We start from the raw sequence: 115,343 nt of genomic DNA on the forward strand, positions 1-115,343 counted from the left end.
TCGCTTTCGCTCCTTTTGATTCCGTTTGTGCCGTATCTGTTTCGCCCATCGCTTCTTTGGATTTCACTTCTTCATACCAAAGATCGTGATGCTCTTTCGCCCATGTTTCATCAACTTCACCTGTCACCATACCTTCTAGCGCACCTTCCATACCGAATAGACCAATATAGATGTGGAAGATAAAGCCACAGATTAGAATCAGTGCCGAAATCGCGTGAACTAAGTTAGAAAGCTCCATGTCACGGCGAGTTTGGCCAAAGATAGGAAAATCTAGAACTAAGCCACTCACTGCCGCGATAGCACCAAAGAAGATCAATAACCAATAGATTGCCTTCTCGCCACCGTTTGAGAAACCAGCTGACGGATGTGTGCCTTTGTGTTTACCAACCATGCCGCCCATTTTCATAAACCAACGAACATCTGTCATGTTTGGAATCGACTTGCGCCACCATTTAAAGAGCACGAGCATCAGTAAAATGAAGAACAATGGTCCCATGTAATTGTGGTACTGCTTCGCCAACATGACGATAAAGCCCCAAAACTCGGTAGGAACATACGGTTTTAAGAAGTGCTTACCGTAAACCAGCATCAAACCACTGAATGCCAACGTTAAGAATGTAAACGCCATACTCCAGTGAAGCGCGCGGTCTAAACGAGACCAACGTTTCATCTTTCTGCCAGTACGCGGCTTGCTAAGCATTAAAGGGCCAACGAGTACGTAAGCCATGATTACCATTGCGATACTGCCGAAAATCGCGACAGCACCAGCTGGAGACATCCATTTCTCTTTTAGAATGTACCAAGTCTCTCCAGGTTTACTGATCAATACGCCATGTTCTGGCGATTGAGACGTGGTATAGCCCTCTTGCCCCTCTCTGACTTCGCGCCAATAGTCTGCCCCAGCGAGTTGCGTGATCTCCTGCTGAATAACTTTAGAAGATTGTTCCTCTGCTGAAGCAGGCATTGCGAAAGTCAGCAGCAATGCCGTCATCATTGACAGCATTGCTAGAGACGCACGTTTAAGCGTGTTTAACATGTGCCTCTCCTTACTTAGCTTTTCGTCGCATCGTAAGAAAGATCGTTTCCGTCTGTCCAACCTGCGTTTTTCGCGCCGCGCTCTACCACACGTTGACGGAAAATATCAGAGACTTTCTCCGCGTCACCCGCAAGCAGCGCTTTGGTTGAACAAAGCGATGCACACATCGGTAACTTGCCTTCTGCGATACGGTTCGCACCGTATTTTTGACGTTCTTCCTCAGAGCCTGGCTCTGTTTCTGGGCCGCCCGCGCAGAAAGTACATTTATCCATTTTGCCACGTTCACCAAACGCTTCTTGTTTAGGGAACTGAGGTGCGCCAAACGGACAAGCAAACAAACAGTAACCACAACCGATACACAGATCTTTATTGTGAAGAACGATCCCGTCTTCGGTATGTTCAAAACAGTCTGCTGGACAAACTGCCATACAAGGCGCATCGGTACAGTGCATACAAGCAACAGAGATGGAGTTTTCACCAGCTTCACCGTCGTTCAGTGTTACCACGCGGCGACGTTGAATGCCCCATTCAAGAGCATCGTCGTTTTCGTTCTTACATGCAGTAACACAGCCGTTACACTCGATACAGCGTTTGGTGTCACATAGAAATTTCATTCGTGCCATTGTCAGACTCCTTACGCTTTACGAATGTTACATAGGGTTACTTTGGTTTCCTGCATCAAGGTAACCGGGTCGTAACCGTAAGTGGTTGCAGTGTTGGCCGATTCGCCAACAACGTAAGGCTGTGTACCTTCTGGGTATTTAGGACGTAGGTCTTCACCTTCGAACTTACCGCCAAAGTGGAACGGAATGAACGCCAAGCCAGGTTTCACACGGCGTGTTACCATCGCTTTCACCTTGATTCGTCCCTTCTCTGCACCTTCAACCCAAACATCATCACCATCTCTGAAACCAAGGTCGTTCGCGTCTTTCGGGTTCACTTCGACAAACATTTCTTGTTGAAGCTCGGCAAGCCATGGATTTGAACGCGTCTCTTCACCGCCACCTTCGTATTCAACCAGACGACCAGAAGTCAGAACGATTGGGTACTCGCCAGATTTGTCTTGCTCTTGAATGGATTTATACAACGTAGGAACACGGAAGATTGCATCTTTGTCATCCCAAGTTGGGTAATCCGTTACAAGGTCACGACGTGGTGTGTACAGTGGCTCACGATGCAGTGGTACGCGGTCTGGGAACGTCCAAACAATCGCACGCGCTTTCGCGTTACCAAATGGGATACAACCGTGCTTGATCGCGACACGCTGAATACCGCCAGAAAGGTCAGTCTTCCAGTTTTTACCCTCTGCTGCCGCTTTCTCTTCAGCCGTTAGATCGTCCCACCAACCAAGTTGTTTCAACAACTTGTCAGTGAATTCTGGGTAACCGTCTTTGATTTCACAGCCTTTCGAGTAACTGTCTTCTGCAAGAAGGCTCTTGCCTTCGAATTCCACACCAAAGCGCGTACGGAAGTTACCGCCACCTTCTGCAACCGTCTTAGACGTATCGTACAGAATGTGTGTGCCTGGGTGTTTCATTTCCGGTGTACCCCAACATGGCCAAGGTAGACCGTAGGTTTCACCGTTGACAGGGCCACCTTCCGCTTCCAATGTGGTTTTGTGGAACGTATGCCAGTTTTGTTGGTGCGCTTTCAAACGCTCTGGGCTTTGGCCTGTGTAACCAATCGTCCACATGCCTTTGTTGAATTCACGCGTCAGGTCTTCAATCACCGGCTGGTTGTTTTCAACACGGATGTTTTTGAACAGAAGATCTGAATAGCCCAGTTTCTTCGAAAGCAGGTACATGATTTCATGGTCTGGTTTTGATTCGAACAACGGTTCAATCACCTGATCACGCCATTGCAGAGAGCGGTTAGAAGCGGTAACACTGCCGTATGTTTCAAACTGCGTTGTTGCAGGAAGCAAGTAAACGCCGTCGGTACGGTCGTTCATTACCGCAGCAACCGTTGGGTATGGGTCCACAATCACCATCATGTCCAACTTCTGCATTGCTTTTTTCATCTCAACACCACGTGTTTGAGAGTTCACTGCGTGTCCCCAGTAGAACATTGCACGGATGTTTTCGCGTTGACGAATGTTGTCTTTGTTTTCCAGTACACCATCCACCCAACGGGATACAGGAATACCTGCACTGTGCATTGGTTTCTGACCGCTATAAGCGTTGTCATCGAAACGACCTTTAATCCATTCGTAATCGATTTCCCACACTTTTGACCAATGACGCCAAGCGCCTTCAGAAAGGCCGTAGTAGCCCGGTAGCGTGTCAGAAAGTACGCCAAGGTCGGTTGCGCCTTGTACGTTATCGTGACCACGGAAGATGTTTGCGCCGCCGCCTGATTTACCAATGTTACCAAGTGCTAGCTCAAGCACACAGTAAGCACGTGTGTTGTTGTTACCGGTAGTATGCTGAGTACCACCCATACACCAAACGATACAGCCTGGGCGATTTTCAGAAAGCAGTTTTGCTGTTTGGTAAACGTCTTCTTCGCTTACGCCTGTTACACGCTCAACTTCTGCTGGCGTCCACTTCGCTACTTCAGCACGGATTTCATCCATACCGAATACACGTTGACGGATGAACTCTTTATCTTCCCATTGGTTTTCGAAGATGTGCCACAACACACCCCAAATGAATGCTACGTCAGAACCAGGACGAAGTGAGACATAGTGATCCGATTTTGCTGCCGTACGTGTACGACGAGGATCCGCTACGACAATCTTACAGTTGTTCTTCTCTTTTGCGATCAGAATGTGCTGCATCGCTACTGGGTGTGCTTCAGCTGGGTTTGAACCAATGAACAGCATCGACTTACAGTTGTGCATGTCATTGAAAGAGTTGGTCATCGCACCGTAACCCCAAGTGTTTGCTACACCCGCCACGGTTGTTGAGTGACAAATACGCGCTTGGTGGTCAACGTTGTTAGTGCCCCAAAGTGATGCCATTTTGCGGAACAAGTACGCTTGTTCGTTGCTGTGCTTTGCGCTTCCCAAGAAGTAAACCGAATCAGGGCCAGACTCTTTGCGGATGTCCATCACCTTGTTACCGATTTCTTCGATCGCTTGATCCCAAGAAAGCTTTTTCCACTTACCGTTTTCAAGCTTCATTGGGTATTTAAGACGGCGCTCACCGTGGCCATGTTCACGCAGTGCTGCGCCTTTTGCACAGTGACCACCGGCGTTAAATGGGTGGTCGAATGCAGGCTCTTGACCCGTCCAAACACCATTTTGAACTTCTGCGTAAATACCACAACCCACTGAACAGTGAGAACAGATAGTACGTTTTACTTCTGTTTTCGCTTCTGGATCGACGGATTTTGCTTGCGCTTTTTTCATCATTCCCGGTGCGAATAGACTAGCACCAACCACTGCGCCACCAGCGGCAAGCGAAGTGTTTTTCATGAATGCACGACGAGATACGCCAAGCTGGTTCGTTTCTTTGCTCACACTGTCGGAGCGTTTGACAAGTTTCATCCGTTATCTCCTAAAGTGTGTCGTAGTAATCGCGAATGTGTTGAGTTTCACGATACCCTTTCTTCTTCACGTCTTTTTCAGAAGGCTCAACCGTTTCTGAAGCAACGGCCACTTTCGTGGTTCCCGCAACAACAGCACCAGCAACGGCAGCGGTTGTGAAGCCTTTTAGGAGATCCCTACGGCTTGTGTTTATTTCTTTATTATCTTTCATCATTGCTTCCTTACCTTACGGTAGATCTTTGGAGACTCATGCCTCTCTATCGATATGACCAAGTACTGCTCGATTACTCGTAATCAGTGACGTTTTTCACATCAATTTTTAATTTGTTCTTACTGCTTTTGGTGTTCACGCTAAAGCGCACTTGCTCTAACGTTAAAAACGCATCGCAAAGCTGTGCAGCTGGCTTGTAGAAGTTCACGCTTTCTGCGTTCTCTAGTTGGCGCGTAAAAGATTGGAACCAAGGGGCGATGTGTTTGTTAAACACCGCTTGTTGAAGTTCTTCCTCTTCACCCGTCAGCATTGCCATCACTTCGCACAGTGCAGAAATATGGTCTTCAGGCTCTTTCACGTTCTCTTCACGTTCAATGCCTAAAAGATCCAAATCGCGACGAATTTTCGCTAACGGTTTTTCCATCATCGAGCCAGTGCGATGCCAAGACCCGAATGGCACAACTTCACCACGTCCAATGCCAATAAACAGATCTTGATATTCTTCTTCTAACGCTTCTCGCTGCGCTTCGTTCGCGGCTTGTTGCAGTGCGAGCCAAGCTTTTTGCATCGCGCTCTCAGACGGTTCAATTTCTAGCGATTTCAGGAACGCCAGCATTTCATCACTTGGCGCACTACGAAAAAGTGCGGATAGAACGAGATAAATGTCTGTTCTCAGTGTTTGTTCTTGTTGTGTATCCACTGCGAGCTCCTAGTATTTCAATTGATTCATTGGATCTGCAGCCATCGATTCAAACATGTCGATCACACGACAGTCTTCACACATGGCGATGCGATTAATGGCAGCTTCATCAGAGAAATGAGAATGACCACGAAGCTTGTTTTGCAGCATGTCGATCATCGATTGCGGAGCAAAAGGCTTGTGACAGCGAATGCACTCGGCTGCCTTTTCTTCATGAATCACAACCGCTTTCTGGCGTTCTTCTTTCACCCAGTTCATACGAGGAGTAAGCGTCAGCACTTTCTCTGGACACGCTTTCTCGCACAGCCCACATTGAATGCAGTCTTGCTCGACGAATTTAAGCGACGGAGATTGGCCGTCCGTATGCAATGCACGTGTTGGACACACCGCCACACAGCTCATGCACAACGTACAATCTTTGCTTTCACAAGAAACCGTGCCGTAAGGTGCATTCGCTGGCAGTTCAACAATGTTCTCAACTGGAATACGCGATACTGACAACGCATCCAACGCCGTAAATAGACGCTGACGTTTGTTACCTTGCAAATCACCTAATGCCAAATCAAAAGACTCGGTACAAAGTGTCGGAGCACCTTCACGTAATGACTCTAGATACAGAATGTCGATGGTTTCTTTGGCGATACCAAGCTGGTCGAGCAACTCTTGAGCAATACCTACTTCGCTATTAAGCACACGAATAATGGTTTGAGGCATAAAACGCGAAGCCGCAAACAGCACCTGAGTAGCACCGTTCACAAGCGCGGCGAACCAAGTATCTATACCAACCGAAGGCAGTTCTTCCACCACAATGGGAATTACATTATCTGGCAGTGCTTTTAGTGCCATCACGTTGTAGCTCTCGTGGCGAGAACTACAAATCAATACGATAGGATCTAAACCACCCGCTTGCTCATAGTTGGCTAGCGTACGTTCAATAAACTTTTGCGTATCTTCGGGGTTTGGCAATGCGTAATGAATAGCTTCTGTCGGACACGCTGTAGCACAAGTACCCACGCCTTGACATAGGTATGGGTTGATCTCGATGCGATGGCCCGTTTTGTCGCTGCCTTCACTCGATAATGCACCTGCCGGACAGGCATCCACACAACGTTCGCAACCTTTTACGCCACGAGAGCTATGTGCACATAAATCGGTATCTAAACGGAAGAATTTCGGTTTATCGAACGTCCCCATCAAGGTTGGAATTTCTTCCAACGCCTCAGCCAGTTTCGGATAGCCACGACCAACTGGGTAGTAGCCCGGTACTGGTACTTCTTCCGACATGCAGCTGTTTAGGCAAAGATCGAGTACGATATCGAAACAATCGATATTGATCGCGACCTTGGCAAGATTGTTGGTCGAACCATGATTTTCAATCAGAACTTCAAACGTACCTAAAAACCCTGAAACCTGAACCGAATTGGCGTAGTAAAGCTCGGGATTTGTGCCCTTTTCGCCGTCGGTAGAAAGCAGCGTTAGGCTGTTCATTTGCGACAATTGCGCTGCCGCACTTTCGATGATTGCCGTTGGACCTACAATCAAAGTATTACCGCCGCTTTCATAGCTTACGGTTGGTGGAATAAGATTCGTCAACTCTACGGTATTTTCGAAAGCGTACAGCCTCGCTTTACCGTTATTGGAAGTTGCTTGTTCTAATAATTGTTTCAGCATTGCTCAATTCCATTTATGAACATGGATAGTCTTTTCCATCTCTTAGTGTAGTTAGCGCCGGAGATTCTGCTGATTAACTTATCAATGAGCATTCTTATTCCGCCATCTATAGGCGATGAATACTACGCAGTGCGTCCGTGCTAACTTCAACCAGATTGGTATTGAGCAACAAATAGCAAATGTCATGCCAATGAAACATCAATTAAAATTCAATCACTTAGATATTTTACCGACAAATAGTAGGGATAAAAAAACCGGTTGAGACATTTTGTCCCAGCCGGTTCATTGAGTGTTTAGTCAAAATGTACCTATTCTTTGTGTGGTATATTTTGTCTCACCTCGTTAGGCGGTGATTCCTCAGCAAAAGTATCACTTTCACCAGACACTGTATTTATATACAGTTCATATTCATCTTGGGTAATTCCGGCACTTTTTTCGGCGTTTGGTTCTGCGTCTTCAACCACCTCAGATGCGATATCGTCAGCGTTAAGTTCAGATCCTTGCGCCGTTTCAGCGTCTGGTTCTTCTTCCACTTTTTCTTTAACCCAATCACGCAGCGTCTCTGCGACGTCTTTAGAAAGTGACTTTAAGTTACTGTAATCATCATCGTAATCGTCTAGGCCATCACGCACGTTAAATTCTTCGGACAAGAACATTTTGCGCAGCGCGGCTTTCTTAACACTTTCTGAAGCTTCAGAAACCAGCAGTTGCGCCACAGACATTTCTTCGGGCTTTTCAGTCTCTACACTCGCGGTAATGTCTGGTGACTGACTAACCTCGTTGACGTTCAAAGCGTCTGAGCTTTCGTCAGCGTTTGAAAGCGCTGTGACACAATCTTCGGATTGCTCCGTCTCTGCTATCGGCGTGATCTCTTCATCATGTTGGGAAGGTTCTGCTAATTTACGTTTCGACCAACGGCTTAAAATACTAGTTGCCATTTGCTCTGCCCGCTCCTTTGCGTTTTTTACGTCTTACTTCTAACAACTCACCGTGGCGACCGATGAAGGCTTCCATCCAAGCCTGAACGGCTAACGGCATATCGTTGGATAGTACAAGATTGTCGCCATCCATATATTGCGCCGCGACAGATTGTGACGCCGTTAGTAACTGTATCGCTGGTTTTTCACCAGACTCGACGTTATCCATCACTAAAAAAAGTTTAGGTTGCTGAGAGCTTAAGTTAAAGCGGTAGTCTGTACGCTCGTCTTTGTGCAGTTGCAATAGACAAACATCAGGAGTCTCTTCCGTCGGATTTAGCGCAAATCCCGTCAACTGCCATTGGGTTGTCACCCAAATCCCTGTACTGATCTCATGCTCAACAAGCTCTACGCCAATTGGCCATGCGTCTTCAGTCTTCTCGTAATTGTTCTCGAAATCTTTCTTATCCGACATAACTCACCCAGTTTTTCTATTTTGGTCTGAAAGCAAGCAGGACACTTTGACCTTACTTTCGACCATTTTATTGACTTATAAGCAATAAACGAGCCACACTGATAAAGCTTAGCCTATTCATGTCCTCTGGCTATAAGTACCAAACTAGCCGAAACTCAAATGTACTGATGTGTCATTACTGCGAACTCGCAGTTTTAATGCATTGTTGACATAATACCTCGCAATTTTTGTGGGAACCGCTATTTTGGAACGAGATTTGCTTTGCTAACCACTTAGCAAGCTAAATGCGTAGCAACCTAACGCTCTTAATCACTAGGACACGACTGTGCTGAAACCAAATATTATTAAAACCAGTGAAAATCCCCTGCAAACCATTGAAGTCGACGTGTACGACGAGTACGGCGAAAAACTGACAAAGCAAATCGCGTGCGAGCGCCCTCTTACGGTCATGCTGAACTGGAAAGAAGTGGTCACGCTCATGACGCTAGGTTCGCGTCCTGAAGCGCTGGTACTGGGTTATTTAAAAAACCAAAGCTTCCTGTCTGATCCAGCAGCGATTGAATCCGTCATTATTGACTGGGAAACGCATTCCGCAGCGGTGATTACTAAAGAAAATACCGAACATTTAGAAGGCGCTCTGAAAAAGAAAACCGTCACATCTGGCTGTGGTCAAGGCACCATGTATGGCAATGTGATGAAACAACTTGAGAACTACCAAGTGCCTCAAGTTCCGCTTAAACAATCAGAAATTTATTCTGCGCTGGAAGCGTTAACTCATTACAACGACACCTACAAAAAAGCGGGCGCAGTACACGGCTGTGCGGTTTGCAAAGGCAATGAGGTATTATCATTTGTGGAAGATGTCGGCCGCCACAATGCTGTGGATACGCTTGCAGGTGAGATGTGGCTCAAAGAAGAAACAGGTGAAGATAAAATTTTCTACACAACTGGTCGCCTTACTTCAGAGATGGTGATTAAAGTGGCCCAAATGGGCATTCCTGTTCTACTTTCTCGCTCTGGCGTTACTCAAATGGGGTTAGATCTTGCGAAACAATTTGGCATTACGACGATTGCGCGAGCAAAAGGTTTACGCTTCCAAGTATTTACCGGAGCCGACAAGATTGAGTTTGATGTGAAAGGCGAAAGTGCATCTCGTTAACGAGAAAATAATACAAAACCGTCGATTCGTGTAAACTTATAACAATTGGGATAAGTAAATCATCACGTTATGAAGGCTTAATTAAACGATATAAGTCAGAAATAGCAACATGTGTTGTAGCAATAACAACGCTTGCTTTAATTGATGCTAACTACAGCTCATTCACAAAGGATGTGAACTATGGACAATGACCAACTGTGGAATTTTTTGCTCACGCCCAGTGGCATCATGCTCTCAATGATCATTACATTTGGTGTCGTCGGCATATATGCGTATATAACCGGTCAGTTTAAGGATTAAGACCAATATAAAAAGCCTCGCTAAATAGCGAGGCTTTTGCTTTTTAAACGCTTTGCGAGTAATTACGCGTCAACGCCACGAGATTTTAGGAACTCAGAGTACGTGCCTTTGAAGTCCGTGATCTTGCCATCGCGGATTTCGATAATACGCGTTGCTAGCGAGTCTACGAATACACGGTCGTGAGATACGAAGAACAACGTGCCTTTGTATTGCTCAAGCGCGGTGTTCAAAGATTCAATCGATTCCATATCCATGTGGTTGGTAGGTTCGTCCATTAGCAGCATGTTTGGCTTGTGCATCATCAGCTTACCAAGCAGCATACGACCTTGCTCACCACCAGACAGTACTTTTACTGACTTTTTAATGTCGTCTTGACCAAACAGCATACGACCAAGGAAACCACGAACGACTTGCTCGTCATCACCTTCTTGACGCCATTGACCCATCCAATCCGTTAGGTTCATGTCTTCTGCAAAGTCATGCGCGTGGTCTTGCGCGTAGTAACCGATATTTGAGTTTTCAGACCATTTGTACTCACCCGCACGCGGTTCAAGCACACCAGCAAGCGTGTTTAGAAGTGTTGTTTTACCCACACCGTTCTCACCGATGATCGCAACACGCTCACCCACTTCAAAAATTGCATTGAAGTCTGAGAACAAGTCCTCTTCGAATCCTTGGCTTAGGTTTTCAACAATCAGAGCGTTACGGAACAGCTCTTTCGACTGTTCGAAACGAATGAATGGGTTTTGACGGCTAGACGCTTTAACTTCATCCAGTTTGATCTTGTCGATTTGCTTAGCACGAGATGTCGCTTGTTTTGCTTTCGATGCGTTTGCTGAGAAACGTGCAACGAACGTTTGTAGCTCAGCAATTTGTGCTTTCTTCTTCGCGTTGTCGTTTAATAGACGTTCACGAGCTTGAGAAGCTGCTGTCATGTACTCATCATAGTTACCTGGGTAAATGCGCAGTTCACCGTAATCCAAGTCCGCCATGTGCGTACATACTGAGTTTAGGAAGTGGCGGTCGTGCGAGATGATGATCATGGTGCAGTTACGCGCATTTAGCGTGTCTTCCAACCAACGGATCGTATCCATGTCCAAGTTGTTGGTAGGTTCGTCAAGCAGCATAACGTCTGGGTCTGCGAATAGAACTTGCGCTAGAAGCACACGAAGTTTCCAGCCCGGCGCCACTTCACTCATTAGGCCGAAGTGCTGCTCCATTGGAATACCCACCGCAAGAAGAAGCTCGCCCGCTTTGGCTTCTGCCATGTAGCCGTCCATTTCCGCAAACTGAACTTCTAGGTCAGCCACTTTCATGCCGTCTTCTTCACTCATTTCAGCAAGTGAGTAGATACGGTCACGCTCTTTCTTCACTTCCCATAGCTCTTTATGACCCATGATAACGGTATCGATTACCGTAAATTCTTCGTAAGCGAACTGGTCCTGGTTTAGTTTTGCAACGCGCTCGTTTGGATCGTAACTCACGTTACCGCTGGTTTGCTCAAGCTCGCCGCTGAGGATCTTCATAAAGGTTGATTTACCACAACCGTTAGCTCCAATTAAGCCGTAGCGATTACCTTCGCCGAACTTAACTGAAATGTTTTCGAATAGCGGCTTAGCGCCGAATTGTTGAGTAATATTCGCTGTGGAGATCAAAACCTTTACCTTAGCAATTGGGGTGTATTTAGAAAAACCGGGCAACGGTACTTGTTCATGCTACATACTGCAAGTGTTGTTTTTATTAATTCATCGCTAGTGAAACCATCGCAGTGCTTCTTCAAAGCAAAAAGCTCAAGCACAAATGCGTCATTGAATACAAAAAAGAGCCAGTATTATAACTGGCTCTTTCTTCCGTAATGCTTACAACAAGTGACTAAGCGATATTCGTCACCTCTAGGATCAGCTCGGCTTTTTTAGGTAAATAAATACTGAATTTACTGCCCTTTCCCCATTCCGACTCGGCTTTTAGCTCACCACCCGTTTGGCTGAGGATACTTTGAGAGACCGACAGTCCCAATCCAGTACCCTCTCGCTTCGTCGTGTAAAATGGTGAGAAGATTCGATTCAAGTTTTCTGGCTTAATACCGCAACCCTCGTCAATAACATGAATCGCGGCTCCTTTCACTTCGCCCTCGTCAATCCAATCTTCACTGACTACGGTTAACGTGCCTTTACCGTTCATTGCGTGAATGGCGTTCATTTGCAGGTTAACTAAGATTTGTAGCAAATGATGGCGGTTTATCTCAACTGACGTATGTGCTTGTAGATCAGTCACAAACTCGACGTCGCGTTTCTTGGTGCCCGTTTTAACCAAGGTGATGCTTTCATCAATGATAGGATTGACATGTTGCCAAGTGATTTCATCTTGAACACCACCTTGGCGACTGTATTGCAATAAACTGCGCGTGATATTGCGGATACGATCAATTTGCGCGTGAATCGCATCAATCTCTTCTTGTACTCGACTTGCATCGTCACCCAACTCAAAGTGGATCAACTCCACGTTGCCAAGGATCACGGCGGTTGGGTTATTGATTTCGTGAGCAATCCCCGCGGTGAGTTCTCCCAGTGCTGCCAGTTTTTCATGAACAACTAGTTTGTCGCGGGTTTGGTTAAGCAATTGAATATGCAGCTCTAGATCTTGGGTTTTTTCTCTAAGGCTCGCTGTACGCTCTTGAACTTTGCATTCAAGTTGCGCTGCGGAGTTCTTCAGTTCAATTTTGCGCTCTTCTAGCGCGTCTAACATATCATCAAACTGTCTGGCTAATTGTGCGAGTTCATGATCGGCATCCAATCCCAACGGACCAATCCGTTTTTCTTTTCCTTGTTGGACCTGCTTCACCACTTTATGGATGCGTTCGATCGGTCGAAACAGATCATAAGAACCGCGATATACCATCACGCCGGAAACCAGCAATAACATAACCGTAATCAAGCTAATTTCTGCAATGTTGGTCATGTAGGCTTTAACGAATGGCCACATTAGGTAACCGGTATAAAGCATACCAATAACATTGTCGTATTGGTCTTTGATCGGTTGATACGCCGTAATATACCAAGCGTCATACACATAGGCTCGGTCAACCCACTGCTCACCTTTTGAAAGTACTTGGTTATACACTTCTGCGCTCACGCGAGTGCCTATGGCGCGCCCTAGCCTATGCTCGCTGTCTAGAGGAACGTTGGTACTTACACGCAAATCATCAAGAAATACCGTCAACGTGCCAACCGGACGAAGGCGATCATTATCGCTGAGATAGATTAAGTCGCGAATTTGATCTACCAATACAGTACTGTTATTGAGAAGCAAACCACCATCAAGAAAGCCGATCAAATCATTCGTTTGGCTATACACAGGAATCACGGTTCGACTGACTAACCCACGCGCTTCCATGCCACCATCAGCAAGAATAGGCACTTCCGCTCGTTTAGCGAGTTCAGGATCGAGGCGTTCGAGTTCATCTTTATTGAGTACATCAAAAAACGATTCTCGCTTAGTGAGATCCATAAAGCGGAATTTGTTTTCCATCGAGTTGACGCGTTGGAAAGAGAGAAAATCTAAAGCATATCTTTTCTTCTGCTCAGTGACCCACTTTTGCAGCTCATCTTGCGGTATCCCTTGATTGATGCGAATACGAAAATCGTATGAGTCAGCAAACGCACGTACGTAATTCGATTGCTTTTGCTGTAACAACGTTACGCTGTTATTCGCAACACCAAGACGTTCAGAAACATCAAGCAGTGCATTCTGCCACGTATAATGGATGGACCAATAAATGGTAATCCCGATCAGGGCTATCAAAGTGAGGAAGATAGGTGCGGAGGTTAAAAATAATAAGCGATAACGCACCATGGTTTTAAAACGGTGCGTCCATTTCGACAATCCTTTGTGCTGTGGGCCGTTAGTCGGCATATTCCTCATCCTCAGAATCCCATTCTTTATACTTACGTTCTAAGGTCTTACGCGCAACGCCTAAGTCACGAGCAGCGGCTGATTTGTTGCCTTCGTGCAAATTAACGACCTGTTTTATATGCGCTTTTTCGACTTCTTTCAGTGTCCAGTTGTTCGGGTACCCCTCACCTGTGAACTCTCTACCTTCTTTAAATGTCGGTAGTTCAGCAGAATGAGAAACAGTAATCGACACATTAGGCAATGAGTGTCCACCATTTAGCTCCCGCCAATAATGCGCAGGCGGTTTCCCAAGCAAAATGCATCGCTCAATCAAGTTTTTCAGTTCACGAATATTGCCTGGCCAATCGTATTCGCTCATCGCTTCCATATCTTCATGTGCCCATTTGGGCGCAGGCATACCAAGCTCCCGCGTCAGCATATTGCTGAAAAATGGCACGAGCTCAAACAAATCGGTTTTGCGCTCACGCAGAGGACACACTTCAATTTTCAGAACGTTTAAACGGTAATACAGGTCACTGCGGAAGTTGCCTTGATTGACCTCTTCTTGAAGGTTTCGGTTGGTTGCTGCAACAATACGGACATCAATGCTGATTTCTTTTTCTGAACCAACAGGACGGATAGTACGCTGCTCTAACACACGCAATAATGATGCCTGCATTGCAAGTGGCATTTCCCCAATTTCGTCAAGAAATAAGGTGCCACCGTTCGCAACACGGAACAAACCTTCACGAGATTTTTTCGCACCGGTAAACGCCCCCGATGTATGACCAAATAACTCACTTTCAAGTAGCTCTGGCGCAATGGCGCCACAGTTGATTGGCACAAATGGGCCCGTTCGCCCACTCGCTTGGTGAATACCTCGCGCAACCAGCTCTTTACCCGTACCCGACTCACCTTCCACCAAAACAGAAGCACGCGACGGTGCAAACTGGTTAATCAGCTGCTTAAGCTGACGCGTTTTTTCTGAGCCACCGATGATCTCGGAGGTATTGTGACGTTGGTAATCGCGCTTCATGGCGTACTGCATGCGCTCGTTCAAGCGACGATCCATGCAGCGACTGACCGCTTTTAGCATTTGTTCTAAGTTGAAGGGCTTGAGGATAAAGTCAGAAGCACCAAGTTGAAGTGCGCGAATAGCAATCTCTAAATCCGCATAGCCCGTCATGAAGATCACATCGGCACGTTTGTCGTCATCTTCAAACGCTTCTTCCCAATCAATCCCAGAGCGCCCCGGCAGATTAATATCCAGTAAAATCAGATCATAATGTCGAGAATTACGCAGTTGCTCTGCTTCTTCGATGCTGCCAGCAGTGTCGACATGTGAGAAAAGCTTCCCCAATGCCTTTTTCAAAATGGCTTGCATGCCCAATTCATCATCAACGACCAGTACGGAAAAGGCGTTATATTGTTGGTTTGTACTAATATGGGATTGAGTAGACATATTTACCCCAGATGGCTTCGGATGGGACAGAGTGTACCAAGTTTAAACAGAGATACCCTACAAAAAGTGCGACATTTTGTACCAACGCAAACTTTTGTGCAAATAACCCCATGATTTAGTGCATAAATCGAGCACTTTTCGCTTGTAAAAGGTTGGCATCTTGTTTGCTATAAGGTGGCTACAGGGCGTATTCAAGTGATCTCAGGATGTTGGTGTTTGTTATTCCAACACCCTAAGACAACTTGCACTTTGAACTAATCGCTCTCGCCCAAGAGGCCTCTCCCAATACATCGGGAGAAAAGCCAAAGAATCATTGGAAAGGAACACATAAAAATGAAAAAAATTGCGCTAACTCTGGCTGCGACGTCAATCACGCTTGTAAGTTACTCTGCGTTTTCCGCTCAAGATGGCGAGCACGTTCGCCTAGCAACCACTACCAGTACTTACCATTCAGGGTTACTTGATTACCTGCTTCCACAATTTGAGAAAGACACGGGCTACAAAGTCGATGTTATCGCTGCGGGTACTGGCAAGGCCTTAAAAATGGGCGAAAACGGTGACGTAGATTTGGTGATGACACACGCACCAAAAGCCGAAGGCACATTCGTTGAGAAAGGCTACGGCGTTCTACCTCGTAAACTGATGTATAACGACTTTGTAATTGTTGGCCCGAAAGCTGACCCAGCAAAAATCAAAAATGAGGAAGGCGTGTTAGATGTATTCAAAGAGATCGCAAACAAAAACGCAACGTTCATCTCTCGCGGCGATGATTCTGGTACGCACAAAAAAGAAATGGGCTTCTGGGCTCAAACTAAAATCGAACCAAACTTTGGCGGTTACCGCAGCGTAGGTCAAGGTATGGGCCCAACTCTGAACATGGCGTCTGAAATGCAAGGCTACACAATGACAGACCGCGGAACATGGTTGGCTTATCAAAACAAATTGGATCTAGAAATTCTGTTCCAAGGCGATGAAAAACTGTTTAACCCGTACCAAGTTATTCTTGTTAACCCTGAGCGTTACCCAACAATCAACTACCAAGGCGCGAAAGCATTCAGTGATTGGTTGGTGAACCCTCGCGGACAGGAACTTATCAATGGTTTCCGCCTAAACGGTAAACAACTGTTTGTTGCGAATGCTGAGAGCAAATAACGCAATATGAATCTTGCTGATACAACACTGGAAGCGCTTCGCTTACTGGTGAATTTTGATGCAGACCTATGGGAGATCGTTGCGGTCTCCTTTAGTGTTTCTATCACGGCAATATCCTTAGTGGTATTGCCGGCTATTTTGATGTCCTTTGTACTGGCGTATACCGACTTTCGCGGTAAATGTTTTTTGTTGTCGATCGTGAATACGCTGCAAGCGGTTCCTACCGTCGTGATTGGCCTTTTGCTGTATATGTTGCTGTCGCGCGCTGGCCCTTGGGGAGACTGGCAAATGCTGTTCACTCAGAAGGCGATGATTTTCGGCCAAATGGTGATCTGTTTCCCTGTTTTGGTATCGATGATGCATGGTGCATTGCAATCTAGCGACCGTCGCTCTGTGGAAACTGCCATTACGCTAGGCGTCTCCATTCCGCGCGTGGCCGCTACAATGATTTGGGAAACCCGCTTTCCTGTACTCGCAGCTATCATTGCAGGGTTCTCACGTATCGTAACCGAGGTGGGCTGCTCAATGATGGTAGGCGGAAACATTATGGGCGTAACGCGCAATATTCCGACCGCTATCGCAATGGAAAGCAGCAAAGGTGCTTTTGCGCAAGGAGTTGCATTAGGAATTGTATTACTATCTTTAGCGTTGGCACTAAACTTCTTCTTATCAAGCATGAGAGGCAAAGGCTACCTCAGAACATAGAACATGAAGCAAACAAACGACTCACCATTAACCCCATGTAGAGGCGCATTATGACTATAAAAATCACCGCCGAGCAGTTATCCATGCGCTTTAAAGAGCGTGTGCTTTTCCACATCCCTGAGTTAGCCATCGGCCCAAATGATGCCATTTATCTCAAGGGTGACAATGGTGTGGGCAAAACTACCCTACTCAAAATCCTTGCTGGCTTGCTAAAACCTTCTACTGGCGATGTTGTTGCGCCAAAAGATACGTGGCTAAAAAGACTGACGCGCCGCAACGGCCGTGTCGATGTGATTTATCTCCATCAATCCCCTTACCTTTTTGACGGCACTGTATATGAGAACGTAGTCTATGGCGTGAAATATCAACAAGACACACCAAAAGATAAGCGAGCTCAAGTTATTCACGCACTACGCATGGTAGGTTTAGAAACCTTAGCGGACGAACATATTTCCGTGTTGTCCGGCGGTGAAAAACAGCGCGTTGCCATGGCAAGGGCTTGGATCTTAAAACCGTCGATTTTATTGATGGATGAGCCAAGTGCGTCTTTAGACCAAGAATCCATTGAACGATTGGTGGTGATGGCGAAAGATCTTTTGGATCGCGGTTCCAGTATCGTGGTGACAAGCCATCAGGCCAACGCACTGACCGACTTATGTAAAAAACAGTGGTGGATTAAAGACAAGACTTTGATAGAGTCTCCTCTGTTGTATGTCATACCAAAAGAAACATCCCAAGAGAATGCATATGCTTCAACCAACACAAACTAGTTGGGTCATTTTGGCTGGTGGCCAAGCCAGCCGTATGGGTGGAAAAGATAAAGGTCTGATTGAATTAAATCAGAAGCCACTCATCGAACACGTTATTGAACGTTTATCTCCACAAACTCCACGCATTTTAATTAATGCCAACCGAAACCAAGATGCGTACAGCAAATTTGGTTTCGTATTTAGTGATCAATTCAAAGATTTCCCTGGGCCTATGGGCGGTATTCACGCGGGTTTGATGCATGCTGAAACTGACTGGGTCGGATTTGTACCTTGCGATAGTCCACAAATTAACACCGACCTTGTCGAGCGTTTCTGCCAAGCCGTAAAAGAAGACACCGATATTTTGGTTGCTCATGATGGCGACCATCAGCAACCTGTTTTTACGCTCTACCACAAGCGCGTACTGCCAAAACTCACCGCATTTTTAGAACGTGGCGACCGAAAAATCATTCTGCTCTACAAAGAGTGCAACACCAGTTACGTTGACTTTAGCGACTCACCAAACTGTTTCGTCAACTTGAACACTCCGGAAGAACTGGCGCAATTTGGACAATTAGAATCATGAAACACACGCTAAATATTCCTATTCTTGGTTTTGCAGCTTATTCAGGCACAGGCAAAACCACGCTACTTGAAGCGCTATTGCCAAAGCTGACTGAAGCAGGTTTACGCATTGGCATGCTAAAACATGCGCACCACAACTTCGATGTCGATAAGCCGGGTAAAGACAGCTACCGTTTACGCAAAGCTGGCGCGTCTCAAATGCTGATTGCTTCTCGCAACCGTTTTGCGTTAATGACAGAAACGCCAGAAGCCGAAGCAGAGTTTGAATACCTATTAACACGTTTTGATGAAGACAACCTCGATGTAGTTTTGGTCGAAGGCTGTAAAAACATCGCGTTTCCTAAAATTGAATTGCACCGTGAAGAAGTGGGTAAGCCTTGGCTTTACCCTCACGATGAAAACATCATTGCTATCGCTTCCGACAGTGCTGAGTTAGATTCTGAACTGCCACAAATGAACATCAATGATCTTGAAGCGATTGCTCAGTTCGTTATTCAGTATGTTCAAGAAGCGAAAGCGCCAAAAAACAAAGAGAAAGACGCCGCATGTTGCGACACACTTTCTCCGGCGTTCCTTTCTGTGATTCAAGGCCAAGAAAAAATCCTTTCTTTGGTGAACACGGTCTCGGAAATAGAAGCATGCAAGATTGAAAACGCCTATGGCCGCGTTCTCGCGGAAGATATCATTTCACCAGTAAACGTGCCGCAATACACCAACTCCGCGATGGACGGTTACGCTATCCGCAGTGATGATGTTGACCGCGATAGCTACCAAGTGGTTGCTGAAGTGATGGCGGGCCATGCTTACGATCAGCCTCTGGAAGTTGGTCAAGCGGTGAAAATCATGACCGGCGCACCAACACCACTTAACGGCGACACAGTGGTCATGCGTGAGCAAGCCTCTCAAGAAGGTGACAAGGTCACCTTTAATGGTGCGAATATCAAAGCAGGCCAAAACGTTCGTCAAGCAGGTGAAGATCTCGCTATCGGCAGTGACGTCTTTACCGCAGGCACTCGCCTAGCCTCTCCAGAAATGGGCATGATCGCTTCTCTCGGTTTTGGTGAAGCGAATGTGTTCCGCAAATTGAAAGTTGCCGTGTTCTCCACCGGTGACGAAGTACAAGCGCCGGGAACAGAGCAAAAAGCGAATTCTATCTACGATTCCAACCGTTTTACCATCATGGGCATGCTTGAAAAGCTCGGCTGCGAGATCTTGGATTTCGGTATTCTGGAAGACAACGAACAGTTAATGATTGAAGCGTTGGAAAACGCATCGGCGCAAGCGGACGTGGTTATGACTTCTGGTGGCGTATCCGTTGGTGATGCGGATTACATCAAACTTGCCTTGGATAAACTTGGTCAAATCGATTTTTGGCGAATCAACATGCGTCCGGGACGTCCACTAGCGTTTGGTCAAATCAACAACAAGCCGTTCTTTGGTCTGCCGGGCAACCCTGTTGCCGTGATGGTCTCTTTCATTAACTTTGTCGAGCCTGCACTGCGTAAGATGCAAGGCGAACAAGGCTGGAAGCCTCTGAAAGTGAATGCCATCGCGATTGAGAATCTTCGCTCTCGACAAGGTCGTACCGAGTTTAGTCGTGGCATCTATGAACTGGATAACACTGGCCGTTTAACCGTTCGTACAACAGGCAAGCAAGGCTCTGGTATTTTGCGCTCAATGAGTGAGGCAAACTGTTTGATCGAAATCTCCCCAGCTATTGATACAGTAAAAGCGGGAGAAAGCGTGACAATTATCCCACTTCAAGGCAGAATCTAGCCCAAACTAGAAATTCAAAGGTCAGCGAGTCTGGCCTTTTTGTTTAATACAGAAACCTTTTCAGAGAGACAGCTATGGCTCGCACCATTCTTTACACTTACAAAGACCAAGACAAAGAACTGACGTTCTCATACCAGCAGCACCGCAACATTCAAGAAGCGGTTGCCGAAGCAGAAGGTATCGATATCACTGAGTTCCTAAAGATGGAGCAACAAATCGAAGCAGTGTCTGACACTAAAGCGGTGCGCAACTACCGCGATAACTACTTCAGAAAATTAGGCTTTAGCAAAATTACCCTAGCTCAAAAAGAAAACCTAGGCGTAGGCAAAAAGAACAAATAAGCTTAGCTGTAAACAGAAAACTCGCGATTCGTCGCGAGTTTTTTTATGCATGCTATTTTTGTTCGTGCTCTATACCCAAGCATATAGAAGTTACTTGGGTATATGAGTTACTTCTATATATAAGTAAAAAGCCCCGTTTTTACCTTGATGGTCTAAACGGGGCTTTAGATTTCTTCTTACTTTATATCGAGTAAGGTTTCAGTCACTACTTGATGTTTAGGAACGCAGCACCGCGTACACCGCCTGAATCACCGTGTTTTGCTTTGATGATCTTAGGACACTTAGCCACAGACAATAAGTGTTTAGGGATGCGTTTTGGCATCTCTTCATAAATCAATTCGAAGTTTGAAAGACCACCACCCAGCACAACAACATGTGGGTCAGTCGCTGTAAAGATGTTTGCAAAACAGATAGCCAGCAACTCCATAAAACGCTCAACGTGCTCGACGGCTTTCGCTTCACCTTCTGCGTGCGCTTTAATAATGTCGATCGCTTTCTTCTCTTCACCGTAGTAATGGGCATACAGAAGCTCGAAGCCTCGACCAGAAAGGTAACTGTCTAAACACCCCTTCTTGTCACAACCACAGCCCAACAGAGGTGCATTTTCGCCTAAGTGGAACCAAGCATCGATAGGTAAACGAGTATGGCCCACCTCACCTGCTACGTGGTTACGGCCAGAGAAAACTTTACCATCGTAGATAAAACCGCCACCAAAGCCAGTACCTAGGATCAAACCAAGTACGGAAGGCTCATCTTGAAGCTCTTCGTCCCATGCTTCTGATAGCGCAAAACAGTTTGCATCGTTTTCAATTTTTACGCTGCGACCGATTTTAGCTTCCAGATCAGCACGAAGTGGTTTGCCTTTTGCCGCAGGAACGTTAACTGTTAGTACAGTTGCATCATCGGCGTCTTCCATACCTGGTAGGCCAAGACCAATCGTACCTTCGCAGCCAAACTCTGCATCGTATTTGTTAACCAATTCCGCAATGGTATCAACCAGCAGCTCGTAGTTGTCTGTTGGTGTAGGTACACGTTCCGTCGCTACACGCTCAAGCTTCTCGTTAAATGCACCAAATTCAATTTTAGTGCCACCGACATCAAAGCCGTAATACATGTATTTCTCTCCTAAAAAATGCTTAAACGACTCCAAAAATGGCTGGAGTCAAAAGTATAAACTAGTGGCATTATCCATATCTGTACGCCTGCAAACCGTGACCGAATGCAGATTTATCCCCTCACCGCAGTCAGTTGAACAACATGCCATCAACAAAAGTTCATTCCTTAGAGTCAGCTCTCGGTTTTCACCCACTCTTTGAAACGTTTTAAATGCGGTCGGTTGGGATCGTTTTTGACTCGGGTCTTGGTCAACATGTAGGTTTCTCTAAAGGCTTCAAACCACAACTGAAGGCATTCCGATGCTTTATTCTCACCGGCTTGTTTCAAAACTAACGTCGCGACTTCGGCGGTTGAAAGATGCTGCTCATTCTCAGAACGGCGCATGATGTATTCAGACAGAGATTCTGGCTCAATAGAAAGCACAGGCAAAGATTTAAGAAAGTCAGAACGACGGAATATCTTTCGTGCCTCACGCCAGCTACCATCAATAAAGATCAGCAACCATTTTTTGTTCTGAGCCTCTTCGTTTACTAATCGCGCAGGCTCCAGATCTTCAATTAAACGAGATGGGTCATCCACATAGTCTGCAGGAAATACAATCACTGGTTGGTAGTTGTCATCCTGTAGTAGCTCCAGCATCTCCTCAGACGGTTCTGTTCGGTTCCATTGATACACGTAAGTCTCTTGAATCGTATCAGCAATTAGACGACCGGTATTACTTGGCTTAAATACTTCGTTTTCAGAAACAATCAACATACATGCAATATTAGCCTTGATGTTTGGCTGAAGATCGCACAAACAGTGTTGCTCAGAAACCTGGCAATATTGGCAACGAACCACTTTACATCCACGCGCGTTGAAAGGCTTGGTTGAGATAGATTGTCGGTACTGATATAAACGGTGGAAAGCGTGAATTCTCATGGTAAGTAATGCCAAGTAAAAAGTAGAGCGCGATTCTACTGACATTATGATTTCGCCTCAAGATAAGCCCTTCAACGCACCTTACTGTTTGTTGAAATAATTTCACCCTTACCTCGGTCATAGATAAAGTAATAAATAAGGAAATGACAGTGACAGAAACGACGTTTCAAGATCCCTCGTGGATAAGATTAGGCTTTTTTCTCGGCGTATTATTACTTTGTGCCCTTTGGGAAAACAAACTGCCGAGAAAAACACTTACCGCTTCACGTGGGTTTCGCTGGGTCAATAACTTATCACTGGTTGCTGTGAATAGCTTGATTGTTGCGTTAGTCATGCCTATCGCCGCCTTTCAAGCTGCAATTATCGCTCAGGAGCAACAATGGGGACTATTTAATTTGCTCTCCCTGCCCGCTTGGTTAAACGTGCTTCTAGCGGTTATTCTGCTTGATTTCGTCATTTACGTTCAGCATGTGGTCTTTCACTATGTAAAGCCACTGTGGAAGCTTCATCGAATGCACCATGCCGATCTCGACATTGATGTCACTACTGGCGCACGTTTTCATCCCATCGAAATCATCATCTCGATGGGTGTCAAAATTGCCACTGTATTTATCTTTGGCGTTTCTCCTATCGCTATCGTGGTATTCGAAATAGTGCTCAATGCCAGTGCGATGTTTAATCACAGTAATGCAAAACTGGCTTTATCAGCGGATCAGAAACTGCGAAACGTCATAGTGACGCCAGACATGCATCGCGTTCATCATTCCGTGATAGCAAAAGAAACCAACTCGAATTTCGGTTTCTTCCTTTCTGTTTGGGATCGACTTTTTGGGACATATCGAGCTCAGCCTGAGCTTGGCCATGATGATGTCGTAATTGGTATACCGGAAATTAGGAATGAAGCAGAACAACGATTAGACAAGCTGTTAACGCAACCTTTTCGCTATAACCGAAGAAGACGCAACAGTTGAAGAAAAGTTTTTGTGGATGAAGTGCGTAAACAAAGCGAATAGACTAAACCTAAACACCAACCAGTTAAACACCACTTCATCCTTACGATGCTAGCTAATGGATTCACTCTCCGTTAGTTGACGTTTTTTGTTTAACTGAGTAATACCAACAAATAAACCAACCACACCAAGCACCGTGCACACCAAAGCATTAGTATTCATTGCTTGTTGTGCTTCTATTGAGCTGTATAGAAAAGCCAGACTGAAGAAAGTGGTACCAAAGCTTAAACCTGTCAGTACGCTGAAACCAGCGAAACTGGCCAAGTCTTTAAAATCGTTCATAACGAATCCCTGTTTACTATCCTTAATTGAGTGATGAAAAGTGAAAGTTAACGAAATATCTGGCGTGATTGTCGATGTTTACGCGCGTTCCATAACCAGATAGATACGCCGAATGAAAAACCTAAAAAGAGTGTTTTCATTTGAAGTGCGGCATTGTTGTCCAATATTTCTAATGTATAGTGAGCGTGCGAGCTAAAAATAACATTGGTCGTCAGAATCAATAGCATAAGCACTAATCCGGAACGACGGTGCTTCACCAACAGATACACCGCTAGTAAGTCTAACAGCCCCAATGCGCTCCAATAAATATTCAACCAGCGTGGCGCAAAATCATAAGGCAAAAAACCGTTAGCAATGTTGTCATAAAGATGAACCACACCGCCAACTGTCATAAAAAGGCATAAGAGAAACACGACGAATTTATCCATTATCGTTTCCTTATCTGAATGAATGCGCAAAGCATATAGAAGTCAGTTAAACATTTGTAATCTCATAGCCATTTTTGAGATCGACAGTGCCTTTAAACAGTACGTGAGGCGTGTGAAAGAAATTTATTCGCTCCTGATAGAAGCATAGTGTTAGCTTTGGCATTTCGCTCAAATACACCAATGTTAGAACAGAAGTCTCATTCAAACCGCTCCTTGGTCTATCAGTTTTCGAACTTTTTCCAGTGCGTTCTGAAAAACGGTATGCGCTTGTGAGGAAATATCGCTCCCTATATCGTGCCAAAAGAACGCAAAATCATGTCCGCCATCGTCTTGCGTATGAAACGTCCATGAATCCGCTAGGTCAGCACACTCGCACGAAACAAAGTGCCATACTTGATTTTGAAAGCCACTGTCCCATGAGCATAAATACCGAGCGGAGATAACGTGCGTAATTCCAGATTCTTCAGCAAGCTCCCGCTTTGCAGCCGTGATGTAACTTTCATCAAACGTCTCAATAGTGCCCTTGACGAGCTGAATACCCGCCAACGGATGTTTAAAAAGTAGGAGCTCTTGGTTTTGCTTACGCAGAACGACGGGACAAACTTTATCGATCACAAAACCACTCCTCGTTGTTTAAGCAGAAAGCTTTGGCTTGTTCTGGATATAAAGGAATCGCATGAAGTTGCATGATTCATTCCTTTGAATTCGGACAACATTCTAGTCATCTTGTTTCACCGAGATACCATTAACACCACGTAGTGATAACTCAGCCCTTAAGAAATGAGCAAGATGCGATATAACTCACTTTTGCGATTTGAATAGCAATCAGAGGGTGCGTAGAAGCAACAAAAAAGCAGAACCGAAGTTCTGCTTTTAGAAGATGAAAACATGTCACTTATGCGGACTGATGTAGCTCGTATTTATGCAACATCGCTTGTTGATGTCCTGCAATTTCCGCCACTTGCTCAGAACTCTCAACCATAGACTCAAGCTGCAGCTTTGTACGTTCGCCAAGGTCAGAAATATGGGTAATGGATTGAGATACATCTGCCGTCGCACGTTCTTGCTCTTCCGTGGCAACAGAGATCTGCTCAACACGTTCTTGAATGTGTTTGACCGCGAGGTTGATATCAGAGAATGTCGATTTCACTTCATTGCTGGACTGCAGTGCGTGGGCCATTTCTTCTCTTGAATCATTGACTGCTTGGCGCGAACGCTCTGCGGCAGTAATAAGCTCGCTCATCATTGCTCGGATGTTCGTTGTTTGTTGAGAAGTATCACTTGCTAGTTTGCGGACTTCATCCGCGACAACTGCAAACCCACGCCCTTGTTCACCAGCTCGAGCGGCTTCTATTGCTGCGTTGAGAGCAAGCAAGTTTGTGTTGTCAGCAATACCACTGATCATATCGACCATTTCACGAATCTGCTTAACACGTTGGTTTAGCTCTAACATAGATTGCTCATTCATATCCAAAGAGCTTTCAAGTGATTCCAAACGTTCACGGTTTTGTTCCACAACTTGAACGCCTTTTTCAGTGTGCTTGGTAGCAAGCATCGAGTCCTGTGACGAGGCATTTGTCACTGTTGCTATTTCACGAATGGAGGCTTCAAGTTGCGTAATGGTCGTGATCATGCTCGCCAACGCTTCATTTTGTGTCGTCAGCCCATCGCTCGTTTGTTCAGCTGCACTGTGGCTTACTTCAGCCGTCTGATAAAGCATTTCACAATTGCGCGTCACCGTTTGAATGGAATCGTGTGTGGAATCGATCACTTGATTCAACTTTCGTGCTACTTCTTTCAGCTCATAAGGGCCGACCTCATCTGCATTGTCACGAAAGTCATGCTCGGTAAGTGCTGAAAGACGCGTTAGTACATTCCTTAACCCTCGGTTTGTCCATGACTTAAGGCTAAACCAAGTAACCAGAATAATGAAAGATATCACGCACGCCGCAAAAACGATCATAACACTCACCGACTCAATGGTCTCATTGACCACACTCTCTTTATCCGCAATCAACTCACCAGCAGCTTGTGATATTTGATCAAGCAACCGCATGGTTTCATCCGCAAGAATCGAAGCCTGTTTAAACTCTGAACGTTGCAATTCCCCTTGTTCTAGTTTGGCGAGGATCAAACGCAGCACGCCCTTTTCACTAAAGCCTTGCTTCACCATCTCGTACGGTGCCGTTAGGCTTGCGTATTCGCTTACTTCTGGATGTAAAGACTGGAAATCTTCATAGGCGAGATTAATACCTGCAATACGGTTACGCATTTCTCGGTATTCTTTTTCGGCTTTACTCAGTTCAGAATGCATCATCATTACTAAGAACGTGCTTTCCATTGAGCTCGCTGAGGCAATAAATCGGTTGGCGGCATCACTCGATTCAGGATTTTCGGCACTAAGAAACGAGCTGATTCGATTCATTTCCGGGCCGATAGAGCTGAGCCCATAGCGGAACCCACCAACTCCTGCATCAATATCCATTTGAATTTTTATCACTGAAGATTGCTTCAGTAAAATGGACTGCGTGATGTTATGTAAACGCGCTAAATTTGTATCTAACTCCTCAGAGAGTTGTTCAGCAACACCAGAAGCTTCTCCAACCAAACTTTTGCTTTGAGTCGCAAGTGAATCGATTTGCTCTTTGATGAGAGGCAGTTGTTCTGGCTCAGAAATCTGCATACCATGGTTGAGTAGCTTAACCATCTCCAATACATTCCTAGTTAACTTTGCGTTCGCCATCGCGATTGGTAACGCTTTTTGCGACAAGTCTTCAAATTGCTCTCCTACCTGTTCCATTCCTTTGAAACTTGAGACAGAAAGGGCTATAACAAGAGCTATGATAGTTAAAAATGTTGCACTAACAGCCTGAATCAGTGAGAGTGATGTGCGTGAGCGTTTTCGCTTTGCCATAATCAATTTTTATTCTTTCTTAAGGTTGAATCGGTTTTGCAGTGATTCCGTCACATTTGTGAGACAAAACCGTGATTTGCAGCCCATACTATGGATTGGTTATGACACTAATATTTCAGTTGTGAGTCATAGAGATGACAGGTGGTGATTTGCGTCGAGTATATTTTCCTTTGATAATCAGTGTGCTACTAAGCGCCTGCTCTTCGGGGCCTGAACCTAGCGAGCAAGTGCAAGTGACAACACCTACAAATCAGTTATTGGACAATAACCCTGACTTGTTCCAGTTTTATACAGAATGGCATGGCACACCTTATCGCTTAGGCGGCACACAAAAATCTGGTATTGATTGCTCGGCATTTGTGCAAAAAGCCTTTGTCGAGGCTTATCAACTATCGTTACCCAGGACAACGAGACAACAATCGAAACAAGGTGTGGAATTAAATTGGACGGACGCCAAACAAGGAGATTTGGTGTTTTTTAAGACAAGACGGACGACCTATCATGTAGGGATTTACTTGGGTAACAAGCAGTTCATGCATGCGTCAACGTCTAAAGGTGTGATCATTTCAAGAATCGACAACCCATACTGGGCATCTAAGTTTTGGCAAGTAAGAAGAGTTACAATGTAACTCTTCTTACTTTTAGAATTGGAGGTGACTGGTATCAAACAATATCAATCGTAAGTAGCAACGGCAGTATCGAATAGGTTTTTAACCAAAGCGATGTATTCATCAAGGAACGTGATCTGTTCATTAGTCGCTTTTTTATGCCATACACCAGCCAATATCTCACCAAGATCTTCAACAACCGCATCCGCCTCTTTTAGTAATTTGAAGCGTACGCTTGAGTGAAGCTCTGGGTTTTGCTCAAAGATCGCCATGATGTTTGAAGCCACCATATCGGTGACGACATCTTCGATGCTTTCGGATCCAGTGTCGCCAATTTCAGTCGTGAAAATATCTAAATTTAGCGACAAGTGCTCGATAAGAGCGAGATATCCATCGGTTTCTAAAACCACTGTTTTTCTCCGTTTATTGCAAGCCTTCGAAGCTGAAAGCGGAATAGTTTCAATAGTAAGACATGCCGAGAAAATTTCATTAACTTATTTCATATTAACAAACATTCACGAACCAACTGGATGTTTTTCAAACAATTGCGCTTTGCCTCACTGCGTTCGGATACAGGGTTTCTTCAAACCTTTTTGTATTTCAGTCATTTTCATGCAAACAAGTTTGGTTACGACCGTTTTCTTTTGCACGATACAACGCAGCATCGGCACTCTTTAACCATTGAGTGTGAGTTTCAAAATAAGGTTTATACTCGCAAACACCAATACTTATCGTGTAATTAATCAAAAAATCTTCCACTTTCACGATCTCTTGCTCAATTCTTTTACGTAAACGCTCCGCGAAATAGCAAGCTTGTTCTTGATTCGTATGAGGAAGCAATACCGTAAACTCTTCTCCGCCAAAACGACCGCACACATCACTGCTTCTTGCTGTCTTTCTTAATAACGAAGAAGTACGACGAATGACTTCATCTCCCGTCGGGTGACCATAGGTATCATTCACTTTTTTAAAGTGGTCGATATCAAATATTACTAATGAGCATGGTCCGTCGATAACTTTTAGGTGAGCAAACTCTTCTTTCAGCGATTGCTCCCAATAAGCACGATTAAATAAACCTGTTAAACCATCTTTGCGACTGATTTCAGACAAATGTTGATTTGTTTCTTTCAAATGAATGCGATTTCTTGCCGTTTCAGAGACATCATTCACTTGAATAGCAATGTGGCTGACCTCTCCTGAGAGCCCGATTAACGGGGTGATTACGATGTCTTGATACATGAAATCACTGCTGTTTGAAACCGGAGAAAAATTGTTGAATTTAAAAAGGTACGGTCGGTTTTCCCAGCTAGAGAAGGAACGAGTTTCCAGATCGGCGGCAGTTTTTATCTTGGTTTCTAGCCAAGTTTTTGGCAGCTCTTCAAAATGATCAAATAAACATTGGCCAAGGATTTCTTGTGACAGAACGCCACTGTATGACTGCATAAAACTGTTCCACACACAGACCTTATACTCTTGATCCAACACGATAAGCCCTGAGTCCATCGTATCGAGAATTTGTGTGACCCAATGAAAGTCTGCTATGTCCAGCGTAATATCGGACATTAGATTAGCTCCATGATTTCATAAATAATTTCTACGGATGGTTTATCAATTAAAAACAGTACCTCACACTCAAAATCGAGCGCTTCTGCCATGTAGGTGTATTCGATAGTAAACAGCTCACCTAATTCACCCTGCTCTTCACAGTAAGGCGTTAACGTATCCACAATGCCTGGCTGACGAAGTGAGAATTGCTTGTCGAGCTGATCCCCTAACGATGTGAGAAATGAAGAAACCAGTAAGTTCGAGATATTCAAAATGATTTCATTATGAGGTGTAAACTCAAGCAGATAGCCTAACTTCTCGCCAATTTGATTGATATCTCTACCACGCAAACACACCAGAGCTTCACCATGAATACCGCCACCAACAAACCTCTGCGCAACCGCGACGGAGCCATCACGCCCAACAACGTCGACAAGCGTCATATGAAGTTCGCCATAGGATAACGGACCAACATGTGGAACAGGAAGTTGGATGAACTCGTGTAAGTGGTCTGCCATAATCGCAGCCCCTTTACCAAGTGCAATGTTTGCAATCTCGCGGAATTTGGCTAATGAGGAGAATTCCTCGCAAATCTGGCTTTTAGGATCAATCGAATGGCTAGGCTTGAACGCATAGTGCAGCCCCAATTGTTCATAGAGCGGTATCACCTGCTCTTCTGTCAGAGGCTTAGCGATAAAAGCTTGAGCACCGAGCTCTATGCAGCGCTGTTTTGCCTCTTGTTGAACATCTCCAGAAATAATGACGATTTTAGTCTGGTAGTGACTAACAGGTAATGACTCGAGGACTTCAAAACCGTCCATGATCGGCATCGTTAAATCGAGAAACAAAATATCGATATTTTGCTCCGCAAGAATATTTAGCGCCTCATACCCATCTTGAGCTTCGATCAGGTGCAATGATGTATCTTGTACGATGGAGCGCGCAATGAGCTTTCTTGCAACCGCCGAGTCATCACATATCAGTATTTTCATGTCACCAATGGAACTAACGTCAAAAAAATAATAATACCTGTTGTATACGTTCATCTCCATATGCTATGCCGACAAATCAGAGGCTTATAAGCGATTTGATTCACATTTATACAAATTGACTACACTGAGAGGAAGGTTTCTTTACGAAGTATGCTCAACGTAGCGCCAACACCTTGCTTTTTATCCTAAACTGTTGGTGGTCAAATAGATTCGCGAGGTTTTGTATGTGGCAAGCAATATCGCAACAGCTTTCTGATACTTTATTATTCGAGTACCAGATCACGGAAAAAGTAAGACTGTCTGGTGGGGATATCAGTGAAAGCTACATGATCAATGACGGCGAACAGCGCTATTTCGTGAAAATTAACGATCGCGAGTTTTTGTCTAAGTTTGAAGTTGAGGCAGAAAGTCTGCATCTTTTGCGTGAGACATCTACCCTATTTGTTCCAGAGGTTGTGTTGGTTGGTAAAACCAAAAACGCCTCATTCCTAATTCTTAACTACCTTCCAACAAAGCCATTAGAAGATGGCCCAAACAGCTTTAAATTAGGACAGCAATTAGCTCACCTTCATCAATGGGGCGAGCAAAAGGAATTTGGTTTTGATACGGATAACTATCTCGGTTCCACTCTACAACCCAATAAGTGGCACAAGAAGTGGTGTGTCTTCTTTGCTGAGCAACGCATAGGATGGCAATTACAACTCCTTAAAGAAAAAGGCGTCACTTTAGTTGATATCGACGACTTTATAGATGTCGTAAAACAACTGCTAGCAAACCATGCTCCAGAGCCTTCCTTGCTGCATGGCGATTTATGGAATGGGAATGCGGCTCTCACGGCATGTGGCCCTATCTGTTACGATCCCGCCTGCTACTGGGGTGACAGGGAGTGTGATATTGCGATGACTGAGCTGTTTGGTGGATTTCAGCCGGAATTTTATCAAGGTTATGAATCTGTTATGCCACTTTCTGCTGGTTATCAAGAGCGTAAAGATATCTATAACCTTTACCATGTTCTCAACCATTGCAATTTATTTGGCGGCCATTATTTGGAGCAGGCTCAACAAGTTATTAATAAAATTATTTCTTATTAATTTGGAAGCCACTGCATATTTCAAGATGTAAAACCTCGAGGCACATCACTACAGAAAATGACCCTAAGCTCAAGGTTGAGTTTGGGGTCAAGTTTTATACTTATTTCGACTCAATTAGCAACAACTCCACCTAATATCAAAGGAGACTTAACTTTGGATTGTGCCTATTTTCCTTGTAGGCAAAGTAAGTGAAGGGCTGTACTTCCTTAAAGAATAGAGTGTTTAAAAGCCCTGCGATATTAGGAGTTGTTGTATGAAAAATTATACCGAAAGGCATGTCAAATGCCCCCATTGTGGACATTCAATCGGCATTACACTAGATGCAAGTAATGGTGACCAAGAGTTTTATGATGATTGCCCAGCTTGTTGCCATGCCATTCACTTAAATATGCGAGTAGATGAGCTGCAAGATAAAGTCGAACTGTTTATCGATGACAATTACGAATAACAACTCGAGCATGTAAGCGTTGGAAACACAAAGTCACTTGAATTAAAAAGGAGCGCTTGGCTCCTTTTTATCATTCTAAAGCTGTTTTGCTGCGAGAACTCGCTCAACAGTATCAACTATGGCCTGAGTCTGAGGGTCAAACTCGATATTAACGCGGTCCCCTACTTGTCTTACTCCAAAGAGTGTTCGTTGCAAGGTTTCTGGAATTAGATGTACTGAAAAACGACACGCTTCAACCTCACCAATCGTCAAAGAACAACCATCCAAGCCGATATAGCCTTTCGCTAACACATATTTCATTGATTCTTGCGGCAGTTGGAACCAAATAGTGCGGTTATTAGGCGTATCGATGATCTCGACAATATCAGCCATCAAACTAATATGGCCAGACATGCTGTGTCCGCCAATTTCATCACCAAACTTGGCAGCTCGCTCAATGTTTACTCTGTCACCTTCAACTAGCTCGCCTAAGTTGGTGAGAGCCAATGTCACTTGCATTAAATCAAAGCTGATAAGGTTGCCATTAATTTTGGTCACGGTCAGGCAGCAGCCATTGTGAGCGACAGATGCACCTATTTCTAATCCTTTACAAAGCTCTTCGCTTAACTCGACAACATGCGTTTGAAAGCGTTCTTTTTTATCAATTTTAACGACCTTCGCCGTACCCTGAACTATTCCTGTAAACATTCTTTTTACCTATTGATTTCATACAAGCTGCAATCGATGACAGAGCCTTAAGCACAGCACTGTGTATCGAGATAAAACCTGTAGATTATAGAGCAACGACCTATTGAAAAATGGAGCCTTGTTCTCATACATGCCTCTAACATTAACATGATTTATTACAGCTCTCAGTATTAGCGTATCCTGAGCTTAGCGAGCATTAAGTTAGTGTTATCCACTATTCGCAACCTAACTATGGAATATAAACATACAATTGTTTATCATTTGCGCGGAGTTTCTCCGAGGCATTTTTTCACCTTATCGTGACTAAAATCAACCATCAGATCAGTTCACCACATCTTTTGTCCTCGAGCGCTCTCATTCTTTCAACTTATTGTTCCGCTCTGGAGTATTTTTCGTGCATCGCTATAAAGAAGAAGCATCAAGTCTCATCAAATTGGCGACCCCGGTATTGATCGCATCTGTTGCTCAAACTGGTATGGGGTTTGTTGATACCGTTATGGCCGGAGGCGTTAGTGCCACCGACATGGCTGCGGTTTCTGTCGCTTCAAGTATTTGGCTTCCATCCATTTTATTTGGTGTGGGTTTGTTAATGGCGTTAGTCCCTGTTGTCGCACAGTTAAATGGCTCTGGTCGTCGAGTAAAAATCCCGTTTGAAATTCAACAAGGCGTCGTTTTGGCATTGTTGATCAGTGTGCCGATTATTGCAGTGCTGCTTCAAACCCAATTTATTCTCGGATTTATGGATGTTGAAATGCTGATGGCAGAAAAAACCGTGGGATACATTCATGCTGTTATCTTAGCAGTGCCTGCTTTCTTGCTTTTTCAAACGCTTAGAAGCTTTACGGATGGTATGTCATTGACGAAACCAGCAATGGTCATTGGCTTTATCGGTTTACTGCTCAACATTCCTCTAAACTGGATTTTCGTGTATGGCAAGTTTGGCGCACCTGAATTAGGCGGTGTTGGCTGTGGTGTTGCAACCACGATTGTTTACTGGGTTATGTTTGCCCTACTATTGCTTTATGTAATGACATCAGATCGACTTAAAAGCATCAACTTATTTGGTGAATGGCATCGACCACAATGGAAAGCGCAAGTTCGTCTGTTCAGGCTCGGCTTTCCTGTTGCAGCAGCGCTGTTTTTTGAAGTGACACTATTTGCTGTCGTTGCACTATTGGTCTCACCACTAGGACCAATCATCGTTGCGGCGCACCAGGTTGCGATTAACTTCTCGTCGCTAGTATTTATGCTTCCAATGAGTATCGGTGCGGCAGTAAGTATTCGTGTTGGACACCGACTTGGCGAAGAAAACGTTGATGGCGCTCGCGTTGCTTCACGAGTGGGCATCATGGTTGGTCTAGGTTTATCTGTTCTTACAGCGATATTAACCGTATTGTCTCGTGAATGGATCGCCGAACTTTACACTAGCAACCCTGAGGTCATCACTCTAGCGATGCAACTGCTCGTATTTGCTGCTGTTTATCAATGTACGGACGCAGTTCAGGTAATCGCGGCAGGTGCACTGCGTGGCTATAAAGATATGCGAGCCATCTTCAACCGTACTTTTATCGCCTACTGGATTCTTGGTTTACCAATGGGTTACGTCCTTGGCCGCACAGACTGGATCGTCGAGCCAATGGGTGCGCAAGGTTTCTGGCTAGGCTTTATCATCGGCCTTTCTTCTGCCGCACTTATGTTAGGGGTAAGAATGCGCTGGATGCACCGCCAAGAACCAGAGGTGCAATTGAACTTTTCAGTTCAGTGATCATAAGAAAAAGCCAGCACACGCTGGCTTTTTTGATCGAATAATAACGCTGTTGAGTATACTTATAACAAGCTTGTGAGCCAGTTCAGCCTGCTCTTTTGGTGACGAATACGAAGTTATAAAAAGGATATTTGTGCGGTCTATTTTATTGTTTTTAGTCTTGTTTCTTAACGGTTGCGATAACTGGTTCAACCCAGAAAGAGCAATGTTTGACAAATATCACCAACGTGTCGCCAATGTGTTGGACGCTCCTACTCTTCCAATCGAATCACAACCTACGGTGACCATACCTGCAAAACGCGACTTATTCGAGCCACTTCCCAGGCTATCGATTGGTTTACTAGAAAGCTACCAATTACGCCAGTGTGGATTATTCAATCTACTTGCCGAGAAAAACTCGCAACTTGGTAAGGTGCAGGATGCATTTCATGATTTTGATTACCAAACTTCACTGTTACGAGTCATGAATCGATGTCTATCCGAATTTCCGCTTAGCAATGAAGAACGCGCTACATTGACAGAGCTTTATTCGACTAAGTGGCAACATTTAGACATTCATCTCGACAACTTACTACTCGCGAGTGATGCAATGCAAAAGCAGCTAACGGCGTCGGATTGGCTATCTCAAGAAACGACGAATGATATTGCACGTATTAACGACGTCTATCGCCTTTTCAGTGAAATGTACAGCTTGCCTCATCGCGGCATTTCACGCCTGCCCGATATTGAGATTGTGCGGTATCAAGAAGAGCTAGAGAAATCTCGTTTAATCGGACGACTTTACTATTCTATGATAAACGCTTCTCACTGGCTAAAAGCTACGACTCAGTTACTTGAACAACATCAGAATAACGTGTTGTGCGGGCCAAACCGAGACGTGACCCAGTTCCGCTACCTAAGAAATGTCTTCCAATCCATTTACGTTGAAGAAGTGCAACCTTACTTAGCCTATTTAGACAGTACCTATCAGCAACTTCATGATGGCGCCACCTTGATAGAAAAGCGTATGCAACTTCATGGTCATCAATATGGCATAAAAGAAGCACACAAAACCTTTAGACAAGAAACCCTAAACCACGTTCAGTTTTGGCAGGGTCTCTTCAAGCGGTGCGGCGTAACCGTTGGCAACTAGTAAGTGCAGAGCGTTCTATTCCTTCAGCCTCTCACGCAAGAATCGGGCAAAACGTGGTTTACCGGTATGAGTAAAACCGTTGTACCTGAACGTGACGGTTGAACCTATTTTCGGAGGCTGACGACGCACTTCATCGGTAAACCCACTACCAATGTAAAACTCTGTACCATCGGGTAAGCGAACTAACATCGCCCCCATCATACCCAATAAACGCCCCGTGCCTGGCTTATAGCCCACGACTAGCGCTTCATCATCCGCGTATCGTTTCAGTTTAAGTAAATCACTACCACGTCCAGCTTGATAACGACTTGATACCTTACGTAGCATCACCCCTTCACCATCGGATATTGAAATCTTATCCAATTGCGCAAACAGGTGAGCTTCATTTTGGATCGCTCGGTGTTCGACATATTTGATATGAGGTTGGTCTACTTCGAGCACTAAGTCTTTGATGTTGTAATAACGCTTCCGGTAATCACCAGCAGAATACGGCATATCAAAGATCATAAAATCAATGTTTCGCCAAGCTGACTCCACAGGCGTTTTATCCAAAACCGTTTGTTGTACGAGATGAAAATTGCCTCGTCCCGCCCATAGCTCACCATCTAACGGATAGTCAGGTAGTGAATCTATAAACCAATCTGGAGCGTAGATTCGGTTACCATTTCTCGTCACGAGATGCTGCCCTGTCCAATAGGCGCGAATGCCGTCGAGTTTTTCGCTATACCAGTATTCAGATACATCGATACCATCTTGATAGCTTTGCGCAAGAGAAACTGGAGGTGTGAGAGAAGTATCAGCTTGAAGCTGAGAAGACGCTGTCATAACAGCCAGCGCGATTAATGTCATTTTTAATGGCATAAGAAGACCTTGTACAAAAAAGCGCCTTTATTGAACCGTAACTCCTCTCGATGACCTATTTGTTACTAGTCATTCTTCGACTCAGAACAATCAACTTAAGTAATGATTTGCAAGGACAATCATAAACTTTAGACAGATTTTGCATTTAATATTTACACATTGTTCACAATAAGATGGGTGAGTCTCAAATGAAGTCGCAATCTAATCTCGATGAGACTCTTGCTTTAGCACTCGATATTAATTCGACATCTCTCCTGAACAAGCCGTCTATCTATGCGTTTTTGATTCTCAAATTGAGAACCTATTCCTTCTCAATTTGAATGACATTATCAAAAAATCATAACTATTTGATTTTATTTGCATTTAAATTTGGCACGTTACCTGCTCTATATCCAAGTAGAGAAAACAAACGGAGATAGAGTCATGGAATTACGCAAACTAGAAATTAATCAAGACAAATTAGCCATTGAGTTTTTTGGTGACTTAGACGCAAGTGGCTGTCGACAAGCACAACATCACATTGATGAAGTAATTCACGACAATCATCACAAAGAAGTCGAAATTAACCTACAGCACGTCCAATTTCTTGATTCTTCAGGGATTGGTGCCATTGTTTACTTATATAAGCGTCTAGTTGAACGTGAAAGAAGCATGAGTATTGAAAACGTATCAGGCCAACCTTTAGAAATCATGAGCTTGCTTCGTATTAACCATGCTATTCCCGTTAACTCAAAAGGACACTAAAAATACCGGTTTAAACGGAGGTTGGCATGGTAAATCTTATACGACGATATGTAGTAAGCGGTCTTGTTGTCGGCATGTTTGGTTGTTCGTCGTTTGACTACCCAGACCACGGAAAAGGTGGCTTGGCGGAAAACTATCAAGATATTTCAATTGAAAATTATCAGTTTTCCCCAGTCATGCCCGATGAGCCGTTAGGTCCAGAGCATGGGTTGAGGTTTGATTGGCAACTCACCAAGCTACACCTAGACGCGTTGATTCAAGAAGGCGCACGCTGGTGCTTTCCTGCAGCAGTAGTGCAAGCGCTTGAGAAGCAAAACAGAATCGCACGTGAGCTAGAAGGCGGACTTCTACTCGATGCAGCTAACGATCTGGTGATTCAACGTCGACGTTTAAACCAACTTGAACAGCAACTCGACTATGTATTAAGCCAAACCACTTGTACGCCACCCGATGATATTGAAGCATTGCGTAGCGATTTGAACGTCGTCGCTGAAATTTATGCACTCCTCAATATTGATAATCAATTTGCTGTCGATTCAGCAGAAATTAATCCAAAGTACATGGGACATTTGGCAGAAGCTGCCTACATTTTACGTGACCACCCTAACCTAACTCTTGTGGTGACTGGGCATGCCGATGTCACTGGCTCACCAGATTACAACCAGAAACTCGCTCAAGCGCGTGCAGAACAAGTGAAGCGTTACCTGACTGTATTTGGCATCACTTCAGAACGCGTAACCACCAAATCTGTGGGAGATAGCCTGCCGCTTTATGAAGGTGAAACACCTGCCGTGCGTTTAACCAATCGCCGCGTAAGCATCGAGGTTATTAGCACTAATTCAGATAGCGATACCTCAGTAAATCGCAATCTATCTGCAGGAGGTACGCTATGAACACGATGAAACCATTTATCACCTTAGTTCTTTTGTGCTTGGTTGCTTGGGTACCTACTTCGTCAGCAGATGAAAACAATACTGTTAAGGTCGGCGATTTAATTCAGATTAACCTACCTGGAGAAGCTTCTTTAAATAAAGGGTTTCAAGTCGATCGCCGTGGGCGTATTAACTTACCGGAAGTCGGCCCTGTATTTGTTGCTGGATATAATGAGCAACAGCTCCAAGACGTGATTATCGAAACGCTAAAAACCGTGTATCGTGACGTAAACAACGCTCGAGTCTTTATCAAACAACAACAGTTATTAGTGTCGGTCCAAGGCTACGTGGTCAAACCCGGGGAATATACCTTACCTTCAGGTTCCAACATTCAAATGTTTGTATACGAAGCTGGCGGCCTTCGCGCTGGTGCTCAGCTCGATAAAATGATCGTTAAACGCGGCGACAAAAACATCGAGTTTGACTACAAACGTTTCCTTGATACTGGTGACAATAGCCAGCTCCCGGAATTGGAATCGCTGGACGTACTGTTTGTTCCAGCATCTCCACTCGTTGGGAATATTGAGCAAGAATTTGATGCAGCAAAACTCGCGAACTCAGGCGACAGCGCAGACTCCGCTCGTGCCATCAAAGTCTTTGGTGAAGTTAATGCTCCCGGCTCATTCTCTTACAAACCGAACACCACGCTCGTTGATGTCGTGATGAGAGCTGGCGGCGTAACACGATATGCCAGTGTTGAGCAAATTCGCGTGATCACAAATAACAACCCAACCATGTTTAATCTAAAAAAGTATCTGGATACGGGTGATCAAAGCTTACTACCAGAAATCCTACCGGGTGCCACCATTTTTGTTCCAAAACAGGAAGAAGAAATCAAAGCGGGTGCAAATGTGGTTTATGTCATGGGTGAAGTTGCTCACCCTGGCGCGTATGAAGGAAAGCAAGACGCTAGCTTCATGGATATTCTCGCCAATGCAGGCGGGCCTACTCGCTATGCAGAATCTCGCCAAATTCGTGTCATAAAAGCCGATGGTAAGGTCATCAAATTCGACCTAACCGCGCATACCGAGGGGCTGTCTTCGGTTAGACCACCGAATGTCGGACCTGGAGACGCGATTTTCGTCCCTGAGAAAACCGATTTCAACGAGAAGTCATGGCTAAAAGTGGCGCCAAGTCGAGCGGTCGCTGTGATGGGAGAAGTCGTGCGCCCGGGACGTATTGAATGGTCAGACGAAATGGATTTAATTGATCTGCTTGCGCATGTTGGCGGCCCAACACGTCGAGCTGACACCACCAAAATTGAAGTCGCCAATAATGGTCAAATGACACAGTTCGATTTAGATCAATACATTTTAGATGGCTCACCAACATCGAATCTGCCCCGAGTTGCTGCTGGTACGGTCGTAAGAGTCCATGCATTACCTGACGATCCATCAGACAACAAATCGCAATGGGTAAGCCAGAGCTCTGATGCCTCGATATATGTTTTCGGTCAAATCAATGCCCCTGGCCGCTATCGCTTTACTGAAGAGATGCACTTTCTGGATATTCTATCTGCCGCCGATGGACCAACAATGGATGCCGATATTCACAATATTCGTGTGACGCACCGAGGCCTAGGCTATGCCAAAGTGAGTAAATTGAATTTGTCGATGTACTTTGAAACAGGCGATGAGTCCATTCTGCCCCACGTTCGTCCCGGCGATACCATTTACATTCCGGAAAAAAACAAAAACTGGTTGGATCGCTCCAAAGAATCCACCGTGCGTGTATTAGGTGAAGTAAGAGACCCTGGGCGCTATGTATTTAATGACAACATGACGGTACTCGACTTGCTGGCCGAAGCAGGAGGCCCGACAAACAATGCGTATCTTGAAAAAATCAGTGTGGTCAACATGTCTTGCTGTCAGGGCCAAGCTCGAACATTTGATTTGGTGAACTTTAGCAAAACCGCCAACATTTATGATTTACCAGTCATCCGTGCAGGCGACACCATTTACATTCCACATAAAGACGAAAGCTTTGCTGAAAAAGCAAGAGCCGGATTAAGAGATATTTTACAAATCACCACAACCATCGTGTTAATAGGAGCGTTGTAATGACTATTCCTGCCACTCACGCTGAGATTGAGCAAATTTATCTTCAGAGTGAACAGAAAGGCCACAAAACGATTTGTGTTGTGGGTTGTAAGTCTGAAGACGGCGTCACTTCCGTTGCTTCATCTCTAGCAGAGCGTCTGGTTTTAGCTGGACACAATACTTTGTATGTGGATCTTAACCTGTTCAAGCCCGCGTATCGCACCATTCACGAGTTTGATGATGCCGAAAAAGTTGGCCACCTGATCACAAGAGAAAATACGCATCAAACCTTAGTCGGTCTCCCTGCTCCATCTCTCGCCAGCACTCAATTGGCGTACCGAGACCCGACGATGCTGAAGCGCAATATTGCAGAGTGGTTAACGCAGTACGAGCGTGTCGTGATAGACACATCTCCACTTCTGAGTGTCAACCGAAGCAATATTGCCCCTCAAGTGATTGCGGGCGTATGTGATGCCACCTTATTAGTCGCACATTATGGCTCTACGACGGCAACCCAACTCGAACAAGCCAAAAAACTACTTGATGCTAGCGATGCGAATTTGATTGGTTCCGTGCTGAACATGAAGCATACACCAAGCCTGAAAGATGAATTGATCCGCCAAGTTTCCAAGCTACGCTTTTTACCCAAAAAGTGGAAAGAAAAGATATCTCAACAAATTAAGAAAAGTGAACTATTTATGTTATAGGGAGCGCCAATATGACTGCAAATAACACACCGACTATCGAACAAGAATTGGTGGATGAACACATTCTCCAGCAAATGATCAAAGATACGTGCGCCGAAATCATCCCTACGCTGATTGAACATTATATTGAAGAGTCACGAGAGCGCATGGAGAAAGTAGAGCAAGCATTAAGCGCGAAAGACCTCCAAACATTAGAGTTCGAAGTTCATACACTCGGCAGCTCTGCCCTTGCTTTAGGTAACCGAACGCTTTCCAGACAAGCAAGAATGATTGAGAAATATTGTGTGGAAGGGAAAACACTAGAAGCATTGGCTCTCTGTGAGTCTCTTTCCCAGCTGGCAAATGAATCGTTTGACGCGCTAGAAAAGCGAAAAGATCAAGGATTCGAGTAACAGTTTCAATGATAAATTATCTTATGAATCATCGCACTTATTAAAGTGCGATGCCGATATCATCTAAGATATTTACAATTTAACTTAATCAATTAAAAAGTATGGATTTTTCGCAAATTTCCCACCTTGTGCTAATACTTAGATAACGCTTTTCTCAAATTGAGAATATTCAGCACTAGAGAGCACTAAGTCATATAACTCGCTCATCACGCCAAATACAAATAATAGTGCTGACAAAAATCATAAAAGTGAAACGAACTACGTTGGGATAGGACTATGAGACCAAGGGTGTTACTGGTAGAAGACTCTACTTCACTAGCCATACTTTATAAGCAGTATGTCAAAGACGAACCTTATGACATTTTTCATGTCGAAACAGGTCGCGAAGCAATTCAATTTATTGAAAGAAGCAAACCTCAGCTCATCATTCTCGATTTGAAACTGCCAGATATGTCTGGTGAAGACGTGTTGGATTGGATCAACCAGAATGACATTCCTACCTCCGTTATTATTGCTACAGCGCACGGCAGCGTAGACTTAGCCGTTAACCTAATTCAAAAAGGTGCGGAAGATTTCTTAGAAAAACCTATTAACGCCGATCGCCTAAAAACTTCTGTTGCATTACACCTCAAACGCGCCAAATTGGAAGATTTAGTAGAAAACATTCAGTCCAAGTTTGATCGCCATAACTATCACGGATTTATCGGTTCAAGTCTTCCAATGCAGGCGGTATATAAAACTATTGATGCCGTTGCTCCAACATCTGCCAGTGTCTTTATTGTGGGTGAAAGCGGCACAGGTAAAGAAGTCTGTGCTGAAGCCGTGCACCGTCAGAGCGACCGTAAAGACAAACCTTTTATTGCTATAAACTGCGGGGCTATCCCACGAGATTTAATGGAAAGTGAGATTTTTGGCCATGTTAAAGGCGCATTTACCGGAGCCACAACAGACCGAAAAGGTGCTGCGACGCTGGCTCACGGTGGTACGCTTTTTCTCGATGAACTGTGTGAAATGGAACTTGAGATGCAAAAGAAGTTGCTCCGTTTTCTTCAAACAGGAACCTACACACCGCTTGGTGGCACTCGAGAGATGAAGGTGGATGTTCGAATCATTTGTGCCACCAACCGAGATCCATTAACAGAAGTGGAAGAAGGTCGTTTTCGTGAAGATTTGTATTACCGCGTACACGTAATACCTATCGATATGCCCCCTCTGCGCGAGCGAGGAAGTGACATCGTCACGCTAGCCAAGCACTTTTTGACCACTTATGCCAAACAGGACAAAAAGAAATTCTCAACAATCGACAGCGAAGCTCAACATATCATCAAGCACTACGAATGGCCGGGTAATGTAAGGCAATTGCAAAACATCATACGTAACATTGTAGTGCTTAATAATGACGAAAAAGTCACGGTGAATCACCTACCCGCTCAACTGACTAGAAAGTCTAAAACGGTGAGAACATCCACTCCCACACATGTAACTCAAGAGCCAGCAAACCCTACAACAATAACATCCCAACCTGTGTATGTTGAGGAACAGTCGGCCCCCGCTAGAGAGCCGTCAATACCGACACCGGAACCTAACATACAATCCTCAGCGGCTGCCTCGCCGTACTTTAACTCTGATGGAACCATTCGCCCTATGTGGCAAGTGGAACGTGAGGCGATTCAAAACGCAATCGCATACTGTGATGGCAACGTTCTCAATGCCGCCGTAATGCTGGAGCTAAGCCCATCTACGGTTTACCGAAAAAAACAAGCGTGGGAAGCGGATGAAATTAATCTCGAACAATCTTGAGAAACCTGACGTTGGTGAAATTTGGATTTTTCTTGATAGCCGCCTGTTTGGCGGTATCGAAAGTCACGTCATAGAGCTTGCTCGTGGATTAATGACATTTGGGCACAAAGCACGTGTTGTCTTAACGACTGAGTACTCGCCACCAGCACAGATTGTAGAAAAAGCAGAAGAATCCACCATCCCTGTGAGTTACTTGAACCATTTGTCTGGTGAGCCACATAAGGCATTAAAGATCAAACACCTAACAAGCGCGGTCGCCAATCACCAACCATCGGTCATTCACTCCCACGGTTACAAAGCGTCAATCTTAGCGCGCTGTGCCAAGCTACTCACGCGCACATTTCCTCGCTTGATTTCAACTTATCATGCAGGAGAATCATCCTCGGGCAAAATGTGGCTCTATGATTGGCTTGATAGAAGTTCAGGCTACCTCTCTAACCACTGCTTTTCCGTCAGCCCAAGCATTCAGCGCAAAGTCATTTTCCCTTCGGAACTGCTGAATAACTTTGTTTCGATTCCCGATTGTAATCTCAACTATCAAGAAATCGCCTTCGTCGGCCGATTGAGCCAAGAAAAAGGTGCCGACCAATTTATCGAAGTAGCTAAGCTCTGCACAACACTGCATTTTAGTGTTTTCGGTGATGGACCAGAAAGAGAATCACTCGCCCAAATTGCCCCTTCAAATGTGACATTTTTCGGTCATCAAACTGAAATGGAGACCGTTTGGAAAAACATTGGCGTGCTGGTAATTTCTTCTCGCTATGAAGGCCTGCCTATGGCGGCGCTTGAAGCAATGGCTAGAGGAATAGTCGTGATGAGCCTACGCGTGGGTCGCTTGCCCGATATTATCCAAACTGGCGAAAATGGCTTTATTGTCAATGACATCCCATCTCTCGCTCAATGCCTTAAACATTGGATGTCTCTTGATGAAGAGCAGCAATCTCTCATTCGTCAAAACGCTCGGCAGACCATTATTGATGATTTCTCGGCGCAAAGCGTTATTCCTGTATTGCTACGAAAATATCAAATTGAAACGGAGCAATAAGCCATATTGGTTCTCAATATGAGAATATTGCTTACCCCCTTAAGGCCAAGCACAAATATCTAATAATATTCAAACACATAAACTAATGGCATATTTTGGCATCTCTGTTGCAACTCAGCAGTTAACACAAGTTAATGATGAGACAGAGGTGACTTATGACTACTCCAAAACGCATTCTATATGTTCATTATGGTGATAACTGGATTCGCGGCAGTGAAGTGGTACTTCTGGATCTCATCTCAGGGATTGACCGTGATAAGTTTGTGCCATTCGTGTGGTCAAACTGCCAGCCACTAATCGATAAGTGTCAATCGCTCGGAATTGAAGCGGAACATTCTGTTTTCAATCTCGTTGGTGGCTGGAGTGCACCTCGCTGGGATATTAGCGGATGGAACAGCCTTATCAAACAGGGCTCAGCACTGATCGAAAAACACAATATCGACTTGGTACACGTTAATAGCGGTGGTCCTTGTCAATGGATGTGCTTGGCTGCACGCATGAATCACATCCCACTTGTCACCCAACTTCATTGTCACTATACATTGCGAGATCGCTTCTCTCTTGGGCTACACCTCTCCCCAAAATTGATTTGCGTTAGTAAAGATGTCGGTCGTGAAATTATTCAGGATGGTTACCCAGAAGACCAGCTTTATGTTGTGCACAACGGTGTATCGCTTCTGGGCTCTGATACGCCCATTGATATCAAGGCTCACCTCGGAATACCTCCACAAGCGTTTACCTTTCTCTCGGTAGGTTCGTTGATTAAAAGAAAAGGATTCGACCGCCTTATTCGCGCTATGCGCATGCACAATTACCATCACGATAATCCTCATCTTGTTATCGTTGGCGATGGCGAGGAAAGAGAAACATTGCAACAACTTGCTTCGGATCTCGGTATCCAAGACAGAGTCCACTTTGTCGGGGAAAAAAGCAATGCTGGTGCATGGATGTCTGGGAATGCAGACGCTTTTATTAGCGGCGCCTACGAGGAAGCCTTTGGTCTCGTATTAGGGGAAGCGGCTTTAGCCCAATTACCTATCGTGGCTCCTAAAACAGGAGGTATTCCTGAGTTGTTCGAGCATAATCACTCTGCGCTACTGTACCAGAATCGCGGAATGGCAGGCTTATTAAACGCTATCCAACAAGTCATGCAAGATGTAGCTCTAAGAAACAAGCTAGCTGAAAACGCCTATCTTCATGCTAGCCAAAACCTCACGACTGCAGCATCCATAAGCGCCATTGAACGTATTTATGAAGGTGAGCTTGAGAACAACAGTATTACACCAATGCCAATGACTCACTGCATGAAGCCTCTTTCACGCTGGTTGAGCATCAATTGAGGAGCCCAGTCATGAAACGTGTATTAATGTTCGACGCCATCCCAATGCAAGGTGGTTCTAAGATTGCGAATGCAGAGCTCCTCAAACAGTGCGATAAACTGAACGTAATTGGTTATCTGCTGACCACGAATCCAGAGCATTGGGAGTCACTGCTTAGTGATACGCCTCGTGTGCAGATTATCAAAATCAAACCATCACCATTGAGCTCCACTCATGGCCTCACTTACTGGTTAATGAACGCGTATTACTTTATCCAACTGATTTTTGCGTGCATGAAACTACCAAAGATAGATAGCTTTTTAGGTCTATCTTGCCCAAGTAATGATATGCCTTTGTACTTACTGAGATTAATCAGCAAAAAGCCTGTTGTACAAATGGTTCATGGTCCAATTGGTCGTTCAAGATCTTCCGGCTACTGCTTGGTAAAAGCATCCGCAATTTATTACTTGGCAAACACCCGAGAATCGATGCTAGAGGCCTTACAGGTCTACCTCAAAACAGAGAAGCCAGCCACTGAACGCTATTGGTGTGGTTTGAATGCGTCTACGTTTGTTAACGGACTATCGAGAGACCGCTGGCCAAAACAAGCAAATCCGATTTCAAACCGCGTCTTCTGGGCAGCGAGCTTACTAAAATGGAAGAACATCGATCTTTTTCTTGATGCTTTAACACTTGATAAGACAAAAGAGATCAAATCTACCGTGTGTTACATCAAACCAAATGTGGCAGGTGTGGAATATTCAACACCAGACTTCACCACAAAAGGTGTTGAATGGCATGAGTGCCCAGATAACCTAGGTGACCTACGCTCTCAGTGTGGTGTGTTTGTTTCCACCAGTGTTAACGAACCTTTTGGGTTATCCATTTTAGAAGCTCTCGCAGCAGGCATGTGCATCGTCATCCCACATGATGATAGCTACTGGGATCGCGTATTAACGCACGGCCGCAATTGCATCAAGTACACACCAAACAATGTGGCGTCGTTACATAACGCAATTCGCCTTTTGAATGAGTCTCCATGGATGAAAGTGACAATGGGTATCGAAGCACTCAACGTTTCTCAACTTTATACGGCCGAACGTTGTTATCTGCCAATCGCTCAGCACCTTGCAGCAGAATCCGCACCGAATGGCGATTGTAAACTCAAAACACCGCGATACATCAAAGGATATGACCATGTCTAAAGCAATGACCAATATGTCGCTGTTCGCTATCGCGTTAGTGATAAACAAAAGCATCAGCTTAATCATGCTGCCAGTATTGCCCCACTTTCTCTCACCAGAACAAATGGGCAAGCTTGAACTGCTTACCACCTTTGGCGTTGTCACAACCTTATTCGTCAGTTTCGCTTTGCATGAAGCGCTGTATCGATTCGTCGGGGTTGAAAAGGATCAAAATACGCGCACAAGCCTTCTAAACCAGCTGTACTCACTTGCTTTGTTCATCGCTGGTATCGTGGCTTTATGCCTACTCGCTATCATTATGCTCGCGCCTATTCCTGCACCTTTTACGCGCGTCGAGTTTGCTATTGTTATGTTTGCTATCGTTCTAGAAGGCAGTATCGCAATCGGCACAGCTTGGTTGAGAACACAGGACGACAAAGCAAGAACCCTACTTAACGTCATGGTGACTACCACTGTTTTTCAGGTCATTTTCATCATCACGGCACTGTCTATTCACCCACATGTCATTTCTGTTTTATGGGGTGGCTTGTTGGCTGCTATTACTCAGTTTGTCTGGCTGCACATCATTAACCGCTACAGCATGACTCTTCCAAATCTGACAGTGGCGAAACAATACCTAAATTACTGTCTGCCAATGATGATGGCTGGATTGGTTTCGTTTTGTCTCAATGGCGCTGAACGATGGTTCATCGGCGCGAACGCCTCACTTGCGACATTAGGGATTTACGCGATAGCCGTAAAATTTGCGGTTGGCATGTGTATTTTAGTTCAGCCATTTGGCATGTGGTGGATGCCACGTCGATTTAATTACCTAGAAGCGCGTAGGAGTACAGAAGCTGTGCGCATCACTCATCTAGGTATGATTTACATTACCGGTTTAAGTGTTGCAGTCGGCACATTAGCAATGGTGATGATCACTTACCTGTTACCAGAAACCTATCATGAGGCGGTACTGTTCAGCTTGTTCTTACTGCCTATCGCCATGCTAAAAGAGTGGAGCGAACTCATTAATATTTCCATTTTGTACAAGCGTCGTACTCGCTGGTTACTGGGTATTAATGTCGTCTCAGCATGCGTTGCAATTGCTTTGCTGTTTGGCCTGTCGTCCCTGGGTATCTATGGAGTTTTCATTGCGCTTTATTACGCTCAACTGTGTAAGCTTGGCCTTACTTATGTGGTAGGCCAACAATGCATGCCGTTGCCTTTTCACCTAAGTCTGATGGTTTTATTGCAGATTATCTCCGGTGTGGCACTGTTCCTGCTTCACTCTTCACAATCAATAGGCATCGCCATCGCAATTTGCATTTTGACATGCACTTTGCTGGCAGGGATAGCCACTCGCTATATGAGTACAGAGACGCTAAATGCGCTCACTCGATACATGGTGAAATGGCGTGGACAGGTGAAGAGATACTCGTTATGACTGAAACCAAGGTGAGAAGAAAGCAGTCCATCGCAGCGCTGACGATTACCGTCTGTATCGGCCTGCTTTGGATTGTTATGCCTCACCCTATTTTGATCGTCGCACTATGTTTCGCCCCACTGGCTTTACTGTTCGTTCTCAACCAAACGTTTTGGCTTGTCACGCTGTTCGTTATTTTTTCATTCTTCCGTATTCATGAAGCGTTTCCCGTTATCTATAACTTTAAGATCCCATTGCTACTATCATTGGGGGCACTGGCCGCACTTGCTTTCCACCTTTTGATAAGTCGCCAGCTTACGGCTTTTTGGCACCCTTCATTAAAATGGTTGTGCATATTTTGGGGGCTGGTGATCATCGGCATCGTCTTCGCCTCCAGTCGTGACATTGCCATTACAGTTTTCAAAAATACCTATTGGAAAATCATCATTATGACATTGGCGATCACCTGGCTTATTACCAAGCCTGCTCAGTTAGCACAAATGTCGAAAGCGATAATTTTCGCCGGATTGTTGATTGGTTTAGTCGCATTACAAAACGCAGCGAATGGCATTGATTTAGTGGAAGGGACGCGCGTATCGATTGGACGCTCCATAGGCTCAGTACTCGGCGATCCGAACGACTTGGCGCTGGTGTTAATGTTTCCTCTCGCCTTTACCGTTAGTCAGTTAATGGAGAAACGTTCACCTAAGCATCTCCGGCTCTTTGCACTTGTTACCTGTTTGGTATTGTTTTTTGCGATTATTGAGACACAAAGCCGCGGAGGCTTGTTAGGCTCTTTATCGGTATTTGCGTACTTTGCCTTTAAGCACATCAAAAGCAAAACGTTAGTCTTAGTACTAGGCGCCGTAGCAGCCATCGTACTCTACGCATTTGCTGGTATCTCAGGGCGAGAATCGGGTGGCGCAGCCGAGGATGGTATAGATGCCTCTGCGATGGGGCGACTTTACGCGTGGGAAGCCGCATTTAAAATGGCTCTCCACCATCCGTTAACTGGGGTTGGGCTTGATAATTTCTACTTTAATTACTATTTCTATAGCCCTCACTGGGATGGCATCAATCACGCCGTACACAGTACTTGGTTTGGCGTATTAGCGGAAACGGGGTTTGTTGGACTCGCCGTGTTCATTACATTGATTGTGTCATTGATTCGAACCTCTTTGCATTCTATTTCACTACTGACGCCAACATCGGATTACACCCTATCTGTTGGAGCAAATGCAGTCTTAAGTGGGCTGATCGGGACCATCGTATCAGGCACCTTCCTCACTCAAGGTTTCACTTGGCCAATATACATTCTGGCGGCATTAACGGTAGTCGTTAGCCGAATCGTTCAAAGTGATTGTCAAAATGAGAAACCCTAATTTCAAATACCAACAGAAAGCCCAATCACCTGTTTTATAACAAATAAATCCTTGGCACGTATTGTGATTACTCTCTTGATTAGTAATCAAATAACAAAGACTCAAGGAGAGCCACATGACAGACATCGTAGTATTTGGAGAAGATTTTGGCGGGCTACCCTCCTCCACTCAACACATTGTCAAACGACTAGCAACGAGCCACCGCATCCTTTGGGTGAACTCAATCGGTCTGCGTCAACCTAGGCTGACCGCTAAAGACATGCAACGTGCGTTAAACAAGCTCACTCGTGTCTTTAATAACGCTGGATCACATAAGCCAACGTTAGAGTCTGAAATAAACCCAAATATTCACACCATTAACCTACTCACTATTCCTGCTCCAAGTTCTGCGCTGGTAAGAAAAGTAGCGGCTAAGATGATGAAATACCAGCTCAATAAACAGTTACACGCTCTTGGTTTTGATAAGCCTATATTTTGGACATCGCTCCCGACGGCAGCAGATGTTTGTGCGGAAATGAATTCACGTGGGCTAATTTACTATTGTGGCGATGACTTTAGCGCTTTAGCTGGTGTTGACCACGACACGGTTGCCAAGCATGAACGTACACTGGTTAACGCGGCTGATGTGATTTTTACAGCAAGTGACAAACTCGCTACTCAATTTCCATCTGGTAAAACCGTCACTTTACCTCACGGTGTCGACTTTAGCCTGTTTTCTGAGCCAGCACCTAAGGCTGCAGATTTACCTAATAATGGTCGCAAAGTGCTGGGCTTTTATGGCAGTTTGTCTGAATGGTTAGACTACGACTTAATTGCCCAAGTCGCAGACCAAGCGCCTGACTGGGATCTCGTGTTCATCGGCCCCAACGAGTTCAGTGACAATCCACTTCCACAAAGAAGCAACGTATACTATCTGGGCCCGAGAGCGCATCACACTCTGCCACGTTACTCCCAACACTGGGATGCCAGTTGGTTGCCCTTTGTTGATAACGCTCAAATCAAGGCATGTAATCCGCTTAAACTTCTTGAGTACTTGGCAACAGGAACCCCTGTTATCAGCACACCGTTTCCTGCATTAATGCCCTACAAACATATGCTTCATGTGGTTCAAGATGTCGAAGACGTGCGTGCCAGTCTCGATCACCTCCTACCGCCACCGACAGATTCAAAGTCATTTGTTCAACAGCAAAGCTGGGAAGCAAGAGCCAACCAAGTTGATAAATTAGTGAGGGCGCTATGAACGATTTAAGAGAAAACCTCAGCGTACTGTTACATGGTGCTTGGAGACGTCGCTACATGATCGTTATTCCTATGCTTGTATTGCCTGTGCTGGGTTTCATCGTAAGTAAACTGGTTCCGACGACTTATGTCGCTCATACAAGTATGCTTATCCAAGAGACAGCGAAAATGAACCCATTCCTTCAAGATCTTGCCGTCTCAACCATGCTGAAAGATCGATTGAGCGCACTCAGTACCTTGCTAAAAAGCCGACATGTTTTGTACTCAGTTGCCAAAGAACAAGCGCTGATTAGTGGCGAAATGAGTGCCAAAGAGCAAGAGTTCATCATTAAAGATCTCGCGTCGCGTTTGTCTGTTCAGCAGCTTGGTAAGGACTTCATTCAAATCCAACTACGAAGTGGCAAACCGAATGGCATGGAGTCGATGTTACTCTCCGTCAGCGAACATTTTGTCGAACAGCTTTTAGCTCCTGAACGATCTTCAATTAAAGATTCAAGTCACTTTTTAACCATCCATATTAATAAACGCAGAGAAGAGCTGGATAAAGCAGAGCAAGCGTTCGCGGAATACAAGAATACTTACTCTCACGCGACGCCTGAAATGCAAGCACAAAGCCTGACTCGTCTGGCAAGCCTTAAACAAACCTTGGCAGAAAAAGAAGCGGAGCTTGCTGGTGTTACCCGAAGCCTAGGTAGTTTGGACCAACAACTTTCTAAAACCAACCCGGTTATCGGTAAGCTTGAAGAACAAATCATAGACATTCGTAGTGAGCTCACTTTGCTTCGCGCCAAGTACACTGAGGCGCATAGCATGGTTCAAGGCAAGCTACGAGAGTTAAACCGCTTGGAGCAAGAGCGCTCAGTACTATTGAACTCTAAACAACCGGAATTAAACAGCGCCCAACTTTGGGATATCGCAAGCAATACCACCGTAAACAGTCTTGGAGAAGCTCAGCCTCTTCTGGTCTCTCAGCTTCACCAACTGCAAATTATGCGCGGACGCTTTGAAGCCCTCACAGAAGAAACAAATAGCTTACGAACAATGATTCAAGAGTTAGAAAGTAATGCGCATCGATTTGGTAGCACAGCAACAGAAATCAACCGCCTAGCTCGTGATGTAGCGGTAAAAAGAGAAATGTATGATGACCTTGTAGAGCGTTATGAAATGGCTCAATTAACTGGTTCACTTGGCGTATTTGAAGAGAATAAACGCGTGAAAATCATTGATGAACCTTTCACACCAACCATTCCGTCTAACTTACCTAGTTTTGTGTTTGTCATTTTAGGGTTTATCGGTGGCGCGGGTTTGGGCATTGGATTAGCGACGATACTTGAGTTAGCCGATAACTCTATCCGCTCTAAAAGAGCATTAGAAAAGCACCTTGGCGTTCCTGTGATCACCACTCTACCTAAAGTGGTATACGGAAGCTAACAGCCGTTAACACTCCATTACAAGCACTCGTTCAGCGAGTGCTTTTCTTTTTGTGCTTATTCTAACTCCGTGTAAGGTTTCCACTAATATGAATCTCAAATTGAGAATAAACATAGCCCTTCATATGCGTTTACATTAACCCCATGTTTTTAAACACTTAATTTATTGGCACGCAGTCTGCAATTCCTAAATAAACAAAGAACTCAACGAGGGTTTGAGAATGGAATTCAGACAAAAACAAAATAGCAGTCAACGCAATAAAAAAGTGATATTACACGTCGTGCAGCACTTAGCTCCTGGCGGTTTGGAAACGCTCGTATTAGAGATGCTTCGTTTTGCGCAACCGAATCATTCCGTGTTTGTCGTAAGTTTAGAGGGAAGCAAAGCGCAAACACTGCAATGCTGGTCAAAACTCTCGGCCTACCAAGGCCAACTGCACTTTCTCAATAAGAAACCTGGATTCAGCGGGACAACCATCAGTACGCTGACTTCCATGCTCAAAGGACTTAAGCCTGATGTAGTCCACACTCACCATATCGGTCCACTCTTATATGGTGGGATTGCGGCACGCTTAGCGCAGGTGCCAGTAATTATCCATACTGAGCACGACGCCTGGCATCTGAATAACAGAAAGTCAGCTCGACTGCAGTCCCTACTGCTAAAAATGATTCGTCCACATGTGGTTGCCGATGCGAACTTTGTCGCCGAACAAATCCAGACAAAACTGAATTACCGCAAAGTCTGCACCATTCACAATGGAATCGATTGCCAGAAATTTCAAAGCGGTAATCAAGCAACCAAGAGAAACTTGTTTGGGCTTCCAGCCAACAAAACCGTGATTGGAGTGGCTGGACGTTTAGAAGCAGTTAAAGGCCATAAAGTGCTTATCGAAGCCTTCTCTCATCTTACGCCAAACACACATCTAGCCATTGCTGGAGATGGTTCTCAGAGAGCTCAATTGGAAGCACAAGCTAGAACGTTAAAACTTGAGGATCGCGTTACCTTTTTAGGCTTGGTCGATGATATGCCCAGCTTTTACCAAAGCCTCGATTTATTTTGTTTACCGTCGCTTCAAGAGGGTTTCCCCCTCTCAACACTAGAAGCTCAAGCATGTGACATTCCTTGTGTCGCAACCGATGTTGGTGGCGTGAAAGAGACGCTCTGCCCGATTAACAGCACATTGGTTGAAGCTAACCGAGTGTTCTCTTTGGCGGAAGCTTTGTCGCTGCAATTGAAATCAACCCATGGTTCTCCTCGAACTTTTATTCTCAAACATTTTGATATCAGAGACATGGTGAGTCGCTACTCACGCTTGGCCAAGGAGGCTAGCTATGAATGATTTACTTTGGATTACAGGTTTTGGTTTATCCGCATTTTTGATTGTCTATCATCATGTTGGTTATCCATTGCTACTTAAATGGCTTCCTTTAAAACAGCAAAAAACCACAGCACCATTTGTAGAGCGAGCTTACAAAGCCTCTCAAACAGACAGTCAGTTACCATCTATTACTGTCATCGTGCCCGCCTACAATGAAGAACAATGGATAGCAGAAAAGATCCGCAACCTTGCGAGCTTAGATTACCCAAGAGATAAATTGAAAGTGGTGATCGCATGTGATGGCTGCACAGATAACACAGCCGAGATTGCTCAAGCTACGATTCAAGAAGCAATCTGCTCCGATACACTGTTCATCATTAATGACCACCAAGTCAATCGCGGTAAAGTTGCCCTACTCAACGAAGAAATGCGTCATGTTAACTCGGACATTACCGCACTAAGTGATACATCGGCATTGATTTCTTGCGATTCTCTGTTGCTAGCTAGTCAGCATTATCAAAATGAGAAGGTTGGAGTGGTTAACGCGACATATCAAATAATGAGTACCGATAACCAAGGTGAAGCCGCGTACTGGCAATACCAGTCTCGAGTGAAGCACCAAGAATCCTTGCTAGGTTCAACGATTGGCTCTCACGGTGCGTTTTATACATTCAGAACCCACCTATTTGAACCACTTGAAGTCAGCACCATCAATGACGATTTTATTCTCCCTATGAGAATCGTTTTGCGAGGCTATAACGCTATCTACGAACCTAACATGCTGGCTCTTGAACTCGAACAAAGCTCAGACGACGCAGACTTCAAGCGACGCCTAAGAATTTCAGCGGGTAACATGCAGCAGCTCATGCAATTAAAGCAATTACTGCTACCTCGCTATCGTGGCACTGCCTTTGCATTTCTATCGGGAAAGGTTCTGCGCTTAGCAACACCCTATTTGATGATTGTTTGCTTGGTTTGTTCACTACTACTGGCACACAACCCGCTTTTTCAAGTAATGCTGCTCGCTCAAGCCTGTGTTTATGGTATCGCACTTGTCACTTACTTGGTGCCTGCACTTAACACAGTCAAGCCTTTTAAACTGATTAGCTACATCGTCATTGGTCATCTCGCCAATTTCATCGGCGGTATGAAGTATTTGCTAGGAATGGAAAATGGACGTTGGAAACGCGTCAACCAATAAGGAAAGCATCATGAAAAACTCACGCTACGATTCAAATGTATGCCACGCGAAAAGAACGTTTGATGTACTGGTTGCAATGTTTATTTTGCTCGTCACTGCACCACTATTCCCATTTATCGCGCTAGCTATAAAAATCACATCAAAAGGCCCAGTGATCTATCGTCAACTGCGTGTTGGGCGCTGTACACCAGAAAAAATGGATCTTTTTCAAATCATGAAGTTTCGCACCATGTATATTGATGCGGAGCAACGCTCCGGTGCAGTTTGGGCAACCGAGAATGATCCTCGAATCACACCAGTAGGACGTTTTTTACGTAAGACGCGTTTAGATGAGTTACCACAGCTGTTTAATGTGCTGAGAGGTGAAATGTCTATGATCGGGCCACGTCCAGAGCGCCCTGCTTTCTACCAAAAGTTGGAAGATGAAATCCCTTATTTTGTAGAACGCACATATGGCGTATTACCAGGAATTACAGGCCTAGCGCAAGTTAACCAAGGCTATGATGCTTGCATTGAAGATGTACGACGTAAAGTTGGTTTTGACCACAGTTACGCACTCAGCTTAGGTTCGTTCTACTCTTGGATTTCAATGGACCTTTCAATCATGAGCAAAACATTCGTTGTGATGATTGACGGACGAGGTCAGTAACCCCCTGGTTCTGGTAACGGTCACTCTTGCCACTGGCGTCGCATCTTTTCGATGGTCGCTGGTGGCACATCATGAATGCTTTGATACGCTCCGCGACACACCTTAACTTCCACCTCAATGCGCTTCTTCACGCAATAGTCCAAGTAACGCTTCATCTCCCAGTGACGAACAAACGTATTACTCACAATCACGACTTTCCCTTTGTTCAACCACTTTCGAGTTTGCTGAAAACACCATTCATGCGCTTGGGGTAACTCAGTTGGATTAAAGTGATAATCACCTTCATCATTTTCAAAATACATGTCAGCTTCAAAATGCTTAGCACCAAGCTCTATCGCCAATTGCTTTGCTAAGGTTGTTTTACCTGAACCTGGAAGTCCACGAATAAGAATGAGTTTAGCCAGTGACATAATGCTGTTAAATGAGGTGGGAATAAGCCCAAACTGTAACGGAATTATTGAAAAAGAAAAGTAGAAATAAAAAATGCCGAGCGCATTAGGCTCGGCATTTAAATTCAATAGTGGATAGTGTTTATTTGTAAGCTGACAGTTCGGTTCTTAACCCTTTAACCAAGCTTACACACATCAACAACAGAACAAAGGTAAACGGTAATCCCGTTGCAACCACGCCTGACTGCAATGCTTGCAAGGCTTCTTTGCCACCAACCCAAAGCATAACGGCTGCAATTGCACCTTCAATACAAGCCCAGAAAATACGCTGTGGAATTGGTGCATCAATCTTACCGCCCGCAGTGATACTATCGATAACCAGTGAGCCAGAGTCTGATGATGTAATAAAGAACACCAGAATCAGCACGATAGAAAGCATTGAAATCACTGAGCTATACGGTAGCGCATCGTAAACATGGAACAGAGTCAGTGAAATATCAGTTAGACCATTTGCACCTAGCTCCCCCACTTTATTCACCACTTGGTCAAGCGCGATACCACCGAATACAGACATCCAAATCAAGGTAACGACAGTAGGAATAACGATCACTGCGAACAGGAATTCTCGAACCGTACGACCTTTAGACACACGCGCGATAAACATACCAACAAACGGTGACCAAGATACCCACCAAGCCCAGTAGAATACCGTCCAGCCGTGCATCCAAGTTTCATCTTCACGACCGTGGGGGTTGCTCAACGGAATAATATTTTCAATGTAAGCCATTGTTGTGTCGCGTAGCGAACCCCACGCCGTATCAAACGTGATAAAGGTAATGAAAATAAGCAGGGCAAACGCAACCACCATATTGACGTTACTCAGTAACTTAACACCACCATCAATACCACGAATTACTGATAGCACCGCGATAAAGGTAACAAAGGTGATCACAATCATTTGTGTACCAATGCCGCCTTCTAGACCAAAGACATGGTTAATACCACTGGTCGCCTGCTGAGCACCGAGACCCAGCGACGTTGCAAGACCAAACAGCGTGGATAAAACGGCAAGAATGTCGATAACATGCCCTAACCAACCCCATGCTCGGTCACCAAAAATTGGATAAAACGCCGCGCGCAATGAAAGCGGTAAACCTTTGTTAAAAGCAAAAAACGCAAGTGCTAGTGCAACGAGTGCGTAAATACTCCAACCATGCACACCCCAGTGGAACATGGTGGCACCCATCGCGAGAGATTTCGCTTCTTCTGTGTATGGCACTGCGTTCAGTGGCATTCCCCACCAATCAGTGAAGTACGCGGTCGGCTCCGCCACACTCCAGAACAGAAGGCCAATACCCATACCAGCAGCAAAGAGCATCGACAACCAAGAAACGGTTGAGTGATCCGGCGTTGCTTCTTTGCCACCTAAGCGGATTTTACCCAGCGGAGAAAAAAGAAGAGCAACAGCGAATAATAAGAAGAAGTTTGTCGACCACATAAAGAACGCATCAAACTGTTCGATAATTCCGTTTTTCAGACCGTTTAATACATCACGAGCAGTGGTTGGCTCAACAAGAAGAAGTGAAATTAGACAGAAAACAACGAGACCCGCACTGATGCCAAAAACGGGGTTATGTATGTCGAATCCCCACTTTTGAACGTTGTCCTGTCCAACCTGATAGTCTGTTGTGTCGATACTATATTTTTTAAATGCATTATCCATAAATACAAATTTAACGTGAATTTGAAACGCCCCTCAGGTGAGAAGAACTCCAATACCGCCCTCCATTAATTTGAACTCTAAAGTTTTAAAGCGGGGCGAAGTTTAGCAGTAATCACATATTTTTGCAAAAAATCGCCATTTATTGCATTTTTGGCTCAGTTAAACGCAGATGAGAACAAAGTAATATCAACACAAAAATTATGAGGTCTAACGATTGATTTTATCGTAATTTGATCGTTCGAAAAGCACTGGAAATACTTGCGCTCTGTGGCTTTATCATTGATGGGCGCGTAAATTGAGATAAGTAACACTGACTTGGTTTCAAAGATAGCGATGAAACCAAGTCAGTAACGTTTTCATAGAGACTGATTATTATAGGAAATGGAAGGTAATATTCCCCGTCACACTACTCACGGTGTCACTATCGCTGTCAATATCCACGCCAAACGCTTGATAGCTTGCCCCAATAGAAACATTATCGAGCAAGAAGTATTCGGCACCGACACCATACATGTAGGAGACACCATCATCTTTATCTAAATTTCTCAGTCCGCCGTCATAATCAACGTTGAATGCATTGATGCCACCTTTGGCATAGACATGAAGCGGCCCAAAGTCGATGCTTGGTTTCGCTGCTAAATAGAATGAATCAAAATCAGCACTACCCCTGCTGCCACTCAGTGATAAATCCACTTTGCCGTGGTTAAAGTAACCTGCCTCAATGCCAATGAATGGCAAAATACCAGTACCCACATGAATACCGTAGGTTGTATCGTTTTCGCTATCGATATCAGATTGACCAATTTGACCGCCAGCGTAAATCCATGAGTCAGCCATTGCTGATGTTGAGCACAACGTTAGAGCTAATAACGAGAGTGTTTTTTTCATACTATCCCTTCCTGAGCGATTCCTAAGCGAAACATTACGCAAATATGCGTATTTAATCGCCACTATATATTGGAAAGCATGAGCATTTTAAGATCCAAAAGTGAATAATTTATGTTCAACTTTTGTTTTGTGACTTCCAGACAAAAAAACACCGACATAAAGTCGGTGTTTTTCATATGGGTGTTAGAAAGCTAGACGCTTATAGGAAATGCAGTGTTGCGTTAACAGAGAACGTGCCGATATCGTCTTTACCCGCCGTGTAGTTCATGTAGCTAGCACCAACAGACATCGGACCAAAAATGAAGTACTCAGCACCTACACCGTACATTAGATCCAAATCGTCATCGTCTTTGCCGCCTTTCACTTCTTTGTCCCACTGGTGGAAGCCACCTTTTGCATACACATGCAGTGGACCAAAGTCGATGCTTGGCTTAAGTGCTGCATAGTAAGACGTTAGCTTAGTGTCTTGACCATTTACGTTAAATTCACCGTGTTGCGTTACACCAGCTTCAATACCAATGATAGGTAGAATACCTGTACCAACGTGAACAGAGTATGATGTATCCGTCTCACCTTTGTAGTCAGACTGACCTACTGTTGCACCACCGTAAATCCAAGAATCTGCCATTGCCGCAGAAGATGCGCCAAGTAGCGCCACTGCTAATAGAGTTTTTTTCATCATCTACCTTTACTCTTTATTATTCCCACGTCTGCATAACTCAGTCGTTGGTACTACAAATAAAGGGAGGCGAACCATTGCCTCCCAGAACTAAAAAATAACGCTTATTGAGTTACTAGCAATTAGTGTACCAGTAACCTCATACGCGATAATTGCAAATCTGACGCTATTTTACTGGTTGATTAGCAAGCATCAATCGCGTTTTTGACTCGTTTATCAGAAACAGGATAAGGAGTGCCTAATTGTTGGGCAAAGTAACTCACGCGAAGCTCTTCAATCATCCAACGCACTTCCTTTACGTTTTCAGGAATGGCCACACCTTTCGGGATCTTGTTCAGCAACTCTTTATAGTCTTGAGTCACAGATTCAATCTTCAGCATGTGTAAACGATCTTTGTTTGGATCGATTGGCAACTTCTCCATACGACGCTCTATCGCACGCATGTAGCGAAGAATATCCGGCAAGCGTTTCCAGCCACATTCCGTCGCAAAGCCTTTGAAGATCAAGCCTTCAATTTGTGCTTTGATATCCGACAGAGCAAACGCCATAGTGAAGTCGATTTTGCCTTTTAGCTTCTTATTGATGCTGAACGCCGTTGTCAGAATAGTCTCAACCTGTTTCGCGATCTCTACGACGGTATCACCCAGTTCAGCACGAACGTGTTCTTTCAACGCTTCGAACTTCTCTGGCTCCCAAACTAAGCCACCCTGCTCTTCAATAAGCTTATCGACACCACAGGCGATACAGTCATCGATCAGATCAAGCACTTTGCCGTAAGGGTTAAAATACAAACCCAACTTCGATTTGTTCGGTAAGTTAGCGTGCAAGTATTTAATTGGCGACGGTACGTTCAATAAAATTAGGCGACGCTGGCCAGCACGCATTGCGGTGATCTGCTCAAATTCGGTTTCGTAGAGTTTGATTTCAACGCTGTCTTTGCTATCAACAAGTGCTGGATACGCTTTTACATCGTAGCCACCACGTTTTTGTTGATACACTTTCGGCAATTCACCGAAGCTCCACGTATGCAGACCTTGCTGTTCAATATCGTCATCTGCCACTTTGGAAAGCGTTTCTTGAACTTTGTCTTTCAAGCTCTCTTTCAATTCGTGAAGGTCTTTATGTTCCTTCAGTTTGCGATTTCGATGATCAACCGCTCGGAACGTGACTTTCAAGTGCTCAGGCACCTGTTCCAAGTTCCAGTCTTCACGCAATACTTCTACACCCGTCATACGGCGCAGTTCTTTTTCTAGCGAGTATAGCAGCGGTGCTTCCATTGGTGTTACACGTGCTAAGAATGCATCTGCATAGTTCGGCGCAGGCACAAAGTTCTTACGAATCGTCTTCGGCAGCGATTTAATCAAACTAACAATAAGCTCATGACGCAGACCAGGGATCTGCCAGTCAAAGCCCGCTGGCTCAACTTGGTTTAAAATCGGCAACGGCAAATGCACTGTGACACCGTCACTATCATCGCCCGGTTCAAATTGGTAACTCAACTTGAGCTTCAAACCATTTTGATGCCAGAAGTTCGGGTAATCCAAATCGGTCACATGGCTAGCATCGCCCTTGAACAGCATCTCTTTTTCAAAGTTCAGCAGTTCAGGATCTTCTTTCGATGCTTTTTTCCACCACGTATCGAAATGTTTACCAGACACTACTTCGGTGCCAACACGTTGGTCATAGAAATCAAACAGCTCATCATCATCCACCAAGATGTCACGACGACGAGATTTGTGTTCAAGCTCTTCCACTTCTTGCAGAAGCTTACGGTTTTGTTTAAAGAACGCGTGTTTGGTTTCCCACTCACCTTCAACCAATGCACTACGAATAAAGATTTCGCGGCTAACGGTCGGATCGATACTGCCGTAGTTCACCAAACGTTTCGGTACGATTGGCACGCCGTAAAGCATGACTTTTTCGTGCGCCATCACCGCCGCGCGTTTCTTCGACCAATGCGGTTCGCTGTAACTGCGCTTGATAAGGTGTTTGGCTAATGGCTCAATCCACTCCGGCTGAATCTTGGCAATGATACGGCCCCAAAGTTTCGAGGTTTCCACCAACTCGGCTGACATTATCCACTTAGGTTGTTTCTTAAATAGACCCGATGCAGGGAAGATATGGAAACGAGCATTGCGCGCGCCTTGATATTCATTCTTTTCTTGGTCTTTCATACCGATGTGTGACAACAAACCAACCAAGATCGCACTGTGTACACCATGGTAAGACGCAGGCTCATCGTTCAGTTTGAATTCCATTTCACGCATCGACTGGTGAATTTGGAAGTACACATCTTGCCACTCACGCACGCGCAAGTAGTTCAAATAGTCTTGCTTACATTGCTTGCGGAACTGGTTGCTAGACAAGGCTTTTTGCTGCTTTTGGATGTATTCCCACAAATTCACAAACGTCAGGAAGTCCGACTCTTCATGGAAGAAACGACGGTGCTTATCATCTGATGATTGTTGTTTGTCTGAAGGACGCTCGCGTGGATCTTGAATCGACAAGGCCGCTGCAATGATCATCACTTCTTTAAGCGCACCATATTTTGGCGCTTCCAAAACCATACGCGCCAAGCGTGGGTCGATTGGCAAACGAGCTAATTGGCGACCGATGGAAGTCAGGCGTTTTTTCGGGTCTTTTACCTCAGAATTAATCGCGCCAAGCTCTTCCAGCAAACGAACACCATCTTGGATGTTACGTTTGTCCGGCGCTTCCACAAATGGGAAGGCTTGAATGTCACCCAAGCCAAGTGCGGTCATCTGTAAGATAACCGATGCTAGGTTGGTACGCAGGATCTCGGGATCGGTAAACTCTGGGCGCGACTCAAAATCTTCCTCTGAGTACAGACGGATACAGATACCCTCTTCCACACGACCACAACGACCTTTACGTTGGTTCGCACTCGCCTGAGAAACCGGCTCAATTGGAAGACGCTGAACCTTAGTTCGGTAACTGTAGCGGCTAATGCGCGCCGTGCCCGGGTCGATAACATACTTGATGCCCGGAACGGTTAGCGAGGTTTCTGCCACGTTGGTTGCCAGTACAATTCGGCGACCAGTATGAGGTTGGAAAATCTTGTTCTGCTCGCCCGCCGACAAACGCGCGTAAAGCGGCACAATTTCGGTGCTCTTCAGATTGCGTTTAGACAGCGCATCTGCGGTATCACGAATTTCACGCTCACCGTTCATGAAGATCAGGATGTCACCTAAACCTTCATCGCACAATTCGTCGACCGCTTCGAAGATGCCTTCAAGTTGGTCACGATCATTGTCGTCATCACCGCTTAGTGGGCGGTAACGGGTTTCTACTGGGTAAGTACGACCTGACACTTCAATAATTGGTGCATTGTTGAAGTGTTTTGAGAAGCGCTCTGGGTCAATGGTTGCCGACGTGATGATCACTTTCAAATCAGGACGACGTGGTAGCAACTCTTTCAAGTAACCCAAGATGAAATCGATGTTAAGGCTGCGCTCGTGCGCTTCATCGATAATAATGGTGTCGTATTGATTCAAGAAACGGTCATGCTGAATTTCAGCCAGCAAGATACCGTCCGTCATCAATTTGATTTGGGTATTTTCAGAGATCTGATCGTTGAATCGAACCTTGTAACCAACAAACTCACCCAGTTTGGTTTCCATCTCTTCGGCAATACGGTTCGCAACCGAACGCGCCGCAAGACGACGAGGCTGAGTATGACCAATCAGGCCGAACTTACCGCGACCAAGCTCAGCGCAGATTTTTGGCAGCTGAGTGGTTTTACCAGAACCGGTTTCACCCGCGACGATAACCACTTGGTTTTCTTCAATCGCTTTAGCGATGTCGTCACGCTTTTGGCTGACGGGCAGAATTTCTGGGTATTCAATCGTTGGTTTGTAGTTGCTGCGTTGTTCCGCAGCCATCATCGATTTAGCAATGTCGAGTGCAATTTCATCAAACACAGCATTACGTGCTGCATCTTTCTTAATTTTGCTCGCACCAGAAATGCGTTTACTTAAACGGAAGCGGTCACGCATCATGCACTGGCTTAACGCTTTGCGTAGAGACGCCGCGCTATTCACTTGAGCCTGAGGTGCTTTATCTTGTTTCGCTGTCGCCTTTTGCACACCATTTGACGGTGTCGCTTGCTCTTCAGCGGGATTCTTTTTTGGGGGCTGTGACGAAGTCAAAGCGTTTCCTATTCTTTTCATTACAAAAACTGCGCGGATTGTATCACACAAGATCTGCAACAAGATAACCGAAACCACATTCAAATTTTTCGAACATGTTCAGCGAATCCCTATACTTTTTAACCAACGTGCCTCGCTTATAATGGCTCCCATAGTCAAAAGCACTTATTTAAGGAATAACCATTATGTCTCGTGTACTAGCTCTAAAATCAAGCATCCTTGGCGATTACTCTCAATCAAACAAACTGGTTGAAGACTTCATCAAAAATGTAGACCAAGACAAGCTAACTGTTCGTGATTTGGCTGCAAACCCATTACCAGTTTTGGACTTCGCCGTTGCCACTGCACTTCGCGCAACGGAAGATCTTTCACAAGAACAACAAGCGGTTGTCGAACTGTCGGATACCCTTATTGAAGAAGTAAAAGCCGCAGACACTTTGGTTATTGCCGCACCAATGTATAACTTTACGATTCCGACTCAGCTTAAAAACTGGATTGATTTGATTGCTCGCGCTGGCGTGACATTCAAATACACAGAAAACGGCGTTCAAGGCTTGCTCGAAGGTAAGAAAGCGATTGTCATCACGACTCGCGGTGGTATCCATAAAGATTCACCAACAGACAACGTCACACCATACCTGCGTACCGTGCTAGGTTTCGTTGGTATCACTGATGTGGAATTTGTTTATGCGGAAGCGCTAAACATGGGTGAAGATTTCGCTGCGAAAGGCATTTCTGAAGCGCAGAGCCAACTTGCAGCGATAGCGTAAATTGGCCTAAGTTCAAGAACAAGTAGAATACAAATAACAAGGGATTGGTTCGCGCCAATCCCTTGTCGATCAAAATACACTAATCGTGTTTAGAAGTTATCTTATTTCTCCCAGAGCGATTCACTTTCTCTAAGTTGTGTAGCGCTTCGTGATAGAGCTTTTCCAAAGACTGCTCAGCTTCGTTTATCATATTCTCAATCATCGCATCAAACGCGACATCACTCGGAATTTCGAGATCGTCTCCAACGTCAACCTCAAGAGAATTGACGTACAACACTAACCATTCGTCACCCTCTAAATGTCCTTCCCCGTGGACGACAAAAAAGCGCTTGGCAAATTCATCGTTGGTACAGTTTATCGCCTCAATTTGAATATTGAATGAGGAGTCGATACTCATGGTGCTCATGCCATCCGATTCATCAGATGCATCACAAACAGCCTTAACTTTGGCACGATACACGAAGGTTCGCGTTGAAAGCAGCATTGTATTATTCATCATTACTCATAATGGGCGATAAAGAAGTCAGTTGCAAATCCGACCTATATGCATCTTACGATGCTCTAAAACTCGAACTGGAAGTAAATGGTATTGTAGTTGCTCCCGCCTTTAATGCGCCCAAACTGGGACGCACTTTCGAAAATTGCTGAGCGGTGATGCAATGAATAACCCACCCACATATTTTCCCAGTTTTTTTGGTTGAATAAGTCACCTATATTTACATCAAACGAGAAGTCTAAGTAGTTCAGTAGCTTACTTGGTGTATAACCCTTGTCTTCCATTTCGGTTCCTTCGATGTAGGTAATGTTGTCGACGTATGACATACCTTCCGCAACACCAAATCGCCAAGTCGTTGGCCAATTAACTGTATAATAAGCCTTAATCGCCATCACGTATTCTGTGCTCGCGGGCTGAACACTGGACGACCAGTGATGAACCAAACCTGGCGTTAAATAAATATCAAGAGGAAAGCCAAACAACTCGTCCGTTAGCGGGTGCCCATAAAACAATGAAGTAAGTTGATTGTCGTATGGGTCTTTTTCTCTCTCAAAGCTAAATATTTCACCAATATTTGAAGGCGTCGCCCAACCATGCGCGATACGTAGGTATGGTTTATTGCTCAGTGCTGATTTCGGAGCTTTGCCTTTATCGTTGAAAAAGCCAAAACCGACAAACACTTCACCTTGATATCGGTCTTCTACAAGCTGGCTGTTGTAGGCATTATCATCTAAGCGAGTGACACTCGTTTCCCCCAATAAGTACAAGTTGGAAGTCACATGATAACGCGCTTTGATGCCGATGCTGGCGTCAAGTCCTGCTCCAATTCTTTCCCCAGTAACATCTTTAAACGCATAATATTCACTGTTGAAGTCGGCGTCTTTGTATCGAATCGTGATAGATGGCTCTAACTCCCAATCACCAAACGCATAATTAGCGGCAAGGCGATAATTAGAGTGAAACTGGAGTTCATCGTCCGTCATTAGTTCTACTTCTGCGCGCCAGTTGTCGTTAATGCTATAACGAACTTGACCACCAAAGTCGACTCTGTCCCCTTCATTGGCATTTTGTAGCGACATGGGAATATCAACAAATCTCAATCGCATGATCGCACTCGCGCGCCAATCAGAATCACTCTCGTCATACAGAAAAACGCCGCCTTCAATGCCATTGATATACAAATGCTCGTTTTCAAAGAACATCATTGGTACAAATGTACTCACCGTCGAGTCATTATCGGCCGTATAAAACGGGATCGATGCGGTGCGATACATCGCTGCAATTCCCCACGTTTGCTCTTCTACACCATACGCAGAAGAAGCCATCGCAGCTAAAGGCAAAGTGAGTGTTGTTAGAATTAATCTCTTCATGAGTTCGAAAAATGTTGGTTGAGAAGCAGGCAAACATCAATGATTTGCCATTTAAAGCTTATGTTCTTCTGATGATAGCCGTTACAATGACAAATGTTGTCATCCTCGTGACAGTTTGAGTCCCAAGATTATATTAATATTGCACGACTAGATGAGCTTATTTGTGAATATTTTTACTATCGTAACAAGCTCTTAAAACTCTAGCTTAGTTCTAAATCAAACATAATGAAGTAAAAAGTGAAAGCATCAGAACTTATCTCTACCTTGAATCATTTACCCGCAGACACGGACCCAGACATTGTGATGGGAGAAGCATGGCTGCCTGAAAGGTTGATAGGGACTCAACTTGAAGGTGACATGTTATTTTTGCACTTTGATAATGCTCCAGAAGATGGTCAGGGAGACGAAGAGGGACGCGGCTTCGTCGAGCACGAAATAGATCTAATCAGAACGCGACTTCAGCAGATTTTGGATGAAGACAGTGATAACGCGTCAAAAGCCGATGCCATGCTAGGTTTATTCCTTATGGGACATGAACTTAGCAGTTCACAAGTTATCGAAATATTAGAAGAAGAAGCTGACACATAAGGAGCCGTTTTGCCAGCATTGATGAATACGACTGAAACATCCTCACTTCCTCTTATCGTTGCAGGTCCGATTTTGCGCAAAGTGACTGCAACTGAAATCAATATTTGGCTAGTCACCACCCAACGCTTGGAGGGTATGGTGCAAATTACGGATGAAAACGCCTCCGTCCTTCATCAAGCCCCCTTAAGTGAGCAAAAAGAACAGCTTCAAATCGGTCTCAATGCGTGGTGCTGTTTGTTGCAATTAAAGGGCGAGTTTCCGACCCATCAAACGTTACGCTATCAAATACAAACGCAACACGGTTTAGTAACGGAACTGCTTCCTCATCTGACTTATGAACGAGATAACTGTCCAAATTTGGGCGTTGAGTTCCTAATCAGCGAAAAAGCAGATTATGTTCTGCATGGCTCGTGCCGGAATCCCCACCACTTCAGTAAAGATACATTGGTCGCTGCGGATCATAAAATCGCATCTCAAACCATCGAAGAAAGACCAGATATGCTCATCATGAGTGGTGACCAAATCTACGCAGACCATGTTGCAGGCCCTACTCTGGACGCCATCGAACAAGTCATTGCCCTACTCGGTTTACCGGGCGAAGAATTCGAGCAAGCGCCGATAAAAAATACCAATGCCCTCTACCAGCACTCAGCTTGTTATTATGGTCGGGACAAATTGTTGCCTCATTATGTGAATGATGGCAGTTTACTGAGTACGTTTTTCCCGCACAGAGGGACGCCAATATTCAGCGCCAAAGAGTGTGAAAACCATCTAATAAGCTTTGCCGAATGCTTTGCAATGTACTTATTGGTTTGGTCTCCGACCTTATGGAAGCTTATTCGGACAGATCGCTTATTAGAAAATGAGTTTACTGTCGGCGGAGCAACTCTCGACCCCAAATGGCAACAGCAATGGCGAGAAGAAAAAGCTCAAATAGATAAATTCGTCTCAGGTCTAGATAATGTTCAACGCCTACTTGCTCACATTCCAACCTACATGATCTTTGATGATCACGATGTCACCGACGATTGGAACCTTACCATAGGCTGGGAACAAGCCGCGTACAGCAACGCCTTTGCAAAACGTATTATAGGCAACAGCCTGATTGCCTACTGGCTCTGCCAAGGGTGGGGAAACGCGCCAGAAAAATTCAATGATGAGTTTATGAGTATCGCTCAACGCTTTTTCAACGAGCGTTCCTCACAAACTCAAGATGCATTTATTCAATATTTGTATCGCTTTGAGAATTGGCATTACACCATTCCGACGACGCCAAAAGTTGTCGTGCTAGATACGCGAACCAGACGCTGGCGTTCTGAGTCTAAAATGAACAAGCCCTCTGGGTTAATGGACTGGGAAGCAATGATTGAGTTCCACCAAGAACTTGTTCATCAAGACAAAGTTATCATTGTTTCTGCCGCGCCGATGTTCGGAGTGAAATTTATCGAAGCACTGCAGCGAGTAGTAACGATGCTTGGTAAACCATTAATGGTCGATGCTGAAAACTGGATGGCGCACCCCGGAAGTGCGAATACGCTTATTAGTATTTTTACACATACTAAGACGCCGACCAATTTCGTTATTCTCTCTGGCGACGTGCACTACTCTTTTGCATACGACATTAAACTTCGCTACCGAAAAAATAGTCCGAATATCTATCAAATCACCTGTAGCGGGATTAAAAATCAGTTCCCAACCCAATTGCTCAATATTTGTGATGGTCTAGATAGGCTTCTATATAGCCCTCGTTCGCCTTTAAACTGGTTTACAAAACGTAAGCGGCTAAAGATCTACAAACGCGCACCAAGTACGCACAATTTTTATCGCTTAGTTAACCACAGTGCTATTGGTGAGCTGCGTCTTGATGACGAAGGAAAGCCGAGCCAAATTAGCATTCTAACGAGCGATGGTGAAGAGGTACATTTTCCACCAACTCGTGCAGAAGGCTAAATCTCGCTCCCAAAATGACTTGCCCTTTCTTGAAGACAAGTCATTTTTGACTGAACTTAAAAGTACGAGGGATTTGGGTAGATGAGCAAAGCTCTTGACTGTCAACGGCGTGCTAAATTTGATACCGCACCTTGAGATCTACCGTATTTATGACCATGTTAACCAAATAAACAATAGCTCGGTGTTCAATATGTTTAACTCTCTTACCTCATTATTTAAACAGCTCATTGAAGGCTCTGATTTAAGCCAAACCAACACACTCTCTCCGAATATGGCTATCGCGTGCTTGCTGTGTGAAGTATCTGGCGCAGACCATAACGTCGATGATAAAGAGCAAGAAACAAAGCGTTCATTATTGATGAAGCTTCTGTCATTAAATGAAGAAGAATCAAATGCTTTGTTAGAGCAAGCTCAACAGAAAATAAAAGACTCCGCGTCTCTGTACGATTTTACTTCTCAACTGAGAGAATTGACTCAAGAAACACGCTACAACTTAATCAAAAGCATGTGGGAAGTGGCGTATGCCGATGGCGAAATTGATCCACTAGAAGATGCAGTGATCCGCAAAACAGCAGAACTACTCTACGTTGATCACAGTGAGTTCATTCGAGCAAAGTTGCAATCTCAGTAAGGAAACAAGGTAAACATGTAAGTCGCGCAAGCTATTTCAAGTCTACCGTGAAATGATGGCGAAGATTGAATTCTATAGCCATAAAAAAAACGCGCATTACGCGCGTTTTTTCGATAAGCCAACGACATTGTTATTAAAATACTGGTCAAGATATGAATATGTTTGACGAGCTCTACACTAAACAGATTCCATGACAAAACAACAATGGTTGAATGACGATTTGATTACAAGTTTGCCGAACTATATCGGACCATTAAAGCATAGTCAGAGCAAGCTTCGCTAAATTGTACGCATCCACATAACCAGAATGTTGGCGCCCTTCCCAATCAATGCCTTTTGCTTCTTGAGCTGCTCGGTGACCAATACGCTTATCCTTAAGACGATTTTGAATGCGATAAAGCGTCGCTAAGTTGATGAACTCCGTAAATGGCGCTTCAATACCTTTTTGCTTACACTCTTCAAGCAGGATGAGGTCATCTCGGCCCCATGATGCATAAATCTTGTTTCGACCACCAAAGTTCTTAACCATGGATTTAAGCACTTCTTCTAATGGGCGCCCTTGTTTTTCAATTTTACGCGGCGTAATACCTGTTAGCTCGGCACAAAACAGCGAAACTTCATCATGTTCAGGTTTTACGTAGTATTGAGCTCGCTTGACTATCTCGCCTCTAGACAAATCTATTTCAGCCAACCCAACTTCGATAATTTCACCCGTGCTGCCGACACCATTTTCGTTCCAGCAACACATTTCTAAATCGAAGCATACAATACGGTTATGGTTCATAGTTTGTCTTGATTCCTAACATAAAATTTTAAAGCGTGCGATTCTACCGTAACACGGTGTAAAACTCGAATTTGCGCGCCCATTTAATCGCCAATCGACACATTATTACGACCGTTTTTTTTACTCAAATAAAGTTGATTATCCATTTTGTGATACAAGCTTTCAGGATCTTCATCTTTATGGACAGCCGCGCCAATACTTAACGTGCAAATGATTGAAGCATCGCCATAGTCAAAAGCCGTACTTGCCACGATGCTCCGCAACTTTTCCAGATAAGCTTCCAGTGCTTCTTTATCAATGACTTTAGAAATAATACAGAACTCATCACCACCAGCACGATAAAATCGGTCTCCAGGCTTTAGATTCGCACTAACTAGCTTAGTCACATGCTGCAATGCTTCATCGCCCCCTAAATGACCGTGCTTGTCATTGATAACTTTGAAGTGGTCGATATCAAAACCAACCAATGCGAAGCTAACACCTTTATTTATCTGGCTAAGCAAGTGATCGTTAAACGCTCGGCGATTGAGTAACTGAGTTAGAGGGTCACGCTCAGCCATCCTTTTTAATTCGGCGGTTTTAAGCTCTAACATGACCGCCAAGCGCTCTTTTTCTCGTGACTGTAAATTCACAATCCAACTAATCAAAAAGGCGATTACCAACCCGGCTAATGTCGTGCCCGCTAAAATAGAACGCTCCCAAGCAGAGACGGCATCAGAAAGTTTAAAATCAATCCGCCACTCACGATTAGGCAGTTGAATGGTACGGCTTATAACCGTTCCTCGAATGTTATCCCAGTTTGAACTTTGGAAGAGAACGGGGTCATCTGCTGCGTCAAAGCCTAAATCTTCTACGCGCACCGACATATCTAGCTCAGTCGCGGTTTTCGTGATCAAATCCTCAAAGTAAACTGTACTTCGAATCACCCCTGTCACTACACCTAATAAATGTTGGTTCTCGAAGTCAAACACTGGATGGAACACTAGCAGCCCAGTTTTAGGAATGGACTTGTCATACCCATCTTGCAGTAAGCGAACTTTATCCGAGACATTCGCTCGCCCATTTGTGGATATATCATCCAAGATGAGATCGAAGCGTTTACGTGAAAAATAGAAACCTAATAGAGAAAGGTTTTCTGGTGTTCTTGGATAAATATCCGATGCGATAAAAATTGGCTCTTTGTGTTCAAAAATGTACCCGTAGGTTTTGGGGCCATCTTTAGGAACAGTAAACGGTTGGAAATCAGGAAATGTTTGACGAGTCTTTAAAATATGCTCATCAAGGTCTTCGAATTCGACCTTTTGCATCCATTGAAGTCCAATTAGACTTCGCGAGCTATTGATTACTTGTTCCGCATACATTGGGAACGAAGACCAATAGGTGCGTTCAATCGAATGAAAAAAGTTTGCACCTGCACCAATGAACTTTAAATCATTTTCGACGTTCGCTTTCAGTGATTCTGCTTGTCGGTCAGCTAAAGTATCAAACGTCGTCTGCGTATACCGTTGCTGCATCGTATAAGCAGCACCGACCACACCAGCAGTGACACACAACGTCGCTGCAAAAGCTAGAATAGAGTCTGAATGTCGTTTGATAACGCTCTTGTGAGCGGTGCTTTGTGTCATATCGTAATTTTGATACTTCCGTAAGTTAAACTTCGGGATCTATTGAAATACTGCGTTAGCAACGCACAAACATCAAGCAACAACCTATGCTGGGCAGTCCGATCGTCGATTTTTCACGCTGTTCGTACGGTATAGTCACGAATTATTACAGCCTTAAGCCTTGAATATGCTACCATCCGTCATCATTTTAATGTCTAAACTTGGTGCAAGATCGCAAAGACGATCGTTTTAGTGAACACATATGAGCCAATACTGAGCACCAATAATCAATAGAAAGAGAAAAAACGTCATGAACATTGATTTGAACCTAATTCCTCAAACGTTCGATATGCTTCACGCTGGCCTAACCGCATCGAGCGTTTTGCTTCTTTTAGTCGCGGTCTCTCGCAAATCAAAAGTGGTTGAGAAAGTCGTAGAAAAACCGGTCGAGAAAATCGTCGAAGTTGAGAAGCCAGTTGAGAAGATCGTCGAAGTAGAAAAAGTCGTTGAAGTTGAGAAAGTCGTAGAAAAAGTGGTGGAAGTTGAATCGAAACTCGCAACAGCTTCTACTGATTCTGCAATGCAGCTACTTTCTATCATGCAACAAGAAGCTCGTCTGATTGACTTCCTACAAGAAGACCTAACGTCATTCTCTGATGAAGAAGTAGGCGCAGCAGCTCGCGTAATTCATACTGGTGGCCAGAAAGTATTGAACGATTACGTAACACTTGCGCACGTTCGTAACGAAGAAGAAGAAACTCGTATTACGGTTGAAGAAGGCTTCAACCCACAAGAAATCCGCCTTACTGGCAACGTGACAGGTAGCGCGCCATTCCAAGGCACGTTAGTGCACAAAGGCTGGAAGGCAACATCGATGAACCTTCCTAAGCTGGCTGAAAACTACGATGCATCTGTGATTGCTCCAGCCGAGGTTGAGCTGTAATGGAACACATGAACCAAGAAAACCATTCTCAAGAAGCGTCTGTTGAAACTCAACAGACGCCTAAATTCAGTGTTGGTATCGACTTAGGTACAACACACTGTGTCATGTCTTTTGTTGATACACACGACGAAGATGCTCGCGTTAAAGTGATGCCTATCCCGCAGCTTACTGCGCCAGGTACAGTAGAGACTCGCAGCCAATTAGGCTCTTTCCTATACCAACCACACGAACATGAAATGAACCCGCAATCACGCGTTCTTCCGTGGTCGAGCGAGCCAAAAGCTCTGGTTGGTGCGATTGCGCGTAACCTAGGTTCAAAAACACCAATTCGTCTTGTTGCAAGTGCGAAATCTTGGCTTTGCCACGGTGGTGTAAACCGTCGTGACGCATTCCTACCAGCAGGTAGCCCTGAAGAAGTGGAAAAAGTATCCCCTCTTCGCGCGACAGAGCTTTACCTAGAGCACCTAAAAGATGCTTGGAATCACGCGAACCCAAATCACAACCTTGCCGATCAAGACGTAACTATTACGGTTCCTGCTTCTTTCGATCCTGCTGCTCGTGATCTAACAGCCGAAGCAGCACGCAACGTTGGTTTTGTGCACCTAACGCTTCTAGAAGAGCCTCAAGCTGCGCTTTACAACTGGATTGATAACAGCAACGACAAATGGCGCGACGAAGTTGAAGTTGGCGACATTGTGCTTGTGGTCGATATCGGTGGTGGTACAACTGACCTTTCTTTGGTTGAAGTAACTGAAGACGACGGCAACCTAACTTTGAACCGTATCGCGGTAGGTGAACACATCCTACTTGGCGGTGACAACATGGACCTTGCACTTGCGTACCGCTTGAAGATGAAGCTAGCGCAAGAAGGCAAAGAGCTACAGCCGTGGCAAGTTCAGGCGATGACGCACGCATGTCGTGACGCGAAAGAAGCGCTATTGAACGACAGCGAACTTCAGTCAGTACCAATCGTGGTACCAAGCCGCGGTTCTAAACTGCTTGGCGCAACGTTGAAGACAGAACTGACTCAAGAAGAAGTACAACAAACATTGGTTGACGGCTTCTTCCCTCAAGTTGCGATTACGGACCACCCTGTTCAACGTAACCGTGGCGCACTAACACAAATGGGTCTGCCTTACGCACAAGATGCGGGTATTACTCGTCACATTGCAGCGTTCTTGTCTAAGCAAGCACACGCGCAAAGCGGTGGTGAATCAGCGCAAGCTCAAGATTTCAACCCATTTGCAAACATGCCAGGTATGCCAGGCGCGGATGCAGCGCAATCGGCTGACTTCATCAAACCAACGGCAATCCTATTCAACGGTGGTGTGCTGAAATCAAAACTTCTAGCCACTCGTCTAGAAGACACGATCAACGAATGGCTAATTGAAGCAGACGCAGAAATGGCGAAACGCCTAACAGGTGTGGATCTAGACCTTGCAGTTGCTAGCGGTGCGGCTTACTACGGCTCTGTGCGTCGTGGTCAAGGCGTTCGTATCCGCGGCGGTATTGCTTCGGCGTACTACGTGGGTATCGAAAGTGCGATGCCTGCGATTCCGGGCATGGCGCCTCCAATGGAAGCACTGTGTGTAGCACCATTTGGTATGGAAGAAGGCTCAAGCGTTGACGTACCAAGCCAAGAGTTTGGTTTGATCATCGGCCAGCCAGTTAACTTCCAATTCTTCGGCTCAACCGTTCGTCGTGACGACCTAGCAGGTACTCACCTTGACTACTGGGCACCAGAAGAGCTTGAAGAGCTACCAGAAATCCAAGTAACGCTGCCTGTATCAGAAGGTCGTCGTGAAGGTGAAGTGGTTCCAGTTACCCTAGCTTCTCGCGTAACAGAGCTTGGTACGCTTTACTTAGAAGCCATTGCCGCTGATAACGGGCAAAAATGGCATGTTGAGTTCGATGTGCGCGAAGACGCGAAAAGTGACTCAAACGAAGAACAATAATTAGAAGTCAAACGGCATCCAATCGGGTGCCGTTTTTAAATACACGAAGGTTTGGTTTTGTATGGCATCTCCTCGTTTCCTTGTTGGTATTGACCTCGGCACCACAAACACTGTGGTGGCCTACTGTGAAATCACCGACAACCTTGAACAATCCGAAGTATCCCTATTTGACATCGACCAACTGATTGGTCCGGGCGAAGTCGTTCGTAAACCACTTCTGCCCTCTTTCCGCTATCATCCAGCTGTAGGTCAAATCTCCTCTTCTGACCTCACTCTTCCTTGGGACAACGAACCTGTTGCTGGCGACATTAACAATGTCATCGTTGGTGAATGGGCTCGTGAATTAGGCGCGAAGGTGGAAGGACGTCAGGTATCCAGTGCAAAAAGCTGGCTATCGCACCAAGCAGTGGATCGTAGCTCAGACATTCTTCCTTGGGCTGGCGCGCAAGACGTGGATAAAGTATCACCCGTCATTGCCAGCGCAAGCTACCTCAACCACATTCGTCAAGCATGGAACTACCGTCATCCTAGCAATAAGCTAGAAGACCAAGATGTGGTTGTGACCGTTCCAGCGTCGTTCGATGAAACCGCTCGTAAACTCACGCTTGAAGCTGCACAGCTGGCTGGTTTAAAGAAAATCGTCCTGCTCGAAGAACCACAAGCCGTATGTTACGACTGGTACGCACGCCACCAGCAAACCGCAGCTGATGAACTCAAAGAGTTACCGCTGATTCTGGTGTGTGATGTGGGCGGTGGTACTACCGACTTAAGCTTGATTGAAGCCAGTTTCTCTTCTCAAGATGAACTAGCCCTTGATCGTATTGGTGTTGGCGAGCACTTGATGCTTGGTGGTGATAACCTCGACTTAGCATTAGCGCATCTTGCAGAGAGCCGCTTCAACCAAAGTAAGAAGCTCACTGCAGCAAGCCTGACTAAGCTGATTCAGCAAACTCGCAAGGCGAAAGAAAACCTACTTTCAGCGAGTGCACCTGAAGAAGTGAAAATCACCATGCTGGGCAGCGGCTCGAAGCTTCTTGGCGGAACAAAGAGTATTGGGCTGAGCAAACAAGAAGTGCACCAAATCGCTTTGGATGGCTTCTTCCCGCTTTCTGATTTCAGTGAAGTACCAGACAAACGCCGCAGCGCCGTTGTCGAGTTTGGTCTTCCATACGTTGCTGACCCAGCAGTGAGCAAACACGTTGCCGAGTTCTTAACTCAGCATCAGCAAGTTGCTCGTGCCGCTCTCGGCATTGAAGACGATAAACAAAACGCGATTCCAGTTGGCGTGTTGTTGAACGGAGGCGTGTTTAACAGTGATCTGGTGACTGAACGTGTCACCGCCCTACTTTCTGACTGGCGCGGCGCACCAGTTACGGTATTAGATAACCCACATCCAGATTGGTCTGTTGCATTAGGTGCTGTAGCATTTGGTAAAGCACGTCGTGGCGCACAACTGAAAATTGGTGGTGGTGCAGCGCGTTCTTACTTCTTGCATCTTCAAGAAAAGAACAAAATGGGCAAAGCGCTCTGTTTGCTTGCAAAAGGTACAGAAGAAGGTCACGAGATCCGTTTAAGCGGTCGTCGTTTCTCGCTCACTCTTGGAGAGCCCGTTCGCTTTAATCTGCTGACTTCTACCCACGACACCTTAACCAATAACACCGCCATTCAAAATGGCGTGATGGTTGATGTTGACCCAGACTTGTTTGCTCCTCTGCCGCCTTACATCACGACACTTGAAGGTGAAGGCGCCGAACTGCAAGCTAACCAGAAAGAGCGTGTCGAAGTTCAATTGGCTTGTCAACTAACAGAAGTTGGCACTCTTAAGATGGAGTGTGTCAGTGCAGAAGACGACAACAAACGTTGGGAGCTGGAATTCGAAGTTCGTAACAAGCAAACCGACGACAGTGAACAAGTTAAGCTTCACCCTAAACTGGACGAATGTAAGGAGCTAATCGCTCGCCTATACAGCGGTAACAAAAAAAGCGCAGAAGGCAAAGAGATCAAAACCTTAGCCAAAGACCTTGAGAAGAAGCTCGGCAAACGTGACGAGTGGGATTTCACCACACTCCGTCAACTTTTCGATACCTTTGCACAAGGTCGTAAGCGTCGCCGTCGTTCTGAACAGCACGAGAAAAACTGGCTTCGTTTGGCAGGTTTTGCACTGCGTCCAGGCTTTGGCGATCCAACCGACTCATGGCGCATTGAGCAAGTTTGGGGTCTCTACCAACAAAACATTCAGTTTAAGAACCATCAAGGTTGGACAGACTGGTGGGTGTTCTGGCGTCGTATCGCAGGTGGCTTGAGCCAAGAGCAACAAGAGACCATCTTGGCGGACATCGCGAAATACCTACACCCTGGCGCGATGAAAAACCCACAATCCGCCAAAGCGGCACAAGACATGGGTTATGAATCCATGGTGCGTCTTTCAGCCTCTCTAGAGCATCTAGAAGTGGAAGATAAAGTTCTATTGGCAACGTGGTTCTTGAGTAAAGCGATCAACCAAAACCAGTTTGAACAAGCGCACTGGTGGGCGATGGGACGTTTGGCTTCTCGCACACCACTTTATGGCAGCCAGCACAACGTCATTCCTCGTGAACAAGCAGAACAGTGGTTGCCTAAGCTGTTAGAGCAGAACTGGCAGAAAGAGCCAATGATCGCGTTCGCAGCCGTAATGATTTGTCGTAAGACGGGTGACCGCCTGTTTGATATTTCTGACGATTACCGAGAGCAAGTTCTAACGAAGCTGAAACAAAGTAAAGTGCCCGAATCTTGGGTATCACTAGTTAAAGAAGTGAAAGAGCTTTCAGAAAGCGAATCAAAACGCGTCTTCGGTGATGCTTTACCAAGCGGTTTAACGCTAGTTCATCATTAAATCCACTCTACACAAGAAGACGAGTTAGAAGTACAAAGCCCTTCCGACGAAGGGCTTTGTTGTATCGCATTCTTTTAGTTTTGATCGTGTACAACGCGCTAATTCATTTCTGTCGTAATCACTACATCGCGCGTTTCGTTATCCATATCGCTAATACCGACCACCGACACTTCTCTGTCCGATAGAGTTTCAATTAAGCTGTCTTCTAATCCGCCATCAGCCAGCCAAGTATAAAATTTATCCGCGATACGCTCCGAACCTTCCCCGACAAACGTTAATGTGACCTTCTTCATTTGTGACACTCCATCAATTTACGATTCAGCCACTTAAGCGTAGTATGTTTCGCAAATATCGACATAAACTAGGACTAACTTCTTTTATGAGTATCGAAAAATTTGACGCGATTTATCAACGTGCTGCTGAGCGAAAAGGCGGAGAAGATCAGCTTGAAGCGCTATTGTCTCACCCATTAAGTAAAGAGGAATTAGCAGCGATTCCCGATGACCGTTGGCTCGCCGCTTTTTCGATGAAGGTGTTCCAAAGCGGGATTTCGTGGAGCGTGGTTCGCAACAAGTGGCCGAACTTCGAAGAAGTGTTCTTCGGCTTTAAGATTGAGCCACTATTGATGCTGTCTGACGAACAATGGGAAACCAAAGCAACGGACAAACGCATTATTCGCCACCTCACTAAAGTCATGTCGATTCCGGCCAACGCTCGCATGATCCATGAAGCAAGAATCGAATATGGCTCGTTCAGTAACATGATTGCTGAATGGCCTCGGGAAAAGATCACGGATCTATGGGGCTACTTGAAGAAGCATGGTAGTCGTTTGGGTGGAAATACAGGCCCTTACACTTTACGCCAAATGGGCGTGGACACTTTTATTCTGTCTAACGATGTCGAAGCTTATTTACGCAACTGCAAGATCATTGAAGGCGGCAAAGACACGAAAAAGTCCTTGGACTCTGCTAATAAAGCCTTTATTCAGTGGCAGCAAGAAAGTGGAAGAAGCTTGACCGAAATCAGTCAAATTATCGCGTTTAGTACTGGCGACAACCGAATTTAAACAAGCACTTTGTAGCTCTGGGGGCGAAATTCCGGCCCCCCTATAACGCATGATATTTGCGCGAATCACTCTACTTTAGCTCTTGCTGATATTACTACTTTCTCGATTCCTCCAAAAAATCCCTCCTTAAAGTGGCAAAATCCCCCTTCAAATCACAAAAAGTTATCATATCGACAAATTATTTTTCTTGTTCAATATTTTTATTTATCAAATATTTAATTACAAGTGCCCAGTTTTTAGGCACTAAATATTGATGACGCTCAATTGCATTGCGCTGACAAACTGACTAGGATACACGCCCTTCCTGAGTGAACTATCAGAAACTTGATCGAGGAATTTATTCAAATTTCTCAACACTTCGTGAGCACTCACAACAATTGCACTCACTTTATAGATTTAAGGATCAACAGATCCGTTAATACAAATTCGACAGCGCAATAGAGTGCTGACTAGAACAACCATGACGCGATGTCACATGAGTGACTATTTTCGTGGTTTTGTGCTGGAAGTTATTTATTACATCAAGGCTGGTTAAAAGGATGAGCCCCTTGAACGCATTTACTGGAGGACAAGAAATGCCAAAAGGTCTAATGCTGACTGACTTAGCCATCGCTGGCTTACTATTAATTGCAGCAAAAGTAATTCGTGTACATATGCCTTTACTACAACGCATGTACATTCCATCTGCTGTATTGGCTGGGTTATTTGGTCTTATTTTTGGCCCAGCTCTGCTTAACGTATTACCTTGGACAGATACCTTTACCGCAAACGCAAGCCTCTTAACTGCTGCACTTTTTTCTGCGTTGGGTTTAGCAACAGATGTCCCGTCACCAAAAGTGGTTGCTCAACGAGCAGGCTCATTGTGGGCGTTTAACCAAATTGCATCCGTGTCGCAATGGCTGTTTGCAGCAATGTTTGGTTTAGTACTTACCACCTTCTTTTGGCCTGACATTAATCCTGGATTTGGCGTAACCATGTCCGCGGGATTCATGGGCGGACATGGTTCAGCATCTGTAGTCGGTGAAATCTTCACGGGACTTGGTTGGGAAGATGGTTTTACACTTGGTTTAACGTTCGCCACGGTTGGGATCTTTATTTCAATCTCGGTGGGCATGTTAATGCTTCAGTTTGCGTTGAAAATGGGCTGGATTCGTAGCTTTACGACATTCGACAGCATGGACGAACACGAACGCAAAGGCTTAGTGAAACCTGACGATCAAGAACCTGTGATGAAAGATACGATGTCATCATTGTCAGTCGATTCTTTCGCGATTCACGCGGCGCTGGTTGTAGTGGTAACCGCTTTCTCTTATGTAGCAGCCAACTACTTATCTTCTTTCCACGATAAGGTACAAATTCCGACTTTCGTTACTGGCTTTCTGGGCGGTATGTTAGTTCGAATCATCGCTAAGCAAACCAAGGCATCTCATTACCTATGTGACGGCGCATTCAAACACGCAGCGGGTATTAGTACGGATTACCTGATCATCTTTGGTATCTCAGCGATTAAGATCACGGTTCTAGCGCAGTATTTAATGCCAATGGTAGTGCTCGCAATTGGTGGTATCGCGTTCACGCTATGGCTTATCTTTTGGGTTGCACCTCGCATCATGGGAGATGACTGGTTTGAGAAAGGCATTTTCTCTTGGGGATGGTTAACAGGTACAGTCGCTATGGGTATCGCGTTATTACGCATTGTCGACCCCAAAATGCGCAGTAAAGTGTTAGACGACTATGCTATCGCTTATGTTCCAGGCTCAATTACGGACATTTTCATCATCTCGCTTATGCCAATCGCAATGTATAACGGCATGCACTGGCAAGCGTTAGGTGTTGGTCTAACCTATATCGCCGTTGTCTTATTTATTTGGCGATTTGTGTTTAAGCGTAGCGGTCAAGCCGTCGCAAATGAGTCTTAATTGCTCATTTCGGGAGGTATTTTATCCTCCCGAATTTAACTCTCTCCCCTTATTCGATAGCCGCCTCCCACCAGCATGCAACAAATAAGCAACTTGTTTTATATTTAAGATCTGCAAGCTTGGTCACCCCTTCCCATCCTTTTTTAATACTTGACCTACGCATTTTTATATCAAAATAGCGGCCAAACTATTCATGACTCATGGAGAAAAGGCAGTGCATCGCTCTCAAGGATTTACCCTCATTGAACTCATTGTGTGCATCATTATCCTTGGTGTCGTTAGTGTTATTGCCCTTCCTAAATTTCTTGGTCTGCAAAAAGATGCCCGAGTGGCAGTACTATATGGCGCGAGGGAAGCGCTCATGACTGCAAACAACTTTGTGTACACTAAAGCCGTTATTCAATCTCAAGAGACGATAGATGGCGGCAAACAATATAACATTGATCTAGATAATGACGGCAATAACGACCTAATTGGTTACTTTGGATTTATTAAGAATGTCATTCCCGCAAAAGAGCTGGCAGGTTTCGACCCTCAACTCACTATCAATACTTGGTACGGGGTAGACAGCCCGGACGAACCCTATTTCCTTATCGGCTTTGCAAACAAACCTGTTGGTCCAGACCATATGTGTTATGTCGAAGTTTACTACCCAGAAACTCCAGGTGGCCAAGTCAGCTACAAAATACAAACTGACGACTGCTAGTTCTCCTAGTGAGTGAAAGTGACAGTTGCACTTTTGGTGCTTTCATCGCTTTTAGCAGAATACTGGCCCCAAAATCCATTATTAACAACTATTTCACATAATGTTGTTTCATAGTTAGCTTGCAGCGAGAAAACAAGTAATTCGCGACCGCACGCGCCCGTAATCGAAACAATCTATCGTTTTTCCGACCGCCAATAATTTGTGCTTGTAAACTCATCATTTCGCTCAATAATAGTTCTATAACAAATTCAATAATTTAAAGCGGGAGGCATGATGAGAATATTCTGGCAGTTACGTTGGTATTTCCAACAAAAGTGGAAGCATTATGTCGGATCGATTTTGCTTTTCGCTGTGATATCAACTCTACAACTTGTTCCTCCTAAAGCGGTCGGTATCATCGTTGATGGGGTCGTAGATAACACGTTAGATACAAATACGCTGATTCTGTGGCTCTTGGGACTCACTGCACTGATCTTTGCCATTTATGGATGCCGTATCTTATGGCGAATTTGGCTTTTCGGCGCAAGCTGGGAACTCGGAACCATTCTACGTAATCGTCTCTATAGGCACTTATCGACACAACCACCCCGATTTTTCGAACGTTATAAGACCGGTGATCTGATGGCGCGTGGTACTAATGATGTACGTAACATCGTAATGACAGCCGGCGAAGGGGTTTTAACGGCAGCCGATTCCTTGATCACGGGTATTGCAGTTTTAATCATCATGGTAACGCAAGTTAGCTGGAAGCTCACCGTTATGGCACTTCTTCCAATGCCGTTTCTTGCAATCATCATCTTTTTTATTGTCCGTATACTGCATCAACGCTTCCGCATTGCTCAGGAAGCCTTTTCTACCATGTCAGACATGACGCAAGAGTCACTTAACGGCGTGCGAATGTTGCGAGCTTTTGGGTTAGAGAATCAAGAACAACAGCGCTTTGAAGATGTAGTCGATGATACCGGTCAGAAAAATATCGCTGTCGCTAGAGTCGACGCGAGATTTGATCCAGCTATCCAACTCACCATCGGCCTCTCTTTCCTTCTCAGTGTCGCTGCTGGTGCTTACCTTGTCGATAAGGGAGAGATCACGCTTGGTGATCTAACAGCCTTTACGATGTATTTAGGGTTGATGATATGGCCTATGCTGGCCTTCGCTTTCTTATTTAATATTTTAGAGCGAGGCTCCGCAGCATGGAATCGCCTACAAGAGATCTTTGATGAAACACCAGAGATTGTCAGTGGAAATAAACCATTAGAAGATAAACCACTGCCATTAAAAATTGATATCGATGCTTTCCACTGGTCCAGTGATTTACCACCAGCTCTAGCCGAAATAAAAATCGAGCTCAAGCCCGGTAAAATGTTGGGAGTAGCTGGCCCTGTCGGAAGCGGAAAATCAACCCTGCTAACGCTGCTTTTGCGTCAGCACGACCTAACAAACGGTTCAATTACATTCGGGGATGTTGAGATTAAAGATGCCCTACTTCCTCAGTGGCGCAACCGCTTTGCCGTGGTTAATCAAAGCCCGTTTCTATTCTCCAAATCTATCTTCGATAATATTGCCTTAGGTAACCCTAATGCAGAGAAAGAAGAAGTCTATAGAGCTGCAAAGTTAGCCTGTATACATGACGATATTGAGAAGTTTCCTGAAGGCTACCAAACAGAAGTCGGTGAAAAAGGCATTACACTCTCCGGCGGGCAAAAACAACGTATTGCGATAGCACGCGCTATGTTGTTGAATGCCCAAGTGTTGGTTTTGGACGATGCACTTTCCGCTGTTGATGGCCGGACCGAACATCAAATCCTTAAGAATTTGGAAACACACTACCGTGATCAAGCCCTAATCGTTATTGCACACCGCCTCACCGCATTGGAAGCAGCAGACGAGATTATTGTCTTGAATCACGGCCACATTACTGAACGTGGGCAACATAGCGCTTTATTAGCGCATCAGGGATGGTACGCCGAAATGTTCGAGTACCAAAAACTAGAACAGGCGATGGAGGAATAATGAATGAACCAGACCAGTACGTTTAAACGGTTGATGTCTTACCCATTATCTCAACCAAAGCCAATGATTAAAGGACTTGCTTTGCTGTTTATCGCAGCGTTAGCCAGCGCTGGCGGCCCTTGGTTGATTCAATATTTCATTGATGAGCACATCGCTAAAGGTGACTATTCACAAAATATTCTGATTTCGCTAGCAGTAGGTTATATCGCTCTTCAGATCGTATCGGCAACATTCCAGTATTTTCAGTCATTGCAATTTAGCATTGTCGCGGCTAACACGATCAAAGCGATTCGTAAGCAAGTATTTTCTGGCGTGATTAAGCAGCCGTTATCTGCGTTTGATTACACTCCTGCTGGAAAATTGGTATCGCGAATCACCAACGATACGGAATCTCTACAGCAATTTTATGAGCTCTTGATCGCGACCGTGGTGAAAAACGTGGTCATGATTGTGGTGATGCTTGGCGTTATGTTTTTCATGAGCTGGAAACTCACACTTGTTGTGCTTGTATTGCTACCGATCGTCATCGGCTTTATGTACTTGTTTAAGCAGCTAAGTACAGAAAGCTACCGAAAGATGCGTGACCTATTGACTGATATAAATGCGAATCTGAGTGAATCCATTCAAGGGATGAGTGTCATTCAATTAATGCAACAAGAAGAGCGTTTTAATAAACAGTTCAACGAGCTAACCGCAGAGCATTTGGTGGCATCTAAACGAGTGATTCGGCTAAACGGCTATCTGCTAAGACCATTGATGGACTTGCTCGCTGGCCTCGCGTTACTTTGCTTGGTTGCGATCTTTGGCTTTAACGGTATTGAGTTGATTGGTGTGGGGGTACTGTATGCGTTTATCAGTTATCTTGCGCGCGTTACTGAGCCATTAATTGAAATGACTCAGCAGCTTGCTCTACTTCAGCAAGCGTTAGTATCAAGCGAACGTGTGTTTGAATTGATTGATGCGAAAGAACAAACTTATGGGGACGATCATCTGCCATTAAGGTCAGGTGCTATCGAACTTAAAGACCTCACATTTAGCTACGATGGTAAACAGGACGTCCTAAAAGACATTTCGTTGAAGGCCAACCACCAAGACTTTATCGCGCTTGTCGGGCATACCGGAAGCGGTAAAAGCACATTAGCGTCACTATTGATGGGCTTTTATCCAACGCAATGTGGTGAACTGCTCATCGATGGTCGTCCACTTAAAACACTAGGGAAAGACGTCCTTCGCAAAGATGTGGCAATGGTTCAACAAGATCCGCACATTCTCCCTGCTTCAGTCAGAGAAAACATCTCCCTCAGTCGGGCGGTTGATGATAATCAAATATGGGATGCGTTAGACAAGGTAGGTTTGGCAGAGCAAATTCACCGTTATCCTAATGGGCTAGACACGCAGTTAGGTCAAGGTGAAACCAATCTATCTGCTGGACAAAAACAGCTCTTAGCGTTAGCGCGTGTGCTTGTGGTAAAACCTAAAATATTGATATTAGATGAAGCAACGGCCAATATTGACTCAGGAACAGAAGCTTTAATACAAAAGAGCTTGGCAGTACTCAGACAAGACATGACACTAGTCGTTATCGCTCATCGACTTTCAACTATTTTGGATGCGGACCAAATCATTGTTCTTCATCATGGGGAGTTAGTAGAGAAAGGCACACACAAAGCACTGTTGAAACAAAATGGTCGTTATGCCCAAATGTATCAGTTACAGCAAGCAAACCGACATTTACAGCAGATTGAAGAAGAAACCAAGCAACTCGAAGAAGCGGTGTGATTTTTATACCCATGCCTTCTTTTTATTTGGTAGGCATGGGCATAATCGGCCCAACTTCAAAAGTTAGCCTGATTAGCTTCCAATTTCTTCATAATGTGAACTAATTTTCTATTTCTTACCTATTATTGACATAACCCCTCGCTATATCACGCAAGGTCGTTGTAAAATCGTACGGTACTTCAGTCTGGTGCCCTTCGCACTAGACTGTTTTTCACTTTCTAATAATGCATATTAATCTCATGACACAAGTCCATGGACAAAGATAAGTTTACTAACATCTATCGCTTGCCTGGTTCGATTCAAATTCGTATCGGTAAATGGCAAAAAACGTTCCGCGGTACCTCTGATTTAGTTTTACATCAGGCGCTAATGGAGCGTAATAAGCAATTTAAGAAGCCAGACTTTTTACCTAAAGGCTGGTGCGTCACTCCTATTGACGAAAAAGATATTACTGTCACGCACCACGGTAAATATATCCAAACCGTCATGCGCACAATGTTGGACAGAAAGGTCTCGTACAAGCGATTATTCCTATCTCGAATGAGTGCGGAAGAAGGTGAAAAAGTGCTCCACAATTACAAACTGGAGTGGGTAAGAAAACATAACCAGATCGCCAAAAAGTACAATCAAATTAAGAAGAAACAGTACATGAACTTTGCAAGAGAAGAAGAGGAAACTCTCTACCCTTCGATTCCAAAGGGTGAGTTTGACAAAACGTTATGGAACAAGCTCGTCGTATCATCGTTTGGTCCGCAGAAAAAGTACAAAAACCCACACTTTGTCCGCAAAGCCGATTTCTAAATAAACACCCCTACACTAGGGGTGTTTATTTATCCGTTAAATCACCAATCGTAAGTTAAACTGGCAATAATATTTTGTCGATCGCCATACCAACAAAAACCATCACATGTCGCTATGTACTCTTTATCAGTGATATTTTTGGCTGCGACTTGTAGCTTGTAATCTCCAATGCGATAGCTGACCGTCGCATCCATTAAAAAGTAACTTGGTACTTTTAGTCTCTCTTCATTATCTCCGTATGACTCACCTGTATAGCGCGCACCTAAGCCAACAGCAAAGCCATCAAGAGGTCCATCAAAGAAACGATAATGTGCCCAAGCTGATGATACGGTATTCGCGACTTGAGAAGGTGTTTTGCCAACCCATGTCTTATTGACGTCTTCTTTTATCTCTGCATCAACATAGGCTATGTTTCCGATTAATGTTAAAGAAGGTGTCACATTGGCTACAGCTTCAAACTCAACGCCGTTATTTTCTATTTTTCCTATTTGCGTCAATTCACTCAAGTAGATACGAGCCAAGTTTTCTTTTGTTGCCCGATACGTTGCAATATTGAAATAGCCATCGAATGAATCCGGTTGGTATTTTACACCGATTTCAAATTGATCACCGCTTTCCGGCTTCGCTGACTTACCATTGCTGTCTTCTTGAATAATTGGATCAAAGTACTGAGAGTAACTAAAATATGGCGTGAAGCCAGAATCAGAAATATAAGCCGTTCCCACGCTAAACGTCCACTCTCCATTATCGACTTTCGTGCGAGCACCCGTGGTAACATTATGTACTTCATTACTTGTATCGTCGTAACGCGCACCCAATAACATTGTCCATTTATCGTTAATCAGCATATGATCTTGAAAATAGACACCGAGCTGTCGGTTCTCAACTTTCGTTCTTTGCTTATCGGTTTCGCTCAATGGCTGTAGCGTATTCGGATCGAGTAACGTTATATTATCCGAATAAGTGGGATTAAATACATTAAACCTAGGGTCAGGCAAAGCTCCCATTGGTGTGTTTAAGAGCGCATTACCATCAGCAACGATAGGATCATTCGCAAAGTCCTTACCATCGATACTGATCATTTGAAAATCTAAACCCAACATCAAGTTATGCTCAACGCTTCCCCAATTTACTTGGTGCATCAAACGATTATCAATATTAAAAGCATCGGATGATCCATCTTCTGTTGAAGCGCCCCGAAGTATGGTCTTGCGTTCATTTGATGGATCTAAAATCGGCCCCAACCCAGGTACATCAGCCGAGTAAACGTACGAATACATTTGTCTCAACTTAACATCCATTTCACTGTAACGAGCAGCTTGAACAAACGAAGTGGTATCATTAAACGCATGAGAAAACTCATAGCCTAAAGACACCTGCTCACGCTCAAACGTCTCCCAGTTGGGATTGCCTATCGCTAAACTATCACTGATCTTTCCATTTTTGTTTGGCGTTAACGTTCCTTCAACTGGCAAAAATTGCAGATAAGGATCTGAGTCGTCTTTTTGATAGCTCGTTAGAAAGGTAATTTCAGACGTCTCATTAAATTTGTACGTCATTGATGGAGAGAGAAGAATGCGTTCTGCTTCTACCCCACTAATTCTCGTCCCATTTTTTCTCGCTAACCCTTGAAAGCGGAAAGCTAACTGCTCACTCACCTCAGAGTTTACGTCAAGAGAAAGTTGTTTACGGTCTTCAGAACCGTACTCCAAAGATACAAGCCCTGAGCCTCCATCAAATTGAGGTCGCTTACTGACGACATTGATAACCCCACCAGGAGGGTTTTGCCCATAAAGAACAGAAGCGGCACCACGTAAAACTTCAACCCTTTCCAAAGCAAACGGATCTATTTGCCAACTATAAAAACCAGAAGAATATAAACGGGTACCATCTTGATACAGCCCGCTGTTCGCCTGTTTAAAACCACGAATAATAAACCAATCTTGCTTGTTATCTTCGCCGAAATAATTAGTTTGAATACTTGGTGTGTACTGTAGTGCGTCAGAAATGCTAATAGAGGCACGATCATCCATTTGTTCTCGCGTAACAACAGACACCGCTCTTGGAGTCTCATTGATGGCAATATCAGTTTTCGTCGCTGCCCGACTCTTCGCTCCAAGATAACTAAAATCAGGACCAACTGCACTGTCTTGCTGCTGTCCAATCACGACTATATTTTGATTTTCCTGAGCTAAGACATTTGGCGTTGATAACGCTAATACAACCGCCATTGACGTTGGTGTCAGCATAAACTGCCGAGTCATATTATTCTCCTTTTTTGTCGGCAGCCAAACTAACCCTTCATGACTTCAGCGATCGCTGAAAGAAAAGCGAGTTACAGCATCGCCAATTGTTTCCATAAAAGACAAACCAGAGGTTCTGCATAAAGCACTCGCATAGGTTACGAATGCCACTGCGAGTGCTTGTTTGTTGTATAAGTACTTTCTTCGTTGAGGCTTAGCTGGTATCTATAAACGACGTAATCCCCACATCAGATACAAACCGCCAATGAGAGACGCCATCAGCCCTGTTGGTACTTCTTGCGGGTAAAGAACTTGTCGTCCCAACCAATCGGCCAACAACATCACGCCGGAACCCAATATCGCGGCGCATAACATGTGTTGTGACGCTTTGTTAAAGCCAAATAAGCGAGCTAAATGCGGAGCCAGTAACCCAACAAAGCTAATAGGACCAACAACCAATGTCGCACTGACCGTGAGACAAGCAACTAAAAGCAGCAGTATCGAGCGTGAACGATCAACGCGAATCCCAAGTGCTTTAGAGGAAGCGGCGCCAACAGGAAGAATATCTAGCCATCTTACGCAGAGAAAACTCAACCCTATAAAAACAAGCGCAGATAAAGACAATGGGAGTAACGTTTCAACCGAAACATAGTAGGTAGACCCAGACAACCAAGCCAATGCTTGATAACTTCTTGGGTCACCAGTGGCTAGAATAAAGCTCTGTATTGCATTCATCAGTGCGGTAATAGCAATACCAGTCAACAAAATACGCTCCGGCTGAAAACCTGATTTACGGTTTAGCAGCACAATGACCAATACCGTCGCTAATGCACCTACAAGCCCGCCTAAAGAAAGAGTGAAAATTGACGAACCAAACCCAGTAAACATCGCGATAATCAACCCCATCGCTGTCCCTGAACTGATGCCGATCACTTCTGGACTGGCCATTGGGTTTCCACTTAGCCGTTGAATCATGGTTCCAGCAATCGCTAACATTGCCCCCGCAATTGCTGCTGCAAATAATCGAGGCGCGCGCCATTCCAAAAAAATCCAATTTTGGCTAGCAAACAAGTTTGTCCACCCTTCATTTTGCACAGAAACCGTGACAAAAAGAACAACGGAAATTAGCGTACCGATCAATGCCAATAAGATCGCTTTAGGGTTTAGCTTGTAAACATGTTGACGATGCCGAGTTAACACCGTTTGAGTATGGCCCTGCGTCTTTTGTGATAAGCGAGGTAGCAGCCATAACAGTAGCGGAGCGCCCAGTGCAGCCGTTGCTGCTCCCGTTGGTATAAAACTCGCCATTAGCCCTGGCAGTTGCTGAATAACCAAATCGGTTAAAGTCAATAACATGGCACCAATCAGCATCGATACCCAAAGCTTATGCTGGATTTTATTGATACCTATCAATCGAGTAATCGCAGGCGCTGCTAACCCGATGAAACCGATAATTCCTACTGCAGAAACGACCCAAGAAGTGATTAGTACCGCAAGCCCAAGACAGACAAAGCGCAGTTTGGCTAGCGAGACACCTAAACTTTTAGCACCTTTCTCAGAGAGCTCCAATAAGCTTAACGGCTTTGCAAACACAAATGCGATAACCGTGGCAAGTGCGATTCGAGGTGCAAGATACGAGAAATCTCCCCATCCGCTTTGAACAAGCGAGCCCGCTCCCCATATCATTAATCCATTCAGCTTTTCGGTATTCATCATCAGAATAACCGTACTTAATGATGCAAAGTACAGGTTTATCACTAACCCAGAAACGACGACAACCGTTGGAGATAACGCTCGTCGCCATGACAACAGCATCACCAACCCCATCGATGTCACACCGCCGATGAGAGCAACCAAATTAGGTGCTATATCCAACATCCAAGGGGCAAATAGCGTAGCTAACATCAAAGCAAAACTTGAACCGCTCGCCACACCAAGTGTCGTGGGTGAAGCGAGAGGGTTACGCAGAACTTGCTGCATCAATACCCCAGCAACCGCTAATCCAGCACCAGATATAATCGTGGTGAAGACTCGAGGCCACCAGCTAAAGTGAAGTAAGACGGAATCGATAGATTGAAAGTTAGGTTTCCATAAACTGCTAAGAGCCAGTGAGAATGAACTTGCTTGATACAATTGGAAAGCACCAATAGAAAAGGTAAATGCCGAAAGTAACACCACAAGGCTTAAAGGCATGGCTTTCATTGTTCTAACTCCTCGACCTTACTCGCCGTAACTAACTCCGCGAACCGAAGCGCTGAAGGCATAGAACCAAAACTCCAAACAGGCGCGACTTGCATGACCTTCTCACCAGACTGTTGAACAACGTATTGCCAAAACGGATCTTGAGAGAGCTGCTTTTCGCCACCGTGAGGCAATGGATCAACGATAACAATTTGGGCTCTTATACCTGCTAACTTATCGATGCCGACTAAGCTGAAGCCCCAGCTATTTGTCTCTTCGTTCCACGCATTACTCAGCCCAATCTTTTCGATAGCCTGAGAGTAAAGACTATTCTGACCAAAAACACGAACGTGCTTCGTATCCATAAACTGAATCATTAAAAGCGGCGGCTGGTCTTTGTTTATGCGCTGTTTTAATAAAGAGAAACGTTCTTCATATTTTTGTATAAGTGCCTCAGCTTCCGCTTCTCTTCCTAGCTCTTCACCAAACCTCCGAGTGAAACGAGTAAGTACCGACCAATCTGTAATCCCGCTTTCATATAAGTCAATCGTGGTAACGGGGGCGATATCGACTAAGCGATGCTTCATTGAGGAGAAGTACGGGGCAATAAAAATACGGTCAGGTCTGAGCTCGTAAATACGCTCTATATTGGGTTGAGTTCTTAACCCTACATCCTTAGTTTGAGGTGGTAACGGTGGCGATTTTACCCAAGCATCGTAATCTTGCCCTTGAGCGACGCCTACGGGCACAACCCCTAACGCCAACATCGTTTCAGTTTGTGTCCAATCAACCGACATCACCCGAGGTGACGCCTCTGCTACTGCTTGAAAGGAACTGACCAAAAGCGCACTAAGTGAGAGAGCGAAAGAGAAATGCTTAAGTCGAGTGTTTGTACTGCTCATTATTCAACCTCTAGCTTGGCATCGCCACCGGATAACCCGCAGGGTGGTCAGAGATCTTCATCTCTATCCCGTATATGTCCCTTAGCTTAGGTTCAGTAAACACCTGTTCAACATTGCCTTGTGCAATCAAATCACCTTGATGTAATGCAACGATATGATCGCAAAAGCGCGCCGCTAAGTTGATGTCGTGCAATACGATAATAACGCCCAAACCCAACTCTTTACTGAGTTTAGAGATGAGCTTCAACATATCGACTTGATGGCTAATATCTAACGCAGACAAAGGCTCATCAAGAAGCAAATACTCGGTTTTTTGCGCTAATAGCATGGCTAGCCACACTCGTTGGCGCTCCCCTCCAGATAGCGTATCAACTAAGCGATCTGCGTATTTTAGTGTTCCTGTCATCGCCATTGATTCTTCAACAATGTCATGATCTTTCTTGCTCAAACGACCAAGTAAACCATGCCATGGGTAACGACCAAAACCGACTAAATCTCGACCTAAAATACTGTCGGTCACCGGAAGATGCTGAGGCAAGTAGGCAATGTGTTGGGCGAATTTTTTCGCTGAGAGATCGTTAATGCTCGTTCCATGCAGAACCACGTCACCAGCGGTGTATGGCTGTTGCTGTGCCAGCAACTTTAACAATGTGGATTTTCCTGAACCATTGTGCCCAACAAGAGCGTATGTTTTCCCAGGTTCAAATGTCACATCAAACGCTTTTAGCAATGACTTGCCTTCAATCTCAAACTGGAGTGCTTTAGCTTCCAACATCCCTACTTCACCTAATAGCCATTCACAAATGAAAGCTAATCAATCGCTTTCATTCGTTCATCACGTTTGCCGTTCTTATTCAACAGAACGATTAATAAGGGAGGTTTTATATAACAACAAAGATACAAATGCAAACCGTTGTCATTATCATTACATCAACAAGATCATTGAGAGAATTACTAAGCGTTAATGATTATTTGTTGCGGATGACTTCATTAGTGGATTGTCGGCAGGTCAACGAGAGCAGCGGTCTACCACTGCCCTCGCATAAATTTGAATGAATACTGCGGCGCATGAAGAAATGAGAAATGCCGCAGTGAATAAATTAATGACGAGCGTCAGCGCCAAACTCTACTTCTTTATAGATATCGGCCAGCGACTTTTTACCTTGTTTGTCTTTGGCTGAACGCTTTTTCTTCGTTTGATAATGGTATTCTTGCTCCTGAAGTGCTTGTTCGTGCTCTTTTGCTGACTCAACAAACTCAGGATTTGCAAGTGCTTGTTGGCGTAAGCGGTTTACTCTTTCAAGGGTTTCCCACAACATACTTCACCTCCAAACTTATTACTGTATATAAAAACAGTATTGTTTAAATATTCCTCCTCGTCAACATTTCAACTTCGTTACTGCTCTTCACATTAACCCCAAGCCTGTATAGTGCTCCGGATATTTGTGGATGATTTGCTTTATATAACCTTGATGCTCTCGCAGAGCATTAACACATTCTCGAGATAACCATCCCTGATATACCCATTTTTCAAGTTCTAACAATGCGTATGGGATGGACCACGCTTGTCTGTACGGATGGTGCGTCGTCATAAAATCAAAGGCATTCGCGACAGCCGTAATTTGCGCGGCGATTGGTATATCGTCACTGGTTAAACCATACGGATAACCAGTACCATTTAAGTTTTCGTATTGATAAGTAACCATCTGCAAAAACAAAGTCACACTCGGGTGAACCGGATTTCCGATACGAGCCACTATGTCATCGGCAGAGTCGATGCAACGCTCAATATGTTGAATCAATATCGCCTCTTGCTCTTGAGTATAATTTGTTCGGCGACTAGCAATTTCAACTGGCAACTGAATATCACTGAGCGCATGGAATTGAGCAAAAATACCAATATCTTCGACCATTTCATCATTCAGGTGATAACGATCCGCTAACTGCGTTGCGATGACTTGGCTGTAGTACTTCATTCGTTTGGTATGCGCGTAAAACTCAGGGGAGTAGCCTGGCATCATACATTGCATTCGGTTCGCCAACGTTTCTATCGCGCTAACGACGTGGTCTTCTGATTCAACCGCAAATTGAATCATTTCGAAATAAGGTTTGAGACTATTCAACGCTTCTAAGCTAAACGCATTGGGCTGAGTGGAATTTAAAAACACAAAGCCTGTAAATGCTTTATTGTCGTAACAAGGAATCGCAACCGACGACTGGTATCCGTGTTTGAGTAAGGTTTGAACCCGAGGACAGTGATTAATATCGTGAAGGTCTTCGACGATCCGAGGAATCGCGTTTTTGGAGGCAATATTGAGGTGGTGGAGTTTACGGAATGCTGACTCATGGTGGGCTAAACACCAAGTGTCGAACTCACTTTCTGCAAATGACTTGAGCACATCTTGGTCTGGGTGATATTTAGCAAATGACACCCTATCAATACACGGCAAGTGCGCCTGCATCCTGCCCTTTAGCGTTTGCAGTTGCTCATTAAGCGGTTTTGCAAACGGGTAAAAACTCCGGTGCGCCATACTTCACCTCCACACCCAAGCAGAGAAACAAGAGAAGCTCATTGTGTTGTAAATTCAATGGTATTTTGAGCGGTTTTCTCCACTTAAATTATCGATATACCACAACTTAAGTGTACGAAATAAAAGCACATTTCTACCAATTCTTTCACCGAATATCTTACGGTAATTTGATCCAGATTAAAAAAGCCAACGAGCGAAACTCGTTGGCTTAACAATACTGATTGATTACGATGGATTCAGTAACTAGAGGTTATTCAGAGAACGTTCTAAACAACTAGCCCAGAGCAGGAAGCACACCCAGCGTAATTAACAGCTGAGCTAATACGATACCTGTGCCAGCGATACCCGTTATCACTAATGCGCCTTGGCCACCAGCTACTCGGTACTCTCCTGTAAAATCATCCGATTTACGAACCTTGATCACCATAACCAGAGGTAAAAAGATGGCTAAAATCGCTAAGGCAATCGCTGCATAGCCCAAAGCCATAATAAAGCCTTGAGGGTAAAAAAGTGCGAAGCCCAGCGGTGGGGTAAACGTCACGAGTGCCGCAACCAAGCGATTAGGCTTATCGTTGCTCCCTTTGATGGTATCACCCAAAAATTCGAATAGACCCAAACTCACACCAAGAAATGACGTTAACAGTGCCAAATCAGCAAATACACCGACAATGTTGCCTAAGTTTGATTGGTGCACCGTCTGCGATAGTTGACCAATAAGGGCGCTCAACCCGCCGTTTTCAATAAGCGTACTTTGGCTAACCACACCCAATGTCACGATCTGCCAAAAGATGTAAATCACGAGCGGGATCGTCGAGCCAATAATAACGGCTTTGCGCAAAGAAGAAGTATCGCCATCTAAGTAATTCACAATTGCCGGAATACTTCCGTGGAAACCAAACGAAGTAAAGATAACAGGAATCGCCGCTACAATAAGACCTTGCTCAATCGGCATACTCAATAAGTAAGATTCCGTAACGTTTGGAGCAAGAAAAGAAAGCACAGCAACCATCGCAACAAGTTTCATCGCGAACAACACGCGGTTAACTTTATCGACCGTACCTGTACCAACTGTCACAACTAAAGTCACAATCAAGGTAAAGATTATCGTTGATGTAGGCCCTGAAATATCAAGGTCAAACCATTGTGCAAGGCGGTCTCCGAACTGAGCACCACCGCCAGCGATGTACGCTGCACACAATGAGTAGAACAGAAACAACATCGCAAAACTTGCCACCCACTTGCCTTTTTGGCCCAGGATCTGCTTCGCTAAAGTATGAAGAGTTGCACTACTTTCTGCATGCTGATGAAGCTCTAGCATGAGTAAGGCAGTGAAAGCCATCAGAGCCCATAAACTGAGCATGATGATGATTGAAGTTGAAAAACCAATGCCGGCAGAGGCAAGTGGAAGGGCTAGCATGCCAGCACCTATTGTAGTTCCCGCGATAATTAGAGTACTACCGAATACTTTAGAACGACTCATTGTATATTTATCTTTACACTTTATTAGGAATTATCGGTATTAAATCGGGTAACGGCGTACCGAAACCAATACCATATTTGTAATGCTGTCGATATTGTAGGATCTTCAGCAGAAGATCAAGCAAAGTGTAAGGATAAAAAACCACAAGTGTAAATAAAAACTTACACATCACTAATATCCAACAATAGCTGAGTACATTCTTCCCTGCTCATGAACTTAGGGACAGGGTAATTCCAGTGCGCCTCTTTCAGAATTAAATCTACAAGCGCATCAGCATCTTCGCGCTGAATGAGCGCACTTGTCTGCTTAATATCAATGCTTGCAAACAAAGACTCCACATGCGTCAAAAAGTGTTGAGCACTCGCCTCACCTGACTGCCCTTCGGCCGTCAACGCATCGAGTTTTCTTAGTTGAGGCTCTATCTCTGATAATGAAAAGCGCAGCACAGGTAACAAGGCTAATCCGTTTGCCATGCCATGAGGTATTCCATATTTCGCACCGAATGTGTGAGCAAACGCATGAACATAACCCAAACTCGCTTTCGTAAATGCTAAACCTGCGTAGTAGGATGCCATGGCCATTTTATGTCGAGCTTCAACATCATCCCCTTGCGCTACGACCCGAGGAAGATGCTTAAAAATTAACTTAATGGCGGCAACAGAGTAAGCCCTAGTTTCTTGAGTAGCATTTCTCGACACATACGCCTCAATAGCGTGAGTTAATGCATCAACGCCAGTATCAGCCGTGATCTTAGGAGGTAAACCAATCATTAAGTTCGCATCTAAAGCTGCCATTAGTGGCACCAACTTTGGATCCATCAAAGGGGTTTTAATGTGTGAGGAGGGATCTGATACGACCGCGGCGATGGTGACCTCACTTCCTGTTCCTGCGGTCGTTGGAATAGCAAACAGAGGCGCTGGCATTCGCCATACTTTCAATAGTCCAGCTAACTTTTTTATTGGCCGTTTATTGGTAACTTTCGCAGCAATGACCTTTGCGCAGTCCATTGCCGAGCCACCACCCAAAGCTAATATGCCCTCACAATGAAAACGATGGTAAGCCTCTAGACCGCTTTCTACCTGATCATAGGTAGGATCGGGCTGCACTTTCGAGAAAACATCTAACTGTAAATCGAGTTGTGCTGCCGCCTTGAGCACCTTATCGACAATACCGACTTGGACTAACCCTTCGTCGGTAACTAATAAGACGCGTTTAAATCCCAGTTCGGTCATCGATTCTAATAGCTCATTCATCGAACCGGGGCCAGAAAACAAGGTTGGTCTCGGCATAGGAAGGATAAGAGCTGCTATTTTTAGCCCTGCGGTGTAAGTCCGATATAAGCGATGCTTCAACATACGAAATCCTTTTCATTTAGAGCTATCATTCTAGCTACTTTTATCACCTATGCTTACTTTGCAATCACACATTTTTTAATTAAGTCATTCCATCAACACATAAATGCTGCAGAGGGAGCAATACCGTTATCTTGATCTCCCCACACCACATGAGCTGTAGAGAAAATTATTTTTTATGATTTTCCATTAGCGTTACCTTAATAACTCACCCCTCTTCGGCTTTGCCGATCATAAAGTGGTTATTGAAGGTGCCTTATCATTCATACAAACTCAAAAATATGGATTCTACTTAATCACATAACGGTACGGTATATCAGTAATCTAATCCGAACATCACTTATAAAAATACAAATAAGAATGCGTTACATCATGATTTATTGTCGTTTTCAAATAAGTCAATAAAAGCAACAATAATCTTTCAAAACTAATACTTAGTTCAAATAACTGACTCTTAATCATGAGCTTCAGGTGATATTGTTATGCAACTAGGATTATTATCCGCCCCATAATTAAAACTACGTCTAAACGCCCACCTTTTTGGGGTCTATTCGCTGTCGTACCCAATTTTCCTATCACCTTCTGATTTGGGTTTCGCGTGGGCTAATTAGCAATGTCGGTATAAATCATGAATCATTCTTGCCATTCCCATACGGACACGGGCTTTGAAGTCGATCTAAAACAAGCACTTATCTGGGTTGCTCGAGCACTTGATTATGTCGGTGTTGACGATACTCACCACAGCCATCGTGTCGCTTATATCGCTTACCAATGTGCTCGCGTCATGGGTTGGGAGCCAGAAAAAGCGGAGTTTTGTTACTTCGCAGGTATGATCCACGACTGTGGAGTCTCCGAAACACAAGAACATAAAATGTTACTTGGAGAGTTGGTGCCACAAGACGTGAAAACACACTGCTTAAGAGGGTACCGAAGCCTCAAGCAGTGTCGTTTGTTGCGCCAATTTGCGACACCAGTTCTTTACCACCATACACATTGGAGCGAACTAAAAGAGCTCGATTTACCGCCTTTTGAAAAAGAGGTGGCCGCCCTGCTCTACTTATCGGATCGCCTTGATTTTATGCGCTCAAAATACGTCATGAACTGCCACTGTGACATTGTCACGCTTCATGAGGAATTGATTGCTGAGTGTATCATGGCAAACGTTGGAACCTTGTTTAATCCAAGTATGGCCGAAGCAATGGTTAAACTCGTCATGACCGACGCGTTTTGGTTCGCGATGGAGTCGGAAAATATTGAAACCATAGGCCTAAATTTTAAAAGCATTGATTGGCTTCAAAAGCAATTAACCATCCAAGATATGAACAGTTTGGGAATGTTTATCGCTCAAATTGTTGATGCAAAGAGCCCATTCACTTATCAACATTCACAAAAAGTGGCGGAGTTATCTCGGTATCTCGCGATTAAGCTTGGGCTAAACGAGCACGATCAAGAAATGTTATATATTGCAGGGCTGGTGCATGATATTGGAAAGTTAAAAACACCAGATGAAATCCTTCACAAAGAAGGCTCTCTGAACAAACAAGAGTACACGCGCATTAAACGCCATACCATTGATACTCAGCTCGCATTGCATAAGGTCTTCCCTAACGCGAAAATAGCTGAGTGGGCTTCCAATCATCATGAACGTTTAGACGGGTCGGGCTATCCCTATCACAAAACAGGCGACGAGCTCGATGTTCCATCGCGTATCATTGCTGTCGCGGATGTCTTCCAAGCCCTGTCTCAAGATCGCCCCTATCGAGGACGAATGACTCAAACACAGATCGCCGACATTATGGGTGAGCAAATAGCCAAAGAGGAACTTTGCTCTAACGTTTATGCGGTATTAGAACGAAACATGACAGAGTGTTACGAACTCTCAACCGACGTTTAATCAAAACAGGGGCGAACACACGCCCCCTTTTTTAGGATGATAAGACTAGGCCGACAAACAGCTACCTAGCAATATCAAGTAAATTATCTCGCACACCATTGATTCTGAACCAACCAGCGATACTAAAACGCTCGGCATTGGTTGGTAACACCTCATGTGGGAACTGCTCTGATAAGAATACGAACAAACGCCCTGAGCGTGGGGGAATGGTTGCAATTTTATTGTCATTCAAATCGTATACTACTAATTCACCCGCGTCTTCTTCCGTCCAGGATTCGTTCATATAAAAAACGGTCGTCAATCGACGGTTTTCGTTACCTTTGAAGCAATCTAAATGTTTTTGGTAGAAGTCCCCTTTCTCGTACTTGGCAAAGTGAGCTTCGTACTCAAAAAGTCCAAGAAACAAGTGACGGTTCACTTCTTGGCGGATCTCTTCCATTTTATCCAAGTAAGAAGCAACAGCATGCCCCATATTTGGCGATAACCATTGAATCTTGTCACTTCGAATAGATTCAATACGAGTCACATCATCGTTACGACCAATACGTGCTTTTTTCCAATTGCTTGGAATGCAATCTCGCAGTTGAGCCACCTCTTGTTCAGAAAGAAAATCATCCCAGATGTAGTAGCCATTGGTTGCTAACGCATCGATCATTTTATTCATTATTTTCGTTCACTCGTGTTAGTTGGGCGCTTTATATAAAAAATCTGCGACACAACAACAAATGCGATTTTTTATCGAGACGACAATGAAGCAAAACGAGAATTAAAAATGACGATACAAGATACAAAAATGCCGCTCATGTGAGCGGCAATGTCGTTTGTTATTGACGAGCTTCTAATCTCGTTGCTCGAATTCGCAACGGACGAAGACGCTTAATGCTAGGACGCTGTTTGTTTTTTAGCTGGATATGACAAAGTTCCAGAATCAAACCAAATGCCATCGCAAAGTACACATAACCTTTATTGATATGAATTGCGAAGCCTTCTGCCATCAATAAGCCACCCAATAAAACCAGGAACAGCAATGCCAACGTTTTAAAGCCGGGATAGCGCGTCACCAGATTATTGATTTTTTCAGCAGTCATTACCATCACGATTGCAGACGAGACAATCGCCGCGACCATAAGCGGGACATCACTTGTCAAACCGACGGCGGTTATCACCGAGTCCATTGAGAATACCGCATCCACAGCAACAATCTGCAGCAGCACTACCGCTAATCCAGTACGAGCATGAGTCGAGTGGCCAGATTCATTGTGATTTAACCAGCTCCACAACTCTTTCAGGCTTTTTGCCAATAGGAATGCACCACCCGCGATCATGATCACGTCTCTTCCGGTAAGCGCTTGGTTTACGACGGAAAACAGTGGTTGAGTCAACTGCATAATCCAAGAGATAGAAAAAACCAATGCAATACGAGCAATAACAGCAAGGCCGATACCAAGGTTTCTTGCCAGTTTACGTTGATGCATTGGCAATCTTTCACATAGGACGGAGATAAAAACGACGTTATCAACGCCTAAGACAACTTCAAGCGCAAACAAAGTGGCAAAAATCGCCCAAGCCTCTGGTTGCATGAAAAGTTCTAACATGAGTACGCCTCCAGTGATGGGAAGACATACGGTGAAGGGTTCTGTCGACTAAAGGGGTCGTCCATTAATTATTTATACCTCTGTTACTTAAGGATCTTGAGTAAATCACCAAACAATCAACAACACAATGGCTATTTTTAATAGGTAATGACGGCTTTTCATTCGTACACAAACTATTCAGCCCTCGCACTAGAAAGATAAATAAAATAGAAATTCTAAAGTTGAAGAAAGAAAAACGCCAAAGACCTAACAAATCCAAGAGAGTTCTTTAATCTTACAAAGCTCAAATTATTTTTACGCAACACGTTAAATACATTGAGCTCAAAGCGAAAGATGCTCATTTACGAGATAAACAATAGTAAAAATTTGTTTCATCCTGATATACTGCCAAAAATCATAAGAAACCATGCTATTTATGGACTACATTGCTCTTTCACGCATTAGCCTAAAACATCTCACTGTATTGCATATGTTGTTAACCACTCACAGTGTTACGCTTGCCGCAGAGCGCCTGTGTGTGACACCTTCGAGCGTCAGTAAAACACTTGGGCAATTACGTGAAACGCTGAAAGATGACCTTTTCTATCGCGATGGTACTCGCTTGGTACCAACGGCATTTGCGCTGCACATTGGCCCCTCGATCCATGGCATACTCTCTAGCATGAATGGATTATTACATCAGGGCTCATTTAATCCAGCTTACTATCAGGGCAGTTTCTCATTATCTATGCGCGAAAGTTCGTTTGAGCTTTTTGCGCCAGTTCTACAGCATTTATCTCTGCAACTCGGCAATCATGCACATTTGAATGTGCATGCAAAAGAGGAAATGAGTTTCGATGCGTTGGTAAGAGGCCAAGTGGACTTTTTGCTGCTTCCACACGATCTTAGTCAGCCGCCCACGCAAAACAAAGACTTGGTATGGCAAACCATTCTGAAAGACGAAATGGTTTGTTTAATGGGATCATCAAATCCACTCTCTAAACAGCCTTTGTCTGTTGAAAGCTACCTCTGTGCAAGACACATTGGGATTCATGATAAAGATCTCTCACAACCTTATTTCGAGCAGAACCTCACACAAAGGCACTCGAAGCGAAATATGGCTATGCGTGTAGCGGATTTTGGTTCAGCTGCAGTGATGTGTCAGCACTCAGATTACTTGTTCACCTGTTCCAAACTTTGGGCAAGGGCGGCCATGCAAGCAAAAGGCTTGGTTGAACAATCCCTTCCATTCGATTATGGACAGGTAGCCTACAGCCTCGTTTGGAACAAAGCGAGCTTGAACGATCCGGCTTTAAAATGGCTACAAAAACAATTGCTCGATGCCTGTGCCATGCTAGACGTGCGATGCGTGAGTAAGATAACGAATCAAAACTGCATTACGTGAGTACAGTCGGCACTGCGATGGGGTTACTCACGTAACGTAAAAGTTCTGATTTTAAGCGTTCGATATCATGGCGAGAGCACGCATCCCAGGTTAGCGCCTCCCCCATGACTCCGTGATGTTGAAATGCATTTAAACGGATAAGCACCGATTCAGGTAAAGTACTCAAATAGCGCCCAATCGCTACGATTTCTATATCTAAATCACTTTTCCCTGGAATATGCAGTAACCGAACTTCATACAATTTTTCATGCTTTGCAAGGTACTGAAGCGTTTTGAATACACGATGATTATCACGCCCAGTTAGCCACTGGTGCGTCTCTGTCTGCCACGATTTCAAATCGATCATCGCACCGTCCAGAAAAGGAAGCACACGCTGCCAACCTGTCACTGATAAAGAGCCATTGCTGTCGATGAAACAAGAAAGGTGCTGTAACTCAGGATCTTGCTTCATCCCTTTAAACAGCTCAATAATGAAAGGAAGTTGTAAGGTAGATTCCCCACCGGATACTGTAACACCACTGATGAAAAAGCGATGCTTGCGTATCAAATCGAGCATTGTTACCACAGAGTAGTCAGTAATTTTTGGATTAGATTGGTTCTGACATATCTCTATACAATGATCGCAGTGGGTGCACTCCTCTTTAAGCCAAACAACGTTGTTGTTTTCGTCGAACTTCAGTGCGTCTGCCGGACATTCACTCACACAATCACCACAGTGATTACAATGGTTTATTGTATGAGGGTTATGACAGTTCAAACACTGATAGTTACAACCCTGTAGAAAGATGACTAGACGATTTCCTGGCCCATCAACACAAGAGAAAGGAAGGATACGAGTGACTTTTGCCAAAAGGCTTCCACTTCGTCTAGACATCTTGTTCTTTCCTAAACCGACCTTTACGCCTGCGTGTAGGTCGGTGTCATTTCATGACTCACCACACGTGGTGAGCGTTCTAAAATCCCAGTATTTCTTGCCGCCTCTGCTCCCAGAAACGTCGTATTGGTTCTCGAACCTTCTTCATCATATTTTGCGATATCAGAAAGCTTGACCATGTATCCCGTAACGCGAATCAAATCATTTGAGGCCACATTCGCGGTAAACTCACGATAACCAGCATTTAACGCCCCTTTGCACAAATTAAACATCGCTTCTGGGTTTGATTTCACCGTTTCATCAATCGTCAAAATATCGCTGATACCTGCACGATAATACTGGTGATGCTCAGCTGTTGCTTGTACATAAGTGACAGGGTCTGGCTCAGTGCCATAAGGAAGACGCACACCTGGCGTAACGCCAAGATCTAAGCTAATACCACCTTGAGCATGTAAGAGCGCTTTGCAATCCAAACCGTATTTCACTGGGGTTGACTCCACTAGTTTCGCCAGTGTGGCTGAAACATCATGAGCAAAAGCATTCGCGCGTTCATCTTTTCCGTACTGCCCCGTTTGGCCTTCTTTTTCGAACAGAAGATTCACCGCTTCTGCCATACCATAAATGCCGTACATTGGTGCGAAACGGGACTCTTCAATCAACCCTTCTTGCGTCAAAAATCCTTGAAAGAAATTGGACTTTTCATGCAAGTGCGTACTTCTAGCGTCTATCAACTCAACCATTAATTGATGGTATAGAGGTAAAACACTGTTTAAGAAGTCGTTACAACCCGATGCTCGTTCTGCAACTTCTTTTAGGTTCATTCGCACCAGCGTGTTTGAACCACCAGCCAGTGGCAGTGAATTGTAGCAACTTACAATACCAAAACGTGAACCGCTGTAGGCTTTCGAGTGCACAGGGTAATTGGCAATATGAGGCTTACTACACTCGCAAATATTCTGCGTCGCTTGACGAAGTAAATCATCAGGCGTGACCGACTCGTCGTACATGAACGTAAGATTTGGCGCAATCTGCTTGAGCTCGGCGTCCACTTTTAAAATAGTGCGACAAATAATGTTGTCTGTCGGTCCGACATTCACGTGCATAAACGCATCTGGCAATGTGCGATCCAACATGATCCAAAAATGTTTTAACTTTTTGTAAATTTGATTCTCTGTTAGGTCGCCTATGTAAGGTAGCAAGACATCATCCAACTGACCTAAATACACCGGAATATTCGTTACCGATGGAACATGATGGTAAATGATGGTGAGCATATTCAGCGCATCATCGAAATCGTCAGCTGGAAGCAACTCTAGATACTCAGAGCCTTGCGATAGGAACTTAGCGTAATCAGGCAGCACATAGCGTGGTTTGAAAGGTGCATGGCCTTCAAACATATCACAGATGATTCCTTCATCCATTGCTTGTCTTAGCGATGGGGAAATCGACATGTAAGGAATACATGCTTCCGCCTCCAAGGCCAAAAAGTTCGACTTTTGTTTTGGAGAAAGACGAACATCAGTCGCAATATCTAGAAAACATTGTTGTAGTTCAGAAAGGCTTTTCATCTGAGATGTCCCTGAAAAAGTAACCACAAACCCACAAGATAAAACATGGATTCTACCCCTAAAGAGTAACGTGATTTTACTCCGGCTTACCTGTTGCCACTAATGAAAATAAACAAAACGTCTATTTCCATAATGGAAATAAGCTAACGCTAAATTAGGTTATTGCAACTTACGCTATTGAAATAATCCAACCATGCACCGAACACGCGCTTTCTCATCGGTTTGCCGTCGACAACATGACGCCCGCGCTAATAAATACTCCGCCAGTCAGGCGATTGAACAACTTGGCTCTTCCAGCGACAAACAGCCAGTCTGAAGCTTTTACACCTAATAATGCATAAAATGTTAGCCAACTTAGCTCAAACACCACAAATGTAGATGCAAAAATCGCGTATTGAGCCAACAAAGACGCAGAGGGATCAATGAACTGAGGAAACAAAGCGGTAAAAAAGACAATCGCTTTCGGGTTACTAGCGCCAACAATAAAACCACTGGTGAACGCGCTGAGCGCATTCGAGGAGCTTTGGACGGCTGCCGTTTTGTCAAAATCCGTTTGAGAAGAGCGCAGCGCTTGAATGCCTAACCAGATTAAATAAGCGGCACCACACCATTTGATGATATTGAAGACCAGCTCAGATGAGGCAATCACAACCCCTAACCCGGTAAAAGAAAGCGTTAGTATAATAGTGATCGCTGATAAACTGCCTAGCGCAGTCATGAGGGCAATACGAAACCCACTGCTCACACCTTTACTTAAACACAGCAATGAGCTTGGCCCAGGCGATGCAGTAAGCACCAAAACGGCCAGAGTGTAAAAAATCCATGTATCAATTTGCATTGGCATCCCTTCCCGCAAAAAGTAGAGGGTTATATCTCAATCTTTATTGAGATATTCCTAGCTCAGTTTCCATCCATGAAACTCGATTCTTTAATAACCACCTAGTCCCTACATAATTTAGAAACCATTAATAGATAGTTATGCAATCAAAATACGCTCTGCATGCAAGGTTGTAAAGCATGTTTATTTTTCTTAATCATAAAAAGGCTTGGGATCGATTTCTAACGATGACGGAGCGACTGCTCTTTCTATTTTGTGTAGGCTATTTTTCAAATCGACCATCGCCACATCGATATAACGTTGATATTTGCGTGAGTAAAAACACTTCACTTCTGGCTTTAAAGCTTGAGAGTCATTTGAGGACCAAACAATACCAACACGCCCATCACTCAACTCAACAATAGAGCCCACTGGGTACATCCCAACGCAATTAATGAACTTGTAGACTAGGTCTGCATCTAAATGAAATGGCGTTAGACTCAACAAGATTTTAAACGCCTCTGCTGAGCTCATGCCTTTTTTGTAGCAACGATCGGCCGTCAATGCATCGTAAATATCAACAATACAACTCATGCGGCCGTGAATCGGAATCTCATCGCCTTTCAAGCCTCTAGGGTAACCATTGCCATCTAACTTCTCATGATGCATCAAACAGACATCGCGACTCACATCACTAAGGCCCTTTACATGGAGGATAATCTCACCAGCGAACACTTGATGTAGCTTCATGTGTTCAAACTCTTCAGGTGTTAGCTTTGCTGGTTTATGCAAAATCTTGTCATCAACTTTAATTTTACCTACATCATGAATGATGCCACCAATAGCGAGCTGCTTTAATGTCTGCTTATCTAACCCCAAGTACTTACCAAATGACACTAAAAGGCAAGCCACATTGACGGAGTGTTCCAACAAGTAGGAGTCTTTTTTTCGGAGTGCAGAAACACATTGCAACGCATCTGAGTCGATAAAAACGCTTTCAATGACATCATCAGCCCAAGCTTCTACCTCATCAACTTCAATGATTTTGCCTTCAAAAGTTTGATTCAATAGTTTCTGCGCCAGATCTTTTGCTTCCGCAATTAGCTTTTTGGCTCGTTTATGTTGAACATCTCTCGAGCGATAAGCGCGTTGAACCTTCGAAAAGTCAGAGGACTTGGGCTCTCGCTCCTCTTCTACGGCAACAATGGATTCATCCACAGGCTTAAAGACACACTTCTGAGAAGATAATGTTTGATCTACCCAAACATACTTCACGCCGCTCGCGGTAAGCTTCTTAATGCCCTCTGGGCTAGATATCCGCCCTGCATTGGCTAAATTTACGCGCTTGTTGTGCTCTATCGCGGTAACAAACATACCAACGCCGACATCAGCGAGCGCAATTTTGATTGAATTTTTTGGATCGTACTGCATAAAAAGAAAGCTTACTCGATATTAACGGCAGTATTATAAGAGATTTGATTAATTGGCGTGATAATAAATTAGAATTGATTACTATTAATGAGCATCCTGTCAATTAATAACCCATCGCGATCACTAAGCCCTTTTTGTTATTATGGTCTTTAGCCTAGCAAATATACAGATATGACACTCAAGAGCAGAACCTCTAACCGACACGTCTTAAAATAACTTGAGGATAATTATTCATAAATATTTATAGATTGCGGACAGCATCAATAACTGTATTTTATAAATGATTTTTACTGTTGACTATTTTTTATAAATGTCGATGATTAGCCGCCTAATCTTAGTATGTTATTAACCTAGTAGCGCATAAAATGATAGCCAAACAATTTGAACTGATACTTTTGTGATTGTAATGTACGCCAACAGATCAACTCTATGTTATCAAATCCCCACACTTATCTCTGATGCTAACACGCTCGAGGAGGAAATATCTTGACCACCATATTTGACCAACAAGCCTCAGATAGTGACCGAGAGTTCCTGAAAATCGTTGAAGAACGATTCATTCATATCTTCGACGTATTTAACGAAGGCCTCTTCTACATGGATGAGTTTGGTACCATGGTATTTTACAACAAAGGCTTCTATGAACAGCTCGGTATTAACGCTGGCCGAATCAGTTTAGAGCAATGGTTAGAGCTTGTTCATCCTCTTGATCGAGAAAGGCTGTCCACAAGGGTCGATGCGCACATCACGACCAACAATAAGAGGGTTACAACCACTTACCGAGTGCGTAAACCCAATGGACAATACGTCTGGATAGAAGGCGTAGCCATGACCAAAGAAACAGAACATGGCCATTACATGGTTGGCAGCCATCGAGATATTTCTGAGCGTAAGCTGATGGAAAGTTACATCCATCAAGTTGCATTTCATGACAACGCGTCAGGCATGGCTAACCGCGCCCATCTCTTGCTGGATATCGAGGACAGTGTACGTACCACCGATTCTTGCGCGTCTATTTGTTATATTCAGATCGAAGACATCAAATCTTACTTGAATCAATATGGCAGTGAACTGGTCGATGGGTTAGTAGAGAAGTTGCTACAAACTCTCAGTCACTTGCCCTCTCCAAACAGCTCGGTGTATCGCGTGCATGATGATGACTTTGCGATTTTGATTCACGATGAGTGCTCAATAGAAGCGCTACAGAGTTACGCTGAAAGTTTAAAACAAACCTACCATGAAGCGGTGATTGAAGAAGGCCAATACCTAGGTAGCAACATTAGCATTGGTTTGTATCCTTGTATTGACCCTAGTCACTCCGCAGAGGAAATTTTACGTAAAGCGGCAAGAACTTGTCAGTACGCGAGCGAACAAAATAGAGACCGCGTCGCGGTCTACAGTGAGAAGACGCAGCATGCCGTTGATCGCTACTTCTTTATTGAGCAAGGTCTTAAAAGTGCGCTAGAAAAACAGACATTAAGTGTTAAGTCCCAGCCAATTATTGACGCCAAAAGCTCAAAAGTGGTGAGCTTCGAATCACTAGTGCGCTGGCGTAGCAAAGAGTTTGGCGAAATTTATCCCGACGAGTTTATCCCTGTAGCAGAGAACAAAGGATTGATCGTCGAACTGGGATATCAAGTATTTGCCAAAGCGTGTGAATTCATCAAAAACTACCGTGAACGTTACCAAAACCAAGTTCGTGTTAACGTGAACGTTTCTGTACTTCAGTTGATGAACAGCGAATTCCCTACGCGAATTAAAGCCATGGCGGATGAAGCAGGCGTTGACCCCGAGTCTATTGTTTTGGAACTGACAGAAACGTTTATTTTGGATAATAACCAGACGGCTATTGCCCCCCTAAGCACGCTCAGGGAGTTAGGTTTTGCACTCTCGCTCGATGACTTTGGCTCTGGTTACAGTTCATTAAATAGCTTCTTCGACTTGCCGATGACACAAATCAAAATTGATAAGTCGATGGCATGGAAGACACTGACCAATCGCTCTTCTCAAGAGTATTTGAAGTTTCTTATCACTATGTGTCAGGAAAATAATATTGAAGTGGTGATAGAAGGCATCGAAGACGCAAAAATGTGTGACTTCTTTTCCGAGATGGGCGTCGATTATTTGCAAGGTTATTGGTTCTCTAAACCACTCTCTGTTGCCAGTGCCAGTCGCTATTCATTGAGCTAAACCGTTCTTCGGCGAAATAATCCCAGAATTAACGCTATTCCGCACGGCCACGTTAAGCATGCTGAACTACTCACAGTAAATTTCAGACACTAACTGGCCGTGACGAAAACAACCTTAGAGAGCCTTGATTAACGTAGGCGCTCAAAAACAACACTCTGATCTAAGTGTTCGTGATATTGAGTGTAATCTAAGCCCATATCAAAGATATATTGAGTCACCAAGTTTCTAACGCACTCAATCAATTGGCTCGCTTGCCATGGCTTCTCAAAGTAGCGATCAATACCTGCGGAGTTAATTGCATTAATGGTATCCGTGTGCGTCGCCTGCCCCGTCAGAAGCACTTTACGTGTGCGAACAAAACGACTGTCTTGTGATACCTCTGTCAGTAGTTCCACTCCTGTTTTACCTGGCATGACATGATCGGAAATTATTAATGCGATCATCTCGCCTTCTGCATCAAGCTCATCCATCAGTTCTAGAACCTCACCTGCGGATTCGCAGTCTTCGATATTCAACCACTGATGTAACGGCTCTAAATCTTGTAGAACCGCGCTTAATACCTCTCGTTGGTCATCAACGCAAATTACATTAAGCTTCTCCATGTTCACCCTCTACTGGTAACTTGATTCTAAAAATTGTTTTTTCACTGTCGCTCTTTACCACAATAGAGCCGTTATATCCGGCGATAATGCGTTTCACAATCGACAGCCCTAATCCTAAACCAAACGATAACCCACCCTTTTTAGTGGTGAAGTTTGGCCGGAAAATTTTTCTGCGTGTCGCTTCATCGATTTCTGGTCCGTTGTTAGCAATCGTGACCAAAATTTTCCCCTTACTCTCTCGAGTATGTATTTCGATCCCCGGGTCTTCGGTTTGACCAAGTGCATCACACGCATTCTTTAAAATATTGACCCAAACTTGTACGAGTTCGGTTTGAGAGCCAACAAAGTCCGGCAACTCCGCTGGGCTAAAACGTACGCTCACGCGTCTTAAGTCACTTTGCAATAGGGCCAGCGCTCGATTGATTGAGTCATTAATATTAAACGCTTCATCCAAATCGATATCCGTACGCCCCAATTGTTTCACTGAACGTACAATGCCAACAGTATGTTTAGAGGCAATACGCAAATCATGAAGGTCTCGCCCCATTTGCCAGAAACGTATCGCTTCTTCGGGTCTTTTTAACCAATGCTCCGACAGGAAATTATTTGGAACGGCACGTGCGAGATCACGCGCGAGATCCTTGGGTAAGCCGTAATATTTTTCGAAGTGACGCCCCCGCTTTCTCGCTTCGCTGGAAGAGACTTTCTGTCCTTGCATCAAACCAAAATCAAAAAACTGACTCGCTTCCGGATGAACTTCTTCAAGCAATTCCATGATGACCGACTCGAGTCGCTCTGATTTACTGCTTACCACACCAATAGCATTGTTCAACTCATGAGCAATACCCGCAGCAAGCTGTCCTAACGTTGTCATTTGCTCTGCGGTATGCAGCTTTTGTAACGCTTTTTCTTTAGCCAAGGCCTCTTGCATTGCACGCCGTTGACGCCGAGATAACTCGTTCACCATCACAGGCATAAATTGTGTCGTCAATGGTCCGTATGTCGCCTCTTCCACCGCGGGCGTATCACGCTGTATCCAAGCCAGTTCAACATCAGTTTGAGCAATAACTGTCGAAGAGGCCGTCCATGTACCAGAAAAGAAACTATGTACGCCAATAAACGCACCTTGAGACGCAGAAAATACCTGAATTGGCTTCTTATCATCTTCCGCATAATAGCCAGCCAACTCTCCTGACAGCACGTAGTACAACCGGTCGTTGTAGCCAGCTTGCTCGATCAGTACCGATCCGGATAAGACCGTTAATCGGCGTTCAAGATGGTTAAAATAGCGTTGTACTAACGCATCTAGTTTCGTTTCGTACATGGGTTACCCAATATGCCCAACGGTATGTAAAATCCAAACCATAACAAAACTAAGTAATACACCAATCACGCCCAGCACTGCACCGATACGAGCCATTTGGCTGCTTTCGACATGCCCAGTAGCATGAGCCAACGCGTTTGGTGGCGTACTGATTGGTAACGACATACCGAGTGAAGCGGCAAATGTCACGACTAAGATCAGCGTCACTTCTCCACCCAATGGCGTTAACGAAGTCATCGAGGTACCTAGCGCAGCCATAATCGGCATAAGTAAGTTTGCAGTAGCCGTATGCGACATAAAGTTTGCCATTAACAAGCACAAGAAAGCCGCACCAAACAAGACCACATATGGCGAGAACTGATCAAACGGAATACTGTGTACCACCAGCTTCGCAAGCCCTGTTTTATCCAGAGCAAGACCCAGAGCGATACCACCTGACACCAACCAAAGCACGTCCCAAGAAATTTTCTTCAAATCTTCCTTGTTGATAATGCCCGTCAATGAGAATACCGCGACCGGAATTAATGCCACTGTGTAAGAGTTCATCCCATGTGCTGACCCCATCAACCAGAGAATAATCGTACCTGCGAAGGTGACATAGACAATCATCGCTTTTGGTGTTTTCAAAAACTTGCTCTTAATATTCAGATCGATGGTGGTTTGCTCGGCTTTATACAAAAAGCCAATCAGAAACCACGCTAGCGCCATCATCACAATGACGAATGGCACGCCAAAGACCATCCATTCACCAAACGTAATTAAGTTATCACCAACCAAATATTTCAGCGCGATAGCATTCGGGGGCGTGCCGATTGGTGTACCAATACCACCAATGTTGGCGGCAACAGGAATACACAAGGCAAACGCAATTCGACCGGGATCTTTAGGTCCAAATACCGCAATCACAGGGGTTAGAATCGACAACATCATCGCTGTTGTTGCGGTGTTTGACATAAACATGGAAAAGACAGCGGTGATCAACATCAAACCCAACATAACGAACTTTGGGTTTTGCCCAAATGGTTTTAGCAACACGCGCGCTAAGTTGACATCCAGCCTGTACTTTGTCGCCGCCATAGCTAAGAAGAACCCGCCGAGAAACAGCATAATAATCGGGCTAGCGAAAGTCGCCATTATCTCGTTATATTGCAACAGCTCACCAAAATGTGGCAGCCCTTCTTGCAAGCGAAAAAGTACGATGCTTTTATTCGAAACAAGCAATAATTCGAGCACAATGATAACGACCGAAGTCGCGTAGATTGGAATAGGTTCAAACACCCAGCAGAGTGCAGCAAGCAAGAAGATTGCGATCACTCTCTGCTGGACGATAGTAATGCCATCAAATGGGAATGCAGAGAGGGGCATTAACCAAATAAGCAATGGTATCAATGTTGGAATAATGTATTTGAGATAAGGGCGCATAGTACTACTTCTCTTCCTGAGATGGTTAGCCAGACACGTTTGGCGTTTGGAACGCCATTACCCACCGTAATACCGAAGCTTTTAGGCTCTGACTAAGCCTTCAGAGACGAAAAATGCAGTAATGGCTTGTTCCAAAGAAGATTATGCACACTGTTTTCAAACAAAACTTTGGTGCGAGATCAATGAACTTGTTTTCACATTGGAAAACATTTTATATCTGTGTTCAAGCTCACTAAATGCTCACGATTTCAATGAAATATACTTTTCCATCATAAAGTTAGTTAAGGTTTCTCCCCTAACTTCAGCACGTTGCTGAACCTTAACTGTGAACCCCATTTTCTCGTAGAAAGGCCGGGCAGTGATACTCACTTCAGAGTACAGTCGCTCTATCCCCTTTACTTTCGCCTGTGAAAATAGAAAAGACATCAAATCACGACCAATACCTTGACCTTGATATTCATGGTGACAAAAGAAATGGTCAATCAAGCCGTTACTTTGCAAATCACAATAGCCAACGATCTGCCCTTCTATTTCCGCGATATAGGGTTGAATAGCATCCATTGTGCGTTGCCATGAATTGAGATCAAAATCTGATGGGGCCCAAGCTGAAACTTGTGATTCGGTATAATCGCGACGATTAATGACTCGTACAGTGTGGTAAAAAAGTGTCCACAATATTGGAGCATCCTCTGCGCGATAGCGACGTATTGAGAGCATCGGTTCAACCATTCCTATTCGATAAATACCAAGTATTAACGCAAAGTAATACTGGTGAATTCATCATTTTCAATACCAACCACTAAAGGCTTTTCAAGCTGATCGCTGTTCATCAATACGGTGGTATTTAGCTCTCGACTTGATCTGCGTATTTTGCTTTTTCTGATGATATGTATATTCACAATGTAATCGGAATATTCCTTCGTGACTCCTCCAGAAAACTCCACATGTTCACTTTCATTATCTTGAACCACATGAAATTTTCGATTTGCTTGAATATCAGCGCTGAGTGAAGAGTCACCATAGTTCAGTACAACGGACGTTGGTTCACTATCTTGATTGGCAAAACAGCCAAATGCGAACGTGCATAATGCAAGTATACTTTTTGATTTAAACATTGGTTATTCAATTTCTAGTTATTTTTCTGCCATTTGCATTACCAAACAGCACTCCTCAATAATCGCCTATTGTGCCACAGGTGTACGCAAGTCTCTAAATACAGTAAAAGGATGTACGATGAAATTCCGCTAAAAATGGGGAAATCACAATGCAGCTCAGGATAAACCAGCCTATTTAATCGCCCCCAATAACACCCAAGCAATTGTTTTTATTGAATTTAAAAGTAATAAATAGTGTAAGCAATATACGTACAAGCTCTTACTTTTTCATACGCAACTAAGCAAGCTAATAGAGAGAGACAATATTGTCTATGCCACATGTTACAAATCTGCGTACCTCATTATTACGTATGATCCGATATTGTGGCGCTAGCCTTCCCTTCTTTTTAACGAAGGGAAGATTTAACAATAAGGCTTGCACCTATTTTATAGCTAAAATCAATAAAGCATTTCCAACATCGGTTGGTCTAGGAGCGATCAATGAAAAACTCTCTCAGTTTTACTCATCTATTAAAAGTTGGCTTGATATCAATCGCAGCTTTGATGGGTGGATGCACTCAAGGAGATTGGCGTACCGCAAGCAGAGAACCTGCCGGTATCGCGCCTGACCCTTCCAATGTGAAACATGCCGTAATTGAGTTTTATGCCGCAGATGCATTTGGTTGGCGAGGCTGGTTTGCGGTGCACACTTGGTTTGCGATAAAGCCTGAAAATGCGAACGAATATACCGTTTATGAAGTGGTCGGGTGGCGCGTGAATCGTGGACAACCCGCTCTGTATCAATACCAAACGGGCACACCAGATCGCTACTGGTATGGTGCGAAGCCAGAAAAAATACTCTCAATACAAGGTGAAAAAGCCGATAAACTTATCCCAAAAATACAAAGCGTTATCAACCAATACCCTTGGGCTGAAGAATACACGTTGTTTCCAGGACCAAATAGCAATACATTCCCGGCTTGGGTGGGCAAGCAAATTCCGGAGTTAGAACTCGACTTGCCATTTAGAGCAATTGGTAGCGGCTACGCCAACGAGTAAAACAAAAGCTTGGTAACTGGCGCGTTTTACGTTCAGCGCATAGCACTATACCTATTGTGCGTCTTCACCCAACTCGGTTCTGTTTCTTCCGTTGCGCTTTGCTTTATACAGAGCGTTGTCAGCGTCTTTCATTACCGCTTCAATTGGCATATCGTTGCCTTTCCAGTGAGAAACACCAAGTGATACCGTTACCTTACCAACGACCAGGAAATCGTGTTTTTCTACGTTATGCCTAATCCGCTCAGCGACATCAACCGCGTGATGGACATCCGTCGCTTCAAGGAACATCATGAACTCTTCCCCACCGGAACGGCAAAGATGATCATTCGCTCGGGCTTGCTCTTTCATCAACTGAGCGAATTCTTTGAGTAGATTGTCACCCACATCATGACCATAGTTATCATTGACGCTCTTAAAGTGATCAATATCCAAAGCTAAAATAGAAAAAGCGGTGTTTTCTTGCTTAAACAAGCCTAGAACTTTGTCTAAGCCGCGTCGATTTAACAACCCAGTCATCGCGTCTGTTAGCGTATCCAGTTGCAGCTTATCAATGGTTTTTGAAACGATACCAAACGCCTTGAGAAAACTGAGCTTCAAATGTGAAGCCTCAAAATACCAAGACTTAACCAGCTTCAAATCATCGATGGATGAGGAGTGCTCTTCTACTCCTCGAACAGCGCCAGCCAATTGCCATAATGGTCTTGAAATAAGTAGAGAGAAGAACCAGATCAACAGCAGAGTTAATAAACCAATTGGAATCGATTTGAAAAATACACTCCACATCTGCTCATCTAGCACCATTAACGTCATTGATTTCGGGCGCTGAGCGACAATTCCCCACCCTGATGATTCAACTGGTGCATACCCTGCTAGCATTTCAACACCGCGAGAGTTCACAATTTCTTTGTTACCACGCTGACCCATTGTCACGGCGTTAATTGCCATATTATCGTTGATCACTTCACCAACCCGCGATTTATCTGGGTGGTAGATCAGCGTATTGCTTTCGTCCACAACGTAAAGGAAAGAGCCATCTTTGTAAGCATGCTGGCTAAGTAATTCCGCAAGAATATTGTCCTTCTCTAAATAGATAGTACCGCCGATATAGCCTAAATATTCATTGGACTGAGAAAATATAGGGTATGAGATCGTTAACAGATAATTTCCTGCGGGTGAGATGAATGGCTCAGTGACAACGGGCGCTTGAGCATTTAAAGATTGACGTTTTCTTTCACCAACGAGCTTTACACCTTTAACCTGAAGTGTCTCTGGTGATACAGAAATAATGACGCCTTTCGCATTAACGACAACCACAGAGTTGAATGATTTGGTTTGCTTTCTCAGCCTCTCCGCCTCTTCGTCCAGAAACTGAGCATCGTGCATCTTATCTTGTAGCAAGTTCGCACTGTATTTTAGCTGCAACATTGAGCTTTCTATGAAAGAGTCCGTCATTTCTGACATTTTTTGCGCATAAACGCGGTTGGACTCTAACGTGTTATTGATGATGAGATCTCGTTGCACTCGATAGATCGAATAAAACGCATTGATCAAAGTGACAAGCACACTGAAAACACACAGGATTACAATAAGGTTTCTAAGATTAAGTTTTTCTTTTCTTCTAAAGGACATTTGCCAACTGCCAGCTTCGATGGCTTTTTGTATGAATGAGCGTATAGGTTATATGAAATCGATTTAATTTTCAGGTAGGAAGTTGGGAGCAATATTAAATATTTTCTCACATAATAGGACGCAAAATGAGCTAATAAGAGAATTCAGTGACACAAAATAAATGCCGTGCCACTGTAATATCGCACAACTTTAAGCAAGCTCTGTGCTGGTCATTACCATTGTCTTTAATACATCGACAACAAGCTGATGATCATCTAACTGCGGTAAACCCGATACCGTCACAACCCCAATTAAACCAGAACCCATGATTCGAATTGGGAACGCGCCACCATGAGCACAATACTCACGCGCATCGAGATGTGGCTGATTTTCAAAATCACGCTGCTTTTGCTTATTGTATAGCGAGAGGTAGTAAGAGCTGCGACCATATCTCAATACTGAGTTTCGCTTT

Annotated in this window: 99 protein-coding genes (2 of these 99 cut by a window edge); 46 read left to right on the forward strand and 53 right to left on the reverse strand. The window is 44.5% G+C overall.

Features of this window, described 5'->3' with window-relative positions; all coding sequences use genetic code 11:
* The 8 genes from NL644_RS13460 to NL644_RS13495 all read right to left on the reverse strand — a co-directional run.
* A protein-coding gene (locus NL644_RS13460) for a formate dehydrogenase subunit gamma (RefSeq protein ID WP_005396168.1) crosses the window boundary here: on the reverse strand, window positions 1–1,036 show its 5' portion. It extends 17 nt beyond the left edge of the window; only the first 1,036 of its 1,053 coding nucleotides appear in the window; it begins with the start codon at window positions 1,034–1,036; its stop codon lies off the left edge, out of view.
* 14 nt (window positions 1,037–1,050) lie between these two features.
* A complete protein-coding gene (gene fdh3B, locus NL644_RS13465; RefSeq protein ID WP_005377536.1) occupies window positions 1,051–1,659 on the reverse strand; it encodes a formate dehydrogenase FDH3 subunit beta in 609 nt (202 codons plus the stop codon).
* 11 nt (window positions 1,660–1,670) lie between these two features.
* Window positions 1,671–4,526, reverse strand: a complete 2,856-nt coding sequence (locus tag NL644_RS13470; protein WP_005396169.1) for a formate dehydrogenase subunit alpha — start codon at window positions 4,524–4,526, stop codon at window positions 1,671–1,673.
* 10 nt (window positions 4,527–4,536) lie between these two features.
* Window positions 4,537–4,737 carry a twin-arginine translocation signal domain-containing protein gene (locus tag NL644_RS13475; protein WP_005396171.1) on the reverse strand — a complete coding sequence of 67 codons (201 nt, stop codon included), beginning with the start codon at window positions 4,735–4,737 and terminating at the stop codon, window positions 4,537–4,539.
* A 73-nt stretch (window positions 4,738–4,810) separates the two neighbouring features.
* The gene (locus NL644_RS13480) at window positions 4,811–5,437 is read right to left on the reverse strand and encodes a molecular chaperone (protein WP_253658483.1); all 627 of its coding nucleotides are present in this window, start codon (window positions 5,435–5,437) and stop codon (window positions 4,811–4,813) included.
* Between the two features lie 9 nt (window positions 5,438–5,446).
* Window positions 5,447–7,108, reverse strand: coding sequence for a 4Fe-4S dicluster domain-containing protein (locus tag NL644_RS13485; protein WP_253658484.1), 1,662 nt, complete (start codon window positions 7,106–7,108; stop codon window positions 5,447–5,449).
* Window positions 7,109–7,416: 308 nt separating this feature from the next.
* Complete coding sequence (locus NL644_RS13490; RefSeq protein ID WP_253658485.1) at window positions 7,417–8,046, reverse strand: DUF3306 domain-containing protein; 630 nt, start codon at window positions 8,044–8,046, stop codon at window positions 7,417–7,419.
* Window positions 8,036–8,500, reverse strand: a complete 465-nt coding sequence (locus NL644_RS13495) for a DUF3305 domain-containing protein (protein WP_005396177.1) — start codon at window positions 8,498–8,500, stop codon at window positions 8,036–8,038. The genes NL644_RS13490 and NL644_RS13495 overlap by 11 nt, the downstream gene beginning before the upstream one ends.
* Before the next feature lie 325 nt (window positions 8,501–8,825).
* Here NL644_RS13495 and NL644_RS13500 point away from each other — a divergent pair, with 325 nt between their 5' ends.
* Complete coding sequence (locus NL644_RS13500) at window positions 8,826–9,659, forward strand: formate dehydrogenase accessory sulfurtransferase FdhD (protein ID WP_005396179.1); 834 nt, start codon at window positions 8,826–8,828, stop codon at window positions 9,657–9,659.
* A 362-nt stretch (window positions 9,660–10,021) separates the two neighbouring features.
* Here the strand turns inward: NL644_RS13500 and NL644_RS13505 are convergent, their stop codons facing one another.
* From NL644_RS13505 to NL644_RS13515, 3 genes are all read right to left on the reverse strand, one after another.
* Window positions 10,022–11,614 (reverse strand): ABC-F family ATPase, encoded by a 1,593-nt coding sequence (locus tag NL644_RS13505; RefSeq protein WP_012841837.1) that lies wholly within the window; start codon window positions 11,612–11,614, stop codon window positions 10,022–10,024.
* A 217-nt stretch (window positions 11,615–11,831) separates the two neighbouring features.
* A complete protein-coding gene (locus NL644_RS13510; protein WP_226421680.1) occupies window positions 11,832–13,871 on the reverse strand; it encodes a cache domain-containing protein in 2,040 nt (679 codons plus the stop codon).
* The gene (locus tag NL644_RS13515) at window positions 13,861–15,312 is read right to left on the reverse strand and encodes a sigma-54 dependent transcriptional regulator (RefSeq protein ID WP_182033463.1); all 1,452 of its coding nucleotides are present in this window, start codon (window positions 15,310–15,312) and stop codon (window positions 13,861–13,863) included. Before NL644_RS13515 ends, NL644_RS13510 begins: the two co-directional genes overlap by 11 nt.
* Before the next feature lie 333 nt (window positions 15,313–15,645).
* Here NL644_RS13515 and NL644_RS13520 point away from each other — a divergent pair, with 333 nt between their 5' ends.
* The 6 genes from NL644_RS13520 (at window position 15,646) to NL644_RS13545 (ending at window position 20,620) form a co-directional block, all read left to right on the forward strand.
* Window positions 15,646–16,464 carry a substrate-binding domain-containing protein gene (locus tag NL644_RS13520; RefSeq protein WP_253658486.1) on the forward strand — a complete coding sequence of 273 codons (819 nt, stop codon included), beginning with the start codon at window positions 15,646–15,648 and terminating at the stop codon, window positions 16,462–16,464.
* Window positions 16,465–16,470: 6 nt separating this feature from the next.
* Window positions 16,471–17,169, forward strand: coding sequence for an ABC transporter permease (locus tag NL644_RS13525; RefSeq protein WP_253658487.1), 699 nt, complete (start codon window positions 16,471–16,473; stop codon window positions 17,167–17,169).
* A 50-nt stretch (window positions 17,170–17,219) separates the two neighbouring features.
* On the forward strand, window positions 17,220–17,939 hold the full coding sequence (locus NL644_RS13530; RefSeq protein WP_253658488.1) for an energy-coupling factor ABC transporter ATP-binding protein: 720 nt from the start codon (window positions 17,220–17,222) through the stop codon (window positions 17,937–17,939).
* The gene (gene mobA / locus NL644_RS13535; RefSeq protein ID WP_048626382.1) at window positions 17,917–18,504 is read left to right on the forward strand and encodes a molybdenum cofactor guanylyltransferase MobA; all 588 of its coding nucleotides are present in this window, start codon (window positions 17,917–17,919) and stop codon (window positions 18,502–18,504) included. The genes NL644_RS13530 and mobA overlap by 23 nt, the downstream gene beginning before the upstream one ends.
* Window positions 18,501–20,279, forward strand: coding sequence for a bifunctional molybdopterin-guanine dinucleotide biosynthesis adaptor protein MobB/molybdopterin molybdotransferase MoeA (locus NL644_RS13540; RefSeq protein WP_114322344.1), 1,779 nt, complete (start codon window positions 18,501–18,503; stop codon window positions 20,277–20,279). The genes mobA and NL644_RS13540 overlap by 4 nt, the downstream gene beginning before the upstream one ends.
* Window positions 20,280–20,353: 74 nt before the next feature.
* The gene (locus NL644_RS13545; RefSeq protein WP_005377584.1) at window positions 20,354–20,620 is read left to right on the forward strand and encodes a DUF2960 domain-containing protein; all 267 of its coding nucleotides are present in this window, start codon (window positions 20,354–20,356) and stop codon (window positions 20,618–20,620) included.
* A gap of 205 nt (window positions 20,621–20,825) precedes the next feature.
* Here the strand turns inward: NL644_RS13545 and nagK are convergent, their stop codons facing one another.
* Complete coding sequence (gene nagK / locus NL644_RS13550; RefSeq protein WP_006742573.1) at window positions 20,826–21,734, reverse strand: N-acetylglucosamine kinase; 909 nt, start codon at window positions 21,732–21,734, stop codon at window positions 20,826–20,828.
* A 173-nt stretch (window positions 21,735–21,907) separates the two neighbouring features.
* Window positions 21,908–22,657, reverse strand: coding sequence for a tRNA-uridine aminocarboxypropyltransferase (locus NL644_RS13555; RefSeq protein ID WP_041853036.1), 750 nt, complete (start codon window positions 22,655–22,657; stop codon window positions 21,908–21,910).
* Between the two features lie 149 nt (window positions 22,658–22,806).
* Between NL644_RS13555 and NL644_RS13560 the strand changes: the two genes are divergently transcribed.
* Window positions 22,807–23,628: a sterol desaturase family protein gene (locus NL644_RS13560; RefSeq protein WP_253658489.1), complete on the forward strand. Its 822-nt coding sequence runs from the start codon at window positions 22,807–22,809 to the stop codon at window positions 23,626–23,628.
* A 90-nt stretch (window positions 23,629–23,718) separates the two neighbouring features.
* Here the strand turns inward: NL644_RS13560 and NL644_RS13565 are convergent, their stop codons facing one another.
* From NL644_RS13565 to NL644_RS13580, 4 genes are all read right to left on the reverse strand, one after another.
* Window positions 23,719–23,949, reverse strand: a complete 231-nt coding sequence (locus NL644_RS13565; protein ID WP_005396201.1) for a hypothetical protein — start codon at window positions 23,947–23,949, stop codon at window positions 23,719–23,721.
* Window positions 23,950–23,996: 47 nt separating this feature from the next.
* On the reverse strand, window positions 23,997–24,377 hold the full coding sequence (locus NL644_RS13570) for a hypothetical protein (RefSeq protein WP_025631620.1): 381 nt from the start codon (window positions 24,375–24,377) through the stop codon (window positions 23,997–23,999).
* A 201-nt stretch (window positions 24,378–24,578) separates the two neighbouring features.
* Window positions 24,579–24,992: an NUDIX domain-containing protein gene (locus NL644_RS13575; RefSeq protein WP_065646733.1), complete on the reverse strand. Its 414-nt coding sequence runs from the start codon at window positions 24,990–24,992 to the stop codon at window positions 24,579–24,581.
* A 280-nt stretch (window positions 24,993–25,272) separates the two neighbouring features.
* Window positions 25,273–27,291 carry a methyl-accepting chemotaxis protein gene (locus NL644_RS13580; RefSeq protein ID WP_253658490.1) on the reverse strand — a complete coding sequence of 673 codons (2,019 nt, stop codon included), beginning with the start codon at window positions 27,289–27,291 and terminating at the stop codon, window positions 25,273–25,275.
* A 134-nt stretch (window positions 27,292–27,425) separates the two neighbouring features.
* On the opposite strand from NL644_RS13580, the gene NL644_RS13585 reads away from it, so the two are divergent.
* Complete coding sequence (locus NL644_RS13585; RefSeq protein ID WP_005396208.1) at window positions 27,426–27,920, forward strand: NlpC/P60 family protein; 495 nt, start codon at window positions 27,426–27,428, stop codon at window positions 27,918–27,920.
* A 44-nt stretch (window positions 27,921–27,964) separates the two neighbouring features.
* On the opposite strand, the gene NL644_RS13590 is transcribed toward NL644_RS13585, so the two are convergent.
* From NL644_RS13590 to NL644_RS13600, 3 genes are all read right to left on the reverse strand, one after another.
* Window positions 27,965–28,309, reverse strand: coding sequence for a DUF3802 family protein (locus tag NL644_RS13590; RefSeq protein WP_005396212.1), 345 nt, complete (start codon window positions 28,307–28,309; stop codon window positions 27,965–27,967).
* A 190-nt stretch (window positions 28,310–28,499) separates the two neighbouring features.
* A complete protein-coding gene (locus tag NL644_RS13595) occupies window positions 28,500–29,462 on the reverse strand; it encodes a GGDEF domain-containing protein (RefSeq protein ID WP_005396213.1) in 963 nt (320 codons plus the stop codon).
* Window positions 29,462–30,436, reverse strand: coding sequence for a response regulator (locus NL644_RS13600; protein ID WP_005396215.1), 975 nt, complete (start codon window positions 30,434–30,436; stop codon window positions 29,462–29,464). The genes NL644_RS13595 and NL644_RS13600 overlap by 1 nt, the downstream gene beginning before the upstream one ends.
* A gap of 224 nt (window positions 30,437–30,660) precedes the next feature.
* On the opposite strand from NL644_RS13600, the gene NL644_RS13605 reads away from it, so the two are divergent.
* Both NL644_RS13605 and NL644_RS13610 read left to right on the forward strand, forming a co-directional pair.
* Entirely contained in the window at window positions 30,661–31,527 is an 867-nt protein-coding gene (locus tag NL644_RS13605; RefSeq protein WP_005396217.1) for a fructosamine kinase family protein, read from the forward strand.
* Window positions 31,528–31,780: 253 nt separating this feature from the next.
* Window positions 31,781–31,975 (forward strand): CPXCG motif-containing cysteine-rich protein, encoded by a 195-nt coding sequence (locus NL644_RS13610; protein ID WP_005396219.1) that lies wholly within the window; start codon window positions 31,781–31,783, stop codon window positions 31,973–31,975.
* A 75-nt stretch (window positions 31,976–32,050) separates the two neighbouring features.
* Here NL644_RS13610 and NL644_RS13615 read toward each other — a convergent pair whose 3' ends face one another.
* A complete protein-coding gene (locus NL644_RS13615) occupies window positions 32,051–32,662 on the reverse strand; it encodes a riboflavin synthase subunit alpha (RefSeq protein ID WP_253658491.1) in 612 nt (203 codons plus the stop codon).
* Window positions 32,663–33,056: 394 nt separating this feature from the next.
* Between NL644_RS13615 and NL644_RS13620 the strand changes: the two genes are divergently transcribed.
* Window positions 33,057–34,427: an MATE family efflux transporter gene (locus NL644_RS13620; protein ID WP_253658492.1), complete on the forward strand. Its 1,371-nt coding sequence runs from the start codon at window positions 33,057–33,059 to the stop codon at window positions 34,425–34,427.
* A 133-nt stretch (window positions 34,428–34,560) separates the two neighbouring features.
* The gene (locus tag NL644_RS13625) at window positions 34,561–35,559 is read left to right on the forward strand and encodes a DUF3080 domain-containing protein (RefSeq protein ID WP_253658493.1); all 999 of its coding nucleotides are present in this window, start codon (window positions 34,561–34,563) and stop codon (window positions 35,557–35,559) included.
* Between the two features lie 15 nt (window positions 35,560–35,574).
* Here NL644_RS13625 and NL644_RS13630 read toward each other — a convergent pair whose 3' ends face one another.
* Window positions 35,575–36,420 (reverse strand): DNA ligase, encoded by an 846-nt coding sequence (locus tag NL644_RS13630; RefSeq protein ID WP_046875255.1) that lies wholly within the window; start codon window positions 36,418–36,420, stop codon window positions 35,575–35,577.
* Window positions 36,421–36,843: 423 nt separating this feature from the next.
* Between NL644_RS13630 and NL644_RS13635 the strand changes: the two genes are divergently transcribed.
* The 16 genes from NL644_RS13635 to NL644_RS13710 all read left to right on the forward strand — a co-directional run bounded on the left by NL644_RS13635 (window position 36,844) and on the right by NL644_RS13710 (window position 55,225).
* Window positions 36,844–37,164, forward strand: a complete 321-nt coding sequence (locus NL644_RS13635; RefSeq protein ID WP_005394270.1) for an STAS domain-containing protein — start codon at window positions 36,844–36,846, stop codon at window positions 37,162–37,164.
* A 26-nt stretch (window positions 37,165–37,190) separates the two neighbouring features.
* Complete coding sequence (locus tag NL644_RS13640) at window positions 37,191–38,057, forward strand: OmpA family protein (protein ID WP_253658494.1); 867 nt, start codon at window positions 37,191–37,193, stop codon at window positions 38,055–38,057.
* Window positions 38,054–40,156, forward strand: coding sequence for an SLBB domain-containing protein (locus tag NL644_RS13645; protein ID WP_161445565.1), 2,103 nt, complete (start codon window positions 38,054–38,056; stop codon window positions 40,154–40,156). Before NL644_RS13640 ends, NL644_RS13645 begins: the two co-directional genes overlap by 4 nt.
* Window positions 40,156–40,842: an AAA family ATPase gene (locus NL644_RS13650; protein WP_053807396.1), complete on the forward strand. Its 687-nt coding sequence runs from the start codon at window positions 40,156–40,158 to the stop codon at window positions 40,840–40,842. The genes NL644_RS13645 and NL644_RS13650 overlap by 1 nt, the downstream gene beginning before the upstream one ends.
* Before the next feature lie 11 nt (window positions 40,843–40,853).
* Window positions 40,854–41,234: an Hpt domain-containing protein gene (locus tag NL644_RS13655; protein WP_253658495.1), complete on the forward strand. Its 381-nt coding sequence runs from the start codon at window positions 40,854–40,856 to the stop codon at window positions 41,232–41,234.
* A 276-nt stretch (window positions 41,235–41,510) separates the two neighbouring features.
* Window positions 41,511–43,034 (forward strand): sigma-54 dependent transcriptional regulator, encoded by a 1,524-nt coding sequence (locus NL644_RS13660; protein WP_046875250.1) that lies wholly within the window; start codon window positions 41,511–41,513, stop codon window positions 43,032–43,034.
* Window positions 43,009–44,079, forward strand: a complete 1,071-nt coding sequence (locus NL644_RS13665; RefSeq protein ID WP_253658496.1) for a glycosyltransferase family 4 protein — start codon at window positions 43,009–43,011, stop codon at window positions 44,077–44,079. The genes NL644_RS13660 and NL644_RS13665 overlap by 26 nt, the downstream gene beginning before the upstream one ends.
* A 155-nt stretch (window positions 44,080–44,234) precedes the next feature.
* Entirely contained in the window at window positions 44,235–45,419 is a 1,185-nt protein-coding gene (locus NL644_RS13670) for a glycosyltransferase (protein ID WP_253658497.1), read from the forward strand.
* Window positions 45,420–45,430: 11 nt separating this feature from the next.
* Window positions 45,431–46,603, forward strand: coding sequence for a glycosyltransferase family 4 protein (locus NL644_RS13675; protein ID WP_253658498.1), 1,173 nt, complete (start codon window positions 45,431–45,433; stop codon window positions 46,601–46,603).
* Window positions 46,596–48,026, forward strand: a complete 1,431-nt coding sequence (locus NL644_RS13680; protein ID WP_253658499.1) for a lipopolysaccharide biosynthesis protein — start codon at window positions 46,596–46,598, stop codon at window positions 48,024–48,026. Before NL644_RS13675 ends, NL644_RS13680 begins: the two co-directional genes overlap by 8 nt.
* Window positions 48,023–49,387: an O-antigen ligase family protein gene (locus tag NL644_RS13685; protein ID WP_006742945.1), complete on the forward strand. Its 1,365-nt coding sequence runs from the start codon at window positions 48,023–48,025 to the stop codon at window positions 49,385–49,387. The genes NL644_RS13680 and NL644_RS13685 overlap by 4 nt, the downstream gene beginning before the upstream one ends.
* A 115-nt stretch (window positions 49,388–49,502) precedes the next feature.
* Window positions 49,503–50,627, forward strand: a complete 1,125-nt coding sequence (locus tag NL644_RS13690; protein ID WP_253658500.1) for a glycosyltransferase — start codon at window positions 49,503–49,505, stop codon at window positions 50,625–50,627.
* Window positions 50,624–52,057: a chain-length determining protein gene (locus tag NL644_RS13695; protein ID WP_253658501.1), complete on the forward strand. Its 1,434-nt coding sequence runs from the start codon at window positions 50,624–50,626 to the stop codon at window positions 52,055–52,057. Before NL644_RS13690 ends, NL644_RS13695 begins: the two co-directional genes overlap by 4 nt.
* A 220-nt stretch (window positions 52,058–52,277) precedes the next feature.
* A complete protein-coding gene (locus NL644_RS13700) occupies window positions 52,278–53,396 on the forward strand; it encodes a glycosyltransferase (protein WP_253658502.1) in 1,119 nt (372 codons plus the stop codon).
* Window positions 53,389–54,576: a glycosyltransferase family 2 protein gene (locus NL644_RS13705; protein WP_253658503.1), complete on the forward strand. Its 1,188-nt coding sequence runs from the start codon at window positions 53,389–53,391 to the stop codon at window positions 54,574–54,576. Before NL644_RS13700 ends, NL644_RS13705 begins: the two co-directional genes overlap by 8 nt.
* Before the next feature lie 10 nt (window positions 54,577–54,586).
* Window positions 54,587–55,225, forward strand: coding sequence for a sugar transferase (locus NL644_RS13710; RefSeq protein ID WP_005394228.1), 639 nt, complete (start codon window positions 54,587–54,589; stop codon window positions 55,223–55,225).
* 20 nt (window positions 55,226–55,245) lie between these two features.
* Here NL644_RS13710 and NL644_RS13715 read toward each other — a convergent pair whose 3' ends face one another.
* The 5 genes from NL644_RS13715 to hrpA all read right to left on the reverse strand — a co-directional run bounded on the left by NL644_RS13715 (window position 55,246) and on the right by hrpA (window position 63,073).
* Window positions 55,246–55,635 (reverse strand): ATP-binding protein, encoded by a 390-nt coding sequence (locus NL644_RS13715; RefSeq protein WP_005394226.1) that lies wholly within the window; start codon window positions 55,633–55,635, stop codon window positions 55,246–55,248.
* 121 nt (window positions 55,636–55,756) lie between these two features.
* Window positions 55,757–57,337: a BCCT family transporter gene (locus NL644_RS13720; protein ID WP_005394224.1), complete on the reverse strand. Its 1,581-nt coding sequence runs from the start codon at window positions 57,335–57,337 to the stop codon at window positions 55,757–55,759.
* A 372-nt stretch (window positions 57,338–57,709) separates the two neighbouring features.
* Window positions 57,710–58,225: an outer membrane beta-barrel protein gene (locus tag NL644_RS13725; protein ID WP_005394222.1), complete on the reverse strand. Its 516-nt coding sequence runs from the start codon at window positions 58,223–58,225 to the stop codon at window positions 57,710–57,712.
* Window positions 58,226–58,424: 199 nt separating this feature from the next.
* A complete protein-coding gene (locus NL644_RS13730) occupies window positions 58,425–58,904 on the reverse strand; it encodes an outer membrane beta-barrel protein (RefSeq protein ID WP_005394221.1) in 480 nt (159 codons plus the stop codon).
* A 182-nt stretch (window positions 58,905–59,086) separates the two neighbouring features.
* Window positions 59,087–63,073: an ATP-dependent RNA helicase HrpA gene (gene hrpA / locus NL644_RS13735; protein WP_253658504.1), complete on the reverse strand. Its 3,987-nt coding sequence runs from the start codon at window positions 63,071–63,073 to the stop codon at window positions 59,087–59,089.
* Between the two features lie 185 nt (window positions 63,074–63,258).
* On the opposite strand from hrpA, the gene NL644_RS13740 reads away from it, so the two are divergent.
* On the forward strand, window positions 63,259–63,843 hold the full coding sequence (locus NL644_RS13740; RefSeq protein WP_253658505.1) for an FMN-dependent NADH-azoreductase: 585 nt from the start codon (window positions 63,259–63,261) through the stop codon (window positions 63,841–63,843).
* A 79-nt stretch (window positions 63,844–63,922) separates the two neighbouring features.
* On the opposite strand, the gene NL644_RS13745 is transcribed toward NL644_RS13740, so the two are convergent.
* Window positions 63,923–64,339, reverse strand: coding sequence for a hypothetical protein (locus NL644_RS13745; protein WP_249373351.1), 417 nt, complete (start codon window positions 64,337–64,339; stop codon window positions 63,923–63,925).
* 65 nt (window positions 64,340–64,404) lie between these two features.
* Window positions 64,405–65,709 carry a MipA/OmpV family protein gene (locus NL644_RS13750; RefSeq protein WP_114322621.1) on the reverse strand — a complete coding sequence of 435 codons (1,305 nt, stop codon included), beginning with the start codon at window positions 65,707–65,709 and terminating at the stop codon, window positions 64,405–64,407.
* A 237-nt stretch (window positions 65,710–65,946) separates the two neighbouring features.
* Here NL644_RS13750 and NL644_RS13755 point away from each other — a divergent pair, with 237 nt between their 5' ends.
* The 3 genes from NL644_RS13755 (at window position 65,947) to NL644_RS13765 (ending at window position 68,878) form a co-directional block, all read left to right on the forward strand.
* On the forward strand, window positions 65,947–66,297 hold the full coding sequence (locus tag NL644_RS13755) for a hypothetical protein (protein ID WP_074191431.1): 351 nt from the start codon (window positions 65,947–65,949) through the stop codon (window positions 66,295–66,297).
* Window positions 66,298–66,306: 9 nt separating this feature from the next.
* Window positions 66,307–68,247, forward strand: coding sequence for an alkaline phosphatase D family protein (locus NL644_RS13760; protein ID WP_253658506.1), 1,941 nt, complete (start codon window positions 66,307–66,309; stop codon window positions 68,245–68,247).
* A gap of 190 nt (window positions 68,248–68,437) precedes the next feature.
* The gene (locus NL644_RS13765; protein WP_005394215.1) at window positions 68,438–68,878 is read left to right on the forward strand and encodes a TerB family tellurite resistance protein; all 441 of its coding nucleotides are present in this window, start codon (window positions 68,438–68,440) and stop codon (window positions 68,876–68,878) included.
* Between the two features lie 253 nt (window positions 68,879–69,131).
* Here NL644_RS13765 and NL644_RS13770 read toward each other — a convergent pair whose 3' ends face one another.
* The gene (locus tag NL644_RS13770) at window positions 69,132–69,662 is read right to left on the reverse strand and encodes a 3'-5' exonuclease (RefSeq protein ID WP_005394213.1); all 531 of its coding nucleotides are present in this window, start codon (window positions 69,660–69,662) and stop codon (window positions 69,132–69,134) included.
* Between the two features lie 83 nt (window positions 69,663–69,745).
* Complete coding sequence (locus NL644_RS13775; RefSeq protein ID WP_253658507.1) at window positions 69,746–71,287, reverse strand: sensor domain-containing diguanylate cyclase; 1,542 nt, start codon at window positions 71,285–71,287, stop codon at window positions 69,746–69,748.
* A 289-nt stretch (window positions 71,288–71,576) separates the two neighbouring features.
* On the opposite strand from NL644_RS13775, the gene NL644_RS13780 reads away from it, so the two are divergent.
* From NL644_RS13780 to NL644_RS13790, 3 genes are all read left to right on the forward strand, one after another.
* On the forward strand, window positions 71,577–72,209 hold the full coding sequence (locus NL644_RS13780; protein ID WP_046875236.1) for a DUF2760 domain-containing protein: 633 nt from the start codon (window positions 71,577–71,579) through the stop codon (window positions 72,207–72,209).
* Window positions 72,209–74,164: an Hsp70 family protein gene (locus NL644_RS13785; protein ID WP_181869449.1), complete on the forward strand. Its 1,956-nt coding sequence runs from the start codon at window positions 72,209–72,211 to the stop codon at window positions 74,162–74,164. Before NL644_RS13780 ends, NL644_RS13785 begins: the two co-directional genes overlap by 1 nt.
* Window positions 74,165–74,225: 61 nt before the next feature.
* Window positions 74,226–77,036: an Hsp70 family protein gene (locus tag NL644_RS13790; protein ID WP_253658508.1), complete on the forward strand. Its 2,811-nt coding sequence runs from the start codon at window positions 74,226–74,228 to the stop codon at window positions 77,034–77,036.
* 98 nt (window positions 77,037–77,134) lie between these two features.
* Here the strand turns inward: NL644_RS13790 and NL644_RS13795 are convergent, their stop codons facing one another.
* Window positions 77,135–77,329: a hypothetical protein gene (locus NL644_RS13795; protein WP_005394200.1), complete on the reverse strand. Its 195-nt coding sequence runs from the start codon at window positions 77,327–77,329 to the stop codon at window positions 77,135–77,137.
* 86 nt (window positions 77,330–77,415) lie between these two features.
* Between NL644_RS13795 and NL644_RS13800 the strand changes: the two genes are divergently transcribed.
* From NL644_RS13800 to NL644_RS13825, 6 genes are all read left to right on the forward strand, one after another.
* A complete protein-coding gene (locus NL644_RS13800) occupies window positions 77,416–78,102 on the forward strand; it encodes a DNA-3-methyladenine glycosylase I (RefSeq protein WP_012841859.1) in 687 nt (228 codons plus the stop codon).
* Window positions 78,103–78,677: 575 nt separating this feature from the next.
* Window positions 78,678–80,021 carry a sodium/glutamate symporter gene (locus NL644_RS13805; RefSeq protein WP_041852964.1) on the forward strand — a complete coding sequence of 448 codons (1,344 nt, stop codon included), beginning with the start codon at window positions 78,678–78,680 and terminating at the stop codon, window positions 80,019–80,021.
* A 214-nt stretch (window positions 80,022–80,235) separates the two neighbouring features.
* Complete coding sequence (locus NL644_RS13810) at window positions 80,236–80,727, forward strand: type II secretion system protein (RefSeq protein WP_104974136.1); 492 nt, start codon at window positions 80,236–80,238, stop codon at window positions 80,725–80,727.
* Window positions 80,728–81,000: 273 nt separating this feature from the next.
* Complete coding sequence (locus tag NL644_RS13815; protein WP_053807375.1) at window positions 81,001–82,740, forward strand: ABC transporter transmembrane domain-containing protein; 1,740 nt, start codon at window positions 81,001–81,003, stop codon at window positions 82,738–82,740.
* A gap of 3 nt (window positions 82,741–82,743) precedes the next feature.
* Window positions 82,744–84,519 carry an ABC transporter transmembrane domain-containing protein gene (locus NL644_RS13820; protein WP_253658509.1) on the forward strand — a complete coding sequence of 592 codons (1,776 nt, stop codon included), beginning with the start codon at window positions 82,744–82,746 and terminating at the stop codon, window positions 84,517–84,519.
* Window positions 84,520–84,771: 252 nt separating this feature from the next.
* Window positions 84,772–85,320: a hypothetical protein gene (locus NL644_RS13825; RefSeq protein WP_005394187.1), complete on the forward strand. Its 549-nt coding sequence runs from the start codon at window positions 84,772–84,774 to the stop codon at window positions 85,318–85,320.
* A gap of 41 nt (window positions 85,321–85,361) precedes the next feature.
* Here NL644_RS13825 and NL644_RS13830 read toward each other — a convergent pair whose 3' ends face one another.
* From NL644_RS13830 to NL644_RS13865, 8 genes are all read right to left on the reverse strand, one after another.
* Window positions 85,362–87,584, reverse strand: a complete 2,223-nt coding sequence (locus tag NL644_RS13830) for a TonB-dependent siderophore receptor (protein WP_253658510.1) — start codon at window positions 87,582–87,584, stop codon at window positions 85,362–85,364.
* 204 nt (window positions 87,585–87,788) lie between these two features.
* Complete coding sequence (gene fhuB / locus NL644_RS13835; protein WP_253658511.1) at window positions 87,789–89,765, reverse strand: Fe(3+)-hydroxamate ABC transporter permease FhuB; 1,977 nt, start codon at window positions 89,763–89,765, stop codon at window positions 87,789–87,791.
* Entirely contained in the window at window positions 89,762–90,646 is an 885-nt protein-coding gene (locus NL644_RS13840; protein ID WP_253658512.1) for an ABC transporter substrate-binding protein, read from the reverse strand. The genes fhuB and NL644_RS13840 overlap by 4 nt, the downstream gene beginning before the upstream one ends.
* Before the next feature lie 10 nt (window positions 90,647–90,656).
* On the reverse strand, window positions 90,657–91,421 hold the full coding sequence (locus NL644_RS13845) for an ABC transporter ATP-binding protein (RefSeq protein ID WP_005394180.1): 765 nt from the start codon (window positions 91,419–91,421) through the stop codon (window positions 90,657–90,659).
* A gap of 325 nt (window positions 91,422–91,746) precedes the next feature.
* Window positions 91,747–91,965 (reverse strand): hypothetical protein, encoded by a 219-nt coding sequence (locus tag NL644_RS13850; RefSeq protein ID WP_005377723.1) that lies wholly within the window; start codon window positions 91,963–91,965, stop codon window positions 91,747–91,749.
* Between the two features lie 87 nt (window positions 91,966–92,052).
* Entirely contained in the window at window positions 92,053–93,177 is a 1,125-nt protein-coding gene (locus NL644_RS13855; RefSeq protein ID WP_253658513.1) for an HD-GYP domain-containing protein, read from the reverse strand.
* Between the two features lie 274 nt (window positions 93,178–93,451).
* Window positions 93,452–94,657 carry an aromatic amino acid transport family protein gene (locus NL644_RS13860; protein WP_065646762.1) on the reverse strand — a complete coding sequence of 402 codons (1,206 nt, stop codon included), beginning with the start codon at window positions 94,655–94,657 and terminating at the stop codon, window positions 93,452–93,454.
* 161 nt (window positions 94,658–94,818) lie between these two features.
* The gene (locus tag NL644_RS13865; protein ID WP_253658514.1) at window positions 94,819–96,012 is read right to left on the reverse strand and encodes an iron-containing alcohol dehydrogenase; all 1,194 of its coding nucleotides are present in this window, start codon (window positions 96,010–96,012) and stop codon (window positions 94,819–94,821) included.
* A gap of 625 nt (window positions 96,013–96,637) precedes the next feature.
* Between NL644_RS13865 and NL644_RS13870 the strand changes: the two genes are divergently transcribed.
* Window positions 96,638–97,903, forward strand: coding sequence for an HD domain-containing phosphohydrolase (locus tag NL644_RS13870; protein WP_053807368.1), 1,266 nt, complete (start codon window positions 96,638–96,640; stop codon window positions 97,901–97,903).
* Between the two features lie 61 nt (window positions 97,904–97,964).
* Here the strand turns inward: NL644_RS13870 and NL644_RS13875 are convergent, their stop codons facing one another.
* Both NL644_RS13875 and NL644_RS13880 read right to left on the reverse strand, forming a co-directional pair.
* Complete coding sequence (locus NL644_RS13875; RefSeq protein ID WP_005394168.1) at window positions 97,965–98,567, reverse strand: 2OG-Fe(II) oxygenase; 603 nt, start codon at window positions 98,565–98,567, stop codon at window positions 97,965–97,967.
* A 160-nt stretch (window positions 98,568–98,727) separates the two neighbouring features.
* Window positions 98,728–99,498, reverse strand: coding sequence for a TerC family protein (locus NL644_RS13880; protein WP_253658515.1), 771 nt, complete (start codon window positions 99,496–99,498; stop codon window positions 98,728–98,730).
* Between the two features lie 415 nt (window positions 99,499–99,913).
* On the opposite strand from NL644_RS13880, the gene NL644_RS13885 reads away from it, so the two are divergent.
* Window positions 99,914–100,882: a LysR family transcriptional regulator gene (locus NL644_RS13885; protein ID WP_253658516.1), complete on the forward strand. Its 969-nt coding sequence runs from the start codon at window positions 99,914–99,916 to the stop codon at window positions 100,880–100,882.
* Here the strand turns inward: NL644_RS13885 and NL644_RS13890 are convergent.
* The 4 genes from NL644_RS13890 to NL644_RS13905 all read right to left on the reverse strand — a co-directional run bounded on the left by NL644_RS13890 (window position 100,875) and on the right by NL644_RS13905 (window position 105,572).
* Window positions 100,875–101,756, reverse strand: coding sequence for a YjjW family glycine radical enzyme activase (locus NL644_RS13890; RefSeq protein ID WP_006741577.1), 882 nt, complete (start codon window positions 101,754–101,756; stop codon window positions 100,875–100,877). The genes NL644_RS13885 and NL644_RS13890 overlap by 8 nt on opposite strands.
* A gap of 23 nt (window positions 101,757–101,779) precedes the next feature.
* Window positions 101,780–103,324 carry a YjjI family glycine radical enzyme gene (locus NL644_RS13895; RefSeq protein WP_253658517.1) on the reverse strand — a complete coding sequence of 515 codons (1,545 nt, stop codon included), beginning with the start codon at window positions 103,322–103,324 and terminating at the stop codon, window positions 101,780–101,782.
* 214 nt (window positions 103,325–103,538) lie between these two features.
* The gene (locus NL644_RS13900; RefSeq protein WP_253658518.1) at window positions 103,539–104,162 is read right to left on the reverse strand and encodes a LysE family translocator; all 624 of its coding nucleotides are present in this window, start codon (window positions 104,160–104,162) and stop codon (window positions 103,539–103,541) included.
* 192 nt (window positions 104,163–104,354) lie between these two features.
* Complete coding sequence (locus NL644_RS13905; RefSeq protein ID WP_005394162.1) at window positions 104,355–105,572, reverse strand: HD-GYP domain-containing protein; 1,218 nt, start codon at window positions 105,570–105,572, stop codon at window positions 104,355–104,357.
* Window positions 105,573–106,058: 486 nt separating this feature from the next.
* Between NL644_RS13905 and NL644_RS13910 the strand changes: the two genes are divergently transcribed.
* On the forward strand, window positions 106,059–107,762 hold the full coding sequence (locus tag NL644_RS13910) for a bifunctional diguanylate cyclase/phosphodiesterase (RefSeq protein WP_253658519.1): 1,704 nt from the start codon (window positions 106,059–106,061) through the stop codon (window positions 107,760–107,762).
* Between the two features lie 128 nt (window positions 107,763–107,890).
* On the opposite strand, the gene NL644_RS13915 is transcribed toward NL644_RS13910, so the two are convergent.
* The 5 genes from NL644_RS13915 to NL644_RS13935 form a co-directional block, all read right to left on the reverse strand.
* Window positions 107,891–108,364 carry a response regulator gene (locus NL644_RS13915; RefSeq protein ID WP_047008729.1) on the reverse strand — a complete coding sequence of 158 codons (474 nt, stop codon included), beginning with the start codon at window positions 108,362–108,364 and terminating at the stop codon, window positions 107,891–107,893.
* Window positions 108,351–109,688: a sensor histidine kinase gene (locus tag NL644_RS13920; protein ID WP_005394159.1), complete on the reverse strand. Its 1,338-nt coding sequence runs from the start codon at window positions 109,686–109,688 to the stop codon at window positions 108,351–108,353. The genes NL644_RS13915 and NL644_RS13920 overlap by 14 nt, the downstream gene beginning before the upstream one ends.
* A gap of 3 nt (window positions 109,689–109,691) precedes the next feature.
* Window positions 109,692–111,110 (reverse strand): DASS family sodium-coupled anion symporter, encoded by a 1,419-nt coding sequence (locus NL644_RS13925; protein WP_253658520.1) that lies wholly within the window; start codon window positions 111,108–111,110, stop codon window positions 109,692–109,694.
* A 240-nt stretch (window positions 111,111–111,350) separates the two neighbouring features.
* Window positions 111,351–111,827, reverse strand: coding sequence for a GNAT family N-acetyltransferase (locus NL644_RS13930; protein ID WP_253658620.1), 477 nt, complete (start codon window positions 111,825–111,827; stop codon window positions 111,351–111,353).
* A gap of 35 nt (window positions 111,828–111,862) precedes the next feature.
* Complete coding sequence (locus NL644_RS13935) at window positions 111,863–112,225, reverse strand: hypothetical protein (RefSeq protein ID WP_046875214.1); 363 nt, start codon at window positions 112,223–112,225, stop codon at window positions 111,863–111,865.
* 480 nt (window positions 112,226–112,705) lie between these two features.
* On the opposite strand from NL644_RS13935, the gene NL644_RS13940 reads away from it, so the two are divergent.
* The gene (locus tag NL644_RS13940; protein ID WP_012841873.1) at window positions 112,706–113,263 is read left to right on the forward strand and encodes a DUF3750 domain-containing protein; all 558 of its coding nucleotides are present in this window, start codon (window positions 112,706–112,708) and stop codon (window positions 113,261–113,263) included.
* A 51-nt stretch (window positions 113,264–113,314) separates the two neighbouring features.
* On the opposite strand, the gene NL644_RS13945 is transcribed toward NL644_RS13940, so the two are convergent.
* Entirely contained in the window at window positions 113,315–114,892 is a 1,578-nt protein-coding gene (locus NL644_RS13945; protein ID WP_253658521.1) for a sensor domain-containing diguanylate cyclase, read from the reverse strand.
* 189 nt (window positions 114,893–115,081) lie between these two features.
* On the reverse strand, window positions 115,082–115,343 hold the 3' portion of the coding sequence (locus NL644_RS13950) for a heme-degrading domain-containing protein (protein ID WP_005393342.1). The gene runs 215 nt beyond the window's last position; the window shows 262 of its 477 coding nt (coding positions 216–477); the start codon falls outside the window, past its right edge — the gene reads right to left on this strand; the stop codon is at window positions 115,082–115,084.

Origin of the sequence: Vibrio sp. Y10_XG_PY6, assembly GCF_024181795.1 — a bacterium.
Classification (GTDB): Bacteria; Pseudomonadota; Gammaproteobacteria; order Enterobacterales; family Vibrionaceae; genus Vibrio; species Vibrio diabolicus.

What these genes read in the sequence shown, in the direction of transcription:
- NL644_RS13705 (WP_253658503.1), top strand. Translation starts at nt 53,389, where the DNA reads ATGAATGATTTACTTTGGATTACAGGTTTTGGTTTATCCGCATTTTTG.
- NL644_RS13635 (WP_005394270.1), top strand. Translation starts at nt 36,844, where the DNA reads ATGGAATTACGCAAACTAGAAATTAATCAAGACAAATTAGCCATTGAG.
- NL644_RS13545 (WP_005377584.1), top strand. Translation starts at nt 20,354, where the DNA reads ATGGCTCGCACCATTCTTTACACTTACAAAGACCAAGACAAAGAACTG.
- NL644_RS13905 (WP_005394162.1), bottom strand. Translation starts at nt 105,572, where the DNA reads ATGCAGTACGATCCAAAAAATTCAATCAAAATTGCGCTCGCTGATGTC.
- NL644_RS13475 (WP_005396171.1), bottom strand. Translation starts at nt 4,737, where the DNA reads ATGAAAGATAATAAAGAAATAAACACAAGCCGTAGGGATCTCCTAAAA.
- NL644_RS13780 (WP_046875236.1), top strand. Translation starts at nt 71,577, where the DNA reads ATGAACATTGATTTGAACCTAATTCCTCAAACGTTCGATATGCTTCAC.
- NL644_RS13895 (WP_253658517.1), bottom strand. Translation starts at nt 103,324, where the DNA reads ATGAAAAGCCTTTCTGAACTACAACAATGTTTTCTAGATATTGCGACT.
- NL644_RS13555 (WP_041853036.1), bottom strand. Translation starts at nt 22,657, where the DNA reads ATGAGAATTCACGCTTTCCACCGTTTATATCAGTACCGACAATCTATC.
- NL644_RS13765 (WP_005394215.1), top strand. Translation starts at nt 68,438, where the DNA reads ATGTTTAACTCTCTTACCTCATTATTTAAACAGCTCATTGAAGGCTCT.
- NL644_RS13880 (WP_253658515.1), bottom strand. Translation starts at nt 99,498, where the DNA reads ATGTTAGAACTTTTCATGCAACCAGAGGCTTGGGCGATTTTTGCCACT.
- NL644_RS13570 (WP_025631620.1), bottom strand. Translation starts at nt 24,377, where the DNA reads ATGGATAAATTCGTCGTGTTTCTCTTATGCCTTTTTATGACAGTTGGC.
- NL644_RS13650 (WP_053807396.1), top strand. Translation starts at nt 40,156, where the DNA reads ATGACTATTCCTGCCACTCACGCTGAGATTGAGCAAATTTATCTTCAG.
- NL644_RS13565 (WP_005396201.1), bottom strand. Translation starts at nt 23,949, where the DNA reads ATGAACGATTTTAAAGACTTGGCCAGTTTCGCTGGTTTCAGCGTACTG.
- NL644_RS13875 (WP_005394168.1), bottom strand. Translation starts at nt 98,567, where the DNA reads ATGAATAAAATGATCGATGCGTTAGCAACCAATGGCTACTACATCTGG.
- NL644_RS13495 (WP_005396177.1), bottom strand. Translation starts at nt 8,500, where the DNA reads ATGTCGGATAAGAAAGATTTCGAGAACAATTACGAGAAGACTGAAGAC.
- NL644_RS13610 (WP_005396219.1), top strand. Translation starts at nt 31,781, where the DNA reads ATGAAAAATTATACCGAAAGGCATGTCAAATGCCCCCATTGTGGACAT.
- NL644_RS13865 (WP_253658514.1), bottom strand. Translation starts at nt 96,012, where the DNA reads ATGTTGAAGCATCGCTTATATCGGACTTACACCGCAGGGCTAAAAATA.
- NL644_RS13700 (WP_253658502.1), top strand. Translation starts at nt 52,278, where the DNA reads ATGGAATTCAGACAAAAACAAAATAGCAGTCAACGCAATAAAAAAGTG.
- NL644_RS13645 (WP_161445565.1), top strand. Translation starts at nt 38,054, where the DNA reads ATGAACACGATGAAACCATTTATCACCTTAGTTCTTTTGTGCTTGGTT.
- NL644_RS13860 (WP_065646762.1), bottom strand. Translation starts at nt 94,657, where the DNA reads ATGAGTCGTTCTAAAGTATTCGGTAGTACTCTAATTATCGCGGGAACT.
- NL644_RS13775 (WP_253658507.1), bottom strand. Translation starts at nt 71,287, where the DNA reads ATGACACAAAGCACCGCTCACAAGAGCGTTATCAAACGACATTCAGAC.
- NL644_RS13630 (WP_046875255.1), bottom strand. Translation starts at nt 36,420, where the DNA reads ATGCCATTAAAAATGACATTAATCGCGCTGGCTGTTATGACAGCGTCT.
- NL644_RS13660 (WP_046875250.1), top strand. Translation starts at nt 41,511, where the DNA reads ATGAGACCAAGGGTGTTACTGGTAGAAGACTCTACTTCACTAGCCATA.
- NL644_RS13795 (WP_005394200.1), bottom strand. Translation starts at nt 77,329, where the DNA reads ATGAAGAAGGTCACATTAACGTTTGTCGGGGAAGGTTCGGAGCGTATC.
- NL644_RS13745 (WP_249373351.1), bottom strand. Translation starts at nt 64,339, where the DNA reads ATGAATAATACAATGCTGCTTTCAACGCGAACCTTCGTGTATCGTGCC.
- NL644_RS13715 (WP_005394226.1), bottom strand. Translation starts at nt 55,635, where the DNA reads ATGTCACTGGCTAAACTCATTCTTATTCGTGGACTTCCAGGTTCAGGT.
- NL644_RS13595 (WP_005396213.1), bottom strand. Translation starts at nt 29,462, where the DNA reads ATGTCCGATATTACGCTGGACATAGCAGACTTTCATTGGGTCACACAA.
- NL644_RS13920 (WP_005394159.1), bottom strand. Translation starts at nt 109,688, where the DNA reads ATGTACGAAACGAAACTAGATGCGTTAGTACAACGCTATTTTAACCAT.
- NL644_RS13900 (WP_253658518.1), bottom strand. Translation starts at nt 104,162, where the DNA reads ATGCAAATTGATACATGGATTTTTTACACTCTGGCCGTTTTGGTGCTT.
- NL644_RS13690 (WP_253658500.1), top strand. Translation starts at nt 49,503, where the DNA reads ATGACAGACATCGTAGTATTTGGAGAAGATTTTGGCGGGCTACCCTCC.
- NL644_RS13850 (WP_005377723.1), bottom strand. Translation starts at nt 91,965, where the DNA reads ATGTTGTGGGAAACCCTTGAAAGAGTAAACCGCTTACGCCAACAAGCA.
- NL644_RS13855 (WP_253658513.1), bottom strand. Translation starts at nt 93,177, where the DNA reads ATGGCGCACCGGAGTTTTTACCCGTTTGCAAAACCGCTTAATGAGCAA.
- NL644_RS13935 (WP_046875214.1), bottom strand. Translation starts at nt 112,225, where the DNA reads ATGTTTAAATCAAAAAGTATACTTGCATTATGCACGTTCGCATTTGGC.
- NL644_RS13695 (WP_253658501.1), top strand. Translation starts at nt 50,624, where the DNA reads ATGAACGATTTAAGAGAAAACCTCAGCGTACTGTTACATGGTGCTTGG.
- NL644_RS13800 (WP_012841859.1), top strand. Translation starts at nt 77,416, where the DNA reads ATGAGTATCGAAAAATTTGACGCGATTTATCAACGTGCTGCTGAGCGA.
- NL644_RS13945 (WP_253658521.1), bottom strand. Translation starts at nt 114,892, where the DNA reads ATGTCCTTTAGAAGAAAAGAAAAACTTAATCTTAGAAACCTTATTGTA.
- NL644_RS13840 (WP_253658512.1), bottom strand. Translation starts at nt 90,646, where the DNA reads ATGAGCAGTACAAACACTCGACTTAAGCATTTCTCTTTCGCTCTCTCA.
- NL644_RS13940 (WP_012841873.1), top strand. Translation starts at nt 112,706, where the DNA reads ATGAAAAACTCTCTCAGTTTTACTCATCTATTAAAAGTTGGCTTGATA.
- NL644_RS13730 (WP_005394221.1), bottom strand. Translation starts at nt 58,904, where the DNA reads ATGAAAAAAACTCTATTAGCAGTGGCGCTACTTGGCGCATCTTCTGCG.
- NL644_RS13725 (WP_005394222.1), bottom strand. Translation starts at nt 58,225, where the DNA reads ATGAAAAAAACACTCTCGTTATTAGCTCTAACGTTGTGCTCAACATCA.
- NL644_RS13605 (WP_005396217.1), top strand. Translation starts at nt 30,661, where the DNA reads ATGTGGCAAGCAATATCGCAACAGCTTTCTGATACTTTATTATTCGAG.
- NL644_RS13485 (WP_253658484.1), bottom strand. Translation starts at nt 7,108, where the DNA reads ATGCTGAAACAATTATTAGAACAAGCAACTTCCAATAACGGTAAAGCG.
- NL644_RS13845 (WP_005394180.1), bottom strand. Translation starts at nt 91,421, where the DNA reads ATGTTGGAAGCTAAAGCACTCCAGTTTGAGATTGAAGGCAAGTCATTG.
- NL644_RS13675 (WP_253658498.1), top strand. Translation starts at nt 45,431, where the DNA reads ATGAAACGTGTATTAATGTTCGACGCCATCCCAATGCAAGGTGGTTCT.
- NL644_RS13710 (WP_005394228.1), top strand. Translation starts at nt 54,587, where the DNA reads ATGAAAAACTCACGCTACGATTCAAATGTATGCCACGCGAAAAGAACG.
- NL644_RS13540 (WP_114322344.1), top strand. Translation starts at nt 18,501, where the DNA reads ATGAAACACACGCTAAATATTCCTATTCTTGGTTTTGCAGCTTATTCA.
- NL644_RS13825 (WP_005394187.1), top strand. Translation starts at nt 84,772, where the DNA reads ATGGACAAAGATAAGTTTACTAACATCTATCGCTTGCCTGGTTCGATT.
- NL644_RS13615 (WP_253658491.1), bottom strand. Translation starts at nt 32,662, where the DNA reads ATGTTTACAGGAATAGTTCAGGGTACGGCGAAGGTCGTTAAAATTGAT.
- NL644_RS13915 (WP_047008729.1), bottom strand. Translation starts at nt 108,364, where the DNA reads ATGGAGAAGCTTAATGTAATTTGCGTTGATGACCAACGAGAGGTATTA.
- NL644_RS13680 (WP_253658499.1), top strand. Translation starts at nt 46,596, where the DNA reads ATGTCTAAAGCAATGACCAATATGTCGCTGTTCGCTATCGCGTTAGTG.
- NL644_RS13515 (WP_182033463.1), bottom strand. Translation starts at nt 15,312, where the DNA reads ATGTCTACTCAATCCCATATTAGTACAAACCAACAATATAACGCCTTT.
- NL644_RS13790 (WP_253658508.1), top strand. Translation starts at nt 74,226, where the DNA reads ATGGCATCTCCTCGTTTCCTTGTTGGTATTGACCTCGGCACCACAAAC.
- NL644_RS13685 (WP_006742945.1), top strand. Translation starts at nt 48,023, where the DNA reads ATGACTGAAACCAAGGTGAGAAGAAAGCAGTCCATCGCAGCGCTGACG.
- NL644_RS13670 (WP_253658497.1), top strand. Translation starts at nt 44,235, where the DNA reads ATGACTACTCCAAAACGCATTCTATATGTTCATTATGGTGATAACTGG.
- NL644_RS13720 (WP_005394224.1), bottom strand. Translation starts at nt 57,337, where the DNA reads ATGGATAATGCATTTAAAAAATATAGTATCGACACAACAGACTATCAG.
- NL644_RS13580 (WP_253658490.1), bottom strand. Translation starts at nt 27,291, where the DNA reads ATGGCAAAGCGAAAACGCTCACGCACATCACTCTCACTGATTCAGGCT.
- NL644_RS13525 (WP_253658487.1), top strand. Translation starts at nt 16,471, where the DNA reads ATGAATCTTGCTGATACAACACTGGAAGCGCTTCGCTTACTGGTGAAT.
- NL644_RS13785 (WP_181869449.1), top strand. Translation starts at nt 72,209, where the DNA reads ATGGAACACATGAACCAAGAAAACCATTCTCAAGAAGCGTCTGTTGAA.
- NL644_RS13470 (WP_005396169.1), bottom strand. Translation starts at nt 4,526, where the DNA reads ATGAAACTTGTCAAACGCTCCGACAGTGTGAGCAAAGAAACGAACCAG.
- NL644_RS13640 (WP_253658494.1), top strand. Translation starts at nt 37,191, where the DNA reads ATGGTAAATCTTATACGACGATATGTAGTAAGCGGTCTTGTTGTCGGC.
- NL644_RS13510 (WP_226421680.1), bottom strand. Translation starts at nt 13,871, where the DNA reads ATGCCGACTAACGGCCCACAGCACAAAGGATTGTCGAAATGGACGCAC.
- NL644_RS13600 (WP_005396215.1), bottom strand. Translation starts at nt 30,436, where the DNA reads ATGAAAATACTGATATGTGATGACTCGGCGGTTGCAAGAAAGCTCATT.
- NL644_RS13820 (WP_253658509.1), top strand. Translation starts at nt 82,744, where the DNA reads ATGAACCAGACCAGTACGTTTAAACGGTTGATGTCTTACCCATTATCT.
- fhuB (WP_253658511.1), bottom strand. Translation starts at nt 89,765, where the DNA reads ATGAAAGCCATGCCTTTAAGCCTTGTGGTGTTACTTTCGGCATTTACC.
- fdh3B (WP_005377536.1), bottom strand. Translation starts at nt 1,659, where the DNA reads ATGGCACGAATGAAATTTCTATGTGACACCAAACGCTGTATCGAGTGT.
- NL644_RS13830 (WP_253658510.1), bottom strand. Translation starts at nt 87,584, where the DNA reads ATGACTCGGCAGTTTATGCTGACACCAACGTCAATGGCGGTTGTATTA.
- NL644_RS13930 (WP_253658620.1), bottom strand. Translation starts at nt 111,827, where the DNA reads ATGCTCTCAATACGTCGCTATCGCGCAGAGGATGCTCCAATATTGTGG.
- NL644_RS13770 (WP_005394213.1), bottom strand. Translation starts at nt 69,662, where the DNA reads ATGAACCATAACCGTATTGTATGCTTCGATTTAGAAATGTGTTGCTGG.
- nagK (WP_006742573.1), bottom strand. Translation starts at nt 21,734, where the DNA reads ATGTATTACGGCTTTGATGTCGGTGGCACTAAAATTGAATTTGGTGCA.
- NL644_RS13885 (WP_253658516.1), top strand. Translation starts at nt 99,914, where the DNA reads ATGGACTACATTGCTCTTTCACGCATTAGCCTAAAACATCTCACTGTA.
- NL644_RS13530 (WP_253658488.1), top strand. Translation starts at nt 17,220, where the DNA reads ATGACTATAAAAATCACCGCCGAGCAGTTATCCATGCGCTTTAAAGAG.
- NL644_RS13805 (WP_041852964.1), top strand. Translation starts at nt 78,678, where the DNA reads ATGCCAAAAGGTCTAATGCTGACTGACTTAGCCATCGCTGGCTTACTA.
- NL644_RS13520 (WP_253658486.1), top strand. Translation starts at nt 15,646, where the DNA reads ATGAAAAAAATTGCGCTAACTCTGGCTGCGACGTCAATCACGCTTGTA.
- NL644_RS13750 (WP_114322621.1), bottom strand. Translation starts at nt 65,709, where the DNA reads ATGAAGAGATTAATTCTAACAACACTCACTTTGCCTTTAGCTGCGATG.
- NL644_RS13490 (WP_253658485.1), bottom strand. Translation starts at nt 8,046, where the DNA reads ATGGCAACTAGTATTTTAAGCCGTTGGTCGAAACGTAAATTAGCAGAA.
- NL644_RS13665 (WP_253658496.1), top strand. Translation starts at nt 43,009, where the DNA reads ATGAAATTAATCTCGAACAATCTTGAGAAACCTGACGTTGGTGAAATT.
- NL644_RS13740 (WP_253658505.1), top strand. Translation starts at nt 63,259, where the DNA reads ATGTCTCGTGTACTAGCTCTAAAATCAAGCATCCTTGGCGATTACTCT.
- mobA (WP_048626382.1), top strand. Translation starts at nt 17,917, where the DNA reads ATGCTTCAACCAACACAAACTAGTTGGGTCATTTTGGCTGGTGGCCAA.
- NL644_RS13585 (WP_005396208.1), top strand. Translation starts at nt 27,426, where the DNA reads ATGACAGGTGGTGATTTGCGTCGAGTATATTTTCCTTTGATAATCAGT.
- NL644_RS13655 (WP_253658495.1), top strand. Translation starts at nt 40,854, where the DNA reads ATGACTGCAAATAACACACCGACTATCGAACAAGAATTGGTGGATGAA.
- NL644_RS13925 (WP_253658520.1), bottom strand. Translation starts at nt 111,110, where the DNA reads ATGCGCCCTTATCTCAAATACATTATTCCAACATTGATACCATTGCTT.
- NL644_RS13815 (WP_053807375.1), top strand. Translation starts at nt 81,001, where the DNA reads ATGAGAATATTCTGGCAGTTACGTTGGTATTTCCAACAAAAGTGGAAG.
- NL644_RS13870 (WP_053807368.1), top strand. Translation starts at nt 96,638, where the DNA reads ATGAATCATTCTTGCCATTCCCATACGGACACGGGCTTTGAAGTCGAT.
- NL644_RS13890 (WP_006741577.1), bottom strand. Translation starts at nt 101,756, where the DNA reads ATGTCTAGACGAAGTGGAAGCCTTTTGGCAAAAGTCACTCGTATCCTT.